Consider the following 94,713-nt stretch of genomic DNA (forward strand, 5'->3'; position numbering starts at 1 on the left):
CCTGCACAGTCACCCTCCACACCCGCCCCCGCACCCCTGCCGGACGCTCCAGGCCCCGCCCCCTGCCGCGAAGAAAATCCTGTCCGAATCATTGACGCACCTCCGGCCCCTCCGTAACTTGTGCCAGCAAGCGCTTACTTGAAACGATTCATGACGGCGGCGACGACGCTGCGGGGAGGGGCCCGACCGTGGGAACCAGCAAGAATCTTGAGAGGCGTACGGTCCTGAAGGCGGCCGGGGCCTCCGCTGCCGCACTCGGGCTTGCGGCGACGACCGGCTGTGGCGGCGAAAGCGGTTCCGGGGACGGGACGGTGACGATCCGTTACTCGTGGTGGGGTGCCGAGGAGCGGGCCAAGAAGATCAACCAGACGATCACGCTCTTCGAGAAGAAGTACCCGAAGATCAAGGTCAAGACCGACTTTCAGACGTATCAATCGTTCTGGGAGAAGTTCCAGACGCAGGCGGCCGGCGGAAATCCCCCGGACGTTTTCCAGAACGCCGTCACATTTCTTCGGAAGTACGACAAGCGCGGAATTCTTCTCGACCTCAAGTCCCAGGTGCAGGCAGGCAATCTGAGCCTGGATCACTTCCGCGCGGGCGTCACGAAGGTCGGCGAGGTCGACGGCAAGCAGCTCGGCGTTCCCGTCGGTTCCAACACCATGGCGCTCGTCATCGACAAGAAGCTCTTCCAGAAGGCGGGCGTCGAGCCGCAGCAGGGCTGGACCTGGGACGAGTACTTCAAGGCCCTGAAGACCATCCACGACAAGACGAAGATCGCCGGCGACACCGGTTACTTCGCCATCATGTACCTGTACGACCTCTACCTCCGCCAGAACGGCAAGGCCTTCTTCACCAAGGACGGACTCGGTTTCGACAAGGCCGATCTGACGGAGTGGTGGACGGACGGCTACAACCGCATCAAGGCCGGCATCGTCACTGACCCGAAGGTCGTCCAGCAGGACATGCCCAAGTCCTCCCTCTCCGCCGGCCACGGCGCCTCGGAGTTCACCTGGGACAACTTCACCGTCCGCTACTCCGCGGAGGGCGACAGCACCTACGGCCTCGCCCCGATCCCCACCACCGACGGCAAGAACACCGGCCAGTACCTCGCCTCCCTGATGCTCAGCGCCTCCGCCCGCACCTCCCACCCCAAGGAAGTCGCCCAGTTCATCAACTTCATGGTCCACGACCCGGAGGTCGGCAGGATCATGGGCTACGACCGCGGCATCCTCGCGAGCACCGAGCAGTACGAGGCCTTCAAGCCGACCGACACGGTGAACAAGGAGATCGCGCAGTACGAGGAGGACACTGCCAAGTCCGGCGTCCTCGGCACGATCACCCCGCACCCGTCCGGTGCCGACACCATCGAGGCCGCCTTCCTGCGCCTCGGCGGCGACCTCGGACAGGGCAAGACCAAGGTCGCGGACGCGGTGAAGCAGTTCTTCACCGAGTCCGAGGCCGCCTTCCAGGCCTGATGGGACGTGCCGTGACGCTCGTCAAGGACTCCGTGCCCGCCTCCCGCACGGCACGCCCGGCCGCCCGCGCCACCGCGGGGCGGCCGGGCCGCCGCCGGGAGAACCTCGCCGGCTACCTCTTCATGTCCCCGTGGATCGCCGGCTTCCTGCTGCTGACCGCGGGCCCGATGGTGGCCTCGCTGTACTTCGCGTTCACCGACTACAACCTCTTCAACACCCCGAAGTGGGTCGGGTTCGACAACTTCACCAAGATGTTCGACGACCCGCGCTGGCAGAAGTCGGTCGAGGTGACGGCCAAGTACGTCGTCATCGGCACCCCGCTGAAACTGCTGCTCGCCCTCGGTGTCGCCCTGCTCCTCGCGCAGAGCCGCCGCGGCCAGGCCTTCTACCGGGCCGCCTTCTACGCCCCCTCGCTCATCGGCGCGAGCGTCTCGATCGGCTTCGTCTGGCGTTCGCTCTTCTCCGACGACGCGGTCGTGGACCGTACCCAGACCTTCCTCGGCTTCCACGTCGGCGGCTGGGTCGGCAACGCCGACTGGGTGCTGTACTGCCTGGTCGCGCTGACCGTCTGGCAGTTCGGGGCGCCCATGGTCATCTTCCTGGCCGGGCTCAAGCAGGTGCCCCGGGAGCTGTACGAGGCCGCCGAGATGGACGGCGCGGGACCCTTCCGGAGGTTCTGGAACATCACCCTGCCGATGATCTCCCCGGTGCTCTTCTTCAACGTGCTCCTGGAGACCATCCACTCCTTCCAGATCTTCGGCTCCGCCTACGTCGTCTCCAACACCTACTGCGGTCCGGCCGACGCCACGCTCGTCTACACCTGCTACCTGTACCAGCAGGGCTTCAAGAACTCCCAGATGGGCTTCGCCTCCGCCATGGCCTGGATGCTGCTGCTCGCCGTGGCCCTGGTGACGGCCGTCCTCTTCTGGTCCCAGAAGAAGTGGGTGCACTACGAGGAGGACGCCCGATGAGCGCGATCACCACGAAGGCCACGGGAGTGGGCCGCAGGCGCAGCGGCTCCCTCGCCTGGCATCTCGGCGCCCTGCTGATCCTCGCCGTCATCCTCTACCCGGTCGTCTGGGTCATCGGGGCCTCGTTCAAGCCGAGCAAGGACATCATCAACAGCCTCACGCTGTTCCCGTCCCACCCGGTCCTCGGCAACTTCAAGGGCCTCGCCGACGGCATCGCCGACATCTCGATCTGGACCTTCTTCCAGAACTCCCTCGTCTACGCGCTCGGCGCCGTCGTAGGCGTCCTGATCTCCTGCTCGCTGACCGCGTACGCCTTCGCGCGCATCAGGTTCGCCGGGCGCAACCTGCTGTTCTCGCTCATGATCGGCACGCTGCTGCTGCCGTACCACGTGCTGCTCATCCCGCAGTACGTGATGTTCCAGAAGCTGGGCTGGATCAACAGCTACGCCCCGCTGCTGATCGGCAAGTACCTCGCCACCGAGGCCTTCTTCGTCTTCCTCATGGTGCAGTTCATGCGCAACCTGCCCCGCGAGCTGGACGAGGCCGCGCGGCTCGACGGCTGCGGGCATCTGCGCATCTACTGGTCGATCGTGCTGCCGCTGTGCCGGCCCGCGCTGATCACCAGCGCGATCTTCACCTTCATCAACGCCTGGAACGACTTCATGGGCCCGCTGATCTACCTCAACGAGCCCGGCAAGTACACCGTCTCCCTCGGCCTGATGATGTTCCGCGACTCCGACGGCGTGGCCGCCAACTACGGCGGCATGATCGCCATGTCCCTGGTCGCGCTGCTGCCGGTGCTGCTGTTCTTCCTCGCCTTCCAGCGCTACCTGATCGACGGCATGGCGACCTCCGGACTGAAGGGCTGAGGCGGGGACCATGGCGGAAGCGCGCGTGAAGCCACGCAGGGAGTCCGTGTTCGCCGAGCGGTTCGGGGTCTTCGCCGAGTGTCTGCTCACCGGTGTGTGGATCGTGGTGGCCTCCCTCGGAGTCGTCACCTACCCGGCCGCCTTCGCCGCCGGCGCCCGGCATCTGCGCCGGCGTACGGCTCACGAGGGGGGCGGCTGGCGGGATTTCGCGGCCGACTTCCGGGGCGCGTCGCGCGGCGGCTGGGCCGTCGGGGTCGGCGGCTGGATCGCGGTGGCGCTCGCCTGGGTGGACGTCCAGGCCGTGCGCGCCGGGCTGCCCGGCGGGCCGCTCGTCGGTGCCGTGGGCCTGTTCGCGCTGCTCGGGCTCGCCGTGGCCGGGCTGCGCGCGGCGGCCGTGTGGACCCCGGGGAGCCGCTGGCGCGCCCTGCTCGCCGAGGCCGGCCGCCGTACGGTCCTCGACCCCGCCGGATCCTTCCTGCTCGTCGGCGGAGCGGTCCTGACCTGCTGCTCCGCTCTGCTCATCGCACCGCTGGCGGTCCCCGTGCTCGGGGCCGTAGCGGCGGCGGCCGTCGCCGTGGAGGAGCGGTACCGGCGCCGCTGAGCCGGCGGTGCCCCCGGCCAAGGCCGGCGCCCTGGGTGCCGCGCCTCTCTCTGTCATGCCCCTGACCAGCCATCGTACGGAAGGAAAGGCCATGTCCCCCATCCCCCGCAGGTCCCTTCTCAAGGCCGCCGCCGTCGCCGGAGCCGCCGCCCAGTTCAGCTGGGCACTGGGGGCGAGCGACGCGCAGGCCGCGCCCGCGGACGCGGCAGGCGACGCCGACCCGGTGACCCTGGACTGGCTGGAGGACGGCGGCCTCGGCGCCGCGCCCGGCTCCACCGTCGGCGTGCCCTGGCCGATGGGCACCTACCAGGAGGACCAGACCTTCGCGCTCACGGACGCCGACGGCAAGGACGTCCCCGTACAGACCTGGCCGCTCGCCTACTGGCCCGACGGCTCCCTCAAGTGGACGGCGCACGCCGTCGGTTCGGGCTCCGGCAAGCTCACCCTCACGGCCGGCACCCCCAAGGCCCCCGACAAGAAGGTCACCGTCGACCGCAGCGGCGGCACCATCGACGTCTCCACCGGTGTCATCACCGCGAAGATCGGCAAGAACGGCTCGACCCTCATCAAGTCGGTCACCCGGGGGTCGACCGAGATCGCCAGGAACGGCCGGCTCGTGCTCGTCCGGCAGCCCGAGGTCGAGGACGAGGACCAGGGCACGGTCAAGACCGAGCGCTTCGACGGCGCGATCGACGAGGTCACCGTCGAACAGGACGGCCCGGTCCGCGCGGTGGTCCGCATCGACGGCAAGCACCGCAAGGGCGCCCGCAGTTGGCTGCCGTTCTCGATCCGGCTCTACTTCTACGCCGGTTCCGAGTCCTTCCGCATGGTGCACACCATCACGTACGACGGCACGCTGGAACCCGGCAAGGCCAGTGGCGACTTCATCCGCGGGCTCGGCGTACGGTTCGCCGTGCCCCTGCGGGACGCGGCCTACGACCGGCACATCCGCATCGGCGGCGAGGGCACCGGCCTGCTGCGGGAGGCCGTACAGGGCATCACCGGGCTGCGCCGCGACCCCGGTGCCGCCGTCCAGGCCGCCCAGTACGCGGGCCGGAAGCTGCCCGACCCGTCCACCTGGGACCAGCGGGTCACCACCCGGCTGCAGTACATCCCGCACTGGGGCGACTACACCCTCTCCCAGCTCTCCGCCGACGGCTTCACCCTGCGCAAGCGCACCAAGAAGGGCTACGGCTGGATCACGGCCGGCGGCGGGGGGCGGGCCTCCGGCTTCGGCTACGTCGGCGGCGCGAGCGGCGGTTTCTCCTTCGGCCTGAGGGACTTCTGGGAGAAGTTCCCCGCGCAGCTCGACATCCGTGACGCCCACACCGACGAGGCCACCGTCACCCTGTGGCTCTGGTCCCCCGAGGCACAGCCCATGGACCTGCGCTTCTACCACGACGGCATGGGCCAGGACACTTACGCCGAGCAGCTCGAAGGCCTCAACATCACCTACGAGGACTACGAGCCGGAGTTCGGCACCCCCTACGGCATCGCCCGCACCTCCGAACTCCTCTTCTGGGCCAACGAGTCGACGCCCGCGGCCGAGACCCTCGCCGACCAGGTCACGGCCGTCCGCACGCTGCCGCAGCTCGCCGCCCCGCCCAGGCAGCTCATCAAGGCCAAGGTCTTCGGCCCCGGCCTGTTCTCCGAGCCGGACCGCTCCACCGCCGCCAAGGCGAAGATCGAGGACCACCTCGACTTCCTCTTCACCTACTACAAGGACCAGGTGGAGATGCGCCGTTGGTACGGCTTCTGGGACTACGGCGACATCATGCACACCTACGACTCGGCCCGGCACGTGTGGCGGTACGACATCGGCGGCTACGCCTGGGACAACTCCGAGCTGTCGCCGGACCTGTGGCTCTGGTACGCGTACCTCAGAAGCGGCCGCTCCGACATCTTCCGCTTCGCCGAGGCGATGACCCGGCACACCGGCGAGGTCGACGTCTACCACCTCGGCCAGTGGGCGGGCCTCGGCACCCGGCACGGCGTGCAGCACTTCGCCGACAGCGCCAAGCAGCAGCGCATCGCCAACACCACGTACCGGCGCTTCTACTACTTCCTCACGGCCGACGAACGCGTCGGTGACCTCATGCGGGCCAACGTCGACTCCGACGAGACGTTCCTCGTCCTCGACCCGCAGCGCAAGGTCCGCACCGACCCGTACACCCCCGACCCGCACGCCCTGTCGATCGGCTTCGGCACCGACTGGAGCGGCCTGGTGTCGGCGTGGCTGACGGAGTGGGAGCGCAAGGGCCCCAAATGGGAGAAGGCCAAGGCCCGGGTCCTGTCCACCATGGAGACCATCGCGGCCCAGCCCAACGGCTTCGTCCAGGGCAGCGGCCTGTACGACATCGACACCGGCAGGTTCGCCGTCGCCGACAAGCCGGCGGTCGCGGTCTCCCACCTCTCCGCCGTCTTCGGCCTCAACGAGCTGTGCGCCGAGCTGATCCACCTGGTCGACCTGCCGAAGTTCAAGGACGCCTACCTCGACTACTGCCGCTACTTCAACGCCACCAAGGCCGAACAGGCAGCCCGCTACGGCAGCAACTTCGGCACCCTGCTGCTCTTCCAGGGCCACTCGCGCCTGGACGCCTACGCCGCCGTACAGACCGGTGACGCAGCCCTCGCCAAGCGCGCCTGGACCAAGTTCTACAGCTCCGACGGCTACACCGAGTCCTCGCCGTGGAAGACCGAGAAGCTGACCGGACCGGCCACCCTGGTCGAAGGGAGCGAGGCGAGCTGGGTGTCGACCAACGACACCGCGCTGTACGGCCTCGCCGCCATCGAGAACCTGGCCCTGCTCGGCGACAAGATGCCGAGCTGACCGCGCTGGGGGAGCGCCGTCGCACGGGCGGCGGCGCTCGTCCCCCGAGTGTGGTCCGCGTCACGGCGAGGCACATGAGTACGCGTACTCAGATCACCGCGCCCACCAGGGCAGACTCTGCCCATGGACTGGACCCACTACCGCTTCCGCAGCCTGTGGTCCCTGCCGGCCCCGCCGGCCGCCGTGTTCGCGGTGCTGGAGCGGCCCGAGGACTATCCCGACTGGTGGCCGCAGGTACGGGCGGTGACCCGGCTCGACGACGGCACCGGCGTCATCACCATCCGCTCCCTGCTGCCGTACGCCATGACCTTCACCGCCCGCGAGACACGCCACGACCCGGCCGCCGGCATCCTGGAGATCGCCGTGTCCGGAGACATCGAGGGCTGGGCCCGCTGGACGGTCACCGCCGAAGGCGCCGGCACGCTGGCCCGCTACGACCAGGTCGTGGACGTCACCAAGCCGCTGCTCAGACGGCTGGCCGTGCCGGGACGTCCCGTCTTCCGCGCCAACCACCGGCTGATGATGAGGGCCGGGCGGCGCGGACTGCTGCGCCACCTGGAAGCGGTTTGAAGTAACACCGCAGGGGCCTGTATTGTTCAGTGCGTTCCCGGGCGATTAGCTCAGTGGGAGAGCGCTTCGTTCACACCGAAGAGGTCACTGGTTCGAACCCAGTATCGCCCACCGGGAAAGAGCCGGTCCGCATCAGCGGACCGGCTCTTTTTGCGCGGCTACGCCGCCGCGGGCAACTCCGGCCTGAGCGGCCAGTCCGTGCTCACCGTCTCCTCCGAGCCGCTGCGCGCGAACCACGCCTGAAGACCGCGGGCCTGCGCCGCGTGCCAGGTGGCCTGGAGCGTGTGCAGCTCGGCAGGGGTCAGACGCTCCAGCCGGGTCGCGAAACGGCGGCCCACGGCACGTACGACGTCCAGCGCGGCCAGCGCGTCCGCCGCCGCGTCATGCGCGCCCTCCAGCGTCACGCCGTAGTGCGCGCACAGGTCGGTCAGCGTGCGCCGGCCCTTGCGGTAGCGGTCCAGGTGCTTGTCCAGGACCCGCGGATCCAGCACATGCAGCGTGCTCGCCTCGAACCAGCGGTCGAGCGAGGAGGCGCGGTGCCGGCGCAACTCCCGGTCCAGCAGCGTGAGATCGAACGGCGCGTTCATCACCACCAGCGGGCGCCCCATCGCCGCGTGCTCCGCCAACTGCTCGGCTATCTCGAACATCACCGGCGCCGGCCAGCGGCCGTTGTGCTGCAGGTGTTCGTCCGTCAGACCGTGCACCGCCGTCGCCGCCTCCGGCACCGACACCCCCGGGTTCACCAGCCAACGGGTGATCCGGGGCCGGGTACCCGGCGCGTCCTGGACGACGACGGCGGCCGACACGATCCGGTCGGTCTCGACGTCCACGCCCGTCGTCTCCGTGTCGAAGGCCGCCAGCGGCCCCTCGTACCAGGTCGTCATCTGAACCCAACTCCTCGTTCACCCAGCGCAGATGACGTTCCGTCTTCTGCCCGTTTGGTGATACCCGGGCCGTTTGCGCCGTACGCCGGGAGGAGACAACAGGAGTACGGGTCTTTGCAGTTCAGCGGCCCGGCACGGGGAAACTCTTGGCTTGGAAGGCTGTTGGTCATGGCCATAGCGCAGCCCGAGCAGGGCGGGCTGCTGCCCGACCACTCGGGCCCCCTCCGCGGCACGCTCGCCACCACCGCCTGCATGGAGACACTGCAGGTCGGCTATCTGCACGCGGTCTCCGCCGCGGCGGGCTGCTCGCTGTCCCAGCCCTTCCCGGACAACGGCATCGACTGGCACGTCAGTCACAGCGCACCCGGACACACCGTCGACGACGAGGTCACCATCAAGGTGCAGCTCAAGTGCACCTACCAGGTGCCGCCGAACCCGCCGGGCCGCTTCTTCTCCTTCACCCTCGACAACGACCACCTGCGCAAACTCGCCCGCACGCCCGTCTCGGTGCACAAGATCCTGGTCGTCATGCTGGTCCCGCGCTCCCAGGACGACTGGCTGCGCGCCAGCCACGACCGGCTCGACCTCAGGCACTGCTGCTACTGGGTCAACCTCGCCGGCCACCCGGTCACCGGCCGGCACCGGACCACCGTGCGGATACCGACCTCGCGCATCTTCGACGACCGTGCGCTGTGCGAGATCATGACGCGGGTCGGGACGGGAGGCAGGCCATGAGGATCCGTCCGTACGACGAGCCGGCCCGGCAGGTCCGGCCGCACCCCGACGACCTGGCCTGGAACCAGCCGCCCGACCCCGCCGAGGTCGACCCCGCCGTGCTCGGCGCCCTGCTGCGCCGGCACGGCTGGCAGCGGCGCGGGGGAGCGGCCGGGCGCTACGGCCGCTGGACCCCGCCCGGACCGGGCGGCGCCGCGACCAGCCTGCTGGTGCCGGAGAGCCGGGCCTTCCCCGACAGCGACGACCTGCTCGGCGAGGCCCTCGACGCCCTCGCCCGCAGCGACACCCCCGCCGCGCGCGAGGTGCTGATCTCCCTCACCCTGCCCAGCGACGAGATCCGCTGGTGGCGGGACACCCCGAGCGGTCCCGTCGGCGCCTCCCCCTGGACGGTCGACGAGCGACTGCGCACCGCGGCCCGTCAGATGCTCCTCGCGGCCGCGCTCGCCACCCGCGCGCGGGCCGGCTACTACGGCGCCCGGCACCGCCGGCCCGCCGCCGCCCTCCTGGAGAACGTCCTCGTCGGCCCCACCGCCGAAGGCCACCGGCTGACCGCCTTCGTGCCCGTGCCCACCGGCCGCTCGCTCGCCGTCCGTCTCCACCAGGCCCTGTACGCGGCCCGCGAGGCGATCGACTACCAGCGGGCCACCGGCGGCATGGACGCCTTCGACGGCGCGGTCGAGGCCGGCGTCAGCCGCGAGCTGACCGAGGCGCTGACCACACTCGTCCGCGGCACCGAGGGTGCCCGCGTCGCCATCGCCTGGGCCCCCGGGGCCGGAGTGCCCGAGGGATGCGCCGCCTCCGCCGAGCCCGTCGAGTTCTCCCCCGGCGACCTGCCCGTGCTGCACGCGGCCGGCGCCCGCTACCTGCAGGGGGAACCCTCCGTGCCGGTCCGGATCACCGGCACGGTGGTCCGCCTGCGCCGCTCCGGGCCGCGCGGCGAGGGCACCGTACGGCTGCGGGTGCTCGCGGGCGCCGAGGTCCCGCACGTCCGCGTCACCCTCGACGAGGAGGACTACCGCATCGCCGGCCACGCCCACCTCGTCGGCCTCCCGGTGCGGGTGCACGGCCGCCTGGAGCGCCGGGGCGGCTTCCGCAGGCTCACCGGCGCCTCCGGGGTCGTACCCGTGCAGGTGGACGACGCCGAGCGGGACCGGCTGATGAAGTCCCTTCAGGAGAACCTCGACTTCTTCGAGGAGGCGTGCGGAGAGGCGTACGGAGACGAGGACTGAGGGTGACCGTTTCGCGGTCGGTGGTGTCGGGTCGGTACGATCCCTTGTGCGCGCGCTCCTGGTATGGCGCCGCACCCCACCTTCAGTCAGGAGAGACCGGTGTCAGACGTCCGTGTGATCATCCAACGCGATTCCGAGCGGGAAGAACGCGTGGTGACGACGGGCACTACGGCCGCCGACCTCTTCGCGGGCGAGCGGTCGATCATCGCCGCGCGCGTGGGCGGCGAGCTGAAGGACCTCGCGTACGCGCTGTCCGACGGTGACGAGGTCGAGGGCGTCGAGATCTCCTCCGAGGACGGTCTGAACATCCTGCGCCACTCCACCGCGCACGTCATGGCGCAGGCCGTGCAGGAGCTGTTCCCCGAGGCCAAGCTGGGCATCGGCCCGCCGGTCAAGGACGGCTTCTACTACGACTTCGACGTCGAGAAGCCGTTCACGCCCGAGGATCTCAAGGCCGTCGAGAAGAAGATGCAGGAGATCCAGAAGCGCGGGCAGCGCTTCTCCCGTCGCGTCGTCACCGACGAGGCCGCCCGCGAGGAGCTGGCGAACGAGCCGTACAAGCTGGAGCTGATCGGCCTCAAGGGCTCGGCGTCGCACGACGACGGCGCGGACGTCGAGGTCGGCGCCGGCGAGCTGACGATCTACGACAACCTGGACGCCAAGACCGGCGAGCTGTGCTGGAAGGACCTCTGCCGCGGTCCCCACCTGCCCTCGACCCGTCTCATCCCGGCGTTCAAGCTGATGCGCAACGCGGCCGCCTACTGGCGCGGCAGCGAGAAGAACCCGATGCTCCAGCGCATCTACGGCACCGCCTGGCCCTCCAAGGATGAGCTGAAGGGCTACCTGGACTTCCTCGCCGAGGCCGAGAAGCGCGACCACCGCAAGCTCGGCTCCGAGCTGGACCTCTTCTCGATCCCCGAGCAGATCGGCTCCGGCCTCGCCGTCTTCCACCCCAAGGGCGGCATCGTCCGCCGCGTGATGGAGGACTACTCGCGCCGCCGGCACGAGGAAGAGGGCTACGAGTTCGTCTACACCCCGCACGCGACGAAGGGGAAGCTCTTCGAGACGTCCGGCCACCTGGACTGGTATGCCGAGGGCATGTACCCGCCCATGCAGCTCGACGAGGGCGTGGACTACTACCTCAAGCCCATGAACTGCCCGATGCACAACCTGATCTTCGACGCGCGCGGCCGCTCGTACCGTGAACTGCCGCTGCGCCTCTTCGAGTTCGGGACCGTGTACCGGTACGAGAAGTCGGGCGTCGTGCACGGCCTGACCCGCGCCCGGGGCTTCACCCAGGACGACGCGCACATCTACTGCACCCGTGAGCAGATGTCCGAGGAGCTGGACAAGACGCTCACCTTCGTCCTCGGCCTGCTGCGCGACTACGGCCTGACCGACTTCTACCTGGAGCTGTCCACCAAGGACCCGGAGAAGTTCGTCGGCTCCGACGAGGTCTGGGAGGAGGCGACCGAGACGCTGCGCCAGGTCGCCGAGAAGCAGGGCCTGCCCCTGGTCCCGGACCCGGGCGGCGCCGCCTTCTACGGCCCGAAGATCTCCGTCCAGGCCAAGGACGCGATCGGCCGCACCTGGCAGATGTCGACCATCCAGCTCGACTTCAACCTGCCCGAGCGCTTCGACCTGGAGTACACCGGCCCGGACGGCGCCAAGCAGCGCCCGGTGATGATCCACCGCGCCCTCTTCGGCTCGATCGAGCGCTTCTTCGCGGTGCTCCTGGAGCACTACGCGGGTGCCTTCCCGGCGTGGCTCGCTCCCGTCCAGGCGATCGGCATCCCGATCGGCGACGGGCACGTCGAGTACCTGGAGAAGTTCGCCGCGGCGGCCCGGAAGAAGGGTCTGCGCGTCGAGGTCGACTCCTCCTCGGACCGTATGCAGAAGAAGATCCGCAACGCCCAGAAGCAGAAGGTGCCCTTCATGGTCATCGCGGGCGACGAGGACATGTCGAACGGCTCGGTGTCCTTCCGCTACCGCGACGGCTCGCAGGAGAACGGCATCCCGTTCGACGAGGCCATCGCCAAGATCGCGCAGGTCGTGGAGGAGCGGACGCAGGTCTGATCCGTACCGTTCGCAGGGCCCCCGGGGATCACTTCCCCGGGGGCCTTTCGTCGCCCTCGCGGTAGAAGGTCTGCATCAGCCACGACGAGAACGAACCCGTCACCGCGCCGAGCAGGCCCACTCCGCAGGCCATCATCCCGGTCGCGATCACCCGGCCGAGCCTGGTCACCGGGGTGATGTCGCCGTAGCCGACCGTGGTGAGGGTCGATGCGGCCCACCACACGGCGTCCCCGAACGTCTTCATGGTGGCGCCGGGCGCCCCGCGTTCCTGCTGGTAGGTCGCGAGGGCACCGGAGAAGCCGAGCAGCAGGGTGGACAGGCTCGCGTAGGCGATCACCCGGGCGTACAGGGACAGCCGGGGCTCGCCCTGCCGGCGCTGGATGACGTCGTAGAGCGGCACGATCCGCAACGGGCGCAACAGCGGCAGGACGACCACGATCGTGAGCAGGAAATGCGTGGTGACGAAGCGCAGGAAGCGTTGCCCGCTGAGCCGCCAGCGCACCACGTAGTCCACGGCGAAGGCCACCCAGAGAGCCAGCAGCACGAACCCGCACAGGCCGCGCCAGAAGGGCGCCACGCTGGTCGCCAGGACGCGGGTCGCGTAGGCCGCCAGGAAGACCAGTGAGGCCGCGAAGAGGGGAATCTCGGTGCGCTGCCCCCAGCGGGCCTCGGGGCTGTCGTCGTCCACCGGCCAAGCTTGGCCGGTGACCGCCCTCCCGCCGCCCCGGCGACACGCCGCGAACGGGCGAAGCCATATGCTGCCTTGCATGACGAGTGAGCCGGAACAGCAGATCGGAGTGGGGACGCAGGACGCGTTCCAGCGCCTGTGGACGCCCCACCGGATGGCCTACATCCAGGGCGAGAACAAGCCGACCGGCCCGGGGGCCGGCGACGGCTGCCCCTTCTGCTCCATCCCGGCCAAGTCCGACGAGGACGGCCTGATCGTCCGCCGCGGCGAGCACGTGTACGCCGTGCTCAACCTCTACCCGTACAACGGCGGCCACCTGATGACCGTGCCGTACCGGCACGTGGCCGACTACACCGACCTGACCGGGCCGGAGACCGCCGAGCTGGCCGAGCTGACCAAGCAGGCGATGACCGCCCTGCGCACCGCCTCCGGCGCGCACGGCTTCAACATCGGCATGAACCAGGGCACGGTGGCCGGCGCCGGCATCGCGGCCCACCTGCACCAGCACATCGTCCCGCGCTGGGGCGGCGACACGAACTTCATGCCGGTCGTCGGCCACACGAAGGTCCTGCCGCAGCTGCTGGCGGACACGCGGAAGATGCTGGCGGAGGCCTGGCCGGCGTAGGTCCCCGGTGCCCCCTGCCGAGGGCACCCCTACGCGTCGTAGCTGTCTGCCTTGCGCGGTGTCGGGTCCTGGACCAGGCCGCTGAGGACGGACGAGCGGGTGCCGAACTTCTCGGTGTTCACACCGTTCTCCTCCAGGACCCTGAGCGCGGCCGAGTGCACCACCCGCAGGACCGGCGTGGCCGCGCGCAACGCGTCGTCGGCCATGAAGCGGTGGCGCCAGGGCTGGTCGGCCCAGGCGTGCCGGAGGCCGAAGGGCTCGGGCAGGGCGAGGGAGCCGCCGAGCCAGTTGAGCAGCGGCGGATACCAGGTCAGCGGGGCGCGCGCGGCGAGCCGTACCACCTCGTCGGTCGGGACCAGCGGCAGCTTGATCGTGCGGGTCTCCCACGGCTTGAGGGACTTGGCGACCTCCTTGGTCGGCGCCTCCGGCTTCGCGCGGAACAGCGGGTTCACCGGACCCAGCGCATGCCCGGTCACCTCGATGCGCAGCGTCTCGTGCAGCACGGTCACCGTGATCAGCATGGTGAGGACCAGCTGCCCGTCCCACAGGGTCCACTGCACGCCCAGATAGTGCCGGTCACCACTGCCGAACTGCTGCTTGTTGCAGATGTCCTGTATGGCGTGCGACTTGATCTGGAACGCCTCGACGTCCGTGCCCGACGGCCGGGACACCTCCTTGGCGTTCTCCCCGATCGGCGTGACGATCCAGTGCCGTATCGACGGCTTCGGGAAGCCGCCGGTGTTCAGCGGGCCGCGCTCCAGCATGCGCAGCTGGTCGTGGATCGCGCGTATGACGTCCCAGCTGCGGAAGGGGTGGATCTCCCGGGTGGGGTCGGCGGACACCAGGTCCTCGGCGAGCTGCCACGCGCCCCAGCGGGTGCCCATGCCGAGTATGCCCTTGGGGCCCGCGTAGAAGACCGAGTTGGACTGCTGCTCGGCGCTGAGCCGGGCCAGCGACTGGCGCAGCTGCTCGGCCGCGGTCTCGCCGGGGCTGCGCGGCACGGCCTCGGGGACCTTGGCGCCGACGGTGGTGCCCGAGAGCAGGCCGTCCCAGCGGGCCCGCAGATCCTTCGCGGTGCGGTCGCAGATCTGCTTGGCCCAGAACCAGCCCAGCACCGGGGCGACGACGCACCCGCGTGCGTACCACCCCCAGAATCCGCTGAGCGGCATCTTCAGCAGGAAGAGCGCGGCGACCACGCCGACCCCGGCGAGCAGGGCGGTGGCGAGCGCCCCGGCCCGCTTGTCGTCGCGCTTGGCGACGAACGTGCGCAGCTGGAAGACGAGCAGCCAGCCGATGAGTCCCGGCAGGAAGATCAGGCCGCACACCACCATGACCAGGGACAGCCGGTTGTCCCGCTCCCGGCGGATGTTGTTGGCCGCCAGGCAGTGCTCCACGACGACCTGGGGCTCGGCGCCGAAGGACTGGATGAGCGGCTTGCGCCCGGGCGCCAGCATGCGGTCGACCACGGCCCGCGAGAAGGCCTCGCCGAGGTTGGGCTTGAGCAGGGCGATCCGGCCGGGCTTGACCGTCGACTGGTGCCACTCGTTGTCGGTCTTCTTGATGTCCTCGACCACGTTGTCCCGGTAGGCCGCCGAGGCCAGCGCGAAGGTCGCCGCCTGGCCCTCGTCGCCGGACACGGGCACCTGCGGTCCGTCCCACTCCGTTCCAACCGACATTCCCGCCCCCATCGCCGCCGGTGTCGCTTCTGCGGCCTTCCCGACTTCCTTGCTCCGCACACCTGTTGAACAGGCCGTCGTGCCGACACCACGCCACTACCGCACGAGTTCGGCACACCGTGATCAGGTGATCAGCGTATCCGCAGCCACCGACACCGCGACGGCGGACGGCCAAAGCCGCCCGCCGGCGCACGGAGTCCACCGGTGGTGAACTACGAGGGTTCTCCCGCCTGTTCACGGACCCGCTCGGCGACCTGCGGCGGCATCGGCTCGTGCCGGGCGTACGCGCGGTCGAAGCGGGCCGTCCCGTGCGACAGGGAGCGCAGGTCGATCGCGTAGCGGCCGATCTCGAACTCGGGCACCTCGGCGCGGACCAGAGTCCGTCCGGAGCCCACCTGTTCGGTGCCGAGCACCCGGCCCCGCCGGCTCGACAGGTCGCTCATCACCGCGCCCACGTAGTCGTCGGCGACCAGCACGGTCACCTCGGCCACCGGCTCCAGCAGATGGATCCGCGTCTGGGACGCGGCCTCGCGCAGGGCCAGCGCGCCCGCCGTCTGGAAAGCGGCGTCGGAGGAGTCCACCGAGTGCGCCTTGCCGTCCAGCAGCGTGATCCGCACGTCCACCAGCGGATAGCCGGCGACCACGCCCTTCGCGGCCTGCGCCCGTACGCCCTTCTCCACGGACGGGATGAACTGGCGCGGTACGGCGCCGCCCACCACCTTGTCCACGAACTCGATGCCCGAGCCGCCCGGCAGCGGCTCCACCTCGATCTCGCAGATGGCGTACTGCCCGTGCCCGCCGGACTGCTTGACGTGCCGGCCCCGTCCGGCGGCCTTCGTGGCGAACGTCTCCCGGAGGGAGACCCGGTGCGGGACGACGTCGACCTGGACGCCGTACCGGCTGCGCAGCCGCTCCAGGGCGACGTCCGCGTGGGCCTCGCCCAGGCACCACAGCACCACCTGGTGGGTGTCCTGGTTCTGCTCCAGGCGCATCGTCGGATCCTCGGCGACCAGCCGGCTCAGCCCCTGCGAGAGCTTGTCCTCGTCCGCCTTGCTGTGTGCCTGTATGGCGAGCGGCAGCAGCGGGTCGGGCATCTGCCAGGGCTCCATCAGGAGCGGGTCGTCCTTGCCCGAGAGCGTGTCCCCGGTCTCGGCGCGGCCGAGCTTGGCCACGCACACCAGGTCGCCCGCGACGGCGTGCGTCACCGGGCGCTGCTGCTTGCCGAACGGCATGGACAGCGCGCCGATCCGCTCGTCGACGTCGTGGTCCTCGTGCCCGCGGTCGGCCAGGCCGTGCCCGGAGACGTGCACCGTCTCGTCGGGGCGCAGGGTGCCGGAGAAGACGCGGACCAGCGAGATCCGGCCGACGTACGGGTCGGAGGCGGTCTTCACGACCTCGGCGACCAGCGGGCCGCCGGTGTCGCAGGCCTTCAGCTCGCGCGCCTTGCCGTCGATCGTGGTGACCCCGGGCAGGGGGTGCTCGAACGGGGTCGGGAACCCGCCGGTGATCAGCTCCAGCAGCTCGACCGTGCCCAGGCCCTGCCGCCCGCCGTCGGCGGCGGGGGCGGCCGCCAGGACGGGGAAGAAGGTGCCGCGCGCGACGGCCCGCTCCAGGTCGTCGATCAGCGTCTTGACATCGATCTGCTCGCCGCCCAGGTAGCGGTCCATGAGGGTCTCGTCCTCGCTCTCGGCGATGATCCCCTCGATGAGCCGGTTGCGGGCCTCCGCGATGTCCGGCAGCTGGTCCTCGCCGGGCTCGGACTCCTTGCGTTCGCCGGACGCGTAGTCGAACAGCTTCTGCGACAGCAGCCCGATCAGCCCGGTCACGGGCGCGTGCCCGTCCGGGCCCTCCGGCCCGCGCAGCGGCAGGTACAGCGGCAGCACGGCATCGGGGTCGTCCGCGCCGAAGGCCTCCGCGCACACCCGGGTCATCTCCTCGAAGTCCGCGCGCGCGGCCTCCAGGTGTGTGATCACGATCGCGCGGGGCATGCCGACGGCCTGGCACTCCTCCCACACCATGCGGGTCGAGCCGTCCACCCCGTCGGAGGCCGAGACGACGAAGAGGGCCGCGTCCGCCGCGCGCAGACCGGCCCTCAGCTCGCCGACGAAGTCGGCGTATCCAGGGGTGTCGAGGACATTGACCTTGAACCCGTCCCATTCGACCGGGGCCAGGGAGAGCTGTACCGAGCGTTGCTGCCGGTGCTCGATCTCGTCGTAGTCGGAGACGGTGCCGCCGTCCTCCACGCGGCCCGCCCGGTTCACCGCCCCCGCGGTCAGCGCGAGGGCCTCCACCAGAGTCGTCTTGCCCGAACCGGAGTGGCCGACCAGCACCACATTCCGTACGGACGCGGGGTGGTCGGCCGCCACTGCCCTGCCGGCGGCTCCGGGGTGTGTTTGCGCCTTGTCGCCCATGATCCTGCCTCCCGTGCACGGTGAGGTCACTGTGGGCGCGGACACGCGGCACCGCGCACTGGCGGCTCCTGCGACGCCCGCGGTTCTTCGAGCTTTCCACTCCCGTCACGCTGCGTCCATACGACGGACGCCGTTCGCGCCACGCGCGCCCCGCGCGAGCGGGTGTGCACCGGCTCGCGGCACGACTGCGGGTGCCCGCCCGTCAGGCACGGGCGCGCGTGACTACGATGGGCCAGCCGGTGGCCACCAGGGCCGCGGCGCCACGACCGTCGGGAAGGCCATGCTGAACAAGTACGCGCGTGCATTCTTCACGCGTGTCCTCACACCGTTCGCCGCGTTTCTCATCCGCCGGGGCGTGAGCCCCGACGCGGTCACGCTCATCGGCACGGCCGGAGTGGTCGCGGGCGCGCTGGTCTTCTTCCCCCGGGGCGAGTTCTTCTGGGGCACGATCGTGATCACCCTGTTCGTCTTCTCCGACCTGGTCGACGGCAACATGGCCCGCCAGCTGGGCCGCTCCAGCCGCTGGGGCGCCTTCCTGGACTCCACGCTCGACCGGGTGGCCGACGGCGCGATCTTCGGCGGCTTCGCGCTGTGGTACGCGGGCAACGGCAACGACAACGTCCTGTGCGCCGTCTCGATCTTCTGCCTGGCCAGCGGCCAGGTGGTGTCGTACACCAAGGCCCGGGGCGAGTCGATCGGACTGCCGGTCGCCGTCAACGGGCTCGTCGAGCGCGCCGAGCGACTGGTGATCTCGCTGGTCGCGGCCGGTCTCGCGGGCCTCCACAAGTTCGGCGTGCCGGGCATCCAGTGGCTGCTGCCGATCGCCCTGTGGATCGTCGCCGTGGGCAGCCTGGTCACCCTCATCCAGCGGGTCGTCACCGTCCGCCGCGAGTCGGCCGAGGCGGAGGCGGCGCAGCAGAACGCGTCCCAGGGGAGTGAGGCGGCGAAGTGAGCACCGCCGACCGGCTCACCGACGCGCTGTACGGCCTCGGCTGGAGCACCGTCAAGAAGCTCCCGGAACCCGTCGCGGTCCGCCTCGGCCGGTCCATCGCCGACCTCGCCTGGAAACAGCGCGGCAAGGGCGTCCTGCGGCTGGAGGCGAACTACGCGCGCGTGGTGCCCGACGCCGGCCCCGAGCGGCTGGCCGAACTCTCTCGCGCGGGCATGCGCTCGTACCTGCGCTACTGGATGGAGTCCTTCCGGCTGCCCGCCTGGAGCGCCGAGCGCGTGAAGACGGGCTTCGACTGCAAGGACGTGCACCACCTGACCGACGGGATCGCCTCCCCCCGGGGCGTGATCCTCGCGCTGCCGCACCTGGCCAACTGGGACCTGGCCGGCGCCTGGGTCACCACCCGGCTGGAGACGCCGTTCACCACGGTCGCCGAGCGCCTGAAGCCCGAGACGCTCTACGACCGCTTCGTCGCCTACCGCGAGGGCCTCGGCATGGAGGTCCTGCCGCACAGCGGCGGCACCACCTTCGGCACCCTGGCCCGGCGGCTGCGCGACGGCGGCCTGGTCTGCCTGGTCGCCGACCGTGACCTGTCCGCGTCCGGCGTCGAGGTCGACTTCTTCGGCGAGCGCACCCGGATGCCCGCGGGCCCGGCCCTCCTCGCCCAGCAGACCGGCGCCCTGCTGATGCCCGTCACGCTCTGGTACGACGAGTCGCCGGTCATGAAGGGGCAGATCCATCCGCCGATCGAGGTACCGCAGTCAGGTACGCGGGCCGAGAAGACGTCTGTCATGACACAGTCGCTGGCCGACGCCTTCGCCACCGGGATCGCCGATCATCCGGAGGACTGGCACATGCTCCAGCGGCTGTGGCTCGCCGACCTCGACCCCGCGAAGGGACCCTCGTGAGAATCGGGATCGTCTGCCCGTACTCCTGGGACGTGCCCGGGGGAGTCCAGTTCCACATCCGCGACCTCGCCGAGTACTTCATCCGCCTGGGCCACGAGGTCTCCGTCCTCGCCCCGGCCGACGACGACACCCCGCTGCCGCCGTACGTCGTCTCGGCCGGCCGTGCGGTCCCCGTGCCGTACAACGGCTCGGTGGCCCGGCTGAACTTCGGTTTCCTGTCGGCCGCGCGGGTGCGGCGCTGGCTGCACGACGGCGCCTTCGACGTGGTCCACATCCACGAGCCGACCTCCCCGTCGCTCGGCCTGCTGACCTGCTGGGCGGCGCAGGGCCCCATCGTGGCCACCTTCCACACCTCCAACCCCCGCTCGCGCGCGATGATCGCTGCGTACGCGATCCTGCAGGCCGCGCTGGAGAAGATCAGCGCGCGGATCGCGGTCAGCGAGTACGCCCGCCGCACCCTGGTCGAGCACCTGGGCGGCGACGCGGTGGTGATCCCCAACGGGGTCGATGTCGAGTTCTTCGCCAAGGCCGAGCCCAACCCCGAGTGGCAGGGCGACACGCTGGGCTTCATCGGCCGTATCGACGAGCCCCGCAAGGGCCTGCCGGTCCTGATGAAGGCCCTCCCGAAGATCCTCGCCGCCCGCCCGCAGACCCGTCTGCTGGTCGCGGGGCGCGGTGACGAGGAGGCGGCCGTCGAGGACCTGCCCGAGGAGCTGCGCTCCCGCGTCCAGTTCCTCGGCATGATCAGCGACGAGGACAAGGCGCGCTTCCTGCGCAGCGTCGACCTGTACATCGCGCCCAACACCGGCGGCGAGAGCTTCGGCATCATCCTCGTCGAGGCCATGTCCGCGGGCGCCCCCGTCCTCGCCTCCGACCTGGACGCCTTCGTCCAGGTCCTCGACCAGGGCGCGGCCGGCGAGGTCTTCGCCAACGAGGACGCGGACGCCCTGGCCGACGCGGCCGTACGCCTGCTGGCGGACCCGGAACGGCTGGACGAACTGCGCGAGCGGGGGAGCACCCACGTCCGCCGCTTCGACTGGTCCACCGTCGGCGCGGACATCCTGTCGGTGTACGAGACGGTGACCACCGGTACGGCGGCGGTGGCCACGGACGAGCGGACGGGGTTCCGGGCCCGGTTCGGGCTGGCGCGGGACTGAGGCGAGGGTCTGCTCCGGCCGGCCCCGGGAGCCGACTAACCTTCGCCCGTGACCCCAACCCTCATCTGGATCCTCGTCGCGCTCGTCGCCATCGGCCTGTACCTGAGCTGGACGGCCGGACGCCTGGACCGGCTGCACGTGCGGATGGACGCCGCGCGCGCCGCGCTGGACGCGCAGCTGCTGCGGCGGGCCTCCGTGACGCAGGAACTGGCGACCTCGGGCGTGCTGGACCCGGCCGCCTCGATCGTGCTCTACGAGGCCGCGCACGCCGCCCGGCAGGCCGAGGAGGAGCAGCGGGAGGTGGCGGAGAGCGAGCTGAGCCAGGCCCTGCGCGCGGTGTTCGAGGCTCCGCAGCAGGTGGAGGCCGTACGGGAGGCCCCGGGCGGCGAGGAGGCGGCCCGTGAGCTGGCCGAGGCCGTCCGCCGGGTCCCCATGGCCCGCCGCTTCCACAACGACGCCGTGGGAGCCGCCCGCAGGCTCCGGGAGCACCGCAAGGTCCGCTGGTTCCGGCTGGCCGGCCACGCCCCCTTCCCGCTGGCCTTCGAGATGGACGACGAGCCGCCCGCCGCCCTGGTGGAGCGGGTCTCCTGAACCTTCGGTGGACCAAAAGGATCCACCGGGTTGCCATTGGCCCTTGCTGTGGCCTGGTCCACTCACGTTTCCTCTCTGGAGCAGAAAACCCTCTTTTCCCTAGCGAGGTCACCCGTGTCCACCACCGAGAACCAGGCTCCCGAGACCGGCACCGCCCGCGTGAAGCGCGGCATGGCCGAGCAGCTCAAGGGCGGCGTGATCATGGACGTCGTCACGCCGGAGCAGGCGAAGATCGCCGAGGACGCGGGCGCTGTCGCGGTCATGGCCCTGGAGCGGGTCCCGGCCGACATCCGCAAGGACGGCGGCGTGGCCCGCATGTCCGACCCGGACATGATCGAGGGCATCATCAACGCCGTGTCCATCCCGGTCATGGCGAAGTCCCGGATCGGCCACTTCGTCGAGGCCCAGGTGCTGCAGTCCCTCGGTGTGGACTACATCGACGAGTCCGAGGTCCTCACCCCGGCCGACGAGGTCAACCACTCCGACAAGTGGGCCTTCACCACCCCCTTCGTCTGTGGTGCCACCAACCTGGGCGAGGCCCTGCGCCGCATCGCCGAGGGCGCCGCGATGATCCGCTCCAAGGGCGAGGCCGGCACCGGCAACGTGGTCGAGGCCGTCCGCCACCTGCGCCAGATCAAGAACGAGATCGCCCGCCTGCGCGGCTACGACAACAACGAGCTGTTCGCCGCCGCCAAGGAGCTGCGCGCCCCGTACGAGCTGGTCAAGGAGGTCGCCGAGCTGGGCAAGCTGCCGGTGGTCCTCTTCTCCGCCGGTGGCGTCGCCACCCCGGCCGACGCCGCCCTGATGCGTCAGCTCGGCGCCGAGGGCGTCTTCGTGGGCTCGGGCATCTTCAAGTCCGGCGACCCGGCCAAGCGCGCCGCCGCCATCGTGAAGGCCACCACCTTCTACGACGACCCGAAGATCATCGCGGACGCCTCCCGCAACCTGGGCGAGGCCATGGTCGGCATCAACTGCGACACCCTCCCCGAGTCCGAGCGCTACGCGAACCGCGGCTGGTAAGGCACCGGAACACATGAACACCCCCGTGATAGGCGTCCTGGCCCTCCAGGGCGACGTACGGGAGCACCTCATCGCCCTGGCCGCGGCCGACGCCGTGGCCAGGCCGGTGCGGCGCCCCGAGGAACTCGCCGAGGTCGACGGCCTCGTCATACCCGGCGGCGAGTCCACCACGATCTCCAAGCTGGCCGTCCTCTTCGGAGTGATGGAGCCCCTCCGCGCGCGCGTACGCGACGGCATGCCCGTCTACGGCACCTGCGCCGGCATGATCATGCTCGCCGACAAGATCCTCGACCCGCGCTCGGGCCAGGAGACCATCGGCGGCATCGACATGATCGTGCGCCGCAACGCCTTCGGGCGGCAGAACGAGTCGTTCGAGGCGGCGGTCGACGTCGACGGAGTCCCGGGCGATCCTGTAGAGGGCGTCTTCATCCGCGCCCCGTGGGTCGAGTCCGTCGGCGCCGAGGCCGAGGTGCTCGCCGAGTACGGCGGCCACATCGTCGCGGTCCGTCAGGGCAACGCGCTCGCCACGTCGTTCCACCCGGAACTGACCGGCGACCACCGCGTGCACTCCCTGTTCGTCGACATGGTGCGCGCCAACCGGACACCCGAGTCCTTGTAGGATCTCTGGCGTTCGTTCATAGACGGGTTACGCGAAGGAGACAGGCAGATGTCCGGCCACTCTAAATGGGCCACGACGAAGCACAAGAAGGCCGTGATCGATGCCAAGCGCGGCAAGCTCTTCGCGAAGCTGATCAAGAACATCGAGGTCGCGGCGCGTATGGGCGGCATCGACCTCGAGGGCAACCCGACGCTCTATGACGCCGTCCAGAAGGCCAAGAAGCAGTCGGTCCCGAACAAGAACATCGACTCCGCGATCAAGCGCGGTGGCGGTCTCGAGGCCGGCGGCGCCGACTACGAGACGATCATGTACGAGGGCTACGGCCCGAACGGTGTCGCGGTGCTCATCGAGTGCCTCACCGACAACCGCAACCGCGCCGCCTCCGACGTGCGCGTCGCCATGACCCGCAACGGCGGCAACATGGCCGACCCGGGCTCCGTGTCGTACATGTTCAGCCGCAAGGGCGTCGTCATCGTCCCCAAGGGCGAGCTGTCCGAGGACGACGTCCTGGGTGCCGTCCTGGACGCGGGTGCCGAGGAGGTCAACGACCTCGGTGAGTCCTTCGAGGTCATCAGCGAGGCCACCGACCTGGTCGCGGTCCGCACCGCCCTCCAGGACGCCGGGATCGACTACGACTCCGCCGACTCCAGCTTCGTGCCGTCCGTCCAGGTCGAACTGGACGAGGAGGGCGCCAAGAAGATCTTCAAGCTGATCGACGCGCTCGAGGACAGCGACGACGTCCAGAACGTCTTCGCCAACTTCGACGTCAGCGACGACATCATGGAGAAGGTCGAAGCCTGACGCGGACGCGAACCCAACGGGCCGACGGGACACACCCCGTCGGCCCGTCGCTTTGCCGGGCGTTGTGCGAGGCGTTGTCGGTGGCACCCGATAGCCTGCACAAACAGGCGACCGAAGGGAGGGGGCGCGCGTGCGTGTACTGGGGGTGGACCCCGGGCTGACCCGGTGTGGTGTCGGTGTCGTCGAGGGGGTCGCGGGCCGGCCGCTCACCATGCTCGGCGTCGGGGTCGTACGGACGCCCGCGGACGCCGACCTGAGCCTCCGGCTGCTCGCCGTCGAGCAGGGCATCGAGGAGTGGCTGGACGAGCACCGGCCCGAGTTCGTCGCCGTCGAGCGCGTCTTCAGCCAGCACAACGTGCGCACCGTCATGGGCACCGCGCAGGCCAGCGCCGTCGCCATGCTGTGCGCCGCCCGGCGCGGCATCCCCGTCGCCCTGCACACCCCCAGCGAGGTCAAGGCAGCCGTCACCGGCAGCGGTCGCGCCGACAAGGCCCAGGTCGGGGCCATGGTCACCCGCCTGCTCCGGCTCAGCGCCCCGCCGAAGCCGGCCGACGCCGCCGACGCCCTCGCCCTCGCCATCTGCCACATCTGGCGCGCCCCCGCCCAGAACCGGCTCCAGCAGGCCGTCGCCCGGCACACCGTCCACGCAACGAAAGGCCGTACGGCATGATCGCGTTCGTCAGCGGCCCGGTCGCCGCCCTCGCCCCCGACTCCGCGGTCGTCGAGGTGGGCGGCATCGGCATCGCCGTCCAGTGCACCCCGAACACGCTCTCCGGCCTGCGCATGGGCCGGCCGGCCAAGCTCGCCACCTCCCTGGTGGTGCGCGAGGACTCGCTGACCCTGTACGGCTTCGTGGACGACGACGAGCGCCAGGTCTTCGAACTGCTGCAGACGGCGAGCGGGGTGGGACCGCGCCTCGCCCAGGCGATGCTCGCCGTGCACACGCCGGACGCACTGCGCCGCGCCGTCGCCACCGCTGACGAGAAGGCCCTCATCGCCGTCCCAGGCATCGGCAAGAAGGGCGCGCAGAAGCTGCTGCTCGAGCTGAAGGACCGGCTCGGCGCGCCCGTCGGCGCCCCCGCCGTCGGCGCCCCGGTCACCCAGGGCTGGCGCGACCAGCTGCACGCGGCGCTCATCGGCCTCGGCTACGCCACCCGCGAGGCCGACGAGGCGGTCACCGCCGTGGCCCCCCAGGCCGAGGCCGCCGACGGCACACCGCAGGTGGGGCAGCTCCTGAAGGCCGCCCTGCAGACCCTGAACCGCGCCCGCTGACCCGACGACCACCGAGGCACATCACATGAACTGGGACGACACGACCGACACGTCCGCCGCCGAGCGGCTGGTCGGTGCGTCCGCCGACCGGGAGGACCAGGCCGTCGAGGCCGCCCTGCGACCCAAGGACCTCGGCGAGTTCATCGGCCAGGAGAAGGTGCGCGAACAGCTCGACCTGGTGCTGCGCGCCGCACGCGCGCGGGGTGCCACCGCCGACCACGTCCTGCTCTCCGGCGCACCCGGCCTGGGCAAGACGACCCTGTCGATGATCATCGCGGCCGAGATGGGCGCCCCCATCCGCATCACCTCCGGCCCCGCCATCCAGCACGCCGGCGACCTCGCCGCGATCCTCTCCTCCCTCCAGGAGGGCGAGGTCCTCTTCCTGGACGAGATCCACCGCATGTCCCGGCCCGCCGAGGAGATGCTGTACATGGCCATGGAGGACTTCCGGGTCGACGTCATCGTCGGCAAGGGCCCGGGCGCCACCGCCATCCCCCTGGAGCTGCCCCCGTTCACGCTGGTCGGCGCCACCACGCGCGCGGGGCTGCTGCCGCCCCCGCTGCGCGACCGCTTCGGCTTCACCGCGCACATGGAGTTCTACGAGCCGGCCGAGCTGGAGCGGGTCGTGCACCGCTCGGCGAGCCTGCTCGACGTCGAGATCGAGCCGAACGGCGCCGCCGAGATCGCCGGCCGCTCCCGCGGCACGCCCCGTATCGCCAACCGCCTGCTGCGCCGGGTGCGCGACTACGCGCAGGTCAAGGCCGACGGCCTGATCACCCGCGAGATCGCCGCTGCCGCCCTCGCCGTCTACGAGGTCGACGCGCGCGGCCTCGACCGCCTGGACCGGGCCGTTCTGGAGGCGCTGCTGAAGCTGTTCGGCGGCGGTCCGGTGGGCCTGTCCACGCTCGCCGTCGCGGTGGGGGAGGAGCGGGAGACCGTCGAGGAGGTCGCGGAACCCTTCCTGGTCCGGGAGGGCCTGCTCGCCCGCACCCCACGGGGCCGGGTCGGCACCCCCGCGGCATGGGCGCATCTCGGCCTGACCCCGCCCCGCTCGTCAGCTAACGGACAACAGGACCTGTTCGGGGCGTGATGGCTCCGTGACGGCGAGGGCAATGGCGGGAGCAGGAACTCAGGTGCCATGCTGAGCGTTGTTCCATGCGCGCGGACTCGCTTAGACTCCGCCGATGCCGCCCTTACGGACGGCGCCGACCAACCCCCATCCCCCAGGCCGCTCACCGCGCGGTCGCGCGAAGGAAATTCCGTCCCGTGAATGCCTTTACCCTTCTCCCCTTCATCGTGCTCATCGCGGCCATGTTCCTGATGACGCGCTCGGCCAAGAAGAAGCAGCAGCAGGCCGCCAGCATGCGGAACGAGTTGCAGCCCGGCTCCGGTGTCCGCACCATCGGGGGGATGTACGCGACGGTCAAGGAGGTCAACGAGGACACCGTCCTCCTCGACGCCGGACCGGGCGTCGACCTCCTTTTCGCCAAGAACTCGATCGGCGCCGTTCTCACGGACGACGAGTACAACCGCATCGTCCACGGCATCGAGCACGACCTGAAGTCCGACGCCGACATCGTCCCGGACGACGCCTCCTCCCTCACCGAGACCGACGAGTCTGCCGACGCCGCTGCCGCCGCCTCCGACGACCAGGCCGTCGACCTTGGTAAGAAGGACGCCACCGAGGACAAGGCCGACGAGGCCGACGAGGCCGCCGAGGCCAAGGCGGACGAAGAGCCGAAGAAGACCGACGGCGACACCGACGCGAAGTAGTCACGTCCGGGGTGCGCGGCGCGGCCTGACCGCGCCCCACGCACCCCGGGCGCGTCTGTTTTCCGCACGGGAGCCCGACACCATGTCATGGCCGACCGCGCCGACCGGGCGCGGGGCGGCCCGAGAGGGAGTACGAGAAGGTGGCAGCACCTAAGAAGGGCCGGAGCGCGAGCGCCCAGAGCAAGCCAGGGCGCTCGCTGGCCTTGATCCTGATCGCCATTTTGGCGCTCACCGGAGGGATGTTCGCCTCCGGGCACAAAACTCCGCGTCTCGGCATCGATCTCGCCGGTGGCACGAGCATCACGCTCAAGGCGAAGGCCGACCAGGGGTCCGCGATCAACAAGGCCAACATGGACACCGCGGTCGACATCATGAACCGCCGTGTCAACGGCCTGGGCGTCTCCGAGGCGGAGGTGCAGACCCAGGGGAACGACCACATCATCGTGAACATCCCCAAGGGCACCAACTCCAAGGAGGCCCAGCAGCAGGTCGGCACCACCGCCAAGCTGTACTTCCGCCCGGTGCTCGCCAGCGAGCCCACGGGCTCCGCCGCGCAGAGCCCCTCGCCGAGCGCGTCCTCCAGCGGCAGCGGCTCGCCGAGCCCGTCGAGCAGCGCCTCCTCCAAGGAGAAGGCGTCCTCGTCCTCCTCCGGGTCCCCGACGCCGACGGCCACCGCCACCTCGCAGGGCCGCGCGGTCACCGACGCCCTGAAGGCCGACGCCACGCCGTCGTCCTCCGGCTCCCCGAGCGCCACGTCGTCGCCCAGCCCGTCCGCGTCCTCCAGCGGCAGCGCCGAGGCCACCAAGCTCCAGGCGCAGTACGCCGCGCTGGACTGCTCCAAGCCCGCCCAGCGCGCCAAGGCCGGCACGAACGCCAAGCCCGGCGAGGCCACCGTGGCCTGCGGTGAGGTCAACAAGGTCTGGTACAAGTACGTGCTCGGCCCGGCCGCCGTGGACGGCACCGAGGTCAAGAAGGCCGCCGCGGTCTTCGACACCCAGGGTGCCTCCGGCTGGCAGGTCCAGATGACCTTCACCTCCAGCGGGTCGAAGAAGTTCGCGGACATCACCGCCGAGCTGGCCAAGAACCAGTCCCCGCAGAACGAGTTCGGCATCGTCCTCGACGGCGAGGTCGTCTCCAGCCCGTTCGTGCAGACGGCCATCTCGGGTGGTCAGGCGGAGATCTCCGGCCGCTTCACGCAGCAGGAGGCGCAGAGCCTCGCCAACATGCTGTCCTACGGTGCGCTCCCGCTGTCGTTCCAGGAGGAGACCGTCACCACGGTGACCGCCGCACTCGGCGGTGACCAGCTGCACGCCGGTCTGCTCGCCGGCGCGATCGGTCTCGCGCTGGTCGTGATCTACCTGATCGCCTACTACCGCGGTCTGTCGATCGTGGCCATGGCCTCCCTGCTGATCTCCGGGATCCTGACCTACGTGATCATGGCGCTCCTCGGCCCGGCCATCCACTTCGCGCTGAACCTGCCGGCCGTCTGCGGTGCCATCGTCGCCATCGGTATCACCGCGGACTCGTTCATCGTGTACTTCGAACGCATCCGGGACGAGATCCGCGAGGGCCGCACGCTGCGGCCCGCCGTCGAGCGTGCCTGGCCGCGCGCCCGGCGCACGATCCTCGTCTCCGACTTCGTGTCGTTCCTCGCCGCCGCGGTGCTGTTCATCGTGACCGTCGGCAAGGTGCAGGGCTTCGCGTTCACGCTCGGCCTGACCACCGTGCTCGACGTGGTCGTCGTCTTCTTCTTCACCAAGCCGCTGATGACGCTGCTCGCCCGCCGGAAGTTCTTCGCGGACGGCCACAAGTGGTCCGGCCTCGACCCGAAGAGCCTGGGCGCCCAGCCGCCGCTGCGCCGCACCCGCCGTCCCGCCGGTCCCGCCGCCGGCTCTGCCGACCCGAAGGAGGCGTGAGCGATGTCGAAACTCGGCAACCTCGGCGCTCGTCTGCACCGCGGCGAGATCAGCTACGACTTCGTCGGCAAGCGCAAGATCTGGTACGGCGTCTCGATCCTGATCACCATCACGGCCATCCTCGGCCTGGCGGTGCGCGGCCTGAACATGGGCATCGAGTTCCAGGGCGGCGCGGTCTTCACGACGCCGACGAGCATGAGCACGTCGGTCGCGAAGGCGGAGGAGTACGCGAAGTCCGCCTCCGGTCATGACGCGGTCGTCCAGAAGCTCGGCAACGGCAGCCTGCGCATCCAGATCGCCGGTATCGACACCGACAAGTCGGACCAGATCAAGCAGACGCTGGCCAAGGACCTGAACCTCAACCCGGAGAAGCTCGCCGCCGACCTGGTCGGCCCGAGCTGGGGCGAGCAGATCGCCAACAAGGCCTGGGAGGGCCTGGCGATCTTCATGATCCTCGTGGTGATCTACCTGGCGATCGCCTTCGAGTGGCGCATGGCCGTCGCGGCCCTCGTCGCGCTGATCCACGACATCACCATCACGACCGGTATCTACGCCCTGGTCGGCTTCGAGGTCACGCCCGGTACGGTCATCGGTCTGCTGACGATCCTCGGTTACTCGCTCTACGACACGGTCGTCGTCTTCGACAGCCTCAAGGAGCAGACGAAGGACATCACCAAGCAGACCCGCTGGACGTACAGCGACATCGCCAACCGGTCGATCAACGGCACGCTGGTCCGCTCCATCAACACCACCGTGGTCGCGCTGCTGCCGGTGGCGGGCCTGCTGTTCATCGGTGGCGGCTTCCTCGGGGCCGGCACGCTGAACGACATCTCGCTGTCGCTGTTCGTCGGCCTCGCGGCCGGTGCGTACTCCTCGATCTTCATCGCCACGCCGCTCGTCGCCGACCTCAAGGAGCGCGAGCCGGCGCTGCGGGCGCTCAGGAAGCGGGTCCTGGCCAAGCGTGCCCAGGCCGCAGCCGAGGAGGACTTCGCGGACGGGCGGTCCGCCGCCGGTGACGAGCCCGACGAGGCCGCTCCCGCCGTGGTGGGTCCCCGCAACCAGCCGTCGTCCCGCAGCCGGGGCCGCGGCCGCCCCTCGGGGAAGCGCCGATGACCGAGCTCGCAGAGATCACGACGCTGCTGCTCAGCCGCATCCGTGATGTGCCGGACTACCCGGAGCAGGGCGTGATGTTCAAGGACATCACCCCGCTCCTGGCGGACCCGGCGGCCTTCACGGCCCTCACGGACGCGCTGGCCGAGATCGCCACGAACACCGGCGCGACCAAGGTCGTCGGCCTGGAGGCCCGGGGCTTCATCCTGGGCGCCCCGGTCGCGGTCCGCGCGGGCCTCGGCTTCATCCCCGTACGCAAGGCGGGCAAGCTCCCCGGGGCGACCCTGCGTCAGGCGTACGACCTGGAGTACGGCTCGGCGGAGATCGAGGTGCACGCGGAGGACCTGTCCTCCGGTGACCGTGTGCTGATCGTGGACGACGTCCTCGCCACGGGCGGCACCGCCGAAGCCGCGATCCAGCTCATCCACCGGGCGGGCGCCGAGGTCTCCGGCCTCGCGGTCCTCATGGAGCTGGGCTTCCTGGACGGTCGTGCCCGTCTGGAGCCGGCGCTGAACGGGGCACCGCTGGAGGCGCTGCTCCAGATCTGACAGATCTGACAGGTCTGACGCAACCGAGCACCTGTGCTCCACGGCCGCTCCGGCACCACCGGGGCGGCCGTCGCCGTTCGGATGCGGGACACTCGCCCTATGCCGGGAAAACGTCTCGAAGTCACCTCCCGGAATCCCGCGGCAGCCCCTCGCGTTTCACCGGTAGACGGTCCTCACATCCGCCTGAAGGCGATGACTAGGCCCAGGATCGCTACCATGGGGTCTCCGGAGCCTGACCGGGGGACCCGGATCGCGCACGAGGAGTCCTCTTGCCAGACGAGGCCCAGCCACTGACCGCCGCCAAGCCCGAGCCCGCCTCGGCGCCCGCGGCCAAGCCCGCGCCGAACGCGTCGCACGCGAAGAGCGACGCCCGCGGGACGGTCGAGCACGCCCAGTCCGCGCCCGTCGAGAAGGCCGCCGAGGCCGCGCGTCCCAAACCGGTCCCACCCGTGCGCCCCGCCGCCGGCCAGCCCGCCCGCAGCGGCTCCTCCAACCGCGTCCGCGCCCGCCTCGCCCGCCTGGGCGTCCAGCGCGCGAACCCGTACAACCCCGTGCTGGAGCCACTGCTGCGGATAGTGCGCAGCAACGACCCGAAGATCGAGAACTCGACGCTCCGGCAGATCGAGCGTGCCTACCAGGTCGCCGAGCGCTGGCACCGGGGGCAGAAGCGCAAGAGCGGCGACCCGTACATCACGCATCCGCTCGCCGTCACCACCATCCTCGCCGAGCTGGGCATGGATCCGGCCACCCTCATGGCGGGCCTGCTGCACGACACGGTCGAGGACACCGAGTACGGCCTGGAAGACCTGCGCCGCGACTTCGGCGACGTGGTCGCCCTCCTCGTGGACGGCGTCACCAAGCTCGACAAGGTCAAGTTCGGTGAGGCCGCGCAGGCCGAGACCGTGCGCAAGATGGTCGTGGCGATGGCCAAGGACCCGCGCGTCCTCGTCATCAAGCTCGCCGACCGCCTGCACAACATGCGTACCATGCGCTACCTCAAGCGCGAGAAGCAGGAGAAGAAGGCGCGCGAGACGCTGGAGATCTACGCGCCGCTCGCCCACCGCCTGGGCATGAACACCATCAAGTGGGAGCTGGAGGACCTCGCGTTCGCGATCCTCTACCCCAAGATGTACGACGAGATCGTGCGGCTGGTGGCCGAGCGGGCGCCCAAGCGGGACGAGTACCTCGCCATAGTGACCGACGAGGTCCAGACCGACCTCCGCGCCGCCCGTATCAAGGCGACCGTCACCGGACGCCCGAAGCACTACTACAGCGTCTACCAGAAGATGATCGTCCGCGGTCGCGACTTCGCGGAGATCTACGACCTGGTGGGCATCCGTGTCCTGGTCGACACGGTCAGGGACTGCTACGCCGCCCTCGGCACCGTGCACGCGCGATGGAACCCGGTCCCCGGCCGGTTCAAGGACTACATCGCGATGCCCAAGTTCAACATGTACCAGTCGCTGCACACGACGGTGATCGGTCCCAACGGCAAGCCCGTTGAGCTCCAGATCCGCACGTTCGACATGCACCGCCGCGCCGAGTACGGCATCGCCGCGCACTGGAAGTACAAGCAGGAGGCCGTCGCCGGCGCCTCCAAGGTCCGCACCGACGTGCCCAAGGCCGGCAAGGGCAAGGACGACCACCTCAACGACATGGCGTGGCTGCGCCAGTTGCTGGACTGGCAGAAGGAGACCGAGGACCCCAGCGAGTTCCTGGAGTCGCTGCGCTTCGACCTGTCCCGCAACGAGGTCTTCGTCTTCACGCCCAAGGGCGACGTCATCGCGCTCCCGGCCGGCGCCACCCCGGTCGACTTCGCGTACGCCGTCCACACCGAGGTCGGCCACCGCACCATAGGAGCGCGGGTCAACGGCAGACTCGTACCGCTCGAATCCACCCTGGACAACGGCGACCTGGTGGAGGTCTTCACCTCCAAGGCGCCGGGCGCGGGCCCGTCCCGCGACTGGCTCGGGTTCGTCAAGTCGCCGCGCGCCCGCAACAAGATCCGGGCCTGGTTCTCCAAGGAGCGCCGCGACGAGGCGATCGAGCAGGGCAAGGACGCCATCGTCCGCGCCATGCGCAAGCAGAACCTGCCGATCCAGCGCATCCTCACCGGCGACTCCCTCGTCACGCTCGCGCACGAGATGCGCTACTCCGACATCTCCGCGCTGTACGCGGCGATCGGTGAAGGCCATGTCTCCGCGCAGAACATCGTGCAGAAGCTGGTCCAGGCGCTCGGCGGCGAGGAGGCGGCCACCGAGGAGATCGACGAGGCCGTCCCGCCGACCCGCACCCGCGGCCGCAAGCGGCGCTCCAGCGCCGATCCCGGCGTCGTGGTCAAGGGCGTCGACGACGTGTGGGTCAAGCTGGCCCGCTGCTGTACGCCCGTCCCCGGCGACCCGATCATCGGCTTCGTCACGCGGGGTAGCGGTGTATCGGTTCACCGCAGCGACTGCGTCAACGTGGAGTCACTGTCCCGTGAGCCGGAGCGCATCCTCGACGTCGAGTGGGCGCCCACCCAGTCCTCGGTCTTCCTGGTTGCCATCCAGGTCGAGGCACTGGACCGCTCCCGCCTGCTGTCGGACGTCACCCGCGTCCTGTCCGACCAGCACGTCAACATCCTCTCCGCGGCCGTCCAGACCTCCCGCGACCGGGTGGCCACCTCCCGCTTCACCTTCGAGATGGGCGACCCGAAGCACCTCGGCCACGTCCTGAAGGCCGTACGGGGTGTGGAGGGCGTGTACGACGTCTACCGCGTGACCTCGGCGCGCAGCCGGTCGTAGAACACGCACGCGGCGGCCGGTCGTAGGCACGCACGCGTAAGGGCCCCGTACGCCACGTACGGGGCCCTTACGCGTGGGAGGCGGGGATCTCAGCCGCCGAACTCCTGCAGGCCCTTCAGAGCCTGGTCCAGGAGCGCCTGGCGGCCCTCCAGCTCCCGCTCCAGCTTGTCGGCCTTGGAGTTGTTGCCCTGGGCGCGCGCCTGCTCGATCTGCGCCCGCAGCTTGTCCACGGCGGCCTGCAGCTGACCGGTCAGACCCTCGGCACGCGCGCGTGCCTCCGGGTTGGTCCGGCGCCACTCGGCCTCCTCGGCCTCCTGGATGGCGCGCTCGACCGCGTGCATCCGGCCCTCGACCTTCGGACGCGCGTCCCGCGGGACGTGGCCGATGGCCTCCCAGCGCTCGTTGATCGAGCGGAAGGCGGCCCGGGCGCCCTTGAGGTCCGTGACCGGGAGGATCTTCTCGGCCTCCCCGGCCAGCTCCTCCTTGAGCTTCAGGTTCTCCGACTGCTCGGCGTCCCGCTCCGCGAAGACCGAGCTGCGGGCGGCGAAGAACACGTCCTGGGCGCCGCGGAAGCGGTTCCACAGGTCGTCCTCGTGCTCGCGCTGGGCGCGGCCCGCGGCCTTCCACTCCGCCATCAGCTCGCGGTAGCGCGCCGCCGTCGGACCCCAGTCCGTCGAGCCGGAGAGCGCCTCGGCCTCGGAGACCAGCCGCTCCTTGGTCTTGCGGGCCTCCTCGCGCTGCGCGTCCAGCTGCGCGAAGTGCCCCTTGCGACGCTTGGAGAACGCCGACCGGGCGTGCGAGAAGCGGTGCCACAGCTCGTCGTCGGACTTGCGGTCCAGACGCGGCAGCCCCTTCCAGGTGTCCACCAGGGCCCGCAGCCGTTCGCCGGCGGCCCGCCACTGGTCGGACTGCGCCAGCTGCTCCGCCTCGACGACCAGGTCCTCCTTGGCCTTGCGGGCCTCGTCGGACTGCTTGGCCCGCTGTACCTTGCGCTCCTCGCGCCGGGCTTCGACCGTCGCCACGAGCTTGTCGAGGCGGGCCCGCAGCGCTTCCAGGTCGCCGACCGCGTGGTGCGCGTCCACCTGCTCGCGCAGGTGGTCGATCGCGGTCTGGGCGTCCTTCGCGGACAGGTCCGTCGTCTGCACTCGCTTCTCGAGGAGGCCGATCTCGACAACCAGGCCCTCGTACTTGCGCTCGAAGTAGGCAAGCGCCTCCTCAGGGGAGCCGGCCGCCCAGGAACCGACGACCTGCTCGCCGTCGGCCGTACGCACGTACACGGTCCCCGTCTCGTCGACGCGGCCCCACGGGTCGCTGCTCACAGCGCCTCCTCCACATGATGCCTGCGGGGGCCTCAGCGCCCCCGGGCATCGTCCACAGTTTCGTCACGGCCAACATAGGCGACCAGCGGGTTGCCTGTCCGCATCCAGCGCGACCGAATTCCGCAGTTGGCCGTGTTGAGCGTCGCTCCGGCGTCAGGACTTGGTGACCGTCGCCTTGTTGATCACGACCGTCGCGTTCGGGGCACCGTCACCGGCTCCCGTGTTCTCGCCGGCGGCCGCGATCTTGTTCAGCACCTTCATGCCCGCCGCGTCGATCGTGCCGAACGGTGTGTAACTGGGCGGCAACGGGCTGTCCTTGTAGACGAGGAAGAACTGGCTGCCGCCGGTGTGCTTCTGGCCGGTGTTGGCCATCGCCACCGTGCCCGCCGGGTACTTGTTGCCCTTCAGGCTCGCGTCCTTCAGGTTCTCGTCCGGGATCGTGTAGCCCGGACCGCCGCTGCCGACGCCCGTCGGGTCGCCGCACTGCAGCACGTAGATGCCGTTCGTGGTCAGGCGGTGGCACTTGGTGTGGTCGAAGAAGCCCTTGCCGGCAAGGAAGTCGAACGAGTTCACCGTGTGCGGGGCCGCCGACGTCTTCAGCGCGATGCCGATGTCACCGCACGTGGTCGCGAGCTTCATCGTGTACTTCGCCGACGTGTCGATCGACATCGCCGGCTCCTTCTTCCAGGTCTCCTTCTTGATCGAGCCCGCGGCCGGCTTCGCGCACGGGTCCGGCGCCTTGCTGGACGGCGTGGCGCTCGGCGTGACGTCCGCGCTCGCGTTGGTCTTCTTGTCGTCGTCGTTCTTCAGCACACCGGTCGTGTACAGCGCGACACTGCCGATCACGACCACGCCCAGCACCGACGCGATCACGGAGTTGCGCATGCGTGCCTTGCGCCGCGCGCTGGTGCGTCGCTGCTGCTGCCGCAAGAACTTCTCCCGGGCGAGCTGACGCCGCCGCTGCTCCTGGCTGACCACCGGGTTCTCTCCTCATGCGTGTCGTGTGTCGACCGGTACGCGTGCGTCCTGTGAGCCGACAGACGCGTGTAGCCCCGTACCGTATATGGGTTCGCTGAGGAAACGGCAGCGCCGGTAGTCTCTGGACCACGGGCGCCGCGCCCGTAAGCCCTCCCGTATCGACACAACGAAGGACGATCGTGCTCATTGCCGGGTTCCCCGCCGGGGCCTGGGGGACGAACTGTTATCTCGTCGCCCCCGCCGCCGGTGAGGAGTGCGTGATCATCGACCCGGGCCACCAGGCCGCCCAGGGCGTCGAGGAAGCACTGAAGAAGCATCGGCTCAAGCCCGTCGCCGTCGTCCTCACCCATGGCCACATCGATCATGTGGCCTCGGTCGTCCCCGTGTGCGGCGCGCACGACGTACCGGCCTGGATCCACCCCGAGGACCGGTACATGATGAGCGACCCCGAGAAGGCGCTCGGCCGGTCCATCGGCATGCCGCTGATGGGCGAGCTGACCGTGGGGGAGCCGGACGACGTCAAGGAGCTGACCGACGGCGCCGGGCTTTCGCTTGCCGGGCTGGAGTTCTCCGTCGCGCACGCACCGGGCCATACCAAGGGGTCGGTGACCTTCCAGATGCCCGAGACCGCGGACATCCCCTCGGTCTTCTTCTCCGGGGATCTGCTGTTCGCCGGCTCCATCGGACGCACCGATCTGCCGGGTGGCTCCATGGAGGACATGCTCGACTCGCTGGCCCGCGTGTGCCTGCCGCTCGAGGACTCCACCGTGGTGCTGTCCGGCCACGGCCCCCAGACGACCATCGGCCAGGAGCGCGCCACCAACCCCTATCTGCGGCAGGTGGCGGCCGGCCAGGGAGCCTCGCAGGCTCCCCGACGAGGAATGTGACGAGAGAGCTTCCGTGAGTACCTTTCAGGCCCCCAAGGGCACGTACGACCTGATCCCGCCGGACTCCGCGACGTACCTGGCGGTCCGCGAGGCGATCGCGGCCCCGCTGCGCAACTCCGGCTACGGCTACATCGAGACCCCCGGTTTCGAGAGCGTCGAACTCTTCGCCCGCGGTGTGGGTGAGTCCACCGACATCGTGACCAAGGAGATGTACGCCTTCGAGACCAAGGGTGGCGACAAGCTGGCCCTGCGTCCCGAGGGAACCGCTTCCGTACTGCGCGCGGCCCTCGAGGCCAACCTGCACAAGGCGGGCAACCTGCCGGTCAAGCTCTGGTACTCCGGCTCGTACTACCGCTACGAGCGCCCCCAGAAGGGCCGTTACAGGCACTTCTCCCAGGTCGGCGCCGAAGCGATCGGCGCCGAGGACCCGGCGCTGGACGCCGAGCTGATCATCCTGGCCGACCAGGCGTACCGCTCCCTGGGCCTGAGCAACTTCCGCATCCTGCTCAACAGCCTGGGCGACAAGGAGTGCCGGCCGGTGTACCGGGCCGCGCTGCAGGACTTCCTGCGCGGCCTGGACCTGGACGAGGACACCCGCAAGCGCACCGAGATCAACCCGCTGCGCGTGCTCGACGACAAGCGGGAGTCGGTCCAGAAGCAGCTGGGCGGCGCCCCGCTGCTGCGTGACTACCTGTGCGACGCGTGCAAGGCGTACCACGAGGAGGTCCGCGAGCTGATCACGGCGGCGGGCGTCTCCTTCGAGGACGACGAGAAGCTGGTCCGCGGCCTGGACTACTACACCCGCACCACCTTCGAGTTCGTGCACGACGGTCTGGGCTCCCAGTCCGCGGTGGGCGGCGGCGGCCGCTACGACGGCCTGTCCGAGATGATCGGCGGCCCCGCGCTGCCCTCGGTGGGCTGGGCCCTCGGCGTCGACCGCACGGTCCTCGCCCTGGAGGCCGAGGGCATCGAGCTGGACATCCCGTCCTCGACCAGCGTCTACGCGGTGCCGCTCGGCGAGGAGGCCCGCCGCGTCCTGTTCGCGAAGGTCACCGAGCTGCGCAAGGCAGGTGTCGCGGCGGACTTCTCGTACGGCGGCAAGGGCCTGAAGGGCGCCATGAAGAACGCCAACCGCAGCGGGGCCCGCTACACGATCGTGGCCGGCGAGCGCGACCTCGCCGAAGGCGTCGTCCAGCTCAAGGACATGGAGTCCGGCGAGCAGACGGCGGTCGGTGTCAACGACATCGTGGCCGAGCTGGAGTCGCGGCTCGGCTAGCCGCACACGCGCGCGTGGGCGCCGGACACCCCCCGGGGGGTGTCCGGCGCCTTTGTCGTAGGCGGCCGCGGGTGCTGTCCGGAAGCGAACAGGCGGCACCGGTCATACGTACATGCTTATGCGGAGCGAACGGTGCGCACCCAGGTGTGTGCGGCACAATGACCCGTGCCCGAAGATGGTCCAACTCTCAAGTGACGGAATCGGCGTGATGAGCAAGACGACAGTCAAAGACGTCTCCACGGAGCCCGGGCCCGAGCGCGCCGCCGACGCACCCCGCACGGTGGGCGGCAGCCGCGCCTTCGCCCTGCTGCTGGTGATCACCGGCGCTGCCGGACTGCTCGCCGCCTGGGTCATCACGATCGACAAGTTCAAGCTGCTCGAAGCCAAGGTCGAGGGCAAGACGTTCACCCCCGGGTGCAGCCTCAACCCGGTCGTCTCCTGCGGCAGCGTCATGGAGAGCAAGCAGGCCGCCGCCTTCGGCTTCCCGAACCCGATGCTCGGCCTGGTCTGCTACGGCATCGTCATCTGCGTCGGCGTGAGCCTGCTGGCCCGCGCCCGCTTCCCGCGCTGGTACTGGCTGACCTTCAACTTCGGCACGCTCTTCGGCGTCGCCTTCTGCACCTGGCTGCAGTTCCAGTCCCTGTACCGGATCAACGCGCTGTGCCTGTGGTGCTCGCTGGCCTGGGTCGCCACGATCACCATGTTCTGGTACGTCACCTCGTTCAACATCCGCAACGACTTCCTGCCGTCCCCGCGCTGGCTGAAGTCCTTCTTCGGCGAGTTCACCTGGGTCATGCCGGTCCTGCACATCGGGATCATCGGCATGCTGATCCTGACCCGCTGGTGGGACTTCTGGACCAGCTGACGGCACCCTCTCGCTGACAGCCCGGGCCGGGTTGTCAGTGCGGTGATTTAGGGTTCAAGGCGTGGAACCCGACCTGTTCACCGCCGCAGCAGAGGAACGCCAGGAGAAGGACCCGGCCGGCAGTCCCCTGGCGGTCCGCATGCGCCCGCGCACCCTCGACGAAGTGGTGGGCCAGCAGCACCTGCTCAAGCCGGGATCCCCGCTGCGCAGACTGGTCGGCGAGGGCAACGGCGGCCCGGCCGGACCGTCCTCGGTGATCCTCTGGGGCCCGCCCGGCACCGGCAAGACAACGCTCGCCTACGTCGTCTCCAAGGCCACCAACAAGCGGTTCGTGGAGCTGTCCGCGATCACCGCGGGCGTCAAGGAGGTCCGCGCGGTGATCGACGGAGCCCGCCGCGCCACCGGCGGCTTCGGCAAGGAGACCGTCCTCTTCCTGGACGAGATCCACCGCTTCAGCAAGGCTCAGCAGGACTCCCTGCTCCCCGCGGTCGAGAACCGCTGGGTGACCCTGATCGCGGCGACCACGGAGAACCCGTACTTCTCGGTCATCTCCCCGCTGCTCTCCCGCTCCCTCCTCCTCACCCTCGAACCCCTCACCGACGACGACATCCGGGGACTGCTGAAGCGGGCGCTGAGCGACGAGCGCGGCCTCAAGGCGGCCGTCTCCCTCCCGGAAGACACCGAGGACCACCTCCTGCGCATCGCCGGCGGCGACGCCCGGCGCGCCCTGACCGCCCTGGAGGCCGCCGCCGGGGCCGCCCTCGACCAGGGCGAGACGGAGATCAGCCTCCAGACCCTGGAGCAGACCGTCGACCGGGCCGCCGTGAAGTACGACCGCGACGGCGACCAGCACTACGACGTCGCCAGCGCCCTCATCAAGTCCATCCGCGGCTCCGACGTCGACGCCGCCCTGCACTACCTGGCCCGCATGATCGAGGCCGGCGAGGACCCCCGCTTCATCGCCCGCCGCCTGATGATCTCCGCCAGCGAGGACATCGGCCTGGCCGACCCCCACGCGCTGCCCATCGCGGTCGCCGCCGCCCAGGCCGTCGCCATGATCGGCTTCCCCGAGGCCGCCCTCACCCTCAGCCACGCCACCATCGCCCTCGCACTCGCCCCCAAGTCCAACGCCGCGACCACCGCGATCGGCGCCGCCATGGAGGACGTACGCAAGGGCCTGGCGGGATCCGTCCCGCCGCACCTGCGGGACGGGCACTACAAGGGCGCGGCCAAGCTCGGCCACGCGCAGGGCTACGTGTACCCGCACGACCTGCCCGAGGGCATCGCCCAGCAGCAGTACGCCCCGGACGCCCTCAAGGACCGCGAGTACTACACCCCGACCCGGCACGGCGCCGAGGCCAGATACGCGGACGCCGTCGAATGGACCCGCAAGCACCTCGGTCGCAAGCGGTCCTGAGCGCCCTGTAGACTTGCCCGAAGTGCTGAGTCCCGCGCAGTCAGAGTGGGACAACCAGCCGGAGATCCAGTCCCTCGGGACTGACTCCAGGAGCGTCGCGCACCGTCGAACGGTGTCGCGGGCAGCCCACCACCACCCGGAATCCCGGGAGAGGTCGGTGGGCCACTCGCGTGCTGCACGTATGTGCCCAGACCAGGGAAGCGGCTGCCCGGCAGGTCCCCTGCGGACCCGGCGGGTTTTCCCGGCTGCGGATGCGACCTCCCTAACTCTGACGAGCCGAAAACGACGAAAGAGATAGAGACAGTGGCGAACCAGTCCCGCCCCAAGGTCAAGAAGTCGCGTGCCCTCGGCATCGCGCTGACCCCGAAGGCCGTCAAGTACTTCGAGGCCCGCCCCTACCCGCCGGGTGAGCACGGCCGCGGCCGCAAGCAGAACTCGGACTACAAGGTCCGTCTGCTCGAGAAGCAGCGTCTGCGTGCGCAGTACGACGTGTCCGAGCGTCAGCTCGTCCGCGCCTACGAGCGTGCCTCCAAGGTCCAGGGCAAGACCGGTGAGGCCCTGATCATCGAGCTCGAGCGCCGTCTCGACGCGCTGGTCCTGCGTTCGGGCATCGCCCGCACGATCTACCAGGCCCGCCAGATGGTCGTCCACGGCCACATCCAGGTCAACGGCCAGAAGGTCGACAAGCCGTCCTTCCGTGTCCGTCCGGACGACGTCGTGCAGGTCCGCGACCGCTCCAAGGACAAGACGCTCTTCCAGATCGCCCGCGAGGGTGGCTTCGCCCCCGACGGTGAGACCCCGCGCTACCTGCAGGTGAACCTCAAGGCCCTGGCGTTCCGCCTGGACCGCGAGCCGAACCGCAAGGAGATCCCGGTGATCTGCGACGAGCAGCTCGTCGTCGAGTACTACGCCCGCTGACCCCAGCCCCGGCGCAGCACCTCAGCCCGCCGTCTCCCCGCCCTTCCGGGTGGGCGAGGCGGCGGGTCTGCTTTTCCCGGCGTCCCCGAGGGCGTGCGACACCGGTCCGCGCGGCGCGGGCAGCGCCTCCAACGGCCGTACACCGCCGCCGCCCAGCGCCCGGGCCACGGCAGCGTCCCGGTCCAGCCGCGCTCCCTCGCGTACGCACTCCTCGTACCGCGCGTCGCCGAGCGCCTGCCGGGCCGTCGCCTCGCACAGCTCGTGCGGGGCGTTGTAGTACGCCGAGCCGAACAGCTGCAGCCCCACCGACGGCCACATCCGGCCCGCGGCGCCCTGCAGGACCGCCGCCTCGGCCGGGTCGCCCTGGGCCGCCGTCACCAGGGCGAGCAGTTCCAGGGACAGCACCGAGCCCAGCAGATCGTGGAAGGCGTGCGCGTTGTCCAGACAGTCCGCGAGCAGCTCCCGTGCGCCGGCCGGATCCCCGTCCCGCCAGGCCGCGTAGGCCAGTACGTACAGCGCGTACGACCGTGCCCACCGCTCCCCGTGGTCCTCGCACACCCGGCGCACGTCCTCGCAGAGCCGCACCGCGTCCGCCAGGTCCCCCTGGAACGCCCGCGTCATCGCCAGCTCGACCTGGCCCATCAGCACGTTGCTGTTCAGCTCGCCGATCTCCTGGTAGCGGTCGAGCGCCGAGCGCAGCAGCGTTTCTGCGCGCGCCATGTCGTCCGTGACCAGGGCCAGACAGCCGGTGCGGTGCTCCGCGTACGCCACCGCCGTCAGGTCCGCGACCCGCTCCGCCTGTACCCGGCACTCGCGCAGCGCGGCCAGCGCCGGCACGGTGTCGCCCTGCAGGATCGCCACATAGCCGAGCACCCACAGCGCCTTCAGCCGGGACTGCTCGTACTCAGACTCCAGCTCCACGCTGCGCTCCAGCCAGCGCCGCCCCTCCGACAGCCGCCCGCAGCCCGCCCAGCAGAACCACAGTGAGCCCGCCAGATACTGGCCCAGATGCGCCTCGTCCGGCTCGGTCAGGCAGAACTCCAGGGCGGTGCGCAGGTTCGGCAGCTCGATCTCGATCCGTGCGGCCACCTCGCGCTGCCGGGGCGAGAACCAGTCCAGCTCGCACCAGGTCGCCAGGCCCAGATACCAGTCGCGGTGCCGCCGCCGCAGCCGTACCGCGTCCCCCGTCGCCTCCAGCCAGTCGGCGCCGTAGGCCCGGACCGTGTCCAGCATCCGGTAGCGGGGGCCCGTCGGTGTCTCCTCGCGGGAGATCACCGACTGCGCGAGCAGCTCCGCGAGCACGTCCAGGACGTCCTCGGCGGCCAGCCCGTCCCCGCTGCACACGTACTCGGCCGCCTCCAGGTCGAAGGTCTGCGCGAACACCGAGAGCCGCGCCCACAGCAGCCGCTCGGCCGGAGTGCACAGCTCATGGCTCCAGCCGATCGCTGTGCGCAGCGTCTGATGGCGGGGGAGGGCGTCCCGGCCGCCGCCGGTCAGCAGCCGGAACCGGTCGTCAAGACGCTCCAGCAGCTGAGCCGGTGACAGCGCCCGCAGCCGTCCCGCGGCCAGCTCAAGAGCCAGCGGGATCCCCTCCAGCCGGACGCACAGCTCCCGCACCACCGGGCAGTCACCCGTCTCCAGCCCGTGCTGCCGGGCCCGGTCCGCGAACAGCTCCACCGCCTCGTCCTCGGCGAGCGGTGCCAGCGGGAACAGCCGCTCGCCCGTCAGGCCCAGCGGACGCCGCCCCACGGCCAGCACCCGCAGCCCCGGCAGCCTGCGCAGCAGCTCGGACACCAGCTCGGCGCAGGCCCCCACCAGGTGCTCGAACCCGTCCAGCACCAGCAGGACGCGGCGGCCGGCGAGACGGTCGAGCAGGATCTCCCGGGGCAGTCGGGTGGTGTGGTCGGTCAGCCCCAGCGCCTCCACGACCGCGTACTCCACGAACTGCGGATCCCGGACCGGCGCCAGCTCGACCCGCCACACCCCGTCCGGCGGCGCCGACCGCGCCGCCGCCCGTACGGCCAGCCGGGACTTGCCCACTCCGCCGACCCCGGTCACCGTCATCAGCCGGGCCGCCTCCATCGCCTCGGCCAGCTCGGCGAGTTCGGCCGAGCGCCCGACGAAAGAGGTGAGTTCAAGGGGCAGATCGCCGTCCGCGGACGGGCCGGGGCGCTGAGGACCTCGCATGGGACACGGAGCGTACTGAACCGTGTTCATTCCGTACAATCGCTTCCCGCAACTCCGCCGTCCGCCGACCCGTAATCCGGTACGGAGCGCCACCCGTGGCGCGATAGGCTCGGTGCACTGCTTTTTCATGGTTCCGATGTTCAGAGCACGTTTCAGGGAGCGGGTGCGCACAGTGTCCGGTGGAGAGGTGGCCGGGATCCTGGTGGCCGTCTTCTGGGCGATCCTGGTCTCCTTCCTCGCCGTCGCACTGGCGAGGCTGGCCCAGACGCTCAAGGCGACCACCAAGCTCGTGGCGGACGTGACCGACCAGGCCGTCCCGCTGCTCGCCGACGCCTCCGCGGCCGTGCGCTCCGCGCAGACCCAGATCGACCGGGTCGACGCGATCGCCTCCGACGTCCAGGAGGTCACGTCGAACGCCTCCGCGCTGTCGACCACCGTCGCCTCCACCTTCGGCGGCCCGCTGGTCAAGGTCGCGGCCTTCGGCTACGGCGTGCGCCGGGCGATCGGCGGCCGCAAGGAGAACGTGCCCGCCAAGGAGCCCAGGCGTACCGTGATCGTGGGCCGTACGGTCCCGGCGGCACGGAAGCGGAGCAACCGGGGAAAGAAGGACTGACCGAGCGATGTTCCGCCGTACGTTCTGGTTCACCACGGGTGTCGCCGCCGGTGTGTGGGCCACCACCAAGGTCAACCGCAAGCTGAAGCAGCTGACCCCCGAGAGCCTCGCCGCGACCGCGGCCAACAAGGCCCTGGAGACCGGTCAGCGCCTGAAGGACCGCGCGGTCGGCTTCGCGCTCGACGTCCGCGACAACATGGCGCAGCGGGAGTCCGAGCTGGAGGAGGCGCTGGGTATCCAGGAGAACCCCGAACTCCCCGCGCCCCGGCGGTACGCCGCCATCGAGAACGACCGCAGCAACCCGAAGTACATCGAGAACACGACGTACTCGTACAACCGGAATGAGGACCACTGATGGAGTCGGCCGAGATTCGCCGCCGCTGGCTGAGCTTCTTCGAGGAGCGCGGGCACACCGTCGTCCCTTCGGCGTCGCTCATCGCGGACGACCCGACTCTGCTCCTCGTCCCCGCCGGCATGGTGCCCTTCAAGCCCTACTTCCTTGGTGAGGTCAAGCCGCCGTTCGACCGCGCCACCAGCGTGCAGAAGTGCGTGCGCACGCCCGACATCGAAGAGGTCGGCAAGACCACGCGCCACGGCACGTTCTTCCAGATGTGCGGCAACTTCTCCTTCGGCGACTACTTCAAGGAAGGCGCCATCAAGTACGCCTGGGAGCTGCTCACCAGCCCCCAGGACAAGGGTGGTTACGGCCTGGAGCCGGAGAAGCTCTGGATCACCGTCTACAAGGACGACGACGAGGCCGAGCGCATCTGGCACGAGGTCGTCGGTGTGCCGAAGGAGCGCATCCAGCGCCTCGGCATGAAGGACAACTACTGGTCCATGGGCGTCCCCGGACCCTGTGGCCCCTGTTCCGAGATCAACTACGACCGCGGCCCCGAGTTCGGCGTCGAGGGCGGCCCCGCCGTCAACGACGAGCGGTACGTGGAGATCTGGAACCTCGTCTTCATGCAGTACGAGCGCGGCGAGGGCATCGGCAAGGACAACTTCGAGATCCTCGGCGAGCTGCCGAGCAAGAACATCGACACGGGCCTCGGCATGGAGCGCCTCGCCATGATTCTGCAGGGCGTGCAGAACATGTACGAGATCGACACCTCCATGGCCGTCATCAAGAAGGCCACCGAGCTGACCGGCGTGGCCTACGGCGACGCCCACGACTCGGACGTCTCGCTGCGTGTGGTCACCGACCACATGCGTACGTCGGTGATGCTCATCGGCGACGGTGTCACCCCCGGCAACGAGGGCCGCGGCTACGTCCTGCGCCGCATCATGCGCCGCGCCATCCGCAACATGCGCCTGCTGGGCGCCACCGGTCCGGTCGTCCTCGACCTGGTCGACACCGTCATCGCCATGATGGGTCAGCAGTACCCGGAGCTGGTCACCGACCGCGAGCGCATCGAGAAGGTCGCCCTCGCCGAGGAGAACGCCTTCCTCAAGACGCTGAAGGCCGGCACCAACATCCTCGACACCGCCGTCACCGAGACCAAGCAGGCCGGCTCCACGGTGCTGCCCGGCGACAAGGCGTTCCTGCTCCACGACACCTGGGGCTTCCCGATCGACCTCACCCTGGAGATGGCCGCCGAGCAGGGGCTGTCCGTGGACGAGGACGGCTTCCGCCGCCTGATGAAGGAGCAGCGGGAGCGCGCCAAGGCCGACGCCCAGGCCAAGAAGACCGGCCACGCCGGCGCCGGTGCCTACCGCGAGATCGCCGACAGGACCGGCGAGACCGACTTCATCGGCTACACCGACACCGAGGGCGAGACCACGATCGTCGGCATCCTCGTCGACGGCGTCTCCTCTCCGGCCGCCACCGAGGGCGACGAGGTCGAGATCGTCCTCGACCGCACCCCGTTCTACGCCGAGGGCGGCGGCCAGATCGGCGACACCGGCCGCATCAAGGTCGACTCCGGTGCCGTGATCGAGATCCGCGACTGCCAGAAGCCGGTCCCGGGCGTGTACGTCCACAAGGGTGTCGTGCAGGTCGGCGAGGTCACGGTCGGTGCCAAGGCCCACGCCTCGATCGACCACCGCCGCCGCAAGGCCATCGCCCGCGCCCACTCGGCCACCCACCTGACCCACCAGGCCCTGCGCGACGCCCTCGGCCCGACGGCCGCCCAGGCCGGTTCCGAGAACCAGCCCGGCCGCTTCCGCTTCGACTTCGGCTCCCCGTCCGCCGTCCCGACGGCCGTGATGACCGACGTCGAACAGAAGATCAACGAGGTGCTCGCCCGCGACCTCGACGTGCACGCCGAGATCATGGGCATCGACGAGGCCAAGAAGCAGGGCGCCATCGCCGAGTTCGGCGAGAAGTACGGCGACCGGGTCCGCGTCGTGACCATCGGCGACTTCTCCAAGGAGCTGTGCGGCGGCACGCACGTGCACAACACCGCCCAGCTGGGCCTGGTGAAGCTGCTCGGCGAGTCCTCCATCGGCTCGGGTGTCCGCCGTATCGAGGCCCTGGTCGGCGTCGACGCCTATAACTTCCTCGCCCGCGAGCACACGGTCGTCGCCCAGCTCCAGGAGCTGATCAAGGGCCGCCCGGAGGAGCTCCCGGAGAAGGTCTCCGCCATGCTCGGCAAGCTGAAGGATGCCGAGAAGGAGATCGAGAAGTTCCGCGCCGAGAAGGTGCTGCAGGCCGCCGCCGGTCTCGCCGGGTCCGCCAAGGACATCCGCGGCATCGCCCTGGTCACCGGCCAGGTCCCGGACGGCACCACGCCGGACGACCTGCGCAAGCTGGTCCTCGACGTGCGCGGCCGCATCCAGGGCGGCCGGGCCGCCGTGGTCGCCCTCTTCACGGTGAACAACGGCAAGCCGCTGACGGTCATCGCCACCAACGAGGCCGCCCGCGAGCGCGGTCTCAAGGCCGGTGACCTGGTCCGTACCGCCGCCAAGACCCTCGGCGGCGGCGGTGGCGGCAAGCCGGACGTCGCCCAGGGCGGCGGCCAGAACCCGGCCGCCGTCGGCGAGGCCGTCGAGGCCGTCGAGCGACTCGTCGCCGACACCGCCAAGTGACAGCCGAGTAAGGAAACGGTCGGAAATGCGCAGAGGACGCCGACTCTCGATCGACGTCGGGGACGCCCGGATCGGGGTCGCCTCGTGTGACCCCGACGGGATCCTCGCCACTCCGGTGGAGACCGTCCCCGGCCGGGACATCCCGGCCGCCCACCGCCGGCTCAGGCAGCTGGTGGAGGAGTACGAACCGATCGAGGTCGTCGTCGGACTCCCTCGCTCCCTCAAGGGGGGCGAGGGCCCCGCCGCCCTGAAGGTCCGCACCTTCGCCCAGGAACTCGCCAAGGGCATCGAGCCCGTTCCGGTCCGGCTGGTGGACGAGCGGATGACGACCGTGACGGCCAGTCAGGGACTGCGTGCCTCGGGGGTGAAATCCAAGAAGGGCCGGGCCGTCATCGACCAGGCAGCAGCCGTCATCATCCTGCAGCAGGCCCTGGAATCCGAACGGGTGTCAGGTAAAGCACCCGGCGAGGGCGTCGAAGTGGTCATCTGATCGCGATACGGTAACGTTCCGCGCGATGCGGCGGTGTTCGAACAGCCGCCGCACAGCAAGAGGCGGAACGGAAGCCGGTGCACCGGCCGAGCGACCGTCGGCCTCGCGGCTCTAGGGGATCGATGACTGAGTATGGCCGGGGCCCTGGCCCCGAACCGTGGCATCCGGAGGACCCGTTGTACGGGGACGACGGATGGGGCGGACAGCAGGCCCACGTGGGTCAGCAGTCCCCCTACGGCGGCCAGCCACAGCAGCAGTACCCGCAGCCGCAGTACGGCGACTGGACCCAGGGCCAGCAGTCCGGGTACGACCAGCAGCAGTACCAGTACTACGACGAACAGGGCCATCAGCAGTACGCCGGTCAGGACCAGCAGTTCGCCGGTCAGGACCAGCAGCAGTACGCGGTGCACACCCCGCAGCAGTACCAGCACCAGGGCGGCTGGGACGCGACCGGCACGCACGGCCATGTGCCGTACGCGGCCGACCCCGGCGACCCGTACGGCCAGCAGCCGGTGGCCTACGGCGGAGAGCAGCCCGACTTCTACGGCACCGAGGACGCCTACCCGCCGCCGGTGCCGCCCGGCCGCAGGAGCCCCGAGCCTAAAACGGACCCGGACCCCGAGACCGGCTGGGACCCGGGTGAGGACCAGGGCGAACACGCCTTCTTCGCCGGGGGCGGCGACGACGAGGACGACGAGGCGGAGAGCCGGTCCGGCCGTGGCGAACGGCGCGGCAAGAAACCCGTCAAGAGCAAGAAACGGCGCACCGGCTGCGCCTGCATGGTGGTCGTCCTGGTCTTCGGCGGTGGCCTCGGCACGGTCGGCTACTTCGGCTGGAAGTACTACCAAAATCGTTTCGGCCCGGCCCCTGACTACGCGGGCAGCGGAAACGGCGAACAGGTCACGGTCACCATCCCGAAGGGTGCCGGCGGCTGGGAGATCGGACAGAAGCTGAGGGAGGCGGGCGTCGTCGAGAGTGCGGACGCGTTCGTCTCCGCACTGCAGGCGAACCCCAAGGGCAAGGGGCTCCAGGAAGGCGTCTATACGCTGGAGAAGCAGATGTCCGCCGCCAGCGCGGTCCAGTTGATGCTCGACCCGAAGAGTCAGAACAACGTGATCGTCACGCCCGGCGAGCGTAACGCGGGCGTCTACGCGGCGATCGACAAGAAACTCCAACTGTCCACCGGAACCACCCGGAAGATCGCTAAGCAGCAGTCCAGGAAACTCGGTCTGCCGAGCTGGGCGCAGAGCAGCGGTCAGGTCCAGGACCCGCTGGAGGGCTTCCTGTTCCCGGGCACCTATGCGGCCGCGAAGGGTATGAAGCCCGACGCGATCCTGAAGCAGATGGTCACCCAGGCCAAGGAGAAGTACGCCGCCTACGACCTGCAGACGAAGGCCAAGGCGCTGGGTCTGAACAACGCGTTCCAGCTCGTCACGGTCATGAGCCTGGTCCAGGCCGAGGGCAAGACGCACGACGACTTCCGCAAGATGGCGGAAGTGGTCTACAACCGTCTGAAGCCCACCAACACCGAGACCAACCAGCTGCTCCAGTTCGACTCGACGTACAACTATCTCAAGGGCACGAGCAACATCCACATCTCCGAAAAGGAGATCAACAGCAACCAGAGCCCGTACAACACCTACACCCACAAGGGCCTTCCGCCCGGTCCGATCGGCAACCCCGGTGAGGACGCGATGAAGGCGGCACTGAATCCGACCCGCGACGGCTGGATCTATTTCGTGGCGACCGACGGTACGACCAATACCGAATTCGCCAAGACCTACGCCGAATTCCAGCAGCTCAAGGACAAATTCAATGCCACCTCGGGCAACTGACGCCCGCCGGGCCGCCGTACTCGGTAAGCCCATCGCCCACTCCCTCTCCCCGGTGCTGCACCGGGCGGCCTACGACGCACTCGGGCTCACCGACTGGTCGTACGGCCGCTTCGAGATCGACGAGGACACCCTGCCCGACTTCATCGAGAAGCTCGGGCCGGAGTGGGCGGGGCTGTCGCTGACCATGCCGCTGAAGCGGGCGGTCATCCCGCTGGTCGACGAGATCAGCGAGACCGCCGCCTCGGTCGACGCCGTCAACACGGTGGTCTTCACCGAGGACGGCCGCCGCATCGGCGACAACACCGACATCCCGGGCATGGTGGCCGCCCTGCGCGAGCACGGCATCGAACAGGTCGACTCCGCCGCGATCCTCGGCGCCGGCGCCACCGCCTCCTCGGCCCTGGCCGCGCTCGCCCGGATCTGCACCGGCGAGGTCGTCGCCTACGTCCGCAGCGAGGCCCGCGCCGCCGAGATGCGCCAGTGGGGCGAGCGGCTCGACGTGGACGTCCGTACGGCGGACTGGGCGGACGCCCAGCAGGCCCTGAAGGCCCCCCTGGTGATCGCCACCACCCCGGCCGGCACCACCGACGCCCTCGCCGCCGCCGTACCCGAGCGCCCCGCCACCCTCTTCGACGTGCTCTACGAGCCCTGGCCCACCGAGCTGGCGGCCCGCTGGTCGATGTTCGGCGGCGCCGTCGTCAGCGGCCTGGACCTGCTCGTCCACCAGGCCGTTCTCCAGGTCGAGCAGATGACCGGCGTCTCCCCGGCACCCCTGGAAGCCATGCGGCACGCCGGCGAGAAGGCGCTCGCCGCGCGCTGAACGGCCGCCTCCGCTCCGCCGCTCCGTCCCGCCTGCTGGACCAGCGGCCGGATACCGCCCCCGGACGTGGGAGGATCGGAGGTGGCGGACCGGGGTCGCGCACCCGGTCGCGCCGTCGCCGTACGCGAGGACGCGCGTACTCAGGGCAGTACCGGGCGCGAACACTGAGGAGCACCGTTGAGCAGGCTGCGTTGGCTGACCGCGGGGGAGTCCCACGGTCCCGCACTTGTCGCGACGCTGGAGGGGCTTCCCGCCGGCGTGCCGATCACCACGGAGATGGTGGCGGACCACCTGGCGCGGCGGCGGCTCGGCTATGGCCGCGGTGCGCGGATGAAGTTCGAGCGTGACGAGGTCACCTTCCTGGGTGGTGTCCGGCACGGTCTCACCCTCGGCTCCCCGATCGCGGTCATGGTGGGCAACACCGAGTGGCCCAAGTGGGAGCAGGTCATGGCGGCCGACCCGGTCGACCCCGAGATCCTCGACGGCCTCGCCCGCAACGCGCCGCTGACCCGGCCCCGGCCCGGCCACGCCGACCTCGCCGGCATGCAGAAGTACGGCTTCGACGAGGCCCGCCCGATCCTGGAGCGCGCCTCCGCCCGTGAGACCGCCGCGCGTGTGGCGCTCGGCGCCGTCGCCCGCTCCTACCTGAAGGAGACGGCCGGCATCGAGATCGTCTCCCACGTCGTCGAGCTGGCCTCCGCCAAGGCCCCCTACGGCGTCTACCCGACCCCGGCCGACGTCGAGAAGCTGGACGCCGACCCGGTGCGCTGCCTGGACGCCGACGCGTCGAAGGCGATGGTCGCGGAGATCGACCAGGCCCACAAGGACGGCGACACGCTCGGCGGCGTGGTCGAGGTGCTCGCCTACGGCGTCCCGGTCGGCCTCGGCTCGCACGTGCACTGGGACCGCCGGCTGGACGCCCGGCTGGCCGCCGCCCTCATGGGCATCCAGGCGATCAAGGGCGTCGAGGTCGGCGACGGCTTCGAGCTGGCCCGGGTGCCCGGCTCCAAGGCGCACGACGAGATCCTCACCACCCCCGAGGGCATCAAGCGGTCCAGCGGACGCTCCGGGGGCACCGAGGGTGGTCTGAGCACCGGCGAGCTGCTGCGCGTACGCGCCGCGATGAAGCCGATCGCGACCGTGCCCCGGGCCCTGCAGACCATCGACGTCGCCACCGGCGAGGCCGCCCAGGCCCACCACCAGCGCTCCGACGTGTGCGCGGTCCCGGCCGCCGGCATCGTCGCCGAGGCCATGGTGGCACTCGTCCTCGCCGACGCCGTCGCGGAGAAGTTCGGCGGCGACTCCGTCCCGGAGACCCGGCGGAACGTGCAGTCGTACCTCGACAACCTCGCCATCCGGTGACCGCCATGACCGCGGTCGTACTGGTCGGCCCGATGGGCGTGGGCAAGTCCACCGTCGGGCGGCTGCTGGCCGAGCGGCTCGGGGTCGGCTACCGGGACACCGACGACGACATCGTCGCCGTCGAGGGCCGGACCATCGCCGAGATCTTTGTGGACGACGGCGAGCCCGCCTTCCGCGCGATCGAGAAGCGCACGGTGCACTCCGCGCTCGCCGAGCACGAGGGCGTCCTCGCGCTCGGCGGCGGGGCGATCCTCGACGCGGACACGCGCGCGCTGCTCGCCGGACACCGGGTGGTCTACCTCTCCATGGACGTGGAGGAGGCGGTCAAGCGCACCGGCCTCAACGCGGCCCGCCCGCTGCTCGCGGTCAACCCGCGCAAGCAGTGGCGCGAGCTGATGGAGGCCCGCCGTCACCTGTACGAGGAGGTCGCCACCGCCGTCGTACCGACCGACGGCCGCACCCCCGAAGAGGTCACCCAACAGGCGCTGGACGCACTGGAGTTGAAGGAAGCATGAGCGAGGCAGTCACCCGGATCCAGGTCGCCGGCACCGCGGGCACCGACCCGTACGAGGTGCTGGTCGGCCGGCAACTCCTGGGCGAGCTGGCCGGGTTGATCGGGCCGAAGGCACAGCGTGTCGCGGTGATCCACCCCGAGGCACTCGCCGAGACCGGCGACGCACTGCGCGCCGACCTGGCCGAGCAGGGCTACGAGGCCGTCGCCATCCAGGTGCCCAACGCGGAGGAGGCCAAGACCGCCGAGGTCGCCGCCTACTGCTGGAAGGCGCTGGGCCAGTCCAACTTCACCCGCTCCGACCTCATCGTCGGGGTGGGCGGCGGTGCGACGACTGACCTCGCGGGCTTCGTCGCCGCGACCTGGCTGCGCGGGGTGCGCTGGATCGCCGTCCCGACCACCGTGCTGGCCATGGTGGACGCGGCGGTCGGCGGCAAGACCGGCATCAACACCGCCGAGGGCAAGAACCTGGTGGGCGCGTTCCATCCGCCGGCCGGTGTGCTGTGCGACCTGGCCGCGCTGGACTCCCTCCCGGTCAACGACTACGTCTCCGGGCTCGCGGAGATCATCAAGGCCGGCTTCATCTCCGACCCGGTGATCCTGGACCTCGTCGAGGCCGACCCCGAGGCGGCCCGTACTCCGGCCGGCCCGCACACGGCCGAGCTGATCGAGCGCTCGATCCGGGTCAAGGCGGACGTCGTCTCCTCCGATCTGAAGGAGTCCGGCCTGCGGGAGATCCTGAACTACGGCCACACGCTCGGCCACGCGATCGAGAAGAACGAGCGCTACAAGTGGCGGCACGGCGCCGCGGTCGCGGTCGGTATGCACTTCGCCGCCGAACTGGGCCGTCTGGCGGGCCGGTTGGACGACGCGACGGCGGACCGCCACCGCACTGTCCTGGAGTCGGTCGGCCTGCCGCTGCACTACCGCTACGACCAGTGGCCCAAGCTGCTGGAGACGATGAAGGTCGACAAGAAGTCCCGCGGTAACCTGCTGCGCTTCATCGTGCTGGACGGGCTGGCGAAGCCGACCGTCCTGGAGGGCCCGGACCCGGCCGTCCTCCTCGCCGCCTACGGAGAAGTGGGCCAGTAAGTACTCCGCTGTTCCCTTCCGCCCGATTCCCTTCCCGGGCCGGGCACTTCGGACCGCCCCCGGTCGTTTCACCAAACGACGGCCGGGGGCGGTACCGTTCGGTAGGGAGCGGGCTCCGTACCCGCCTGCCAGCGCCAAATGTGTGTACGAGACGGAGTGGCAACGGATGCAGCACGCAGTGGGGTCTCCGCTGCCGCCGCCCCACCAGCCGGGGCAGGGACCGCACGCCGGCTGGGCGTCGGCCGCACACCACCCGGGAGCCCCACAGGGTCCCGCACCCGTGCCCCCGCCGCCACCCGGCTTCCCCGGGGCCGGACCTGGATCCGTACCTCCCGCACCCCCCGTCGGCCCCATGCCGCCCGCGCCCCCGCAGCGCGCCCCCGCCCCGCCGCCCCCCGACACGACCGGTCACGTACCGCTGCCGCCCGGTGGCCCGGTCGGTGTCCCCACCGCACCGCCGGCCGCGGCCGCGGTCCCGGACCCCACGGCCACCACGCTGGCCGTCCTGCTGATCGGCCCCGCGGGCGCGGGCAAGACGAGCGTCGCCAAGTACTGGGCGGACCACCGCCGGGTGCCCACCGCCCACATCAGCCTGGACGACGTACGCGAATGGGTCCGCGCGGGCTATGCGAACCCGCAGTCCGGGTGGAACGACAACTCCGAGGCCCAGTACCGCCTGGCCCGCCGCACCTGCGGCTTCGCCGCCCGGAACTTCCTGGCCAACGGGATCTCCTGCATCCTCGACGACGCCGTCTTCCCGGACCGCCCCGTCGTGGGCCTGGGGGGCTGGAAACGGCACGTCGGCCCGGGCCTGCTCCCGGTCGTCCTCCTCCCCGGTCTCGACATCGTCCTGGAACGCAACGCCGAGCGCTCCGGCAACCGCCGCCTCACCGACGAGGAGGTGGCCCGCATCCACGGCCGCATGGCCGGCTGGTACGGCTCAGGCCTCCCGATCATCGACAACTCCCAGCTGGACGTTCCCGGCACGGCCCGAGTACTGGACGACGTCCTGGCGAGGGCGATAGCGAGCCCACCGAGCTGGTGAGCAAGGGGCGACTGGTCCGACTCAAGGGGCGCGGGGCTGTATCGATATGCGGCTCCGCCGCGTGGGCGCGACAAGCCCCCACCCGTCCGCACCCGGCGATCAACCGCACCCCCCCACCGACCCCACTCGGCCCCTACCAACCGGCACAAACCGCCCAAAACTCCTACGCTCATCTCATGTCAGAGGTGTACGCGACCCGCCGAGCCCAGCTCAGGGAACGCTGCAACGCGGCCGGCACCGCGGCAGCGCTCATCTCACGCCCTGCCAACGTGCGCTATCTCGCCGCCGCGGCCCCGCAGGGCGCCGTACTGCTGCTGGGCAAGAGCCAGGACCTGCTGGTCTGCGCCGGCCCGCTGGACGACCGGCCGACCGAGGGCCGCCCCGACGAGACACTGGCGCTGCACGTCCTTCCCGCACCCGGGGGCGACTCCGCCGTGGCAGCCGCCGATCTCGCCGGCGGCCAGGGCGCCGAATCCCTCGCCGTGGAGGAACACCACCTCACCGTCGCCCGCCACCGGGCCCTCTCCGCCGCCGCCCCAAGGCTGCGCCTCGCCGACCTGGGCGGAGCCGTCGAGCAGCTCAGGGTCGTCAAGGACGAGGAGGAGATCTCCTGCCTCCGCATCGGCGCCGAGATCGCCGACCAGGCCCTCGGTGAGCTGCTGGAGTCCATCCTGGTCGGCCGCACCGAACGGCACCTCGCGCTGGAGCTGGAACGGCGCCTGGTCGACCATGGCGCCGACGGCCCGGCGTTCCCCACCTCCGTGGCCACCGGCCCGAACTCCGGCCGCCGCGGCCACCGCCCCACCGACCGCCGGGTGGAGGAGGGCGACTTCCTCTCCGTCTGTCTGGGCGCCACCTATCGCGGCTACCGCTGCGAGATCGGCCGTACCTTCGTCATCGGCACCTCGCCCGCCGACTGGCAGATCGAGCTGTACGACCTCGTCTTCGCTGCCCAGCGCGCCGGACGAGAGGCCCTGGCGCCCGGCGCCGCCTACCGCGAGGTCGACCGTGCGGCACGCCAGGTGCTGGGCTCCGCAGGCTATGCTGAGGCTCTACCACCGCTGACGGGACACGGCGTCGGACTCGAAATCGACGAGGACCCGCAGCTGGCCCCTGCGGCCATGGGTAAACTGGACGCTTGCGTGCCGGTCACCGTCGAACCGGGGGTTCACCTCCCGGGCCGGGGCGGCGTCCGGATCGATGACACGCTCGTCGTACGCCCTGAGGCGGACGGCGGACCCGAGCTACTCACCATCACGACCAAGGAGCTGCTCGCGCTCTAGCCTCGCGCTGTGCGCATGCCCCGGGGTCGTACGTCAGTCCAGGAGATTCCGCAACCGTGGCTTCCACGAACGACCTCAAGAACGGCCTGGTGCTCAAGCTCGAAGGCGGCCAGCTCTGGTCCGTCGTCGAGTTCCAGCACGTCAAGCCCGGCAAGGGCCCGGCCTTCGTGCGCACCAAGCTCAAGAACGTGCTGTCCGGCAAGGTGGTCGACAAGACCTTCAACGCCGGCGTCAAGGTCGAGACGGCCACTGTCGACAAGCGCGACATGCAGTTCTCGTACATGGACGGCGACTACTTCGTCTTCATGGACATGGAGACCTACGACCAGCTGATGGTCGACCGCAAGGCCGTCGGCGACGCCGCCAACTTCCTCATCGAGGGCTTCACGGCCACCGTGGCGCAGCACGAGGGCGAGGTGCTCTTCGTCGAGCTCCCGGCCGCCGTCGAGCTGACCATCCAGGAGACCGAGCCGGGTGTCCAGGGCGACCGCTCCACCGGTGGCACCAAGCCCGCCATCCTGGAGACCGGCCACCAGATCCAGGTTCCCCTCTTCATCACCACCGGTGAGAAGATCAAGGTCGACACCCGTACGAGCGACTACCTCGGCCGGGTGAACAGCTAACCGTGGCTGCCCGCAACACGGCCCGCAAACGCGCCTTCCAGATCCTCTTCGAGGGCGACCAGCGCGACGCCGACGTCCTGACGGTCCTCGCGGACTGGATCCGGCTCTCCCGGTCCGACACCCGGCAGCCGCCGGTGAGCGAGTACACGATGCAGCTGGTCGAGGGCTACGCGGAGCACGCGAGGCGCATCGACGACCTGATCTCCCAGTACGCGGTGGGCTGGACGCTCGACCGGATGCCGGTCGTCGACCGCAACATCCTGCGTCTGGGCGCCTACGAGCTGATCTGGGTGGACGAGACCCCGGACGCCGTCGTCCTGGACGAGATGGTGCAGATCGCCAAGGAGTTCTCCACGGACGAGTCGCCCTCGTTCGTCAACGGCCTGCTCGGCCGGCTCAAGGAGCTGAAGCCGTCGCTGCGCCGGGACGAGGCGTAAGGCGGTACGACAAGCGCCGGAGGGCCCGCAGCACGACTGCTGCGGGCCCTCCGGCGTATCCGTACCTCCGCGCCCTGCCAAGCGCGCAGAAAGCCGCCGGGGTGGCCGGAACCATACGGTTCCGGCCACCCCGGCGGCACGTTTCTGCTCAGGCGCTGCAGGCGGTCACGCCTCTTCGTGCGTGGCCACCGCGCGGCGCGCGTCCGCGTCCAGGACACCCCAGCTGATCAGCTGCTCGGTGAGGACCGAGGGGGACTGGTCGTAGATGACGGCGAGGGTGCGCAGGTCGTCCTGGCGGATCGAGAGCACCTTGCCGTTGTAGTCGCCGCGCTGGGACTGGATCGTCGCCGCGTAGCGCTGCAGGGGACCCGCCTTCTCGGCCGGCACGGTGGCCAGCCGCTCCAGGTCGAGGACCAGCTTCGGCGGCGGCTCGGCGGCGCCGCCCGGCGTGGTGCCCGGCAGGAGCTCCTGTACCGGGACGCCATAGAAATCGGCCAGCTCGGCGAGGCGCTGCACGGTCACGGCACGGTCACCGCGCTCATATGAACCGACCACCACGGCCTTCCAGCGCCCCTGGGACTTCTCCTCGACACCGTGGAGGGAAAGGCCCTGCTGGGTGCGGATGGCCCGGAGCTTGGCCCCGAGCTGTTTGGCGTATTCGCTGGACATATAGCTCCCCGGACACTGTGTCGACGCGGTCGGTTGGGTTTCCCGCCGCGCGGCTGGTAACTCACTGTGAGGTTACGCAGCGTGACTCTCATGCGTCAAGCCGAATGGTCCACACCGACTCTTCCGTGGTAGTGGCACCCGATTGCGCCAGGCGGGTGATCGACGCCCGCCTGGGACCTGCTACGGTAGATGGCGCAAATCCGACGTCCTTTAAGGTCCGTCCCGTGAGGCGGAGAAGGAGGTCCGTTTCGTATGGACTCGCAAGCGAACTCGCATGCATCCGATGCGCGGCCCGTACTCGAAGGCCCCGACATCGCACGGGTGCTGACCCGTATTGCCCACGAGATCGTCGAGCGCGCCAAGGGCGCCGACGACGTGGTGCTCCTCGGCATTCCGACCCGGGGTGTCTTCCTCGCCCAGCGGCTCGCCGCCAAGCTGGAGCAGATCACCGACCGCAAGGTCCCCGTCGGCTCGCTCGACATCACCATGTACCGCGACGACCTGCGCATGCACCCGCCGCGTGCGCTGGCCCGCACCGAGATCCCCGGTGACGGCATCGACGGCCGTCTGGTCGTCCTCGTCGACGACGTGCTCTTCTCCGGGCGCACCATCCGTGCCGCCCTCGACGCCCTGAACGACATCGGGCGCCCGCGCGCGGTGCAGCTCGCGGTCCTGGTCGACCGCGGCCACCGCGAACTGCCCATCCGCGCCGACTACGTCGGCAAGAACCTCCCCACGTCGCTGCGGGAGACGGTCAAGGTCCAGCTCGCCGAGGAGGACGGTCGCGACACCGTGCTGCTCGGTGTGAAGCCGGCCGACCAGTAGCAAGTCAGGCGCGCACGGCCGCTTCGGCGTGCCGACACGCGCACCGGTTTGCCCTAATCCTCCCGAATGAACTGCCTTACGGAGCCTGACAGATGCAGCGTCATCTCATCTCGGCCGCCGACCTCACCCGCGACGACGCCGTCCTGATCCTCGACACCGCCGAGGAGATGGCCCGGGTGGCCGACCGGCCGATCAAGAAGCTGCCGACCCTGCGCGGCCGCACGATCGTCAACCTCTTCTTCGAGGACTCCACCCGCACCCGGATCTCCTTCGAGGCCGCCGAGAAGCGGCTGTCCGCGGACGTCATCAACTTCTCCGCCAAGGGTTCCAGCGTCTCCAAGGGCGAGTCCCTGAAGGACACCGCCCAGACCCTGGAGGCCATGGGCGTCGACGCCGTCGTCATCCGGCACGGCGCCTCCGGAGCCCCCTACCGCCTGGCCACCTCCGGCTGGATCGACGCGGCCGTCATCAACGCCGGCGACGGCACCCACCAGCACCCCACGCAGGCCCTGCTGGACGCCTTCACCATGCGCCGCCGCCTGGTCGGCCGGGACGCCGGCCTCGGCCAGGACCTGGCCGGCAAGCGGATCACCATCGTCGGCGACGTCCTGCACAGCCGGGTCGCCCGCTCCAACGTCGACCTGCTGCACACCCTCGGCGCCGAGGTCACCCTCGTCGCCCCGCCGACCCTGGTGCCGGTCGGCGTCGAGACCTGGCCGTGCGAGGTGTCGTACGACCTCGACAGCACCCTGCCGAAGTCCGACGCGGTGATGATGCTCCGGGTCCAGCGGGAGCGCATGAACGCCGCCTTCTTCCCGACCGAGCGCGAGTACTCGCGGCGCTACGGACTCGACGGCGAGCGCATGGCGAAGATGCCCGAGCACGCCATCGTGATGCACCCCGGCCCGATGGTCCGCGGCATGGAGATCACCGCCGAGGTCGCCGACTCCGAGCGCTGCACCGTGGTCGAGCAGGTCGCGAACGGCGTCTCCATCCGGATGGCCGTCCTGTACCTGCTGCTCGGTGGAAACGAGCCCGCCGTCGCCCACCCGTCGCCCACCACCACCCTTGCATCGAGGCGCTTCGCGCCCGCCTCTGAATTCCGCACCAACGAGGAGAAGTAAGACCATGAGCAAGATCCTTATCCGTGGTGCGAAGGTGCTCGGCGGCGAGCCGCAGGACGTGCTGATCGACGGTGAGACGATCGCCGAGGTGGGCGTCGGTCTCAGCGCAGAGGGCGCCGAGGTGGTCGAGGCCGGCGGCAAGGTGCTCCTGCCGGGCCTGGTCGACCTGCACACCCACCTGCGCGAGCCGGGCCGCGAGGACTCCGAGACCGTCCTGACCGGCACGCGCGCGGCCGCCTCCGGCGGCTACACCGCCGTGTTCGCCATGGCCAACACCTTCCCGGTCGCCGACACGGCCGGTGTGGTCGAGCAGGTCTACCGGCTCGGCCAGGAGCACGGCTACTGCGACGTCCAGCCCATCGGCGCCGTCACCGTCGGCCTGGAGGGCAGGAAGCTCGCCGAGCTGGGCGCCATGCACGAGTCCGCCGCCGGGGTCACCGTCTTCTCCGACGACGGCAAGTGCGTGGACGACGCCGTGATCATGCGCCGCGCGCTGGAGTACGTGAAGGCCTTCGGCGGTGTCGTCGCCCAGCACGCGCAGGAGCCGCGGCTCACCGAGGGCGCCCAGATGAACGAGGGCGTCGTCTCCGCCGAGCTGGGCCTGGGCGGCTGGCCGGCCGTCGCCGAGGAGTCGGTCATCGCCCGGGACGTGCTGCTCGCCGAGCACGTCGGCTCCCGCGTCCACATCTGCCACCTTTCGACCGCGGGCTCGGTGGAGATCGTCCGCTGGGCCAAGTCCCGCGGCATCCAGGTCACCGCCGAGGTCACCCCGCACCACCTGCTGCTCACCGACGAGCTGGTGCGCACCTACAACCCCGTCTACAAGGTCAACCCGCCGCTGCGCACCGAGCGGGACGTGCACGCCCTGCGCGAGGCGCTCGCCGACGGCACGATCGACATCGTCGCCACCGACCACGCCCCGCACCCGCACGAGGACAAGGACTGCGAGTGGGCCGCGGCCGCCATGGGCATGGTCGGTCTGGAGACCGCGTTGTCAGTGGTCCAGGAGACCATGGTCGACACGGGTCTGCTGGACTGGGCCGGCGTCGCCGACCGCATGTCCGTCAAGCCCGCGCAGATCGGACAGGCCACCGGCCACGGCCGTCCCGTCTCGGCTGGTGAGCCCGCCAACCTCACCCTCGTCGACACGGAATACCGTGGCTCGGTGGACCCCGCAGGCTTCGCCTCGCGCAGCCGCAACACCCCGTACGAGGGACGTGAGCTGCCGGGCCGTGTCACCCACACGTGGCTGCGGGGCAAGGCCACGCTCGTCGACGGGAAGCTCACGTGACACCTGTAATCCTGCTGGCCGAGGCGGAGAAGTCGGCCGAGGTCACCCACTGGGGAGCCCGCATCGGCTGGCTCGTCGGCCTCGCGCTCTTCGTCGCGCTCATCTACTGGCTGATGCGCGAGGGCTGGAAGTGGCGCGGCACGCTCCAGGGCGACCTGCCCGAGCTGCCCAGCGCGCCGCAGGAGCCCGGCGAGGCCAGACTGACGATGAGCGGCCGTTACCACGGCTCGACCACGGCCGGGCAGTGGCTGGACCGCATCGTGGCCCACGGCCTCGGCACCCGCAGCCGGGCCGAGCTGACCCTCACGGACGCAGGCCTGGAGGTCGTACGCCCCGGGGCGACCGACTTCTTCGTCCCCACCGCCGCGCTGCGCGGGGCCCGGCTCGACAAGGGAATCGCCGGCAAGGTCCTCACCGAGGGCGGCCTGCTGGTGGTGACCTGGGCGCTCGGGGAGAAGCTGATCGACTCCGGCTTCCGCTCCGACCACGCGGCCGAGCACACCGACTGGGTCGACACCCTGAACCAGATGACCAACGACACGGAAGGCGCACGATGACGACCTCCACCAGGGGAGCTGCCAAGGTTCCCGCCGTACTCGTCCTGGAGGACGGCCGCACCTTCCGCGGCCGTGCCTACGGGGCCGTGGGGGAGACCTTCGGCGAGGCCGTGTTCTCCACCGGCATGACCGGCTACCAGGAGACCCTCACCGACCCGTCGTACGACCGCCAGATCGTCGTCGCGACCGCCCCGCAGATCGGCAACACCGGCTGGAACGACGAGGACGACGAGTCGAGCCGCATCTGGGTCTCCGGCTACGTCGTGCGCGACCCCGCGCGCGTGCCCTCCAACTGGCGGGCCAAGCGCTCCCTGGACGACGAGCTGGTCGCCCAGGGCGTGGTCGGCATCTCCGGGATCGACACCCGCGCCCTCACCCGCCACCTGCGCGAGCGCGGCTCCATGCGCGCCGGCATCTTCTCCGGTGAGGTCATCGCCCCCGAGGCCGAGCTGCTGGAGCGTGTGCAGGCCCAGCCCCGTATGAAGGGCCTGAGCCTCTACGAGGAGGTCGCCACCAAGGAGGCCTACGTCGTCCCGGCCGTCGGTGAGAAGAAGTTCACCGTCGCCGCCATCGACCTCGGCATCAAGGGCATGACCCCGCACCGCATGGCCGAGCGCGGCATCGAGGTGCACGTGCTGCCCGCAACGGCCACGCCGGAGGACATCTACGCGGTCGCCCCCGACGGCGTCTTCTTCTCCAACGGACCCGGTGACCCGGCCACCGCCGACGGCCCGGTCGCCCTGATGACCGCCGTCCTGGAGCGCAGGACCCCGCTGTTCGGCATCTGCTTCGGCAACCAGATCCTCGGCCGCGCCCTCGGCTTCGGCACCTACAAGCTGAAGTACGGCCACCGGGGCATCAACCAGCCCGTCCAGGACCGTACGACCGGCAAGGTCGAGGTCACCGCGCACAACCACGGCTTCGCCGTCGATGCGCCGCTCGACAAGGTCAGCGACACGAAGTTCGGCCGCGCCGAGGTCTCGCACGTCTGCCTGAACGACAACGTCGTGGAGGGGCTGCAGCTGCTCGACCAGCCGGCCTTCTCCGTCCAGTACCACCCCGAAGCGGCAGCGGGCCCGCACGACGCCGCCTACCTGTTCGACCGCTTCGTATCCCTGATGGAGGGCCAGCGTGCCTAAGCGCACCGATATCCAGTCCGTCCTGGTCATCGGCTCCGGCCCGATCGTCATCGGCCAGGCCGCCGAGTTCGACTACTCCGGCACCCAGGCGTGCCGCGTGCTGCGGGCCGAGGGCCTGCGCGTGATCCTCGTCAACTCCAACCCGGCGACGATCATGACCGACCCGGAGATCGCCGACGCCACCTACGTCGAGCCGATCACCCCCGAGTTCGTCGAGAAGATCATCGCCAAGGAGCGCCCCGACGCCCTGCTGCCCACCCTGGGCGGCCAGACGGCCCTGAACACCGCCATCTCGCTGCACGAGAACGGCGTCCTGGAGAAGTACGGCGTCGAGCTGATCGGCGCCAAGCCCGAGGCCATCCACAAGGGCGAGGACCGCGACCTGTTCAAGGGTGTGGTCGAGGCCGTCAACGCGAAGATCGGGTACGGCGAGTCCGCCCGCTCGGTCATCTGCCACACCATGGACGACGTCCTCAAGGGCGTCGAGCAGCTCGGCGGCTACCCGGTCGTCGTCCGCCCGTCCTTCACCATGGGCGGCGCCGGCTCCGGCTTCGCGCACGACGAGGAGGAGCTGCGCCGCATCGCCGGCCAGGGCCTCACGCTCTCCCCGACCACCGAGGTGCTCCTGGAGGAGTCCATCCTCGGCTGGAAGGAGTACGAGCTGGAGCTGATGCGCGACAAGCACGACAACGTCGTGGTCGTCTGCTCCATCGAGAACTTCGACCCGATGGGCGTGCACACCGGCGACTCGATCACCGTCGCGCCCTCGATGACGCTGACCGACCGCGAGTACCAGATCCTGCGCGACATCGGCATCGCCGTCATCCGCGAGGTCGGCGTCGACACCGGCGGCTGCAACATCCAGTTCGCGGTGAACCCCGAGGACGGCCGGGTGATCGTCATCGAGATGAACCCGCGTGTGTCGCGCTCCTCGGCGCTCGCCTCCAAGGCGACCGGCTTCCCGATCGCGAAGATCGCCGCCAAGCTCGCCGTCGGCTACACCCTGGACGAGATCCCGAACGACATCACGCGGGAGACCCCGGCCTCCTTCGAGCCCACGCTCGACTATGTGGTCGTCAAGGCTCCGCGGTTCGCGTTCGAGAAGTTCCCGCAGGCCGACTCCACCCTCACCACGACCATGAAGTCGGTCGGCGAGGCCATGGCCATCGGCCGCAACTTCACCGAGGCCTTCCAGAAGGCGCTGCGCTCGCTGGAGAAGAAGGGCAGCCAGTTCACCTTCGTCGGTGAGCCCGGCGACAAGGACGCGCTGCTGCGCGAGGCCGTGCGCCCCACCGACGGCCGGATCAACACGGTCATGCAGGCCATCCGCGCCGGCGCCACGCCCGAGGAGGTCTTCGAGTACACGAAGATCGACCCGTGGTTCGTGGACCAGCTCTTCCTGATCAAGGAGACCGCGGACGAGCTGGCCGAGGCGCCCGAGCTGACCGCCGACCTGCTCGCCGAGGCCAAGCGGCACGGCTTCTCCGACCAGCAGATCGGTGAGATCCGCGGCCTGCGCGAGGACGTCGTCCGCGAGGTCCGGCACGCCCTCGGCATCCGCCCGGTCTACAAGACGGTCGACACCTGCGCCGCCGAGTTCGCCGCGCAGACGCCGTACTTCTACTCCTCCTACGACGAGGAGTCCGAGGTCGCGCCCCGCGAGAAGCCCGCGGTGATCATCCTGGGCTCCGGCCCGAACCGCATCGGCCAGGGCATCGAGTTCGACTACTCCTGTGTCCACGCCTCCTTCGCGCTGTCCGACGCCGGGTACGAGACCGTGATGGTCAACTGCAACCCGGAGACCGTCTCCACGGACTACGACACCTCCGACCGCCTGTACTTCGAGCCGCTGACGCTGGAAGACGTGCTGGAGATCGTCCACGCGGAGTCCCTCGCCGGCCCGATCGCGGGCGTGGTCGTGCAGCTGGGCGGCCAGACCCCGCTGGGTCTCGCGCAGGCCCTGAAGGACAACGGCGTGCCGATCGTGGGCACCTCGCCCGAGGCGATCCACGCCGCCGAGGACCGCGGCGCCTTCGGCCAGGTGCTCGCCGAGGCCGGCCTGCCGGCCCCCAAGCACGGCACGGCCACCACCTTCGCCGGGGCCAAGGCCATCGCCGACGAGATCGGCTACCCGGTCCTGGTCCGGCCGTCGTACGTCCTCGGCGGGCGCGGCATGGAGATCGTCTACGACGAGACCCGCCTCGCCTCCTACATCGCCGAGTCGACCGAGATCAGCCCCTCCCGGCCGGTCCTCGTCGACCGCTTCCTCGACGACGCCATCGAGATCGACGTCGACGCCCTGTACGACGGCGAGGAGCTGTACCTCGGCGGCGTCATGGAGCACATCGAGGAGGCCGGCATCCACTCCGGCGACTCGGCGTGCGCCCTGCCCCCGATCACCCTCGGCGGCTTCGACATCAAGCGTCTGCGCGCCTCCACGGAGGCCATCGCGCGCGGAGTCGGGGTGCGCGGCCTGATCAACATCCAGTTCGCGATGGCGGGCGACATCCTGTACGTCCTCGAAGCCAACCCGCGCGCCTCCCGTACGGTCCCCTTCACCTCCAAGGCGACCGCGGTGCCGCTCGCGAAGGCCGCCGCCCGGATCTCGCTCGGCGCGACCATCGCCGAGCTGCGGGCGGAAGGGCTGCTTCCGGCGACCGGCGACGGCGGCGAACTCCCGCTCGACGCGCCGATCTCCGTCAAGGAGGCCGTCATGCCGTGGTCGCGCTTCCGCGACATCCAGGGCCGCGGCGTCGACACCATCCTCGGCCCGGAGATGCGCTCCACCGGCGAGGTCATGGGCATCGACTCGGTCTTCGGCACGGCGTACGCCAAGTCGCAGGCGGGCGCCTACGGCCCGCTGCCCACCAAGGGCCGCGCGTTCATCTCGGTCGCCAACCGCGACAAGCGCTCGATGATCTTCCCGGCCCGCGAGCTGGTCGCGCACGGCTTCGAGCTGCTCGCCACCTCCGGCACGGCCGAGGTCCTCAAGCGCAACGGCATCAACGCCACGGTCGTGCGCAAGCAGTCCGAGGGCACCGGCCCGAACGGCGAGCGGACCATCGTCCAGCTCATCCACGACGGCGAGGTCGACCTCATCGTCAACACCCCGTACGGCACCGGCGGCCGCCTCGACGGCTACGACATCCGTACGGCCGCGGTGGCCCGCTCCGTGCCGTGCCTGACGACCGTCCAGGCGCTCGCGGCGGCCGTCCAGGGCATCGACGCCCTCAACCACGGTGACGTGGGCGTCCGTTCGCTCCAGGAACACGCGGAACACCTGACCGCGGCCCGCGACTAGCAGCCCTGAGGGGGACACCGGAAACGGTGTCCCCCTCTTCGTGAGGACACCATGTACAAGATCTTTTTCAACCTCGTCTTCAAGCGGATGGACCCGGAGCAGGCCCACTACCTGGCCTTCCGCTGGATCCGCCTCGCCGTCCGTGTCCCCGTGCTGCGCACCTTCGTCGCGGCCGCCCTCGCGCCCCGCCACAAGGAGCTGCGCACCGAGGCCTTCGGGCTGCGCATGCACGGCCCCTTCGGGCTGGCCGCCGGCTTCGACAAGAACGCCGTGGCCATCGACGGCATGTCGATGCTGGGCTTCGACCACGTCGAGATCGGCACGGTCACCGGTGAGGCGCAGCCCGGCAACCCCAAGAAGCGGCTGTTCCGGCTCGTCGCCGACCGGGCGCTGATCAACCGCATGGGCTTCAACAACGACGGTTCCCTGACGGTCGCCGCGCGCCTCGCGTCCCGCGAACCCGTTTTCAAGACCGTGGTGGGCGTCAACATCGGCAAGACCAAGGTCGTCCCCGAGGCGGAGGCCGTCGGCGACTACGTGAAGTCGGCCGAGCGCCTCGCGCCGTACGCCGACTACCTGGTCGTGAACGTCTCCTCGCCGAACACGCCCGGCCTGCGCAACCTGCAGGCCACCGAGGCGCTGCGCCCGCTGCTCAGCGCCGTGCGCGAGGCCGCCGACCGTACGGTCGCCAACCGGCGCGTCCCGCTCCTGGTGAAGATCGCGCCCGACCTCGCGGACGAGGACATCGACGCGGTCGCCGACCTGGCCGTGGAGCTGGGCCTGGACGGCATCATCGCCACCAACACCACCATCGCGCGCGAGGGCCTCGGTTTGAAAACCGAACCCTCGCTGGTGAAGGAGGCCGGTGGACTCTCCGGCGCGCCCCTGAAGGCACGCTCCCTGGAGGTCCTGCGCCGCCTGTACGCGCGCGTGGGCGACCGGATCACCCTGGTGGGCGTCGGCGGCATCGAGACCGCCGAGGACGCCTGGCAGCGCATCCTGGCCGGTGCCACGCTGGTCCAGGGGTACAGCGCCTTCATCTACGAGGGCCCGTTCTGGTCCCGAGCCATCCACAAGGGCCTCGCCGCGCGCCTGCGCACCAGCCCGTACGCCACCCTCGCCGACGCGGTCGGCGCCGACGTGAGGAAGACGGCATGACTGCACTGGAACCCTTCGGCGCCCGTCTGCGCCGCGCCATGGACGAGCGCGGCCCCCTCTGCGTCGGTATCGACCCGCACGCCTCCCTGCTCGCCGAGTGGGGCCTGAACGACGACGTGGCCGGTCTGGAGCGGTTCAGCCGCACGGTCGTCGAGGCGGTGGCCGACCGGGTCGCCGTCATGAAGCCGCAGATCGCCTTCTTCGAGCGGTTCGGCTCGCGCGGCATCGCCGTCCTGGAGAAGGCGGTCCAGGAGGCCCGCGCGGCCGGCACCCTGGTCGTGATGGACGCCAAGCGCGGCGACATCGGCTCGACCATGGCCGGGTACGCCGAGGCCTTCCTGCACAAGGACGCCCCGCTGTTCTCCGACGCCCTGACCGTCTCGCCCTACCTCGGCTACGGCTCGCTCAGCCCGGCCGTCGCGCTGGCCCGGGAGAGCGGTGCCGGGCTCTTCGTCCTGGCCCTGACCTCGAACCCGGAGGGCCCGGAGGTCCAGCACGCGGTCCGCGCCGACGGGCGCAGCGTGGGCGCGACCATGCTGGCCCACCTGGCCGCCGAGAATGCGGGCGAGGAGCCGCTGGGCTCCTTCGGGGCGGTCGTCGGTGCCACGGTGGGCGACCTGTCGTCGTACGACCTCGACATCAACGGCCCGCTCCTCGCGCCCGGTGTCGGCGCTCAGGGGGCGACCGCGGCCGACCTTCCCAAAGTCTTCGGGTCGGCGGCGCGCAACGTCGTTCCGAACGTCAGCCGGGGTGTGCTGCGGCAGGGGCCCGACGTCGGGGCGCTGCGCTCGGCCACGGAGCGCTTCGCGGAGGAGATCCGGGCCGCCGTCGGCGGCGCCTGAGATCCCCGCCGGGCGTTCCGGTGGACGGCACCAGGGCGACTTGAGTGTGAATACATCCTCAAATCGAGGGCAATATGTCTGAAATGTCCGTCCTGGCGGCGGCTGACCAGTACTTTTCCGCTGTTCTCGCTGACTCTGGCGGACTTGCCCGCTAGTCTCCGAGCAGTGGGGGTACCACCTCCCACGCCGTTAAGGCAGTGGGGGAGAACGGGCAGCGTGTTGCTCGTAGCTCCCCAGGTGTGGGGCGACTAGGTTCCTCACCGGTCCGTATCCGACAGTTCGACATCCGAGGTGACGTAGGCGTGGCTCTTCCGCCCCTTACCCCTGAACAGCGCGCAGCCGCGCTCGAAAAGGCCGCCGCGGCTCGCCGGGAGCGGGCCGAGGTCAAGAATCGACTCAAGCACTCCGGCGCCTCCCTGCACGAGGTCATCAAGCAGGGCCAGGAGAACGACGTCATCGGCAAGATGAAGGTCTCCGCGCTGCTCGAGTCCCTGCCTGGCGTGGGCAAGGTCCGCGCCAAGCAGATCATGGAGCGTCTGGGCATCTCCGAGAGCCGCCGCGTGCGGGGTCTCGGTTCCAACCAGATCGCGTCCCTGGAGCGTGAGTTCGGCAGCACCGGTTCCTGAGTCCGGCTGCCGCCGGACCGGGCGTCCCGGGCACTCCGGGATTGCTGGAATAATCGCTGCATGAGTGAACGTCCGCGGCTGACCGTGCTCTCCGGCCCTTCGGGGGTCGGCAAGAGCACGGTCGTCGCCCATATGCGCAAGGAACACCCCGAGGTCTGGCTCTCGGTGTCGGCCACCACCCGCAAGCCGCGGCCCGGTGAGCGGCACGGAGTCCACTACTTCTTCGTCACCGACGAGGAGATGGACAAGCTGATCGCCAACGGCGAGCTGCTGGAGTGGGCCGAGTTCGCCGGCAACCGCTACGGCACGCCCCGCGCGGCCGTGCTGGAGCGGCTGGAGAACGGTGAGCCCGTGCTGCTGGAGATCGACCTCCAGGGCGCCCGGCAGGTCCGTGAGTCGATGGCCGACGCCCAGCTGGTGTTCCTGGCTCCGCCCTCCTGGGAGGAGCTGGTGCGCAGGCTCACCGGTCGGGGGACCGAGCCGCCCGAGGTCATCGAGCGCCGCCTGGAGGCGGCCAGGACCGAGCTGGCGGCCGAGCCGGAGTTCGACGTGACCTTGGTCAACACCTCCGTCGAGGACGTGGCGAGCGAGCTGCTAGCCTTGGTGGACGTTGTGTGATCGTTTCCGATCATGCACACTGAATCTTTCCCATCCATCGGAAGGTAGAGCGTGTCCTCTTCCATCACCGCGCCCGAGGGCATCATCAACCCGCCGATCGACGAGTTGCTTGAGGCCACCGACTCGAAGTACAGCCTCGTGATCTACGCGGCCAAGCGTGCCCGCCAGATCAACGCGTACTACTCGCAGCTCGGCGAGGGCCTCCTCGAGTACGTCGGTCCTCTCGTCGACACCCACGTCCACGAGAAGCCGCTCTCGATCGCCCTGCGTGAGATCAACGCGGGTCTGCTGACGTCCGAGGCCATCGAGGGCCCGGCGCAGTAGTACTTTCAGATTGCGGTTGACTTATCCACAGGCCCGGCAGTCACGCTGCCGGGCCTGTGGTGTGTGATGGTCTCGTACGTTGCCGAGCCGGGGAGAGATGGTGGACAAGCCAAGGATCGTGCTGGGGGTCAGTGGCGGGATCGCCGCGTACAAGGCCTGTGAGCTGCTGAGAAGGTTCACGGAGTCGGGCCATGACGTGCGCGTGGTGCCCACCGCCTCCGCGCTGCACTTCGTCGGTGCCGCCACCTGGTCAGCCCTGTCCGGCAACCCGGTCTCCACCGAGGTCTGGGACGACGTCGACGAGGTCCCGCACGTCCGCATCGGCCAGCACGCCGACCTGGTCGTGGTGGCCCCCGCGACCGCCGACATGCTCGCCAAGGCCGCCCACGGCCTCGCCGACGACCTGCTGACCAACACGCTCCTCACCGCCCGCTGTCCGGTCGTCTTCGCGCCCGCCATGCACACCGAGATGTGGGAGCACCCCGCCACCCAGGAGAACGTGGCCACGCTGCGCCGCCGCGGCGCCGTCGTGATCGAGCCCGCGGTCGGCCGCCTCACCGGTGTCGACACCGGCAAGGGCCGGCTGCCCGATCCGGCGGAGATCTTCGAGGTCTGCCGCCGGGTGCTGGCCCGCGGCGTCACCGAGCCCGACCTCGCGGGCCGGCACGTCGTCGTCTCGGCCGGCGGCACCCGCGAGCCGCTCGACCCGGTTCGCTTCCTCGGCAACCGCTCCTCCGGCAAGCAGGGCTACGCCCTCGCCCGCACGGCCGCGGCGCGCGGCGCCCGGGTGACCCTGATCGCGGCCAACACCGGCCTGCCCGACCCGGCCGGCGTCGACGTCGTCCAGGTGGGCACCGCTGTGCAGCTGCGCGAAGCGGTCCTCAAGGCCGCGGCGGACGCCGACGCCGTGGTGATGGCCGCGGCCGTCGCCGACTTCCGCCCAGCGGCCTACGCCGCCGGCAAGATCAAGAAGAAGGACGGCCAGGACCCCGACCCCATCGTCCTAGTGCGAAATCCGGACATTCTCGCCGAGATTTCGGCCGATCGCGCCCGCCCCGGACAGGTCGTCGTCGGCTTCGCCGCGGAGACCGACGACGTCCTCGCCAACGGCCGCACCAAGCTCGCCCGCAAGGGGTGCGACCTCCTCGTGGTCAACGAGGTGGGGGAGCGCAAGACCTTCGGGTCGGAGGAGAACGAGGCCCTCGTGCTGGGCGCCGACGGCAGCGAGACCCCCGTACCGCACGGTCCGAAGGAAGCCCTCGCGGACATTGTCTGGGACCTCGTGACGGCCCGGCTGGGCTGACCGGGATTCCGCCGTCCGGGGCGATGTGTTTCGGCCGTATGGCGGGTTTTCGAAACACGGCGATGTCGCGTGGTGCCCCCTGGTCAAGGTCACCGTCATTGTGCAGAATGCCCGTGCCGCAGGTCACAGCACTCCCGAGAGGCGAGACGGGTGGGCCGGTGGCACGGTGCGACCCGTAAACTGTTCTCGGACGACGCCAGGCGCAGCCCTGTGCCCGTCCGCAAATGATCAGCCAGCAGCCGCTGCAACCCCAGGGAGCGTTGTGTCCCGTCGCCTGTTCACCTCGGAGTCTGTGACCGAGGGTCACCCCGACAAGATCGCTGACCAGATCAGCGACACCATTCTCGACGCGCTTCTGCGCGAGGACCCGACCTCCCGGGTCGCGGTCGAGACCCTGATCACCACCGGCCTGGTGCACGTGGCCGGTGAGGTCACGACCAAGGCCTACGCGGACATCGCCACGCTGGTCCGCAACAAGATCCTCGACATCGGCTACGACTCCTCCAAGAAGGGCTTCGACGGCGCTTCCTGCGGTGTGTCGGTGTCGATCGGTGCGCAGTCCCCGGACATCGCGCAGGGCGTGGACACGGCGTACGAGTCCCGGGTCGAGGGCGACGAGGACGAGCTGGACCGGCAGGGCGCGGGCGACCAGGGCCTGATGTTCGGCTACGCGTCGGACGAGACGCCGACCCTGATGCCGCTGCCGATCTTCCTGGCGCACCGCCTGTCCAAGCGGCTGTCCGAGGTCCGCAAGAACGGCACCATCCCCTACCTGCGCCCCGACGGCAAGACGCAGGTCACCATCGAGTACGACGGCGACAAGGCCGTCCGCCTCGACACGGTGGTCGTGTCCTCGCAGCACGCGTCCGACATCGACCTGGAGTCGCTGCTGGCGCCCGACATCCGCGAGTTCGTCGTCGAGCCCGAGCTGAAGGCGCTGCTGGACGACGGGATCAAGCTGGACACTGAGGGCTACCGCCTGCTGGTGAACCCCACCGGCCGCTTCGAGATCGGCGGCCCGATGGGTGACGCGGGCCTGACCGGCCGCAAGATCATCATCGACACCTACGGCGGCATGGCCCGCCACGGCGGTGGCGCGTTCTCCGGCAAGGACCCGTCCAAGGTGGACCGTTCGGCCGCGTACGCGATGCGCTGGGTCGCCAAGAACGTGGTGGCGGCCGGTCTGGCCTCCCGCTGCGAGGTCCAGGTCGCCTACGCGATCGGCAAGGCCGAGCCGGTCGGCCTCTTCATCGAGACCTTCGGCACCGCCAAGATCGACGCCGAGAAGATCGAGAAGGCGATCGACGAGGTCTTCGACCTCCGTCCGGCCGCGATCATCCGCGACCTCGACCTGCTCCGCCCGATCTACTCCCAGACGGCCGCGTACGGTCACTTCGGCCGTGAGCTGCCCGACTTCACCTGGGAGCGCACGGACCGCGTGGACGCCCTGCGCAAGGCCGCTGGGCTGTAAGCCCGCACGGCTCTCTCGCCGAGGCCCGGTCTCCCTTTCGGGGGGCCGGGCCTCGGCGTGTGCGCCGTCAGCCGGCAGGCGCTAGCCGGATCCGGCGCTGTCCCGGGGGTCCTCCTGGAGGGCCTTGAGCGAGACGACCACTTCCCCCTGGTACGTGTCGATGATGACCACCTCGCCGGTGACCCGCTGTCCGGGCCGGACAGCCTCCTCGGGGTGATCGATGCGCGACCAGGTCAGGTCGGGGACACGGATGAAGCCCGTCCCCGGACAGGCGGGGTGCGCGGGCTCCCCGTCCAGCCGGACGAAGACCCCGAAGTTGTGCACGGCGGCCACCGTGCCCGTGACGACGTCCCCGCGCTGGTGGCTGCGCAGATACCGGTACAGGGCCTCGTCCTCGCACGCCTTGGCGGAGAGCGTGACCCGGCCACTCCGCTCGTCGACGCCGAACACCTCGGCGGTGATCCGCTGCCCGACGGACACCACCTCTCCGGGGTCCTCGAACGCGGCCCACGAGAGGAGGTGCCGAGGGATGCAACCGGTCGGCGCCTGCGGATGGTCTCCGTCGACCTGTACGAGCACGTCACCCCCCTCGCCGAAGCCGGCCACCGTGCCGGTCCTGACCTCCCCGTCGGGGAAGGCCGCGAGGCGTTCACGGAGAAGTTCGAGCGGGTCGGGAGCGGGTTCGGTCATGGCCGCGAGCCTAGGCACGGGCGGCCGTTGTCAGTGCCGTTTGGTAAGAATGCAAGCGTGAGCAGCGAGAACGGGTCGGGGGACGGCGGGGGCGCAGGGGCGCCGCCGGAGCAGCTCGCGTTCATTCGGGAGAGTGTGCGGGGGGCCAAGGTGCCCCGGGCCAAGCCGCGGACATGGCGGGGGGCCGCGCTGGCCAAGGAACTGCCCGTCGCGCGGGTGCTCGTCGACAAGGGTGTGCTGCACCTCGACCGGTATTTCGACTATGCCGTGCCCGAGGAGCTGGACGCCGACGCGCAGCCCGGGGTGCGGGTGCGGGTGCGGTTCGGGGCCGGGCGGCATCGGGTGCGCGAGGGGCGTCGCGAGGGCGGCGGGCTCATCGACGGGTTTCTCATCGAGAGGCTGGCCGAGTCCGAGTACTCCGGGCCGCTGGCCGCCCTCGCCCAGGTCGTGTCGCCCGAGCCCGTGCTGAGCGAAGAGCTGCTGGGGCTCGCGCGGGCCGTCGCCGACCGGTATGCGGGCAGCCTCGCCGATGTGCTCCAGCTGGCCGTGCCGCCGCGCAGCGCGCGGGCCGAGCGGCGGCCGTCGCCCACGCCCCTGCCGCCGCCCGCCGCGCCCGACACCGGGTCCTGGGCGCGGTACGAGCACGGGGGTGCCTTCATCGAGTCCCTGGCCTCCGGGGGAGCGCCGAGGGCGGTGTGGAACGCGCTGCCAGGACCGCTGTGGAGCGAGGAGCTGGCCCGGGCCGTCGCCGCGACGCTCGCCTCGGGACGCGGCGCGCTCGTCGTCGTACCGGACGGGCGGGCCGCCGCGCGGGTCGACGCCGCGCTGACCGCGCTGCTCGGCGAGGGCCGGCACGCGCTGCTCACCGCCGACGCCGGGCCCGAGAAGCGGTACGCGCAGTGGCTCGCGGTGCGGCGGGGGAGCGTGCGGGCCGTGGTCGGGACGCGGGCGGCCATGTTCGCTCCGGTGCGGGATCTGGGGCTCGTCGCCATCTGGGACGACGGGGACGACAGCCACAGTGAGCAGCACGCTCCCCAGCCGCATGCGAGGGACGTGTTGCTGCTGCGGGCGGCCCTGGACAAGTGCGCGTTTCTGCTGGGCGGTTGGAGCTGCACCGTGGAGGCCGCGCAGCTCGTGGAGAGCGGCTGGGCGCGGCCGCTGGTCGCCGGGCGGGAGCAGGTACGGAGGTCCGCGCCCCTGGTGCGGACCGTGGGGGACGACGACCTCGCGCGTGACGAGGCCGCCCGCGCCGCCCGGCTGCCCACGCTCGCCTGGCAGGTGGTCCGGGAGGGGCTGCGGCACGGGCCGGTGCTGGTCCAGGTGCCCCGGCGCGGGTACGTGCCGCGCATGGCGTGCGCCCAGTGCCGGGCGCCCGCCCGCTGTCGGCACTGTTCCGGGCCGCTGGAGGCGCAGGACGCGGGGGCGCTGCGGTGCGGCTGGTGCGGGCGCGAGGAGGGGGCCTGGCACTGCCCCGAGTGCGGGGGCTTCCGGCTGCGGGCCCAGGTGGTCGGGGCGCGGCGGACCGCCGAGGAGCTGGGGCGGGCCTTTCCCGCCGTACCGGTCCGTACCTCGGGACGTGAGCAGGTGCTGGACACCGTGCCGGGCACGCCCGCGCTGGTCGTGAGCACCCCGGGAGCCGAGCCGGTCGCCGAGGGCGGTTACGCGGCCGCCCTGCTGCTGGACGGCTGGGCCATGCTCGGGCGGCCCGACCTGCGGGCCGGTGAGGACGCGCTGCGCCGGTGGATCGCGGCCGGGGCGCTCGTACGGCCGCAGGGGGAGCGGGGCACCGTCGTCGTCGTGGCCGAGCCGACCCTGCGGCCCGTGCAGGCGCTGGTGCGGTGGGATCCCGTGGGACATGCGGTGCGGGAGCTGGCCGAGCGGGCCGAACTGGGGTTCCCGCCGGTGTCCCGGATGGCGGCCGTGTCGGGCCCGGCCGAGGCCGTCGCCGAGTTCCTGCGGGCGGTCGAACTGCCGCCGGACGCCGAGGTGTTGGGGCCGGTGCCGGTGCCGCCCACGCTCCCCGGGCGACAGCGCAGGCCCGGGGCGCCGCCGCCCGGCGAGGACTGGGAGCGGGCGCTGGTGCGGGTGCCCCCGGGAAGCGGGGGCGCGCTGGCCGCCGCTCTGAAGACGGCTCAGGCCGCGCGGATGGCGCGGGGCGGCGGCGGGGAAGCGGTGCGGGTGCGGATCGATCCGCCGGACATCGGGTGACCCGGGCAGTGACTCAGGACTTCGGGTGACCCTGGACATCGGGTGACCCGGAGATCGGGTGTGACTTGGAGATCGGGTGACCGGGCCGGCCGGGGGCGCCGTGGCCCGGCATGCGGCTGCCCTCCCGGAGGTTGCCCGGGAGGGCAGGGTGAGGGTGTCGGCCGTCGCGTGAGCTGTTGCGTCAGCCGTTGCGTCAGCCGTTGCGCGGGCCGGGGAAGGCCGTCGGCCTGACGTCGTCGCGGAGCGTCGGGCTGCCCGCGGTCGGCTGCGTCGGCATGGAGCGGGCCGCGGGCACGGTCGGCACCGTGGGCAAGCCGGGCACTGCGGGCAGGCCGGCGGTCAGGTTGAGCGTGCGGGTGCCGGACGCCTCCGTCGACTGCTCGGTCTCGGCGGCCGCCTGGGTCGCGGCGCGGCGGGCGCCGTAACGGCGGTGCACCGCCTGCTTGGTGACCCCGAGCGCCGAGCCCACCGCGTCCCAGGAGAAGCCGAGTGAGCGGTCGAAGTCCACGGCAGCCGTGACCAGGGTTTCGACACTGTCCCGGAGTTCCTGGGCGAGGCGGACCGTCGGGGCGGGGGCGCGTCCGTAGACGACGAAGCCCGTGGAAGGGCCGGAGCGGCGCGGGCGGTAGACGTTGCCCAACTGGGCAGTCAGCGTGCGCAGTGCGTCCACCTGCCGGCGGACCCGCTCGATGTCCCGCACCAGCAAGTGCAGGCTGGCCCGGGCCTGGGCGTCGTGGGTTGCATGGTCGGCCATGAACAAGCCTCTCGAACCGGCGTTGAAAGGAATTGGGCCGCGAAAGCGGCCCGATGTGGTCAACTCTTTCTTGACCAACGCGTTTGCGCTCCGCTGGTCACGGGGTGGGGGCGTACGGGCATATGCGTACGCCTGTCTCCCACCCGCGCACCACCCGTTTCCAGTTGGCGGAGAGGCCGGGCGACCTGTGGGGGTGCTCGGCGTCGGCGGCTTTCCCGCCGTGGTCTGCGGATCCTCGTCATAGACTTGTGCGTTGCCCGTCCGACCCCGCCCGAGAGGCCCCAACCCACCCATGAAGCTCGTCTTCGCCGGTACCCCCGAGGTCGCCGTTCCCGCTCTGGACGCTCTCATCGCCTCCGGGCGGCACGAGGTGGCCGCCGTCGTCACGCGGCCCGACGCGCCGGCCGGGCGGGGGCGCAGGCTGGTCGCGTCGCCCGTGGCCGAACGTGCGGAGGAGGCCGGGATCGAGGTGCTGAAGCCGGTCAGGCCTCGGGACCCGGAGTTCCTGGAGCGGCTGACGGAGATCGCCCCGGACTGCTGCCCCGTCGTCGCCTACGGCGCCCTGCTGCCCAGGGTGGCCCTGGACGTCCCGGCGCAGGGCTGGGTCAACCTGCACTTCTCGCTGCTGCCCGCCTGGCGCGGTGCGGCCCCGGTGCAGCACTCCATCATGGCCGGTGACGAGATCACGGGTGCCTCCACCTTCCTGATCGAGGAGGGGCTCGACTCGGGGCCGGTGTACGGCACCGTCACCGAGGAGATCCGGCCCACCGACACCAGCGGTGACCTGCTCACCCGGCTCGCGTTCGCGGGTGCCGGGCTGCTCGCCGCGACCATGGACGGCATCGAGGACGGCACCCTGAAGGCGGTGCCGCAGCCGGCGGAGGGCATCACCCTCGCGCCGAAGATCACCGTCGAGGACGCCCAGGTGGACTGGGCCGCGCCCGCACTGCGGGTCGACCGGGTGGTCCGCGGCTGCACACCGGCGCCCGGCGCCTGGACCGTCTTCCGCGCCGAGCGCCTCAAGCTCATCCAGGTCACACCCGTGCCCGAGCGCACCGACCTCGCCCCGGGGCAGCTCGCGGTCGGCAAGAACAGCGTCCACGTGGGCACCGGGTCGTACGCCGTCGAGCTGCTGTGGGTACAGGCCCAGGGCAAGAAGCCGATGCGAGCCGCCGACTGGGCACGCGGCGTGCGCATCACCGAGGGGGAGCGGCTCGGGGGCTGAGGGCCCCGCAAGGAGCACGGGAGCTGAGGCCCCTGGAGCGCGCACGGAAGCCCGGGCCTGAAGGCGTAGGGGAGCTGAGGCCCTCGGAACGCGCATGGGAGCTGAGGCCCCCGGGAGGCGCCCGGAAGCCCAGGCCTCGAAAGGCGCTCGAGACCCGGGGCCCGGGCAGGCGCTCGGGAGCTGAAGCCTCGAAAAGCGCACCGGAGCCGAGGCCCTGGGAGCCACAGGGGAGCTGAGGCCTCCGGAACGCGCCCGGAAGCCCAGGCCTCGGAGGCGGACGGGAGCCGAGGCCATGGAGGCGCTCGAGACCCGGGGCCCCAGCATGCGCTCGGGAGCCGAGGCCCCCGGAACGCAAGCGGGACCCGAGCCCCCGGCAGGCGCACAGGGACCCGAGCCCCCGGCAGGCGCACGGGAGCCCAGCCCCCGGGAGGCCGGGGTTGTAGTGACTCGACGTACGCTGGGAATCGCACCCCCTCTTCACATCCGGAGCACCTTTTTCGTGAGCGAGCAGTCTCGGCGGCCGCGTAAGCCCGCCAAGCCCTACCGTCGTCCCCAGAAGGACCCCGTCCGCGTCCTCGCCTTCGAGGCGCTGCGCGCGGTGGACGAGCGGGACGCCTATGCCAACCTCGTGCTGCCGCCGCTGTTGCGCAAGGCGCGGGAGAAGGGCGACTTCGACGCGCGGGACGCCGCCCTCGCCACCGAGCTGGTGTACGGGACGCTGCGCCGGCAGGGGACGTACGACGCCGTGATCGCCGCGTGTGTCGACCGGCCGCTGCGTGAGGTCGACCCGCCGGTGCTCGACGTGCTGAGCCTGGGTGTGCACCAGCTGCTCGGGACGCGGATTCCCACGCACGCGGCCGTGTCCGCCTCCGTGGAGCTGGCGCGGGTGGTGCTTGGGGACGGGCGGGCCAAGTTCGTCAACGCTGTGTTGAGGAAGGTGGCACAGGCCGATCTCGACGGGTGGCTGGAGAAGGTCGCGCCGCCCTATGACGAGGATCCTGAGGACCATCTCTCCGTCGTGCACTCGCACCCCCGCTGGGTCGTCTCCGCGCTGTGGGACTCCCTCGGCGGCGGGCGGGCCGGTATCGAGGACCTGCTGGAGGCCGACAACGAGCGGCCCGAGGTGACCCTCGTGGCGCGGCCGGGGCGGGCCACCACCGAGGAGCTGCTCCGCGAGGACGCCGCCGTGCCGGGTCGCTGGTCGCCGTACGCCGTGCGGCTCGCCGAGGGCGGTGAGCCGGGTGCCGTCGAGGCCGTGCGCGAGGGGCGGGCCGGTGTGCAGGACGAGGGCAGCCAGCTGGTCGCCCTCGCGCTGGCGAACGCCCCGATCGACGGACCCGACGAGAAGTGGCTCGACGGGTGCGCCGGTCCCGGCGGCAAGGCCGCGCTGCTGGCCGCCCTCGCCGCGGAGCGCGGCGCCGTGCTGCTCGCCTCCGAGAAGCAGCCGCACCGGGCCGGCCTGGTGGCCAAGGCCCTGCACGGCAACCCGGGGCCGTACCAGGTCATCGCCGCCGACGGGACCCGGCCGCCATGGCGGCCCGGCACCTTCGACCGCGTCCTGATGGACGTGCCGTGCACCGGGCTCGGCGCGCTGCGGCGGCGCCCCGAGGCCCGGTGGCGGCGGCGCCCCGAGGACCTGGACAACTTCGCGCCGCTCCAGCGCGCCCTGCTGCGTACCGCGCTGGACTCGGTGCGCGTCGGCGGGGTCGTCGGCTACGCCACCTGCTCGCCGCACCTCGCCGAGACCCGGGCGGTCGTCTCCGACATGCTCAAGCAGCACCCGGAGGCCGAGCTGATCGACGCCCGGCCCTTGCTCCCCGGCGTCCCGGCGCTCGGCGATGGCCCGGACGTGCAGTTGTGGCCGCATCTGCACGGCACCGACGCGATGTACCTGGCGCTCATCCGCCGCACCGCCTGACGGCACGGGCGGCCGCCGCCGGGAGGTGCGGTCGGCCGCCTCCGCCTACGCTCGGGATGTCCCGACACGGTGGGGTTTCGCCATGGTCCTCGATCTGCTGCTCATCGCGCTTGCCATCACGCTCGATCCGCTGCCGCTCACCGCGTTCGTCCTGGTGGTGTCTTCGGCGAAGGGCGTGTGGAAGGGACTCGTCTTCATCCTGAGCTGGCTGGCGTGCCTGGTCGCGGTGATCGCCCTCGTCCTGGCCCTGACCGGCGGACAGCCTCCGGCACCGAGGTCGACGCCGTCGACGGCCGCGCTCGCGGCGAAGCTGGCGATCGGGGTGGGACTCGTCGTCTACGGCGAACACACACGCCGGCGGATGGTCGCCGAACGCGCTCACCGCCGCGCACCGGAGCAGCCGAGCCTGACGTCCGAACTCGACCGCAGCACGTTGTGGACCTCGGCGGGCCTGGCGGTGCTGCTGCAACCGTGGGGCATGGTCGCGGCGGGGGCGACGGAGGTCGTGTCCGCGGACCTGTCCCACCCGGTGACCTGGCTGGTCCTCTTCGCCTTCTGTCTGCTCGCCACGGCGAGTCTGCTGGCCATCGAGCTGTATGTGGTGTTCGCGCCGGAGAAGGCCAAGCCCCGGCTGCTCCGGCTGCGCGCCTGGATGAAGGGCCACCAGCAGCAGGCGATCGTGATCCTCTGTCTGGGCCTCGGGCTCTGGCTCACCGGGAAGAGCATCTACGAGCTCACCGCGTGAAACACGCCCTGCGGGCCGGTTGTCCACAGGCGCCCACATACCGTCGCACAAGTACGATGAACGGTCTCGCCTGTGGACCGGCGCGAACATCAGTGCCCCGGACATGGCAGTCTTGGGTCATGGCCGCGCAGATCAACCCCAGCATCCTGTCCGCCGACTTCGCCCGCCTCGCGGACGAGGCGAAGGCGGTCGAGGGAGCCGACTGGCTCCACGTGGACGTCATGGACAACCATTTCGTCCCCAACCTCACGCTCGGCGTGCCGGTCGTGGAGTCCCTGGCCCGTGCGACGGACACCCCGCTGGACTGCCATCTGATGATCGAGAACCCCGATCGCTGGGCCCCCCAGTACGTCGAGGCGGGTGCCTCGTCCGTCACCTTCCACGTGGAGGCGGCGGCCGCGCCCGTGCGGCTCGCCCGGGAGATCCGCGCCAAGGGCGCCCGCGCCTCCATGGCGCTGAAGCCCGCCACGCCGATCGAGCCGTACGAGGACCTGCTCCCGGAACTCGACATGCTGCTGATCATGACGGTCGAGCCGGGCTTCGGCGGCCAGGCCTTCCTCGACATCATGCTGCCCAAGATCCGTCGCACCCGTGAGCTGATCGGCAAGCACGGTCTCCAGCTGTGGCTGCAGGTCGACGGCGGTGTGTCGGCGTCCACGATCGAGCGGTGCGCGGACGCGGGAGCGGACGTCTTCGTCGCCGGTTCGGCGGTGTACGGGGCCACAGACCCCGCCGAGGCGGTGCGGGCGCTGCGCGCCCAGGCGGATTCCGCGACCGCCAAGGCCTCCTGGGCATGCGACCACTGAGCCACGGCTACGTGAACGGTTAAGTGCTCGGCGCCCTTCAGGGCAGATCAGTTCCGCCGAATCTGCAAGGATGAACGGCGAATCCAGAGTGTGAACAGCAGTGAGGAGATCGCCGTGTCGGGTATGTCGGCGGGCCGGTCAGCCATGCGGATGGGACCCGCTGAGCTGGTGCAGGCGGCGGCCATGGCCCGCCGCTTCTACCTCGAGGGCAAGTCCAAGATCCAGATCGCGGAGGAGTTCGGCGTCAGCCGCTTCAAAGTGGCCCGGGTCCTGGAGACCGCCCTCGAACGGGATCTCGTACGCATCGAGATCCGCGTGCCGGCCGAACTGGACGCCGAGCGCTCCGACGCGCTCCGTGCCCGGTACGGCCTGAGGCACGCCGTCGTGGTCGAGTCCCCGGCCGAGGCCGAGGAGACCCCCGACCCCGAGAACCTCGGCGAGGTCGCCGCCGACCTGCTCGGCGAGCTCGTCAACGAAGGGGACGTGCTCGGGCTGGCCTGGGGCCGGTCCACGATCCACATGGCGGCGGCGCTCGACCGGCTGCCGCCCTGCACGGTGGTGCAGCTGACGGGCGTGTACGACGCCGGGACGTCCGAGCGCGGCTCGGTCGAGGCGGTGCGGCGTGCCGCGCAGGTGTCGGGCGGTGACGCGCACCCCATCTACGCGCCGATGCTGCTGCCGGACGCGGCCACCGCGGCCGCGCTGCGCAACCAGACCGGGATCGCCCGGGCCTACGAGTACTTCGACAAGGTCACGGTCGCCTGTGTCTCCATCGGCTCCTGGGAGCCGGGCATCTCGACGGTGCACGACATGCTCAGCGACGAGGAGCGCGCGCACTACGCCTCGCTCGGTGTCGCCGCCGAGATGGCCGCGCACCTCTTCGACGCCGAGGGGCGCCGGGTCGGACGGGACCTGGGGGAGCGGTGCATCACGGTCAAGGCCGACCAGCTCCGCCGTGTCCCCGAGGTCGTGGCGATCGCGGGCGGGCAGCGCAAGGCGTCCGCGATCGACGCGGTGCTGCGCTCCGGGCTGGTCACCAGCCTGGTGACCGACACCTCGGCCGCCGACTACCTGATGACGGCGGGGCCGACGCCGAAGCCCGCGCTCAGCCGCGCGGACCCGGACGGGGTCTGACGGCGGGTCGTGGCGACGCCGTGACGGGGCGGCCGTGGCAGCATCGGCGCATGCTGCTGCGGTTCGTCCCCTCGCCGCTCCCGCGGTGCGTGCCGCGCCCACGCGCCGGGCTGCTGGTCCGTCTCTCCGTCCTGCTCGGTGTCCTGCTCTCCGTCCTGCTGACGGGCTGCTCGTCGGGCACGGGCACCGCGACGGCCTCGGGCGCCTCGACCCCCGCGTGGGCCCAGGGCATGGGCACCGTCCAGGAGTCCCGGCTGCCGGCCGAGGCCCGGCAGACCCTCGCCCTGATCGACAAGGGCGGGCCCTTCCCGTACGCCAGGGACGGGGTCGTCTTCGGGAACTTCGAGGGGCTGCTGCCCAAGCACCAGCGCGGCTACTACCACGAGTACACGGTGAAGACGCCCGGCTCGCGCGACCGCGGGGCGCGGCGCATCGTCACCGGGCAGAGCGGGGAGATCTACTACACCGATGATCACTACAACTCGTTCCGGGCGGTGCTGAGATGAGCGAAGACCTGGCGGACCGGCTCACGGTCACCCTCGACCTCGGGGGAGTCACGGACAAGGCGGGCCTGATGGACCGTACGGCCCGGGCCCTGGCGCTGCCCGACTGGTTCGGCCGCAACTGGGACGCGCTGGTGGACTCGCTCTCCGACCACACCGTCTGGCCCGAGGGCGCCGTCGAGCAGGGACTTCTGGTCGTCGTACGGGGCTGGCAGCCGTACGCCGAGGCGAGACCGGACGAGTGGCGGACCGCGCAGGACGTGTTCGCCGAGGCGGTGGACCGCACCCCGGCGCTCTCCGTCGTCCTGGCTCTTGGAGGATCCTCCTAGGGCTGCTCCGACCAGCCTGGATGTTCTGTGGGGGCATGACAGGGTCCCCGTCATGGGAGAATGAAGTACGTGCTCTTTTCCCCCTGGCGCACCCGTCGGGGGGTCACCTCTGATCGACTGGGATGTGCGGCACGTGCGTTTCCTCAATGACATCCAGCCCCCGTACGACCTGACGTACGACGACGTGTTCATGGTGCCCAGCCGCTCCGCGGTGGGCTCGCGTCAGGGCGTGGACCTCGCCTCGCCCGACGGCACGGGCACCACCATCCCGCTCGTCGTCGCCAACATGACCGCGATCGCCGGCCGCCGTATGGCCGAGACGGTCGCCCGGCGCGGCGGCCTGGTGGTCATCCCGCAGGACATCCCGATCGACGTGGTCACCGACGTCATCACCTGGGTGAAGAGCCGCCACCTGGTGCTGGACACCCCGATCGTGCTGGCCCCGCACCAGACCGTCGCCGACGCCCTGGCCCTGCTGCCCAAGCGGGCGCACAACGCCGGTGTGGTCGTCGACGAGGACCACCGGCCCGTCGGTGTCGTCACCGACGCGGACCTGAGCGGCGTGGACCGCTTCACCCAGCTCGAAGTGGTCATGTCCAAGGACCTGCTGCTGCTCGACGCGGACATCGACCCGCACGAGGCCTTCAGCACCCTGGACACGCACAACCGCCGCTACGCCCCGGCCGTGGACAAGGACGGCAAGCTCGCCGGCATCCTGACCCGCAAGGGCGCCCTGCGCGCCACGCTGTACACGCCGGCCACCGACGCCGACGGCAAGCTGCGCATCGCCGCCGCCGTCGGTGTCAACGGCGACTTCGTGGGCAAGGCCAAGCAGCTGCTCGACGCGGGCGTGGACACGCTCGTCATCGACACCGCGCACGGCCACCAGGAGTCGATGATCAGCGCGATCAAGCAGGTGCGCGCCCTCGACCCGAAGGTGCCGATCGTCGCGGGCAACATCGTCTCCGCCGAGGGCGTCAAGGACCTGATCGACGCGGGCGCGGACATCATCAAGGTCGGTGTCGGCCCGGGCGCCATGTGCACCACCCGCATGATGACCGGCGTGGGCCGGCCGCAGTTCTCGGCCGTCCTGGAGTGCGCCGCCGAGGCGAAGAAGTACGGCAAGCACGTGTGGGCCGACGGCGGTGTCCGGCACCCGCGCGACGTGGCCATGGCCCTCGCGGCCGGCGCGTCCAACGTGATGGTCGGCTCCTGGTTCGCGGGCACCTACGAGTCCCCGGGCGACCTCCAGCAGGACGCGGGCGGCCGCCTCTACAAGGAGTCGTTCGGCATGGCCTCCGCGCGCGCGGTGAGCAACCGTACGTCCGAGGAGTCCGCCTACGACCGGGCCCGCAAGGCGCTGTTCGAGGAGGGCATCTCCACCTCCCGGATGTTCCTCGACCCGGCCCGTCCGGGCGTCGAGGACCTGATCGACTCGATCATCGCGGGCGTCCGCTCCTCCTGCACCTACGCCGGTGCCGCCTCCCTGGAGGAGTTCGCCGAGAAGGCCATCGTCGGCATCCAGAGCGCCGCCGGCTACGCCGAGGGCAAGCCGCTGCACGCCAGCTGGAGCTGAGCCGAGCCGATCGCGGACGGCCCCTCTTCGGCCCCTGTCCGGCCCCTGCTCTCCCGGTGACGGGAGGACGGGGGCCGTCGGCGTTTCCGGGCTTCGGACGGACGGTGAAAAAGGGGCCTGTGGGGCGCCTGTGCAACGGTCGAAAGCCCGCGCGCAACGAATGGACACGGCGCGCCGAGGAACGCAATGATCTTGCGGCCATGCGCAAGGTTGCTGCATTACAAGGGCAACGCTCCAGCTCATAGGGTGCTGCGCTGTACGTAGTGTGGCGGGGACTCCGCTCGGTGGGTTCCTGCCCTGGCAGGCGTCCGCCGGTCCCTACCCGCTCTGACCGGCAGCGAGAAGGAGCCAGCGAGTGCTCGACCAAGGCGCACCCCCGCAGAACCAGAGAACGGCCGCCCCCGCGTCCCCGGGCGTCGCCGCGCGCCTCATGCGTCGCAAGCCCGTGGAACGCCTGGTCGCGGAGGGCGGCCAGGGCGAGGGAGGGCAGCTGAAGCGCTCTCTCGGGCTGTGGCAGCTGACCATGATCAGCATCGGTGCCACCCTCGGCACCGGCATCTTCGTCGTCCTCGGCGACGCCGTTCCGGAGGCCGGTCCCGCGGTCACCCTGGCCTTCGTGATCGCCGGTCTCACGGCTCTGTTCTCGGCCCTGTCCTACGCCGAGCTGGCGGGCAGCATCCCGGTCGCCGGTTCCTCGTACTCGTATGCGTACGCAACGCTGGGTGAGCTGGTCGCCTGGGTCTGCGGCTGGTGCCTGGTGCTGGAGTACGGCGTGTCGGTGGCCGCCGTCGCCGTCGGCTGGGGCGAGTACCTGAACCAGCTGCTCGACGGCACCATCGGTGTCACCATCCCGGACGCCCTGTCCTCGGCCCCGGGCGAGGGCGGCATCATCAACCTGCCCGCCCTGATCGTCGTCCTGCTGGCGATGGTGTTCCTGCTCGGTGGCGCGCGGGAGTCCGCCCGCGCCAACACGATCATGGTCTGCGTGAAGATCGTCGCCCTCGTGCTGTTCTGCGCGGTCGGCTTCATGGGCTTCAAGTCCGGCAACTACGCCGACTTCATGCCGCTCGGCATGACCGGTGTCAGCGCCGCCGGTGCCACGCTGTTCTTCTCGTACATCGGCTTCGACGCCGCCTCCACCGCCGGTGAGGAGGCCAAGAACCCCAAGCGGGACCTGCCGCGGGCGATCATGCTGTCGCTGATCATCGTGACCGCGCTGTACGTGCTCGTCGCGGCCGTCGCCGTCGGTGCCTGGAACTGGAAGAAGTTCGACGGCTCGGAGGCCACCCTCGCCGCGATCATGAACGATGTCACCGGCCAGACGTTCTGGGGCACCCTGCTCGCGCTGGGCGCGGTCATCTCCATCGCGAGCGTGGTGCTCACCGTGCTCTACGGCCAGACCCGCATCCTGTTCGCGATGTCCCGCGACGGCCTGGTGCCGAAGGCGCTCGGCAAGGTCCACCCGAAGACCGGCGCTCCCCGCCTCAACACGGTGATCGTGTCCCTCTTCTGCGGTGTGCTCGCCGCGCTCATCCCGCTGGGCAAGCTCGTCGACGCCACCAGCATCGGCACGCTGTTCGCCTTCGGCCTGGTCAACATCGCGGTCATCGTCCTGCGGTTCAAGCGGCCGGAGCTGGAGCGCACGTTCAAGGTGCCGTTCGGTCCGGTCCTGCCGGTGCTGGGCTTCCTGTTCTGCGCGTACAACATGTTCAGCCTCGACACCGTCACCTGGGTCGTCTTCGGGTGCTGGATGGCCGTCGGGCTCGTGTTCTACTTCGTGTACGGCTATCGCCGGTCCCGACTCGCAACACCTGAGAGCTGATCAACCCAACGTGCTGAACGATCTCGACGAACGCATCGTGCACGCCCTCGCCGAGGACGCCCGCCGCTCCTACGCGGACATCGGGCAACTGGTCGGCCTGTCCGCGCCCGCCGTCAAGCGACGCGTGGACCGGCTGCGGGCCACCGGAGCCATCACCGGATTCACCGTCCGGGTCGATCCCGCGGCGCTCGGCTGGGAGACCGAGGGGTTCGTCGAGATCTACTGCCGGCGCAACACCTCGCCGGAGACCATCCAGCGGGGCCTGGAGCGCTACCAGGAGGTCGTGGCCGCGTCCACGGTCACCGGCGAGGCGGACGCGGTCGTCCAGGTCTTCGCGTCCGACATGCGGCACTTCGAGCGCGTGCTGGAACGGATCGCCGGCGAGCCGTTCGTGGAGCGGACCAAGTCGGTGCTGGTCCTTTCGCCGTTGCTGCGGCGGTTCTCGTCGGGGGCGCCCGGCTAGGCCTCAGCCCGCCCGGCGGCCGATCGTCCGCAGCAGGCGGCGCATGCCCGCCGCGTGCGCGCCGGTGCCGATCACCAGCAGCCGGTACAGCCTCCCGGCCCAGCCGGGGAAGACGGCCCGGGTCTCCGCGCTCACGCGCGTGCGGCCCGGGCCGTCGGCTTCGAGGCGGAAGATCAGTGCGTAGGCCGAGAAGCGGTGGCGGCCGCTGAGGACCAGGTCACCGCCCGGGGACGCGGTGGTCACCCGGAAGCCGGGGAACGTGGAGCCGACGGCCGGCGGGCGCGGGCCGGAGGCCGTGCGGTCGGCGCAGCCCACCAGGCGGGCGTACCGGGCACCGCCGGGAAAGGAACCGTCCAGGACGTTGCCGATAGCCCGCCACACCGCATCAGGCCCGGCCCCGACGACGGCTGTGTGCGTGTCGATGTGTGGCAGAGCGGCCCACTCCACGCAAGCCCCCTTCAGCCCGCCGTCTTCCGGGCCAGCGCGTTGTTCCCGATCGAGTTGTGCACGCTGAAGCTCACCGCGTCCGAGCGATAGCGGTCGTCCGACCACTCCACCGGGCGGCCCTCGCGGGTCGTCGTCACGCGCCGCACCCGCAGCAGCGGGCTCGTGCGGCGGACGGCGAGCAGTTCGGCGTCCTGGGCGCCCGCCGCCACCGCGTCGATGATGTGCTCGCCGTAGGCGAAGACCAGGCCCGTGTCGTCGTAGAGGCGCTGGGTGACGGAGGGGCAGTCGGGCTCGATCGGCTCGACCGCCGGTGCGATCCAGTCCGCGTACACCGTCCGCTCCAGCAGTACCGGCTCACCGTCCAGGCCGCGCACCCGCAGCACATGCAACACCCGGGTCCCGGCGGACAGTTGGAGCCGTACGGCGTCCTCCTGGGTGGCCGGGCGGTACTCCTGCGCCACCACGTGCCCGGTGGCCTCGCGGCCCATGGCCCGCGCCCACTGGGCGAAGCTGCGCAGTTCCTCGAAGCTCTGGCTGCGGCGGCTGGCGAGCACCACGCGCCGGGCGCCCTGGCGGGAGCCGATCAGGCCCTCGGAGGTGAGGGCCGCGACGGCCTGGCGGACCGTCCCGCGTGAGACGCCGTAGTGCGTCGCGAGTTCCGACTCCGAGGGCAGCCGGCTGCCGACCGTGTACTTCTCGCGGTCGATCGCGCGCCGCAGCTCGTCGGCGATCTCCTCGTGTCGCGCCGTCATGCTTCCCCTCTGCTCAGGTCGCTGTGCACAGCGTGACCAGCCTAATCGAGACCTGAGCGTGATCTGCAACGGTCTGGATTGTGCACACAACTAGGGCTCAGAGTTTCGTCGCGGTTTACAGACAGGACACCTGCGGCGGGCGTACTGTGACGCAACTTGTTCATACAAGTTCTCCGCAGTTCTCAAACGCACCGCCACCACCCTCGTGCGCACCCCTGGAGAGACCGTGACCGTGTCCCTGCCGAGAAACGCCGTCCTCGGCGGCTCCCTCGCCGTCGTCGCCGCGCTCGCGCTGAGCGCCTGCGGCGCCGCCCCCGACAACGCGTCCACCAAGACCAAGGACGGCAAGAGCGCCGCCACCGCCACCTCCGCGGCCGACTTCGGCGGTCTCGACGCCCTCGTCAAGGCGGCCAAGAAGGAGGGCACGCTGCACATCATCGCGGTGCCCCGCGACTGGGCGAACTACGGCGCCCTCATCGACGGCTTCCAGAAGAAGTACGGCATCAAGATCGAGGACGAGAGCCCCGACGGCTCAAGCCAGGACGAGATCAACGCCGTGACCTCGCGGAAGGGTCAGGACCGCGCCCCGGACGTCCTCGACCTCGGCTCCTCCTTCGCCCTCAGCGCCGCCCAGCAGGGCCTGCTCGCGCCCTACAAGGTGGCCTCCTACGCCGACATCGCCGAGGCCCAGAAGGACCCGCAGGCCCGCTGGTTCAACGACTACGGCGGCTACATCTCCATCGGGTGCGACGCCAAGCGCGTGAAGACCTGCCCGACCACCTTCAAGGACCTCCTCAAGCCGCAGTACAAGGGCCAGGTCGCGCTCAACGGCAACCCGACCAAGTCCGGCTCGGCCTTCGGTGGCGTCTACGCGGCCGCCCTCGCCAACGGTGGCTCGTTCGACGACATCCAGCCCGGCCTCGACTTCTTCGCCAAGCTGAAGAAGAACGGCAACTACACGCCCGTCGAGTCCACCCCGGCCACCGTCGAGAAGGGCGAGACGCCCATCAGCATCGACTGGGACTACCTGAACGCCGGCTACGCCGACGAGTTCAAGTCCAAGGGCGTCGACTGGAAGGTCGCCATCCCGAGCGACGGCCAGTACGCCATGTTCTACTCCCAGGCCATCAACAAGGACGCCCCGCACCCGGCGGCCGCCCGCCTGTGGCAGGAGTACCTCTACAGCGCCGAGGGCCAGAACCTGTGGCTCAAGGGCTACGCCCGCCCGGCCCTGATGACCGCCCTGGAGAAGGCCGGCACCCTCGACAAGACCGCCGCCGCCAAGCTCCCGAAGGTCACCGGCACGCCCTCCTTCCCGACCGAGGACCAGCAGAGCAAGGCCAAGACGGTCATCGCTCAGGGCTGGGGCAAGGCCGTCTCCGGATGACCACCGCTCTCCCGCGTGCGGACGTGGCGCCCGTCGCTTCGGCGAAGCGGCGGCGCCGCGCCCCCGGCTGGCTGGCCGTGGTGCCGCTGCTGGTGTTCACGGCGATCGCCTTCGGCCTGCCCGCCCTGGCCATCCTGGACGGCGCCTTCACGGCCAAGGACCAGACGACCGGTGCCACGTCCTACACCGGCGCGAACCTGACGTCCTCGCTGCAGGGCCCGTACCTCACCGCGCTGGTCGGCAGCGTGAAGCTGTCGGCGATCTCCGCCGGGCTCGGGGCCCTGCTCGGGCTGCCGCTCGCCCAGGCCGTGGTCAGCTCCCGCTCCCGCGCGCTGCGCGAGGCCGTGCTGACCGCCTCCGGCGTGCTGGCCAACTTCGGCGGCGTCCCGCTGGCCTTCGCCTTCGTCGCCACCCTCGGCAACGCCGGCGTCCTGACCGTGCACCTCGGCCTCACCGACAAGGGCTGGGACCTCTACAGCTTCTGGGGCCTGGTCCTCGTCTACCTGTACTTCCTGATCCCGCTGATGGTCCTCACCATCACCCCGGCCCTGGACGGCCTGCGCGTCCAGTGGCGGGAGGCCGCGCTCAACAACGGCGCCACCGGTGTGCAGTACTGGCGGCACGTGGCCCTGCCCGTGCTGGCACCTTCGCTCCTCGGCGGTCTGGTGCTGCTGTTCGGCAGCGCCTTCGCCGCCTACGCCACCGCGGCCGCGATGGTGGGCAGCGCGGTGCCGCTGGTCACCCTGCAGATCGCCGACGCCCTCTCCGGCAACGTGCTGGTCGGCCAGGAAAACGTCGCCCTCGCCCTCAGCCTCGACATGGTGCTGGTGGCGGGCCTGGTGATGGCCGTGTACCTGCCCCTGCAACGACGGAGCGCCCGATGGCTCGACGCCTGACCCCCTGGCGCTGGGCCGTCCTCGGCCTGGCCGCGCTGTACTTCCTGGTGCCGCTCGCCGCGTCCGTGGTCTTCACGGTCGACGTGCCCGGCCAGGGCGTCACCTTCGACGCCTACACCCAGATCCTGTCCACCGACGGCTTCACCTCCAGCCTGCTGCTCTCGCTGGAGCTGGCCGTGGCCACCATCGCCGTGGTCCTGCTGCTGATGGTGCCCGCCGTGGTCGCGCTGCGGCTCGGCGCGCCCCGGCTCAGGCCGGTGGTGGAGGTGGTGTGCTCGCTGCCGCTGGTGGTGCCGCCGATCGCGTTCGTCGCCGGGATCGTGACCGTGCTCAAGTGGGGCCCGGACCATCTGTCCAGGACCCCGCTGTTCCAGACGTTCGTGGCGATCCAGAACCCGAGCTTCCCGGTCGTGCTGGTCCTCGCCTACGTCGTGATGGCGCTGCCCTTCGTCTACCGCGCCCTGGACGCGGGCCTGCGCGCCATCGACGTGCGCACCCTCGTGGAGGCCGCCCGCAGCTGCGGCGCCTCCTGGCCGCAGGCCCTGGTGCGGGCCGTGCTGCCGAACCTGCGCGGGGCGCTGCTGAACGCCGCCTTCCTCACGCTGGCGCTGGTCCTCGGCGAGTTCACCGTCGCCCGGCTGCTCGGCTTCCAGCCCTTCGCCGTGTGGATCTACAACGTCGGCGGCTCGCAGGCCCAGATGTCCGTCGCCGTGTCCGTGCTCAGCCTGCTCGTCACCTGGGCTCTGCTGCTCGCGCTCGCCGGCGCCGGCGGACGTACCCAAACCGCTTCCTCCCGGGGTTGAACCATGACCGTCACCACGCTTGAGAAGGCCACCGCCGAAAAGGCCGCCACCGTCGAATTCCGGGGACTGCGCAGGGAGTTCGGGGCCACCGTCGCCCTCGACGGACTCGACCTGACCGTCCGCCCGGGGGAGTTCCTGGCCCTGCTCGGCCCCTCCGGCTGCGGCAAGACCACCGCACTGCGCATGCTCGCCGGGTTCGAACACCCCGATTCCGGCGCCGTGTTGGTGGACGGCGAGGACGTCACCCACGTCCCGGCCCACCGTCGCGACGCCGGGATGGTCTTCCAGTCGTACAGCCTCTTCCCGCATCTGAACGCCGTCGACAACGTCGCCTTCGGGCTGCGCATGCGGCGGGTCCGTACGGCCGAACGGCGGGCCCGCGCAGCCGAGTTGCTGGAGCTGGTCGGGCTCGGTGACAAGGGGGAGCGGTACCCGCACCAGCTCTCCGGCGGCCAGCAGCAGCGCATCGCGCTCGCCCGCGCCCTCGCCCTGCGCCCGCGCGTCCTGCTGCTCGACGAGCCGCTGTCGGCGCTGGACGCCAAGGTGCGCCTGACCCTGCGCGAGGAGATCCGCAGGCTCCAGCAGGAACTCGGCATCACCACCCTCTTCGTCACCCACGACCAGGAGGAGGCTCTCTCGATCGCCGACCGGGTCGCCGTCATGCGCGCCGGACGGCTCGAACAGTGCGCCGAACCAGCCGAGTTGTACGGCCGCCCCGCCACCGCCTTCGTCGCCGAGTTCGTCGGCACGATGAGCCGCATCCCGGGCGAGCTGAAGGACGGCACGGTCGAGGTGCTCGGGCGGCGGCTGCCGGCCGACGGCGAGGTGCCGAACGGTGCAGTGGACGTACTGGTGCGGCCCGAGTCGCTCCAGGTCCAGGCCGACGAGCAGGGCAGCGCCCGCGTCGTCGCGACCGCCTTCCTGGGCGCCGTCGTCCGGGTCACCGTACGGCTCGCCGACGGCACCGAGGCCAAGGCCGACCTGCCCGCCCACGAGGCCACCGGGCTCGGCGCCGGAGCCCCCGTCGCCGTGTCGCTGCCCGAGCGGCCGGTGCTGGTGGCCGAACGTATCCAGAAGTGAGGAACGACGACAACGTGACCCCCCACACCCCTCAACACCTGCCGCAGGCCGTCCTGTTCGACATGGACGGCACGCTCGTCGACACCGAGCGTCTGTGGTGGGAGGCGGTCGAACTGGTCGCCGGGCGGCCGCTGACCGAGGCCGATCAGCCGGAGGTGCTCGGCCGGCCCGTCGAGCACACCGCCGCCTGGCTCGGCGCCGACACCGGCCTGGCCGCCGCCGACCTCGCGGCCGAACTGCACCGGGAGTTCGCCGCCCGCGTCCGCACCGGGATTGTGCCCCGCCCCGGCGCGCTCGACCTGCTGGACGCGCTGGCCCGGGCCGGTGTCCCCACCGCGCTGGTCACCGCGTCCCCGCGCGCGGTCGCCGACGTCGTGCTCGACGCGCTCGGCGCCGGACGGTTCGCGGTCTCCGTCACCGCCGACGACACCGCCCGCACCAAGCCGGCCCCCGACCCCTACCTGGCCGCCTGCCGGGCCCTCGGCGTCGAACCGGCCGCCTGCGTCGCCGTCGAGGACACCGAGACCGGTGTGGCCTCCGCCGAGGCCGCCGGGTGCGCCGTGCTCGCGGTGCCGTCCCTCGCGCCGATCGGCGCGGCACCCGGGCGGACCGTGCGCGACAGCCTCGTCGGTGTCACGCCCGAGGAGCTGCGCCGGATGATCGTGCCCGAACTCCGCGTCATGAGCTGGAACCTGTGGCTCGGCGGCGGCGAGGTCGACGACCACCGCGCCAAGCAGGTCAAGGCCGTCCTGGAGAGCGGTGCCGACGTCGTCGGGTTCCAGGAGACCGCCGGTACGGCAGCCCAGGAACTGGCCGAGGCGCTCGGCTGGCACCACCACCGGGCCGGGGAGAACCTCGGCGTCATCAGCAGGCACCCCATCACCGCCCGCTTCGGCGACCCCGACGTCGGCTTCTACGGCGCCGCCGGCGTCCGGATCCAGGTCGCGCCCGGCCGCGAGGTCGACGTGTGGACGGCCCACCTGCACTACACGCCGTACGGGCCGTACGAGGCCGCCTTCGACGGGCTCGGGGCGCCCGAGCTGATCGCCCACGAGGACGTACGGCTCGGGCAGATGCGGGACGCGCTGCGCCGGATCGCCGCGTCGTCCGCGGAAGGCGTTCCGGTCGTCCTCGTCGGCGACTTCAACTGCCCCTCCCACCTGGACTGGCCGGACGTGGAGTGGCCGGTGACGCGGGCGGCGGCGGACGCGGGCTTCGCCGACTCCTACCGTGAGGCGCACCCCGACCCGGTGGCCGAGCCGGGGCACACCTGGTCGCCGATCCACCCGGTGCACGAGGACGGCAGCGGACGCCCGGAACCGCAGGACCGGATCGACTACGTCCTGCACCGCGGCCTGACCGTGCGCGACGCGCGAACCCTCGTCATCGGCACCCCGCGCCCGTGGCCCGACGTCGCGGGCAACGACTGGCCCTCGGACCACGCGGCCGTCGTGACCACGTTCGCGCTGCCCCGTAGGTGACCCAGGGTTACCGCAGGTCACCATTGCGGACCAGGTGACGATCCCGTAGGTTGTGCCGGACTTTCCGCCACTACTGACTGGTAACACCGGCAGGTAACCATGCGCTGGCCCGTCGGCCGTCCCACCACCGTCCGCACGCGGATCGTGGCGCTCGCTCTCGCCCCGGCCGTCGCCCTGATGGCCCTGTGGAGCTTCGCCATGGTGTCGGTCACCGCCGAACTGCGCGCACTGATCCGGCTCCAGGGGGTGTACGAGGACTTCGGCACCCCCGTGGACACCGCGATCGGGCAGATCCAGATCGAACGCCGGATGTCCGCCGCCTACCTGGGCGCCCGCCTCGACACGACCGCGGCGGGCGACCTGCTCGGACAGGAACGCCGTACCGACCGGGCCGTCGACGCCCTGAGCCAGGCGGTCCGGGACGGGGACCGCGGCCGGCTCACGGACCGGCAGCGGCAGGCCCTGGACACCATGGTCGCCGCCACCGGGAAGCTGGAGGGGCTGCGCGAGCGCGTGCTGTCCCGGGCCATCACCTGGGACCGGGCGGTCGACGAGTACAGCGCGCTCGTCGAGCCCGGCTTCGACGTGCAGTCCACGCTCACCGCGCTCCAGGCCGGGCAGCTCGCCCGGGAGGCACAGGTCGTCATCGAGCTGGTGCGGGTACGGGAGTTCGTCTCCCGGGAGGACGCCCTGGTCGCCGGGGCACGGGCGGCCGGGACCCTGACCGACGGGCAGTACGACACCCTGACCGCCACCATCGAGGACCGGCGCGTCTTCGAGCGGACCTACGTACCGGACCTGCCCGCCGACTCGAGCGGCCTGTTCGAGGAGTTCCAGCGCGGTGACCTGTACCGCTCGCTGGCGCGCGGTGAGGACGCGCTGCTGCGGGCCGGTGCCGGGCGGGCCGGGGAGGCCGTCGCGGCGGACACCTGGCGCTCGACCACCGACCGGGCCGTCAAGCGCTACATGCAGCTGTGCACCCGCTCCGCCGAGAACTCCGCGGCGCGCGGCCGGGCCTTCGCCTACCACGAGCTGACCAAGGCAGCCGTCGTCGGCGCGGTCGGGCTGGCCGCCGTGGCGCTGTCCCTGTGGTTCGCGGTGCGGGGTGCGCGGCGCATCTCGCGGCGTCTGGAGACTTTGCGGGACGCGGCCGACGTGCTCAGCACACGGCAACTCCCGGACGTCATGCGGAGGCTGAGCGCCGGCGAGGAGGTGGACGCGCTGGCCGAGGCGCCGCCGCTCGCCGCCGACGGGACCAGGGACGACGAGATCGGCCAGGTCGGCCGGTCCTTCAACACCGCGCGGCTCGCCGCCGTGGAAGCCGCCGTCAAGCAGGCCACTCTGCGCCGGGGCCTGTTCGCGGTACTGCTCAACATCGCGCGCCGCAACCAGGCGCTGGTGCACCGCCAGTTGAAGCTCGTCGACACGCTGGAGCGGCGCACCGACGACCCGGACATCCTGCGCCAGCTGTTTCGCATCGACCATCTGACGACCCGGATGCGCCGGCACGCCGAGAGCCTGATCATCCTCTCCGGCTCGGCGCCCGGCCGCCGCTGGCGCGGGCCCGTGCCGATCGCGGACGTCGTGGCCTCGGCGGTGAGCGAGATCGAGGACTACGCGCGCGTGGTGGTGCCGCCGATGCCCGAGGTCGGCGTCGCGGCGGACGCGGTCGCCGACGTCGTCCATCTCGTCGCCGAACTCCTGGAGAACGCCACGGCGTTCTCGCCGCCGCACACCCAGGTCACGCTGCGCCCCGCACAGGTCGGCAGCGGCTTCGTGCTGGAGATCGACGACCGCGGGCTCGGCCTCGACGCCGAGCAGCGCACACAGGCCCACCGCACCCTCACCGACCCCGACGCCTTCGACCCCACCCGGCACGACCGGCTCGGCCTGTACGTCGTCGGCCGCCTCGCCGCCCGCCACGGCATCGAAGTGAACCTACGGGACTCGCCGTACGGCGGTACGACCGCGGTGGTGCTGCTTCCGGAGGGGGTGCTGGCGGAGGCGGAGCCGGCGTCGGTGCCGTCCGCCGGGTCCGGAGTGCGGGAGCGGGTGGCGGACTCGCCGGGGTTGGCGGAGCGGCTGGGGTCGGCGGAGGTGCCGGGGTCGGTCGAGCGGCTGGGGTCGGTTGAGCGGTCGGGGTCGGTGGAGGTGCCGGGGTCGGTCGAGCGGCTGGGGTCGGTTGAGCGGTCGGGGTCGGCGGAGCTGCCTGGGCCGGTCGAGCGGTCAGGGTCGGGCGAGCGGAAAGCGCCGGTGCTGGAGCTGCCCACCAGGAAGCGGTCCACACCGCCGTCCACTGCCGCACCCGGACCCACGCGACACAACATGCCCGCGCCGGGCGCCCTCACGCCGGGCGCCCTCACGCCGGGCGCCC

85 protein-coding genes and 1 tRNA gene are annotated in these 94,713 nt (G+C 70.8%); 74 read left to right on the forward strand and 12 right to left on the reverse strand.

Going from position 1 to position 94,713, the window contains the following annotated elements:
- Positions 1–188 precede the first annotated feature (188 nt).
- From BEK98_RS34565 to BEK98_RS34595, 7 genes are all read left to right on the forward strand, one after another.
- Complete coding sequence (locus BEK98_RS34565; RefSeq protein ID WP_094220690.1) at positions 189–1,475, forward strand: ABC transporter substrate-binding protein; 1,287 nt, start codon at positions 189–191, stop codon at positions 1,473–1,475.
- Positions 1,476–1,486: 11 nt separating this feature from the next.
- Entirely contained in the window at positions 1,487–2,446 is a 960-nt protein-coding gene (locus BEK98_RS34570) for a carbohydrate ABC transporter permease (RefSeq protein ID WP_094220764.1), read from the forward strand.
- Complete coding sequence (locus tag BEK98_RS34575) at positions 2,443–3,315, forward strand: carbohydrate ABC transporter permease (RefSeq protein ID WP_094220691.1); 873 nt, start codon at positions 2,443–2,445, stop codon at positions 3,313–3,315. Before BEK98_RS34570 ends, BEK98_RS34575 begins: the two co-directional genes overlap by 4 nt.
- 10 nt (positions 3,316–3,325) lie before the next feature.
- A complete protein-coding gene (locus BEK98_RS34580) occupies positions 3,326–3,916 on the forward strand; it encodes a hypothetical protein (RefSeq protein ID WP_094220692.1) in 591 nt (196 codons plus the stop codon).
- A 91-nt stretch (positions 3,917–4,007) separates the two neighbouring features.
- Positions 4,008–6,746, forward strand: coding sequence for an exo-rhamnogalacturonan lyase family protein (locus BEK98_RS34585; RefSeq protein WP_094220693.1), 2,739 nt, complete (start codon positions 4,008–4,010; stop codon positions 6,744–6,746).
- A 123-nt stretch (positions 6,747–6,869) separates the two neighbouring features.
- The gene (locus BEK98_RS34590) at positions 6,870–7,316 is read left to right on the forward strand and encodes an SRPBCC family protein (protein WP_094220694.1); all 447 of its coding nucleotides are present in this window, start codon (positions 6,870–6,872) and stop codon (positions 7,314–7,316) included.
- A 39-nt stretch (positions 7,317–7,355) separates the two neighbouring features.
- Positions 7,356–7,427: transfer RNA gene (locus tag BEK98_RS34595), tRNA-Val, on the forward strand.
- Positions 7,428–7,474: 47 nt separating this feature from the next.
- On the opposite strand, the gene BEK98_RS34600 is transcribed toward BEK98_RS34595, so the two are convergent.
- The gene (locus BEK98_RS34600) at positions 7,475–8,200 is read right to left on the reverse strand and encodes a 3'-5' exonuclease (RefSeq protein WP_094220695.1); all 726 of its coding nucleotides are present in this window, start codon (positions 8,198–8,200) and stop codon (positions 7,475–7,477) included.
- Between the two features lie 168 nt (positions 8,201–8,368).
- Between BEK98_RS34600 and BEK98_RS34605 the strand changes: the two genes are divergently transcribed.
- The 3 genes from BEK98_RS34605 (at position 8,369) to thrS (ending at position 12,240) form a co-directional block, all read left to right on the forward strand.
- The gene (locus tag BEK98_RS34605; protein WP_094220696.1) at positions 8,369–8,935 is read left to right on the forward strand and encodes a DUF4365 domain-containing protein; all 567 of its coding nucleotides are present in this window, start codon (positions 8,369–8,371) and stop codon (positions 8,933–8,935) included.
- Entirely contained in the window at positions 8,932–10,164 is a 1,233-nt protein-coding gene (locus BEK98_RS34610) for a hypothetical protein (RefSeq protein WP_094220697.1), read from the forward strand. Before BEK98_RS34605 ends, BEK98_RS34610 begins: the two co-directional genes overlap by 4 nt.
- Positions 10,165–10,263: 99 nt before the next feature.
- Positions 10,264–12,240, forward strand: a complete 1,977-nt coding sequence (gene thrS / locus BEK98_RS34615) for a threonine--tRNA ligase (RefSeq protein WP_094220698.1) — start codon at positions 10,264–10,266, stop codon at positions 12,238–12,240.
- Positions 12,241–12,268: 28 nt separating this feature from the next.
- On the opposite strand, the gene BEK98_RS34620 is transcribed toward thrS, so the two are convergent.
- Positions 12,269–12,928 carry a potassium channel family protein gene (locus tag BEK98_RS34620; RefSeq protein ID WP_094220699.1) on the reverse strand — a complete coding sequence of 220 codons (660 nt, stop codon included), beginning with the start codon at positions 12,926–12,928 and terminating at the stop codon, positions 12,269–12,271.
- Positions 12,929–12,995: 67 nt separating this feature from the next.
- On the opposite strand from BEK98_RS34620, the gene BEK98_RS34625 reads away from it, so the two are divergent.
- Entirely contained in the window at positions 12,996–13,553 is a 558-nt protein-coding gene (locus tag BEK98_RS34625; RefSeq protein WP_094220700.1) for an HIT family protein, read from the forward strand.
- Between the two features lie 29 nt (positions 13,554–13,582).
- On the opposite strand, the gene BEK98_RS34630 is transcribed toward BEK98_RS34625, so the two are convergent.
- Both BEK98_RS34630 and BEK98_RS34635 read right to left on the reverse strand, forming a co-directional pair.
- Complete coding sequence (locus tag BEK98_RS34630) at positions 13,583–15,229, reverse strand: hypothetical protein (RefSeq protein ID WP_094220765.1); 1,647 nt, start codon at positions 15,227–15,229, stop codon at positions 13,583–13,585.
- A gap of 212 nt (positions 15,230–15,441) precedes the next feature.
- Complete coding sequence (locus BEK98_RS34635; protein WP_094220701.1) at positions 15,442–17,640, reverse strand: elongation factor G-like protein EF-G2; 2,199 nt, start codon at positions 17,638–17,640, stop codon at positions 15,442–15,444.
- Between the two features lie 280 nt (positions 17,641–17,920).
- Here BEK98_RS34635 and pgsA point away from each other — a divergent pair, with 280 nt between their 5' ends.
- The 15 genes from pgsA to BEK98_RS34715 all read left to right on the forward strand — a co-directional run bounded on the left by pgsA (position 17,921) and on the right by BEK98_RS34715 (position 33,087).
- On the forward strand, positions 17,921–18,592 hold the full coding sequence (gene pgsA, locus BEK98_RS34640) for a phosphatidylinositol phosphate synthase (RefSeq protein ID WP_094220702.1): 672 nt from the start codon (positions 17,921–17,923) through the stop codon (positions 18,590–18,592).
- Positions 18,589–19,497, forward strand: coding sequence for a phosphatidylinositol mannoside acyltransferase (locus BEK98_RS34645; RefSeq protein ID WP_094220703.1), 909 nt, complete (start codon positions 18,589–18,591; stop codon positions 19,495–19,497). The genes pgsA and BEK98_RS34645 overlap by 4 nt, the downstream gene beginning before the upstream one ends.
- Complete coding sequence (locus BEK98_RS34650; RefSeq protein WP_094220704.1) at positions 19,494–20,654, forward strand: glycosyltransferase family 4 protein; 1,161 nt, start codon at positions 19,494–19,496, stop codon at positions 20,652–20,654. The genes BEK98_RS34645 and BEK98_RS34650 overlap by 4 nt, the downstream gene beginning before the upstream one ends.
- A 48-nt stretch (positions 20,655–20,702) precedes the next feature.
- A complete protein-coding gene (locus tag BEK98_RS34655) occupies positions 20,703–21,245 on the forward strand; it encodes a LemA family protein (protein ID WP_094220705.1) in 543 nt (180 codons plus the stop codon).
- A gap of 114 nt (positions 21,246–21,359) precedes the next feature.
- A complete protein-coding gene (pdxS, locus tag BEK98_RS34660) occupies positions 21,360–22,265 on the forward strand; it encodes a pyridoxal 5'-phosphate synthase lyase subunit PdxS (protein WP_094220706.1) in 906 nt (301 codons plus the stop codon).
- A gap of 13 nt (positions 22,266–22,278) precedes the next feature.
- Positions 22,279–22,884, forward strand: a complete 606-nt coding sequence (gene pdxT, locus BEK98_RS34665; RefSeq protein WP_094220707.1) for a pyridoxal 5'-phosphate synthase glutaminase subunit PdxT — start codon at positions 22,279–22,281, stop codon at positions 22,882–22,884.
- Between the two features lie 48 nt (positions 22,885–22,932).
- Entirely contained in the window at positions 22,933–23,685 is a 753-nt protein-coding gene (locus BEK98_RS34670; protein ID WP_094220708.1) for a YebC/PmpR family DNA-binding transcriptional regulator, read from the forward strand.
- A gap of 130 nt (positions 23,686–23,815) precedes the next feature.
- Positions 23,816–24,355: a crossover junction endodeoxyribonuclease RuvC gene (gene ruvC, locus BEK98_RS34675; protein WP_094220709.1), complete on the forward strand. Its 540-nt coding sequence runs from the start codon at positions 23,816–23,818 to the stop codon at positions 24,353–24,355.
- Positions 24,352–24,957 carry a Holliday junction branch migration protein RuvA gene (gene ruvA, locus BEK98_RS34680; RefSeq protein ID WP_094220710.1) on the forward strand — a complete coding sequence of 202 codons (606 nt, stop codon included), beginning with the start codon at positions 24,352–24,354 and terminating at the stop codon, positions 24,955–24,957. Before ruvC ends, ruvA begins: the two co-directional genes overlap by 4 nt.
- A gap of 25 nt (positions 24,958–24,982) precedes the next feature.
- Positions 24,983–26,047 carry a Holliday junction branch migration DNA helicase RuvB gene (gene ruvB, locus BEK98_RS34685; protein ID WP_094220711.1) on the forward strand — a complete coding sequence of 355 codons (1,065 nt, stop codon included), beginning with the start codon at positions 24,983–24,985 and terminating at the stop codon, positions 26,045–26,047.
- 176 nt (positions 26,048–26,223) lie between these two features.
- Positions 26,224–26,730: a preprotein translocase subunit YajC gene (yajC, locus tag BEK98_RS34690; protein ID WP_094220712.1), complete on the forward strand. Its 507-nt coding sequence runs from the start codon at positions 26,224–26,226 to the stop codon at positions 26,728–26,730.
- Positions 26,731–26,870: 140 nt separating this feature from the next.
- Positions 26,871–28,646 carry a protein translocase subunit SecD gene (gene secD / locus BEK98_RS34695; RefSeq protein ID WP_208643317.1) on the forward strand — a complete coding sequence of 592 codons (1,776 nt, stop codon included), beginning with the start codon at positions 26,871–26,873 and terminating at the stop codon, positions 28,644–28,646.
- Positions 28,647–28,649: 3 nt separating this feature from the next.
- Positions 28,650–29,759 carry a protein translocase subunit SecF gene (gene secF, locus BEK98_RS34700; protein ID WP_094220714.1) on the forward strand — a complete coding sequence of 370 codons (1,110 nt, stop codon included), beginning with the start codon at positions 28,650–28,652 and terminating at the stop codon, positions 29,757–29,759.
- Positions 29,756–30,304 carry an adenine phosphoribosyltransferase gene (locus tag BEK98_RS34705; protein ID WP_094220715.1) on the forward strand — a complete coding sequence of 183 codons (549 nt, stop codon included), beginning with the start codon at positions 29,756–29,758 and terminating at the stop codon, positions 30,302–30,304. The genes secF and BEK98_RS34705 overlap by 4 nt, the downstream gene beginning before the upstream one ends.
- A gap of 269 nt (positions 30,305–30,573) precedes the next feature.
- Positions 30,574–33,087: a RelA/SpoT family protein gene (locus BEK98_RS34715; RefSeq protein WP_094220716.1), complete on the forward strand. Its 2,514-nt coding sequence runs from the start codon at positions 30,574–30,576 to the stop codon at positions 33,085–33,087.
- An 89-nt stretch (positions 33,088–33,176) separates the two neighbouring features.
- On the opposite strand, the gene BEK98_RS34720 is transcribed toward BEK98_RS34715, so the two are convergent.
- Both BEK98_RS34720 and BEK98_RS34725 read right to left on the reverse strand, forming a co-directional pair.
- The gene (locus BEK98_RS34720; RefSeq protein ID WP_094220717.1) at positions 33,177–34,406 is read right to left on the reverse strand and encodes a DUF349 domain-containing protein; all 1,230 of its coding nucleotides are present in this window, start codon (positions 34,404–34,406) and stop codon (positions 33,177–33,179) included.
- 153 nt (positions 34,407–34,559) lie between these two features.
- Positions 34,560–35,384, reverse strand: a complete 825-nt coding sequence (locus BEK98_RS34725; RefSeq protein WP_094220718.1) for a peptidylprolyl isomerase — start codon at positions 35,382–35,384, stop codon at positions 34,560–34,562.
- 179 nt (positions 35,385–35,563) lie between these two features.
- On the opposite strand from BEK98_RS34725, the gene BEK98_RS34730 reads away from it, so the two are divergent.
- The 5 genes from BEK98_RS34730 to rpsD all read left to right on the forward strand — a co-directional run bounded on the left by BEK98_RS34730 (position 35,564) and on the right by rpsD (position 40,747).
- Entirely contained in the window at positions 35,564–36,271 is a 708-nt protein-coding gene (locus tag BEK98_RS34730; protein ID WP_094220719.1) for an MBL fold metallo-hydrolase, read from the forward strand.
- A gap of 13 nt (positions 36,272–36,284) precedes the next feature.
- Entirely contained in the window at positions 36,285–37,547 is a 1,263-nt protein-coding gene (hisS, locus tag BEK98_RS34735) for a histidine--tRNA ligase (protein ID WP_094220720.1), read from the forward strand.
- A gap of 208 nt (positions 37,548–37,755) precedes the next feature.
- Entirely contained in the window at positions 37,756–38,412 is a 657-nt protein-coding gene (locus BEK98_RS34740) for a vitamin K epoxide reductase family protein (RefSeq protein WP_094220721.1), read from the forward strand.
- A 61-nt stretch (positions 38,413–38,473) separates the two neighbouring features.
- Positions 38,474–39,829 (forward strand): replication-associated recombination protein A, encoded by a 1,356-nt coding sequence (locus BEK98_RS34745; protein WP_094220722.1) that lies wholly within the window; start codon positions 38,474–38,476, stop codon positions 39,827–39,829.
- Between the two features lie 303 nt (positions 39,830–40,132).
- Positions 40,133–40,747 carry a 30S ribosomal protein S4 gene (gene rpsD, locus BEK98_RS34750; protein WP_066996810.1) on the forward strand — a complete coding sequence of 205 codons (615 nt, stop codon included), beginning with the start codon at positions 40,133–40,135 and terminating at the stop codon, positions 40,745–40,747.
- A gap of 21 nt (positions 40,748–40,768) precedes the next feature.
- Here rpsD and BEK98_RS34755 read toward each other — a convergent pair whose 3' ends face one another.
- Positions 40,769–42,934 carry an ATP-binding protein gene (locus BEK98_RS34755; RefSeq protein ID WP_208643318.1) on the reverse strand — a complete coding sequence of 722 codons (2,166 nt, stop codon included), beginning with the start codon at positions 42,932–42,934 and terminating at the stop codon, positions 40,769–40,771.
- Between the two features lie 136 nt (positions 42,935–43,070).
- Here BEK98_RS34755 and BEK98_RS34760 point away from each other — a divergent pair, with 136 nt between their 5' ends.
- The 13 genes from BEK98_RS34760 (at position 43,071) to nusB (ending at position 56,072) form a co-directional block, all read left to right on the forward strand.
- A complete protein-coding gene (locus BEK98_RS34760) occupies positions 43,071–43,547 on the forward strand; it encodes a DUF948 domain-containing protein (protein WP_244202107.1) in 477 nt (158 codons plus the stop codon).
- Between the two features lie 7 nt (positions 43,548–43,554).
- Entirely contained in the window at positions 43,555–43,902 is a 348-nt protein-coding gene (locus tag BEK98_RS34765; RefSeq protein WP_094220725.1) for a hypothetical protein, read from the forward strand.
- Positions 43,902–46,574, forward strand: coding sequence for an alanine--tRNA ligase (alaS, locus tag BEK98_RS34770; RefSeq protein ID WP_094220726.1), 2,673 nt, complete (start codon positions 43,902–43,904; stop codon positions 46,572–46,574). Before BEK98_RS34765 ends, alaS begins: the two co-directional genes overlap by 1 nt.
- Before the next feature lie 25 nt (positions 46,575–46,599).
- Complete coding sequence (gene ruvX / locus BEK98_RS34775; RefSeq protein WP_094220727.1) at positions 46,600–47,064, forward strand: Holliday junction resolvase RuvX; 465 nt, start codon at positions 46,600–46,602, stop codon at positions 47,062–47,064.
- A gap of 122 nt (positions 47,065–47,186) precedes the next feature.
- Positions 47,187–48,899, forward strand: a complete 1,713-nt coding sequence (mltG, locus tag BEK98_RS34780) for an endolytic transglycosylase MltG (protein WP_094220728.1) — start codon at positions 47,187–47,189, stop codon at positions 48,897–48,899.
- Positions 48,880–49,719, forward strand: a complete 840-nt coding sequence (locus BEK98_RS34785; protein ID WP_094220729.1) for a shikimate dehydrogenase — start codon at positions 48,880–48,882, stop codon at positions 49,717–49,719. The genes mltG and BEK98_RS34785 overlap by 20 nt, the downstream gene beginning before the upstream one ends.
- Before the next feature lie 177 nt (positions 49,720–49,896).
- Entirely contained in the window at positions 49,897–51,081 is a 1,185-nt protein-coding gene (aroC, locus tag BEK98_RS34790; RefSeq protein ID WP_094220730.1) for a chorismate synthase, read from the forward strand.
- Between the two features lie 5 nt (positions 51,082–51,086).
- Positions 51,087–51,596, forward strand: coding sequence for a shikimate kinase (locus tag BEK98_RS34795; RefSeq protein WP_425276641.1), 510 nt, complete (start codon positions 51,087–51,089; stop codon positions 51,594–51,596).
- Positions 51,593–52,684, forward strand: coding sequence for a 3-dehydroquinate synthase (gene aroB / locus BEK98_RS34800; protein WP_094220732.1), 1,092 nt, complete (start codon positions 51,593–51,595; stop codon positions 52,682–52,684). Before BEK98_RS34795 ends, aroB begins: the two co-directional genes overlap by 4 nt.
- Positions 52,685–52,850: 166 nt before the next feature.
- The gene (locus BEK98_RS34805; RefSeq protein ID WP_094220733.1) at positions 52,851–53,729 is read left to right on the forward strand and encodes a Pro-rich N-terminal domain-containing protein; all 879 of its coding nucleotides are present in this window, start codon (positions 52,851–52,853) and stop codon (positions 53,727–53,729) included.
- A gap of 176 nt (positions 53,730–53,905) precedes the next feature.
- On the forward strand, positions 53,906–55,012 hold the full coding sequence (locus tag BEK98_RS34810) for an aminopeptidase P family protein (protein WP_094220734.1): 1,107 nt from the start codon (positions 53,906–53,908) through the stop codon (positions 55,010–55,012).
- A gap of 56 nt (positions 55,013–55,068) precedes the next feature.
- Entirely contained in the window at positions 55,069–55,635 is a 567-nt protein-coding gene (gene efp / locus BEK98_RS34815) for an elongation factor P (protein ID WP_094220735.1), read from the forward strand.
- A 2-nt stretch (positions 55,636–55,637) separates the two neighbouring features.
- Positions 55,638–56,072, forward strand: coding sequence for a transcription antitermination factor NusB (nusB, locus tag BEK98_RS34820; protein ID WP_094220736.1), 435 nt, complete (start codon positions 55,638–55,640; stop codon positions 56,070–56,072).
- A gap of 165 nt (positions 56,073–56,237) precedes the next feature.
- Here the strand turns inward: nusB and bldD are convergent, their stop codons facing one another.
- Entirely contained in the window at positions 56,238–56,741 is a 504-nt protein-coding gene (bldD, locus tag BEK98_RS34825) for a transcriptional regulator BldD (protein ID WP_014671524.1), read from the reverse strand.
- Between the two features lie 252 nt (positions 56,742–56,993).
- Here bldD and pyrR point away from each other — a divergent pair, with 252 nt between their 5' ends.
- The 13 genes from pyrR to metK all read left to right on the forward strand — a co-directional run bounded on the left by pyrR (position 56,994) and on the right by metK (position 71,320).
- Positions 56,994–57,566 carry a bifunctional pyr operon transcriptional regulator/uracil phosphoribosyltransferase PyrR gene (gene pyrR / locus BEK98_RS34830; RefSeq protein ID WP_094220737.1) on the forward strand — a complete coding sequence of 191 codons (573 nt, stop codon included), beginning with the start codon at positions 56,994–56,996 and terminating at the stop codon, positions 57,564–57,566.
- Positions 57,567–57,658: 92 nt separating this feature from the next.
- Positions 57,659–58,690, forward strand: coding sequence for an aspartate carbamoyltransferase catalytic subunit (locus tag BEK98_RS34835; RefSeq protein WP_244202108.1), 1,032 nt, complete (start codon positions 57,659–57,661; stop codon positions 58,688–58,690).
- Between the two features lie 4 nt (positions 58,691–58,694).
- On the forward strand, positions 58,695–59,981 hold the full coding sequence (locus BEK98_RS34840) for a dihydroorotase (protein WP_094220738.1): 1,287 nt from the start codon (positions 58,695–58,697) through the stop codon (positions 59,979–59,981).
- The gene (locus BEK98_RS34845; protein WP_094220739.1) at positions 59,978–60,538 is read left to right on the forward strand and encodes a PH-like domain-containing protein; all 561 of its coding nucleotides are present in this window, start codon (positions 59,978–59,980) and stop codon (positions 60,536–60,538) included. Before BEK98_RS34840 ends, BEK98_RS34845 begins: the two co-directional genes overlap by 4 nt.
- On the forward strand, positions 60,535–61,677 hold the full coding sequence (gene carA, locus BEK98_RS34850) for a glutamine-hydrolyzing carbamoyl-phosphate synthase small subunit (protein WP_094220740.1): 1,143 nt from the start codon (positions 60,535–60,537) through the stop codon (positions 61,675–61,677). Before BEK98_RS34845 ends, carA begins: the two co-directional genes overlap by 4 nt.
- Positions 61,670–64,978 (forward strand): carbamoyl-phosphate synthase large subunit, encoded by a 3,309-nt coding sequence (gene carB, locus BEK98_RS34855; protein WP_094220741.1) that lies wholly within the window; start codon positions 61,670–61,672, stop codon positions 64,976–64,978. The genes carA and carB overlap by 8 nt, the downstream gene beginning before the upstream one ends.
- Positions 64,979–65,029: 51 nt before the next feature.
- Positions 65,030–66,136, forward strand: coding sequence for a quinone-dependent dihydroorotate dehydrogenase (locus tag BEK98_RS34860; protein ID WP_094220742.1), 1,107 nt, complete (start codon positions 65,030–65,032; stop codon positions 66,134–66,136).
- Positions 66,133–66,978 carry an orotidine-5'-phosphate decarboxylase gene (gene pyrF, locus BEK98_RS34865; protein WP_094220743.1) on the forward strand — a complete coding sequence of 282 codons (846 nt, stop codon included), beginning with the start codon at positions 66,133–66,135 and terminating at the stop codon, positions 66,976–66,978. Before BEK98_RS34860 ends, pyrF begins: the two co-directional genes overlap by 4 nt.
- Positions 66,979–67,280: 302 nt before the next feature.
- Entirely contained in the window at positions 67,281–67,604 is a 324-nt protein-coding gene (locus BEK98_RS34870; protein WP_003977346.1) for an integration host factor, read from the forward strand.
- Positions 67,605–67,664: 60 nt separating this feature from the next.
- Entirely contained in the window at positions 67,665–68,222 is a 558-nt protein-coding gene (gene gmk / locus BEK98_RS34875) for a guanylate kinase (RefSeq protein ID WP_094220744.1), read from the forward strand.
- Positions 68,223–68,273: 51 nt separating this feature from the next.
- Complete coding sequence (gene rpoZ / locus BEK98_RS34880; protein WP_005319902.1) at positions 68,274–68,546, forward strand: DNA-directed RNA polymerase subunit omega; 273 nt, start codon at positions 68,274–68,276, stop codon at positions 68,544–68,546.
- 100 nt (positions 68,547–68,646) lie between these two features.
- A complete protein-coding gene (gene coaBC, locus BEK98_RS34885) occupies positions 68,647–69,849 on the forward strand; it encodes a bifunctional phosphopantothenoylcysteine decarboxylase/phosphopantothenate--cysteine ligase CoaBC (RefSeq protein WP_094220767.1) in 1,203 nt (400 codons plus the stop codon).
- 262 nt (positions 69,850–70,111) lie between these two features.
- On the forward strand, positions 70,112–71,320 hold the full coding sequence (metK, locus tag BEK98_RS34890; RefSeq protein WP_094220745.1) for a methionine adenosyltransferase: 1,209 nt from the start codon (positions 70,112–70,114) through the stop codon (positions 71,318–71,320).
- A gap of 81 nt (positions 71,321–71,401) precedes the next feature.
- On the opposite strand, the gene BEK98_RS34895 is transcribed toward metK, so the two are convergent.
- Positions 71,402–72,010 carry a S1 RNA-binding domain-containing protein gene (locus tag BEK98_RS34895; protein ID WP_094220746.1) on the reverse strand — a complete coding sequence of 203 codons (609 nt, stop codon included), beginning with the start codon at positions 72,008–72,010 and terminating at the stop codon, positions 71,402–71,404.
- 57 nt (positions 72,011–72,067) lie between these two features.
- Between BEK98_RS34895 and BEK98_RS34900 the strand changes: the two genes are divergently transcribed.
- Positions 72,068–74,218, forward strand: a complete 2,151-nt coding sequence (locus BEK98_RS34900; protein ID WP_094220747.1) for a primosomal protein N' — start codon at positions 72,068–72,070, stop codon at positions 74,216–74,218.
- 193 nt (positions 74,219–74,411) lie between these two features.
- Here the strand turns inward: BEK98_RS34900 and BEK98_RS34905 are convergent, their stop codons facing one another.
- Positions 74,412–74,972, reverse strand: a complete 561-nt coding sequence (locus tag BEK98_RS34905) for a hypothetical protein (protein WP_094220748.1) — start codon at positions 74,970–74,972, stop codon at positions 74,412–74,414.
- Between the two features lie 292 nt (positions 74,973–75,264).
- Between BEK98_RS34905 and fmt the strand changes: the two genes are divergently transcribed.
- From fmt to BEK98_RS34955, 10 genes are all read left to right on the forward strand, one after another.
- Positions 75,265–76,197, forward strand: a complete 933-nt coding sequence (gene fmt / locus BEK98_RS34910; RefSeq protein WP_094220749.1) for a methionyl-tRNA formyltransferase — start codon at positions 75,265–75,267, stop codon at positions 76,195–76,197.
- A 499-nt stretch (positions 76,198–76,696) separates the two neighbouring features.
- The gene (locus tag BEK98_RS34915; protein ID WP_094220750.1) at positions 76,697–78,115 is read left to right on the forward strand and encodes an RsmB/NOP family class I SAM-dependent RNA methyltransferase; all 1,419 of its coding nucleotides are present in this window, start codon (positions 76,697–76,699) and stop codon (positions 78,113–78,115) included.
- 82 nt (positions 78,116–78,197) lie between these two features.
- Positions 78,198–78,860 carry a GAP family protein gene (locus BEK98_RS34920; RefSeq protein ID WP_094220751.1) on the forward strand — a complete coding sequence of 221 codons (663 nt, stop codon included), beginning with the start codon at positions 78,198–78,200 and terminating at the stop codon, positions 78,858–78,860.
- 119 nt (positions 78,861–78,979) lie between these two features.
- On the forward strand, positions 78,980–79,666 hold the full coding sequence (gene rpe / locus BEK98_RS34925; RefSeq protein ID WP_094220752.1) for a ribulose-phosphate 3-epimerase: 687 nt from the start codon (positions 78,980–78,982) through the stop codon (positions 79,664–79,666).
- 90 nt (positions 79,667–79,756) lie between these two features.
- Complete coding sequence (locus BEK98_RS34930) at positions 79,757–80,800, forward strand: sugar-binding transcriptional regulator (RefSeq protein ID WP_094220753.1); 1,044 nt, start codon at positions 79,757–79,759, stop codon at positions 80,798–80,800.
- 50 nt (positions 80,801–80,850) lie between these two features.
- Positions 80,851–81,306, forward strand: coding sequence for a guanyl-specific ribonuclease (locus BEK98_RS34935; protein ID WP_094220754.1), 456 nt, complete (start codon positions 80,851–80,853; stop codon positions 81,304–81,306).
- Positions 81,303–81,632 (forward strand): barstar family protein, encoded by a 330-nt coding sequence (locus BEK98_RS34940; protein ID WP_094220755.1) that lies wholly within the window; start codon positions 81,303–81,305, stop codon positions 81,630–81,632. Before BEK98_RS34935 ends, BEK98_RS34940 begins: the two co-directional genes overlap by 4 nt.
- Before the next feature lie 133 nt (positions 81,633–81,765).
- The gene (locus BEK98_RS34945) at positions 81,766–83,208 is read left to right on the forward strand and encodes a GuaB1 family IMP dehydrogenase-related protein (protein ID WP_167444331.1); all 1,443 of its coding nucleotides are present in this window, start codon (positions 81,766–81,768) and stop codon (positions 83,206–83,208) included.
- A gap of 355 nt (positions 83,209–83,563) precedes the next feature.
- Positions 83,564–85,030, forward strand: a complete 1,467-nt coding sequence (locus BEK98_RS34950; protein ID WP_094220757.1) for an amino acid permease — start codon at positions 83,564–83,566, stop codon at positions 85,028–85,030.
- Positions 85,031–85,040: 10 nt separating this feature from the next.
- Positions 85,041–85,493, forward strand: coding sequence for an Lrp/AsnC family transcriptional regulator (locus BEK98_RS34955; protein ID WP_046726552.1), 453 nt, complete (start codon positions 85,041–85,043; stop codon positions 85,491–85,493).
- Between the two features lie 3 nt (positions 85,494–85,496).
- Here the strand turns inward: BEK98_RS34955 and BEK98_RS34960 are convergent, their stop codons facing one another.
- Both BEK98_RS34960 and BEK98_RS34965 read right to left on the reverse strand, forming a co-directional pair.
- Complete coding sequence (locus tag BEK98_RS34960) at positions 85,497–85,940, reverse strand: hypothetical protein (protein ID WP_094220758.1); 444 nt, start codon at positions 85,938–85,940, stop codon at positions 85,497–85,499.
- Positions 85,941–85,951: 11 nt separating this feature from the next.
- Positions 85,952–86,692: a GntR family transcriptional regulator gene (locus BEK98_RS34965; protein WP_094220759.1), complete on the reverse strand. Its 741-nt coding sequence runs from the start codon at positions 86,690–86,692 to the stop codon at positions 85,952–85,954.
- A 226-nt stretch (positions 86,693–86,918) separates the two neighbouring features.
- Between BEK98_RS34965 and BEK98_RS34970 the strand changes: the two genes are divergently transcribed.
- The 6 genes from BEK98_RS34970 to BEK98_RS34995 all read left to right on the forward strand — a co-directional run.
- On the forward strand, positions 86,919–88,079 hold the full coding sequence (locus BEK98_RS34970) for an ABC transporter substrate-binding protein (protein WP_094220760.1): 1,161 nt from the start codon (positions 86,919–86,921) through the stop codon (positions 88,077–88,079).
- Positions 88,076–88,975, forward strand: a complete 900-nt coding sequence (locus tag BEK98_RS34975; RefSeq protein WP_094220761.1) for an ABC transporter permease — start codon at positions 88,076–88,078, stop codon at positions 88,973–88,975. The genes BEK98_RS34970 and BEK98_RS34975 overlap by 4 nt, the downstream gene beginning before the upstream one ends.
- Positions 88,960–89,778 (forward strand): ABC transporter permease, encoded by an 819-nt coding sequence (locus BEK98_RS34980; protein ID WP_094220762.1) that lies wholly within the window; start codon positions 88,960–88,962, stop codon positions 89,776–89,778. Before BEK98_RS34975 ends, BEK98_RS34980 begins: the two co-directional genes overlap by 16 nt.
- Positions 89,779–89,781: 3 nt before the next feature.
- On the forward strand, positions 89,782–90,858 hold the full coding sequence (locus BEK98_RS34985) for an ABC transporter ATP-binding protein (protein ID WP_094220763.1): 1,077 nt from the start codon (positions 89,782–89,784) through the stop codon (positions 90,856–90,858).
- Between the two features lie 14 nt (positions 90,859–90,872).
- Positions 90,873–92,339: an HAD-IA family hydrolase gene (locus tag BEK98_RS34990; RefSeq protein WP_094220768.1), complete on the forward strand. Its 1,467-nt coding sequence runs from the start codon at positions 90,873–90,875 to the stop codon at positions 92,337–92,339.
- Between the two features lie 99 nt (positions 92,340–92,438).
- On the forward strand, positions 92,439–94,713 hold a 2,275-nt coding region (locus BEK98_RS34995), incomplete at its 3' end, for a sensor histidine kinase (protein WP_244202109.1).

The organism is Streptomyces diastatochromogenes (genome assembly GCF_002242805.1).
Taxonomy (GTDB): Bacteria; Actinomycetota; Actinomycetes; order Streptomycetales; family Streptomycetaceae; genus Streptomyces; species Streptomyces diastatochromogenes.

What these genes read in the sequence shown, in the direction of transcription:
- BEK98_RS34585 (WP_094220693.1), top strand. Translation starts at nt 4,008, where the DNA reads ATGTCCCCCATCCCCCGCAGGTCCCTTCTCAAGGCCGCCGCCGTCGCC.
- BEK98_RS34575 (WP_094220691.1), top strand. Translation starts at nt 2,443, where the DNA reads ATGAGCGCGATCACCACGAAGGCCACGGGAGTGGGCCGCAGGCGCAGC.
- gmk (WP_094220744.1), top strand. Translation starts at nt 67,665, where the DNA reads ATGAGTGAACGTCCGCGGCTGACCGTGCTCTCCGGCCCTTCGGGGGTC.
- BEK98_RS34635 (WP_094220701.1), bottom strand. Translation starts at nt 17,640, where the DNA reads ATGGGCGACAAGGCGCAAACACACCCCGGAGCCGCCGGCAGGGCAGTG.
- BEK98_RS34625 (WP_094220700.1), top strand. Translation starts at nt 12,996, where the DNA reads ATGCTGCCTTGCATGACGAGTGAGCCGGAACAGCAGATCGGAGTGGGG.
- BEK98_RS34965 (WP_094220759.1), bottom strand. Translation starts at nt 86,692, where the DNA reads ATGACGGCGCGACACGAGGAGATCGCCGACGAGCTGCGGCGCGCGATC.
- aroB (WP_094220732.1), top strand. Translation starts at nt 51,593, where the DNA reads ATGAGCGAGGCAGTCACCCGGATCCAGGTCGCCGGCACCGCGGGCACC.
- BEK98_RS34605 (WP_094220696.1), top strand. Translation starts at nt 8,369, where the DNA reads ATGGCCATAGCGCAGCCCGAGCAGGGCGGGCTGCTGCCCGACCACTCG.
- pyrR (WP_094220737.1), top strand. Translation starts at nt 56,994, where the DNA reads ATGGACTCGCAAGCGAACTCGCATGCATCCGATGCGCGGCCCGTACTC.
- carA (WP_094220740.1), top strand. Translation starts at nt 60,535, where the DNA reads ATGACGACCTCCACCAGGGGAGCTGCCAAGGTTCCCGCCGTACTCGTC.
- ruvX (WP_094220727.1), top strand. Translation starts at nt 46,600, where the DNA reads ATGCGCAGAGGACGCCGACTCTCGATCGACGTCGGGGACGCCCGGATC.
- pgsA (WP_094220702.1), top strand. Translation starts at nt 17,921, where the DNA reads ATGCTGAACAAGTACGCGCGTGCATTCTTCACGCGTGTCCTCACACCG.
- BEK98_RS34705 (WP_094220715.1), top strand. Translation starts at nt 29,756, where the DNA reads ATGACCGAGCTCGCAGAGATCACGACGCTGCTGCTCAGCCGCATCCGT.
- BEK98_RS34740 (WP_094220721.1), top strand. Translation starts at nt 37,756, where the DNA reads ATGAGCAAGACGACAGTCAAAGACGTCTCCACGGAGCCCGGGCCCGAG.
- BEK98_RS34610 (WP_094220697.1), top strand. Translation starts at nt 8,932, where the DNA reads ATGAGGATCCGTCCGTACGACGAGCCGGCCCGGCAGGTCCGGCCGCAC.
- BEK98_RS34840 (WP_094220738.1), top strand. Translation starts at nt 58,695, where the DNA reads ATGAGCAAGATCCTTATCCGTGGTGCGAAGGTGCTCGGCGGCGAGCCG.
- BEK98_RS34985 (WP_094220763.1), top strand. Translation starts at nt 89,782, where the DNA reads ATGACCGTCACCACGCTTGAGAAGGCCACCGCCGAAAAGGCCGCCACC.
- bldD (WP_014671524.1), bottom strand. Translation starts at nt 56,741, where the DNA reads ATGTCCAGCGAATACGCCAAACAGCTCGGGGCCAAGCTCCGGGCCATC.
- BEK98_RS34755 (WP_208643318.1), bottom strand. Translation starts at nt 42,934, where the DNA reads ATGCGAGGTCCTCAGCGCCCCGGCCCGTCCGCGGACGGCGATCTGCCC.
- BEK98_RS34600 (WP_094220695.1), bottom strand. Translation starts at nt 8,200, where the DNA reads ATGACGACCTGGTACGAGGGGCCGCTGGCGGCCTTCGACACGGAGACG.
- BEK98_RS34920 (WP_094220751.1), top strand. Translation starts at nt 78,198, where the DNA reads ATGGTCCTCGATCTGCTGCTCATCGCGCTTGCCATCACGCTCGATCCG.
- BEK98_RS34670 (WP_094220708.1), top strand. Translation starts at nt 22,933, where the DNA reads ATGTCCGGCCACTCTAAATGGGCCACGACGAAGCACAAGAAGGCCGTG.
- rpe (WP_094220752.1), top strand. Translation starts at nt 78,980, where the DNA reads ATGGCCGCGCAGATCAACCCCAGCATCCTGTCCGCCGACTTCGCCCGC.
- alaS (WP_094220726.1), top strand. Translation starts at nt 43,902, where the DNA reads ATGGAGTCGGCCGAGATTCGCCGCCGCTGGCTGAGCTTCTTCGAGGAG.
- ruvB (WP_094220711.1), top strand. Translation starts at nt 24,983, where the DNA reads ATGAACTGGGACGACACGACCGACACGTCCGCCGCCGAGCGGCTGGTC.
- BEK98_RS34785 (WP_094220729.1), top strand. Translation starts at nt 48,880, where the DNA reads ATGCCACCTCGGGCAACTGACGCCCGCCGGGCCGCCGTACTCGGTAAG.
- fmt (WP_094220749.1), top strand. Translation starts at nt 75,265, where the DNA reads ATGAAGCTCGTCTTCGCCGGTACCCCCGAGGTCGCCGTTCCCGCTCTG.
- BEK98_RS34805 (WP_094220733.1), top strand. Translation starts at nt 52,851, where the DNA reads ATGCAGCACGCAGTGGGGTCTCCGCTGCCGCCGCCCCACCAGCCGGGG.
- BEK98_RS34975 (WP_094220761.1), top strand. Translation starts at nt 88,076, where the DNA reads ATGACCACCGCTCTCCCGCGTGCGGACGTGGCGCCCGTCGCTTCGGCG.
- BEK98_RS34765 (WP_094220725.1), top strand. Translation starts at nt 43,555, where the DNA reads ATGTTCCGCCGTACGTTCTGGTTCACCACGGGTGTCGCCGCCGGTGTG.
- BEK98_RS34980 (WP_094220762.1), top strand. Translation starts at nt 88,960, where the DNA reads ATGGCTCGACGCCTGACCCCCTGGCGCTGGGCCGTCCTCGGCCTGGCC.
- pdxT (WP_094220707.1), top strand. Translation starts at nt 22,279, where the DNA reads ATGAACACCCCCGTGATAGGCGTCCTGGCCCTCCAGGGCGACGTACGG.
- pyrF (WP_094220743.1), top strand. Translation starts at nt 66,133, where the DNA reads ATGACTGCACTGGAACCCTTCGGCGCCCGTCTGCGCCGCGCCATGGAC.
- BEK98_RS34835 (WP_244202108.1), top strand. Translation starts at nt 57,659, where the DNA reads ATGCAGCGTCATCTCATCTCGGCCGCCGACCTCACCCGCGACGACGCC.
- BEK98_RS34860 (WP_094220742.1), top strand. Translation starts at nt 65,030, where the DNA reads ATGTACAAGATCTTTTTCAACCTCGTCTTCAAGCGGATGGACCCGGAG.
- BEK98_RS34940 (WP_094220755.1), top strand. Translation starts at nt 81,303, where the DNA reads ATGAGCGAAGACCTGGCGGACCGGCTCACGGTCACCCTCGACCTCGGG.
- mltG (WP_094220728.1), top strand. Translation starts at nt 47,187, where the DNA reads ATGACTGAGTATGGCCGGGGCCCTGGCCCCGAACCGTGGCATCCGGAG.
- BEK98_RS34905 (WP_094220748.1), bottom strand. Translation starts at nt 74,972, where the DNA reads ATGGCCGACCATGCAACCCACGACGCCCAGGCCCGGGCCAGCCTGCAC.
- BEK98_RS34580 (WP_094220692.1), top strand. Translation starts at nt 3,326, where the DNA reads ATGGCGGAAGCGCGCGTGAAGCCACGCAGGGAGTCCGTGTTCGCCGAG.
- BEK98_RS34810 (WP_094220734.1), top strand. Translation starts at nt 53,906, where the DNA reads ATGTCAGAGGTGTACGCGACCCGCCGAGCCCAGCTCAGGGAACGCTGC.
- ruvA (WP_094220710.1), top strand. Translation starts at nt 24,352, where the DNA reads ATGATCGCGTTCGTCAGCGGCCCGGTCGCCGCCCTCGCCCCCGACTCC.
- secF (WP_094220714.1), top strand. Translation starts at nt 28,650, where the DNA reads ATGTCGAAACTCGGCAACCTCGGCGCTCGTCTGCACCGCGGCGAGATC.
- BEK98_RS34895 (WP_094220746.1), bottom strand. Translation starts at nt 72,010, where the DNA reads ATGACCGAACCCGCTCCCGACCCGCTCGAACTTCTCCGTGAACGCCTC.
- BEK98_RS34760 (WP_244202107.1), top strand. Translation starts at nt 43,071, where the DNA reads ATGTTCAGAGCACGTTTCAGGGAGCGGGTGCGCACAGTGTCCGGTGGA.
- BEK98_RS34630 (WP_094220765.1), bottom strand. Translation starts at nt 15,229, where the DNA reads ATGTCGGTTGGAACGGAGTGGGACGGACCGCAGGTGCCCGTGTCCGGC.
- BEK98_RS34590 (WP_094220694.1), top strand. Translation starts at nt 6,870, where the DNA reads ATGGACTGGACCCACTACCGCTTCCGCAGCCTGTGGTCCCTGCCGGCC.
- BEK98_RS34795 (WP_425276641.1), top strand. Translation starts at nt 51,087, where the DNA reads ATGACCGCGGTCGTACTGGTCGGCCCGATGGGCGTGGGCAAGTCCACC.
- BEK98_RS34935 (WP_094220754.1), top strand. Translation starts at nt 80,851, where the DNA reads ATGCTGCTGCGGTTCGTCCCCTCGCCGCTCCCGCGGTGCGTGCCGCGC.